Annotated in this window: 65 protein-coding genes, 1 tRNA gene and 1 pseudogene (1 of these 67 running past the window's edge); 30 read left to right on the top strand and 37 right to left on the bottom strand. The window is 72.0% G+C overall.

The window, feature by feature from the left end; all coding sequences use genetic code 11:
* The 3 genes from ACWC97_RS26130 to ACWC97_RS26140 all read right to left on the bottom strand — a co-directional run.
* Window positions 1–382 carry the beginning of an SWIM zinc finger family protein gene (locus ACWC97_RS26130; protein ID WP_450651885.1) on the bottom strand. 926 nt of this gene lie to the left of the window's left edge, so only the first 382 of its 1,308 coding nucleotides appear in the window; it begins with the start codon at window positions 380–382; its stop codon lies off the left edge, out of view.
* Window positions 379–3,318, bottom strand: coding sequence for a DEAD/DEAH box helicase (locus ACWC97_RS26135; RefSeq protein WP_450651887.1), 2,940 nt, complete (start codon window positions 3,316–3,318; stop codon window positions 379–381). The genes ACWC97_RS26130 and ACWC97_RS26135 overlap by 4 nt, the downstream gene beginning before the upstream one ends.
* Before the next feature lie 150 nt (window positions 3,319–3,468).
* Window positions 3,469–4,404: a slipin family protein gene (locus ACWC97_RS26140; RefSeq protein ID WP_450651889.1), complete on the bottom strand. Its 936-nt coding sequence runs from the start codon at window positions 4,402–4,404 to the stop codon at window positions 3,469–3,471.
* A 272-nt stretch (window positions 4,405–4,676) separates the two neighbouring features.
* Here ACWC97_RS26140 and ACWC97_RS26145 point away from each other — a divergent pair, with 272 nt between their 5' ends.
* Entirely contained in the window at window positions 4,677–5,021 is a 345-nt protein-coding gene (locus tag ACWC97_RS26145; RefSeq protein WP_352274997.1) for a hypothetical protein, read from the top strand.
* A gap of 23 nt (window positions 5,022–5,044) precedes the next feature.
* On the opposite strand, the gene ACWC97_RS26150 is transcribed toward ACWC97_RS26145, so the two are convergent.
* Window positions 5,045–5,755: a class I SAM-dependent methyltransferase gene (locus ACWC97_RS26150; protein WP_450651891.1), complete on the bottom strand. Its 711-nt coding sequence runs from the start codon at window positions 5,753–5,755 to the stop codon at window positions 5,045–5,047.
* 49 nt (window positions 5,756–5,804) lie between these two features.
* Window positions 5,805–7,016: a PucR family transcriptional regulator gene (locus tag ACWC97_RS26155; protein ID WP_450651950.1), complete on the bottom strand. Its 1,212-nt coding sequence runs from the start codon at window positions 7,014–7,016 to the stop codon at window positions 5,805–5,807.
* 186 nt (window positions 7,017–7,202) lie between these two features.
* Between ACWC97_RS26155 and ACWC97_RS26160 the strand changes: the two genes are divergently transcribed.
* The 3 genes from ACWC97_RS26160 to ACWC97_RS26170 are packed head-to-tail and all read left to right on the top strand — an operon-like array spanning window position 7,203 to window position 11,236.
* On the top strand, window positions 7,203–8,102 hold the full coding sequence (locus tag ACWC97_RS26160) for an SGNH/GDSL hydrolase family protein (protein WP_450651893.1): 900 nt from the start codon (window positions 7,203–7,205) through the stop codon (window positions 8,100–8,102).
* 6 nt (window positions 8,103–8,108) lie between these two features.
* Entirely contained in the window at window positions 8,109–10,100 is a 1,992-nt protein-coding gene (locus ACWC97_RS26165) for a hypothetical protein (RefSeq protein WP_450651895.1), read from the top strand.
* Window positions 10,101–10,141: 41 nt separating this feature from the next.
* Window positions 10,142–11,236, top strand: coding sequence for a tyrosine-protein phosphatase (locus ACWC97_RS26170; RefSeq protein WP_352274993.1), 1,095 nt, complete (start codon window positions 10,142–10,144; stop codon window positions 11,234–11,236).
* A 45-nt stretch (window positions 11,237–11,281) separates the two neighbouring features.
* Here the strand turns inward: ACWC97_RS26170 and ACWC97_RS26175 are convergent, their stop codons facing one another.
* On the bottom strand, window positions 11,282–12,421 hold the full coding sequence (locus tag ACWC97_RS26175) for an ADP-ribosylglycohydrolase family protein (RefSeq protein ID WP_352274992.1): 1,140 nt from the start codon (window positions 12,419–12,421) through the stop codon (window positions 11,282–11,284).
* 77 nt (window positions 12,422–12,498) lie between these two features.
* Here ACWC97_RS26175 and ACWC97_RS26180 point away from each other — a divergent pair, with 77 nt between their 5' ends.
* The gene (locus ACWC97_RS26180; RefSeq protein ID WP_352274991.1) at window positions 12,499–12,777 is read left to right on the top strand and encodes a DUF6343 family protein; all 279 of its coding nucleotides are present in this window, start codon (window positions 12,499–12,501) and stop codon (window positions 12,775–12,777) included.
* Window positions 12,778–12,811: 34 nt separating this feature from the next.
* On the opposite strand, the gene ACWC97_RS26185 is transcribed toward ACWC97_RS26180, so the two are convergent.
* From ACWC97_RS26185 to ACWC97_RS26195, 3 genes are all read right to left on the bottom strand, one after another.
* Window positions 12,812–13,180, bottom strand: a complete 369-nt coding sequence (locus ACWC97_RS26185; RefSeq protein WP_352274990.1) for a tetratricopeptide repeat protein — start codon at window positions 13,178–13,180, stop codon at window positions 12,812–12,814.
* A 99-nt stretch (window positions 13,181–13,279) separates the two neighbouring features.
* Window positions 13,280–13,885 carry a dephospho-CoA kinase gene (gene coaE / locus ACWC97_RS26190; protein ID WP_352274989.1) on the bottom strand — a complete coding sequence of 202 codons (606 nt, stop codon included), beginning with the start codon at window positions 13,883–13,885 and terminating at the stop codon, window positions 13,280–13,282.
* A 120-nt stretch (window positions 13,886–14,005) separates the two neighbouring features.
* A complete protein-coding gene (locus ACWC97_RS26195; RefSeq protein WP_352274988.1) occupies window positions 14,006–14,944 on the bottom strand; it encodes a PAC2 family protein in 939 nt (312 codons plus the stop codon).
* A 465-nt stretch (window positions 14,945–15,409) separates the two neighbouring features.
* On the opposite strand from ACWC97_RS26195, the gene ACWC97_RS26200 reads away from it, so the two are divergent.
* The gene (locus ACWC97_RS26200) at window positions 15,410–16,378 is read left to right on the top strand and encodes a right-handed parallel beta-helix repeat-containing protein (RefSeq protein ID WP_450651899.1); all 969 of its coding nucleotides are present in this window, start codon (window positions 15,410–15,412) and stop codon (window positions 16,376–16,378) included.
* A gap of 96 nt (window positions 16,379–16,474) precedes the next feature.
* Here the strand turns inward: ACWC97_RS26200 and rpsA are convergent, their stop codons facing one another.
* A complete protein-coding gene (gene rpsA / locus ACWC97_RS26205; RefSeq protein WP_352274986.1) occupies window positions 16,475–17,986 on the bottom strand; it encodes a 30S ribosomal protein S1 in 1,512 nt (503 codons plus the stop codon).
* A gap of 397 nt (window positions 17,987–18,383) precedes the next feature.
* Here rpsA and ACWC97_RS26210 point away from each other — a divergent pair, with 397 nt between their 5' ends.
* Window positions 18,384–19,196 (top strand): class I SAM-dependent methyltransferase, encoded by an 813-nt coding sequence (locus ACWC97_RS26210; protein WP_450651900.1) that lies wholly within the window; start codon window positions 18,384–18,386, stop codon window positions 19,194–19,196.
* 76 nt (window positions 19,197–19,272) lie between these two features.
* Window positions 19,273–21,777, top strand: coding sequence for an ATP-dependent helicase HrpB (hrpB, locus tag ACWC97_RS26215; protein ID WP_450651902.1), 2,505 nt, complete (start codon window positions 19,273–19,275; stop codon window positions 21,775–21,777).
* Here hrpB and ACWC97_RS26220 read toward each other — a convergent pair.
* The 3 genes from ACWC97_RS26220 to ACWC97_RS26230 form a co-directional block, all read right to left on the bottom strand.
* Entirely contained in the window at window positions 21,758–22,753 is a 996-nt protein-coding gene (locus ACWC97_RS26220) for a DUF3068 domain-containing protein (protein WP_352274983.1), read from the bottom strand. The two genes, hrpB and ACWC97_RS26220, sit on opposite strands and share 20 nt — an antisense overlap.
* A gap of 11 nt (window positions 22,754–22,764) precedes the next feature.
* On the bottom strand, window positions 22,765–22,902 hold the full coding sequence (locus tag ACWC97_RS26225; protein ID WP_352274982.1) for an SPW_0924 family protein: 138 nt from the start codon (window positions 22,900–22,902) through the stop codon (window positions 22,765–22,767).
* A gap of 149 nt (window positions 22,903–23,051) precedes the next feature.
* Window positions 23,052–24,809 carry a lytic transglycosylase domain-containing protein gene (locus ACWC97_RS26230; RefSeq protein ID WP_352274981.1) on the bottom strand — a complete coding sequence of 586 codons (1,758 nt, stop codon included), beginning with the start codon at window positions 24,807–24,809 and terminating at the stop codon, window positions 23,052–23,054.
* Window positions 24,810–24,992: 183 nt separating this feature from the next.
* Here ACWC97_RS26230 and ACWC97_RS26235 point away from each other — a divergent pair, with 183 nt between their 5' ends.
* On the top strand, window positions 24,993–25,823 hold the full coding sequence (locus ACWC97_RS26235) for a DUF4184 family protein (protein ID WP_450651905.1): 831 nt from the start codon (window positions 24,993–24,995) through the stop codon (window positions 25,821–25,823).
* A 32-nt stretch (window positions 25,824–25,855) separates the two neighbouring features.
* Here ACWC97_RS26235 and polA read toward each other — a convergent pair whose 3' ends face one another.
* Window positions 25,856–28,567, bottom strand: coding sequence for a DNA polymerase I (gene polA, locus ACWC97_RS26240; RefSeq protein WP_352274979.1), 2,712 nt, complete (start codon window positions 28,565–28,567; stop codon window positions 25,856–25,858).
* A gap of 196 nt (window positions 28,568–28,763) precedes the next feature.
* Between polA and ACWC97_RS26245 the strand changes: the two genes are divergently transcribed.
* The 7 genes from ACWC97_RS26245 to ACWC97_RS26275 all read left to right on the top strand — a co-directional run bounded on the left by ACWC97_RS26245 (window position 28,764) and on the right by ACWC97_RS26275 (window position 38,045).
* Window positions 28,764–31,061, top strand: coding sequence for an FdhF/YdeP family oxidoreductase (locus ACWC97_RS26245; protein WP_450651907.1), 2,298 nt, complete (start codon window positions 28,764–28,766; stop codon window positions 31,059–31,061).
* Window positions 31,062–31,253: 192 nt separating this feature from the next.
* Window positions 31,254–31,724 (top strand): PaaI family thioesterase, encoded by a 471-nt coding sequence (locus ACWC97_RS26250; protein ID WP_450651909.1) that lies wholly within the window; start codon window positions 31,254–31,256, stop codon window positions 31,722–31,724.
* 666 nt (window positions 31,725–32,390) lie between these two features.
* Window positions 32,391–33,608 carry a branched-chain amino acid ABC transporter substrate-binding protein gene (locus ACWC97_RS26255; protein WP_352275106.1) on the top strand — a complete coding sequence of 406 codons (1,218 nt, stop codon included), beginning with the start codon at window positions 32,391–32,393 and terminating at the stop codon, window positions 33,606–33,608.
* Window positions 33,609–33,710: 102 nt separating this feature from the next.
* Window positions 33,711–34,640, top strand: a complete 930-nt coding sequence (locus tag ACWC97_RS26260; protein ID WP_352274976.1) for a branched-chain amino acid ABC transporter permease — start codon at window positions 33,711–33,713, stop codon at window positions 34,638–34,640.
* Between the two features lie 5 nt (window positions 34,641–34,645).
* A complete protein-coding gene (locus ACWC97_RS26265; protein ID WP_450651911.1) occupies window positions 34,646–36,433 on the top strand; it encodes a branched-chain amino acid ABC transporter permease in 1,788 nt (595 codons plus the stop codon).
* Window positions 36,434–36,438: 5 nt separating this feature from the next.
* On the top strand, window positions 36,439–37,332 hold the full coding sequence (locus ACWC97_RS26270) for an ABC transporter ATP-binding protein (RefSeq protein ID WP_450651952.1): 894 nt from the start codon (window positions 36,439–36,441) through the stop codon (window positions 37,330–37,332).
* Window positions 37,329–38,045 carry an ABC transporter ATP-binding protein gene (locus ACWC97_RS26275; RefSeq protein ID WP_352274973.1) on the top strand — a complete coding sequence of 239 codons (717 nt, stop codon included), beginning with the start codon at window positions 37,329–37,331 and terminating at the stop codon, window positions 38,043–38,045. Before ACWC97_RS26270 ends, ACWC97_RS26275 begins: the two co-directional genes overlap by 4 nt.
* A gap of 69 nt (window positions 38,046–38,114) precedes the next feature.
* On the opposite strand, the gene ACWC97_RS26280 is transcribed toward ACWC97_RS26275, so the two are convergent.
* Window positions 38,115–38,765 (bottom strand): ANTAR domain-containing response regulator, encoded by a 651-nt coding sequence (locus ACWC97_RS26280; RefSeq protein ID WP_352274972.1) that lies wholly within the window; start codon window positions 38,763–38,765, stop codon window positions 38,115–38,117.
* Window positions 38,766–38,865: 100 nt separating this feature from the next.
* Between ACWC97_RS26280 and ACWC97_RS26285 the strand changes: the two genes are divergently transcribed.
* Both ACWC97_RS26285 and ACWC97_RS26290 read left to right on the top strand, forming a co-directional pair.
* Window positions 38,866–38,948, top strand: a tRNA-Leu gene (locus ACWC97_RS26285).
* Between the two features lie 82 nt (window positions 38,949–39,030).
* Window positions 39,031–39,816: a helix-turn-helix domain-containing protein gene (locus tag ACWC97_RS26290; protein ID WP_450651914.1), complete on the top strand. Its 786-nt coding sequence runs from the start codon at window positions 39,031–39,033 to the stop codon at window positions 39,814–39,816.
* 9 nt (window positions 39,817–39,825) lie between these two features.
* Here the strand turns inward: ACWC97_RS26290 and pyk are convergent, their stop codons facing one another.
* Both pyk and ACWC97_RS26300 read right to left on the bottom strand, forming a co-directional pair.
* A complete protein-coding gene (gene pyk / locus ACWC97_RS26295; RefSeq protein ID WP_385211381.1) occupies window positions 39,826–41,259 on the bottom strand; it encodes a pyruvate kinase in 1,434 nt (477 codons plus the stop codon).
* A gap of 135 nt (window positions 41,260–41,394) precedes the next feature.
* On the bottom strand, window positions 41,395–42,084 hold the full coding sequence (locus tag ACWC97_RS26300) for an SIMPL domain-containing protein (RefSeq protein ID WP_450651916.1): 690 nt from the start codon (window positions 42,082–42,084) through the stop codon (window positions 41,395–41,397).
* A 200-nt stretch (window positions 42,085–42,284) separates the two neighbouring features.
* Here ACWC97_RS26300 and ACWC97_RS26305 point away from each other — a divergent pair, with 200 nt between their 5' ends.
* Window positions 42,285–44,096, top strand: coding sequence for a bifunctional metallophosphatase/5'-nucleotidase (locus tag ACWC97_RS26305; RefSeq protein ID WP_352274968.1), 1,812 nt, complete (start codon window positions 42,285–42,287; stop codon window positions 44,094–44,096).
* Window positions 44,097–44,158: 62 nt separating this feature from the next.
* Here ACWC97_RS26305 and ACWC97_RS26310 read toward each other — a convergent pair whose 3' ends face one another.
* The 3 genes from ACWC97_RS26310 to pepN all read right to left on the bottom strand — a co-directional run bounded on the left by ACWC97_RS26310 (window position 44,159) and on the right by pepN (window position 49,694).
* On the bottom strand, window positions 44,159–45,571 hold the full coding sequence (locus ACWC97_RS26310) for a lysine N(6)-hydroxylase/L-ornithine N(5)-oxygenase family protein (RefSeq protein ID WP_450651918.1): 1,413 nt from the start codon (window positions 45,569–45,571) through the stop codon (window positions 44,159–44,161).
* Window positions 45,568–46,968, bottom strand: coding sequence for a pyridoxal phosphate-dependent decarboxylase family protein (locus ACWC97_RS26315; RefSeq protein ID WP_450651920.1), 1,401 nt, complete (start codon window positions 46,966–46,968; stop codon window positions 45,568–45,570). Before ACWC97_RS26315 ends, ACWC97_RS26310 begins: the two co-directional genes overlap by 4 nt.
* A gap of 221 nt (window positions 46,969–47,189) precedes the next feature.
* Entirely contained in the window at window positions 47,190–49,694 is a 2,505-nt protein-coding gene (pepN, locus tag ACWC97_RS26320) for an aminopeptidase N (protein WP_450651922.1), read from the bottom strand.
* Between the two features lie 189 nt (window positions 49,695–49,883).
* Here pepN and ACWC97_RS26325 point away from each other — a divergent pair, with 189 nt between their 5' ends.
* Complete coding sequence (locus ACWC97_RS26325) at window positions 49,884–50,591, top strand: hypothetical protein (RefSeq protein WP_450651924.1); 708 nt, start codon at window positions 49,884–49,886, stop codon at window positions 50,589–50,591.
* Between the two features lie 36 nt (window positions 50,592–50,627).
* On the opposite strand, the gene ACWC97_RS26330 is transcribed toward ACWC97_RS26325, so the two are convergent.
* Window positions 50,628–50,954: a chorismate mutase gene (locus tag ACWC97_RS26330; RefSeq protein ID WP_352274963.1), complete on the bottom strand. Its 327-nt coding sequence runs from the start codon at window positions 50,952–50,954 to the stop codon at window positions 50,628–50,630.
* Window positions 50,955–50,965: 11 nt separating this feature from the next.
* The gene (locus ACWC97_RS26335) at window positions 50,966–51,859 is read right to left on the bottom strand and encodes a helix-turn-helix domain-containing protein (RefSeq protein WP_352275105.1); all 894 of its coding nucleotides are present in this window, start codon (window positions 51,857–51,859) and stop codon (window positions 50,966–50,968) included.
* A gap of 226 nt (window positions 51,860–52,085) precedes the next feature.
* Here ACWC97_RS26335 and ACWC97_RS26340 point away from each other — a divergent pair, with 226 nt between their 5' ends.
* Window positions 52,086–53,891 (top strand): glycoside hydrolase family 35 protein, encoded by a 1,806-nt coding sequence (locus ACWC97_RS26340; RefSeq protein WP_450651926.1) that lies wholly within the window; start codon window positions 52,086–52,088, stop codon window positions 53,889–53,891.
* A gap of 1 nt (window position 53,892) precedes the next feature.
* Here ACWC97_RS26340 and ACWC97_RS26345 read toward each other — a convergent pair whose 3' ends face one another.
* Entirely contained in the window at window positions 53,893–54,669 is a 777-nt protein-coding gene (locus ACWC97_RS26345; RefSeq protein WP_352274961.1) for a S1 family peptidase, read from the bottom strand.
* 271 nt (window positions 54,670–54,940) lie between these two features.
* On the opposite strand from ACWC97_RS26345, the gene ACWC97_RS26350 reads away from it, so the two are divergent.
* Window positions 54,941–55,852 carry a hypothetical protein gene (locus ACWC97_RS26350; protein ID WP_450651928.1) on the top strand — a complete coding sequence of 304 codons (912 nt, stop codon included), beginning with the start codon at window positions 54,941–54,943 and terminating at the stop codon, window positions 55,850–55,852.
* Window positions 55,853–55,875: 23 nt separating this feature from the next.
* Here the strand turns inward: ACWC97_RS26350 and ACWC97_RS26355 are convergent, their stop codons facing one another.
* The 3 genes from ACWC97_RS26355 to ACWC97_RS26365 all read right to left on the bottom strand — a co-directional run bounded on the left by ACWC97_RS26355 (window position 55,876) and on the right by ACWC97_RS26365 (window position 58,794).
* Window positions 55,876–57,555 carry a DEAD/DEAH box helicase gene (locus tag ACWC97_RS26355; protein WP_450651930.1) on the bottom strand — a complete coding sequence of 560 codons (1,680 nt, stop codon included), beginning with the start codon at window positions 57,553–57,555 and terminating at the stop codon, window positions 55,876–55,878.
* Between the two features lie 190 nt (window positions 57,556–57,745).
* Complete coding sequence (locus ACWC97_RS26360; protein ID WP_352274958.1) at window positions 57,746–57,949, bottom strand: cold-shock protein; 204 nt, start codon at window positions 57,947–57,949, stop codon at window positions 57,746–57,748.
* A 218-nt stretch (window positions 57,950–58,167) separates the two neighbouring features.
* Window positions 58,168–58,794, bottom strand: a complete 627-nt coding sequence (locus tag ACWC97_RS26365; RefSeq protein ID WP_352274957.1) for a TetR/AcrR family transcriptional regulator — start codon at window positions 58,792–58,794, stop codon at window positions 58,168–58,170.
* A gap of 149 nt (window positions 58,795–58,943) precedes the next feature.
* Between ACWC97_RS26365 and ACWC97_RS26370 the strand changes: the two genes are divergently transcribed.
* A complete protein-coding gene (locus ACWC97_RS26370; RefSeq protein ID WP_450651933.1) occupies window positions 58,944–59,873 on the top strand; it encodes a rhomboid family intramembrane serine protease in 930 nt (309 codons plus the stop codon).
* Between the two features lie 145 nt (window positions 59,874–60,018).
* Here ACWC97_RS26370 and ACWC97_RS26375 read toward each other — a convergent pair whose 3' ends face one another.
* From ACWC97_RS26375 to ACWC97_RS26385, 3 genes are all read right to left on the bottom strand, one after another.
* Window positions 60,019–61,479: a glutamate synthase subunit beta gene (locus ACWC97_RS26375; RefSeq protein WP_352274955.1), complete on the bottom strand. Its 1,461-nt coding sequence runs from the start codon at window positions 61,477–61,479 to the stop codon at window positions 60,019–60,021.
* Window positions 61,472–66,064 carry a glutamate synthase large subunit gene (gltB, locus tag ACWC97_RS26380; protein WP_450651935.1) on the bottom strand — a complete coding sequence of 1,531 codons (4,593 nt, stop codon included), beginning with the start codon at window positions 66,062–66,064 and terminating at the stop codon, window positions 61,472–61,474. The genes ACWC97_RS26375 and gltB overlap by 8 nt, the downstream gene beginning before the upstream one ends.
* A 664-nt stretch (window positions 66,065–66,728) precedes the next feature.
* A complete protein-coding gene (locus ACWC97_RS26385; RefSeq protein WP_352274953.1) occupies window positions 66,729–67,463 on the bottom strand; it encodes a VIT1/CCC1 transporter family protein in 735 nt (244 codons plus the stop codon).
* A 266-nt stretch (window positions 67,464–67,729) separates the two neighbouring features.
* Between ACWC97_RS26385 and ACWC97_RS26390 the strand changes: the two are divergent.
* From ACWC97_RS26390 to ACWC97_RS26420, 7 genes and pseudogenes are all read left to right on the top strand, one after another.
* A pseudogene (locus ACWC97_RS26390) lies at window positions 67,730–68,785 on the top strand (ADP-ribosylglycohydrolase family protein); the annotation flags it as partial.
* 342 nt (window positions 68,786–69,127) lie between these two features.
* Window positions 69,128–70,306 carry an ADP-ribosylglycohydrolase family protein gene (locus tag ACWC97_RS26395; protein WP_450651955.1) on the top strand — a complete coding sequence of 393 codons (1,179 nt, stop codon included), beginning with the start codon at window positions 69,128–69,130 and terminating at the stop codon, window positions 70,304–70,306.
* The gene (locus ACWC97_RS26400) at window positions 70,248–71,435 is read left to right on the top strand and encodes an ADP-ribosylglycohydrolase family protein (protein ID WP_352274952.1); all 1,188 of its coding nucleotides are present in this window, start codon (window positions 70,248–70,250) and stop codon (window positions 71,433–71,435) included. The genes ACWC97_RS26395 and ACWC97_RS26400 overlap by 59 nt, the downstream gene beginning before the upstream one ends.
* On the top strand, window positions 71,432–72,811 hold the full coding sequence (locus ACWC97_RS26405) for an ADP-ribosylglycohydrolase family protein (protein WP_450651938.1): 1,380 nt from the start codon (window positions 71,432–71,434) through the stop codon (window positions 72,809–72,811). The genes ACWC97_RS26400 and ACWC97_RS26405 overlap by 4 nt, the downstream gene beginning before the upstream one ends.
* Entirely contained in the window at window positions 72,808–73,692 is an 885-nt protein-coding gene (gene rbsK / locus ACWC97_RS26410; protein WP_352274950.1) for a ribokinase, read from the top strand. The genes ACWC97_RS26405 and rbsK overlap by 4 nt, the downstream gene beginning before the upstream one ends.
* A complete protein-coding gene (locus ACWC97_RS26415; protein ID WP_352274949.1) occupies window positions 73,689–74,888 on the top strand; it encodes a CaiB/BaiF CoA transferase family protein in 1,200 nt (399 codons plus the stop codon). The genes rbsK and ACWC97_RS26415 overlap by 4 nt, the downstream gene beginning before the upstream one ends.
* On the top strand, window positions 74,885–75,688 hold the full coding sequence (locus ACWC97_RS26420; RefSeq protein ID WP_352274948.1) for an HpcH/HpaI aldolase/citrate lyase family protein: 804 nt from the start codon (window positions 74,885–74,887) through the stop codon (window positions 75,686–75,688). The genes ACWC97_RS26415 and ACWC97_RS26420 overlap by 4 nt, the downstream gene beginning before the upstream one ends.
* Window positions 75,689–75,750: 62 nt before the next feature.
* Here ACWC97_RS26420 and lgt read toward each other — a convergent pair whose 3' ends face one another.
* The 8 genes from lgt to ACWC97_RS26460 form a co-directional block, all read right to left on the bottom strand.
* Window positions 75,751–76,800, bottom strand: a complete 1,050-nt coding sequence (lgt, locus tag ACWC97_RS26425; protein ID WP_450651941.1) for a prolipoprotein diacylglyceryl transferase — start codon at window positions 76,798–76,800, stop codon at window positions 75,751–75,753.
* Window positions 76,801–76,909: 109 nt separating this feature from the next.
* A complete protein-coding gene (locus ACWC97_RS26430; protein ID WP_352274946.1) occupies window positions 76,910–77,737 on the bottom strand; it encodes a DsbA family protein in 828 nt (275 codons plus the stop codon).
* A 74-nt stretch (window positions 77,738–77,811) separates the two neighbouring features.
* The gene (gene trpA, locus ACWC97_RS26435) at window positions 77,812–78,624 is read right to left on the bottom strand and encodes a tryptophan synthase subunit alpha (protein WP_392278797.1); all 813 of its coding nucleotides are present in this window, start codon (window positions 78,622–78,624) and stop codon (window positions 77,812–77,814) included.
* Complete coding sequence (gene trpB / locus ACWC97_RS26440) at window positions 78,621–79,862, bottom strand: tryptophan synthase subunit beta (RefSeq protein WP_385211346.1); 1,242 nt, start codon at window positions 79,860–79,862, stop codon at window positions 78,621–78,623. Before trpB ends, trpA begins: the two co-directional genes overlap by 4 nt.
* Before the next feature lie 137 nt (window positions 79,863–79,999).
* A complete protein-coding gene (trpM, locus tag ACWC97_RS26445) occupies window positions 80,000–80,218 on the bottom strand; it encodes a tryptophan biosynthesis modulator TrpM (RefSeq protein ID WP_385211344.1) in 219 nt (72 codons plus the stop codon).
* A 7-nt stretch (window positions 80,219–80,225) separates the two neighbouring features.
* The gene (trpC, locus tag ACWC97_RS26450) at window positions 80,226–81,035 is read right to left on the bottom strand and encodes an indole-3-glycerol phosphate synthase TrpC (protein WP_352274943.1); all 810 of its coding nucleotides are present in this window, start codon (window positions 81,033–81,035) and stop codon (window positions 80,226–80,228) included.
* A 114-nt stretch (window positions 81,036–81,149) separates the two neighbouring features.
* Window positions 81,150–81,665 carry a DUF2752 domain-containing protein gene (locus tag ACWC97_RS26455; protein ID WP_450651943.1) on the bottom strand — a complete coding sequence of 172 codons (516 nt, stop codon included), beginning with the start codon at window positions 81,663–81,665 and terminating at the stop codon, window positions 81,150–81,152.
* 83 nt (window positions 81,666–81,748) lie between these two features.
* On the bottom strand, window positions 81,749–82,000 hold the full coding sequence (locus tag ACWC97_RS26460; protein ID WP_352274942.1) for an HGxxPAAW family protein: 252 nt from the start codon (window positions 81,998–82,000) through the stop codon (window positions 81,749–81,751).
* Window positions 82,001–82,230: the final 230 nt, after the last annotated feature.

Consider the following 82,230-nt stretch of genomic DNA (forward strand, 5'->3'; position numbering starts at 1 on the left):
GGTGGCCGGGGCGGGCCGCGACGGCGTCGAGGAAGGTGTCCCAGTCGGGGTCGTCGAAGGCCCGCAGCCGCAGCTCGCAGCGGTAGGGGCGCACCCGGCTGCCGTGGACGTAGGCGACGACCCGGCCCGGGGTGACGGTGATCGCGGCGACCTTGCCGCTGTCGGCGTAGGCACGCCCCCGGGAGAGCCGGGCGTCGTCCATCGACAGGGACTCCAGGGCGGCCACCCAGGCACGGCCCCACCAGCTGTCCGCGAAGGGCTCGTCGCCCCGCGAGGTGCGGGGCGGTACGGCCTCGAAGGTGCGGCGCAGGTCGTCGGGGCCGGGACGGGGACGCACCGCGGGGCGGCGGGGGGCCGGGGCGGTGTGCGGGCGGGGGCTCACGTCGGCCTCCGGAGCGAGACGAGGTCGGCCAGATCGCGGTCGCTGAGCTCGGTCAGGGCGCTCTCGCCGGTGCCGAGGACCGTGTCGGCCAAGGCGCGCTTGGCCTCCAGCAGCTCGCCGATCCGGTCCTCGACGGTGCCTTCCGCGATCAGCCGGTGGACCTGTACGGGCTGGGTCTGGCCGATGCGGTAGGCCCGGTCGGTCGCCTGTTCCTCAACGGCCGGATTCCACCAGCGGTCGTAGTGCACGACATGGGCGGCCCGGGTGAGGTTGAGGCCGGTACCCGCCGCCTTGAGGGAGAGCAGGAAGACGGGGACCTCGCCGGACTGGAACCGGTCCACCATCCGCTGGCGCTCGGCGACCGGTGTGCCGCCGTGCAGGAGCTGGGAGGGGACGCCCCGGGAGGTGAGGTGCGCGGAGAGGAGTCTGGCCATGGAGACGTACTGGGTGAAGACGAGGACGGAGCCGTCCTCGGCGAGGATCGTGTCGAGGAGCTCGTCGAGCAGGGCGAGCTTCCCGGAGCGGCCGACGAGCCGCGTCGGCTCCTCCTTCAGGTACTGCGCGGGGTGGTTGCAGATCTGCTTGAGCGAGGCGAGCAGCTTCATGACCAGGCCGCGCCGGGCCATGCCCTCGGACTCCTCGATGAAGGCCATCGTCTCGCGGACCGCCGCCTCGTAGAGCGTGACCTGCTCGCGGGTGAGGAAGACGGGGTGGTCGGTCTCCGTCTTGGGCGGCAGCTCGGGGGCGATCCCCGGGTCGGACTTCCTGCGGCGCAGGAGGAAGGGCCGGACCAGGCGGGAGAGCCGTTCGACCGCCTCGTCGTTGTCGAGTCCGGCGGCCGTGCCGGAGCTCTCGACGATACGGGCGTGCCGGGCGCGGAACGCCTTGAGCGGGCCGAGCAGTCCGGGCGTGGTCCAGTCGAGCAGGGCCCACAGCTCGGAGAGGTTGTTCTCCACGGGGGTGCCGGTGAGGGCGACCCGGGCCGGGGCCGGGATGGTGCGCAGCGCCTTGGCGGTGGAGGACTGCGGGTTCTTCACGTGCTGTGCCTCGTCGGCGACGATCAGCCCCCAGCCGTGTCCGGCGAGCTGCGCGGCGCTGGAGCGCATCGTGCCGTACGTGGTGAGGACGAAGCCGCCGTCCGTTCCGTCGAGGGTGCGGTCGGTGCCGTGGAAGCGGCGAACCGGTACGCCGGGGGCGAAGCGGCCGATCTCCCGGTGCCAGTTGCCCAGGAGGGAGGCGGGGCAGATGACCAGGGTGGGTTCGGGGCGGGCCCGGTGGAGGTGGAGGGCGATGAGGGTGATCGTCTTGCCCAGGCCCATGTCGTCGGCGAGGCAGCCGCCCAGGCCGAGGGAGGTCATCCGGTCCAGCCAGGCGAGGCCGCGCAGCTGGTAGTCGCGGAGCGTGGCGGCCAGACCGGGCGGCGGGGCGACGGTGGCGCCGTCGTCGGTGATACGGGTGCGGAGCGCGGCCAGTGCGCCGACCGGCACCGCCTCGACCTGTTCCCCGTCGACCTCGGCGGTGCCGGTCAGGGCGACGGCGAGGGCGTCGACCGGATCGAGCAGGCCCAGCTCCCGCTTGCGTGCCTTGCGTACGAGCGCGGGGTCGACGACGACCCAGCGGTCCCGCAGGCGCACCACCGGGCGGTGGGCCTCCGCGAGGACGTCCATCTCGGCCTCGGTGAGCCGGTCGTCGCCCAGCGAGAGCTGCCAGTCGAAGGCGAAGAGCCGGTCGGCGTCGAAGAACGAGGTGCCGTCGGTGGCCGAGCCGGGCGCGGGCCGGACCACGGCGGTGGCGGTGAGCGAGCGGACGAGGTCCCGGGGCCAGTGGACGCTCACCCCGGCCGCCGCCAGCCGGGCCCCGGCGTCGCCGAGCAGCTCGTACAGCTCGTCCTCCGTCAGGGCGAGCACATCGGGCACCGGCTGGTCCAGCAGCCGCTCCAGCGGGCCCCAGACGCGGGCCGCCCGGCGCAGGGCGAGCACGGCGTCGACCCGGGCGCGGGGGCCGAACGGCTCGCCCGCCTCACCGTTCCACAGCGCGGCGGCGTCGGTGACGTGGGTGGGGTCGGCGAGGCTGTGCACCTGGGTGACCGCGGCGGCGGCATGACGGGCGCCGGACGGCTCCGGAGCGCCCTGCGGGCCGGTGTCGTCGCGGGCGCCGGGGGCCGCGTCGGGGCCGGAGGTGTCGAAGAGTTCGAAGGCCGACAGGTCGAGCCGGAGCGAGACCCGTACCCCCGCGTCGAGGCCGGACGCCGCCTCGACCGCCCAGGCGCGGGCGTCCGGCAGGTGCTGGGCCTCGCGGGCGGCGAACGGGGCGCCCATCGCGTACGCCGCGGCGGGCGTACGGGGCAGGGTGTCGGCGACGGCGTCGAGAAACGCGCCGACCAGCCACTGGGGGTCGGCGACCCGGAGCGGGGTGCGGTCCGGCAGCGGGACCGCGTTGCCCTCCGGCGGCAGGGCGGCGGCGACGGCCCTGAGGTGGGCGACGTCCTCGGCGTCGCGCGGGCCGGCCCGCCAGGCGTCGTGGTCCTCGCTGGTCAGCCCGGGGAGGAGGCGGCCGCGCGCGGCCAGATGGAGCGCCTGGAGCGCGGCGGCGCCCCAGCACCGCGTCGCGGGATGGGCCGATGCTTGGTGCCGGGCCCGGACGAGCAGCGGCAGCGCGTCGGCGACGGGCAGCAGCACCGCGGGGACCTCGCACCCGCGCACCCCGTCCCCGTATGGGCGGACGACGGTGATCTCGGCCGTACGCGCACCGGGAGCCGGGCCCTCCGGGTCGGCGGGGTTCCGGCAGATCCCGGCCGGGTCCGGGAGCGGGCCGCCGTCCGGATCCCAGAAGGCGACGTTGCCGTCCCTCGGCAGCGGCGCGGGCAGGAACACGGCGGCACAGCTCAGCAGGCGGGCAGCGGAAACGTCCTGCTGCCGGTGGTGTGCCGCACCCATCTCCACGCCTCCCCTCCCGCTCCGGCCGTCGTGACCGTCGTACTCCCGATAACTCCTGCCGAGTCTAGGCGGGGGGTCCGACAACCGACCGGCCGGCCAGGCGTCCCCGCAGGTCAGAGCCGGTACGGAGCGGGAGGGAGCGGCCCGGGGTCAGTGCCGGGCGAGCGGCTTCGGCCGGGGGGAACGCGCCGCGGAGCGCAGCGGCGGCTGCGGCTTCGGCCGGGCGGGCCGCTGCTGCTGCGCGGGCTGCTGTTGTACGGGCTGCTGCGGTGCGGCCTGCTGTGCGGGGGCCTGCTGAGACGGCGCGGGCGACGGTGCCGCTTCCGGCTGGGCGGCCCGTTCCAGGAAGCGGAGCAGCTCCACCGGGAACGGCAGCACCAGCGTGGAGTTCTTCTCCGCCGCGACCGCCACCACGGTCTGCAGCAGCCGCAGTTGGAGCGCGGCGGGCTCCGCCGACATCGCGCCCGCCGCCTCGGCGAGCTTCTTCGACGCCTGGAGTTCGGCGTCCGCGTTGATGACCCGGGCACGCCGCTCACGGTCGGCCTCGGCCTGGCGGGCCATGGAGCGCTTCATCGTCTCCGGCAGCGAGACGTCCTTGATCTCCACCCGGTCGATCTGCACGCCCCAGCCGACCGCGGGGCTGTCGATCATGAGCTCCAGGCCTTGGTTCAGCTTCTCCCGGTTGGACAGCAGATCGTCCAGATCGCTCTTGCCGATGATGGACCGCAGCGAGGTCTGCGCCATCTGCGAGACCGCGAACCGGTAGTCCTCGACCTGGATCAGGGCGCTCGCCGCGTCGACCACCTTGAAGTAGATGACCGCGTCCACCCGTACCGTCACGTTGTCCCGGGTGATTCCGTCCTGCGCCGGGACCGGCATCGTCACGATCTGCATGTTGACCTTGCGCAGCCGCTCGATGCCGGGCAGCACCATGGTGAAGCCGGGGCCGCGCACGTCGTCGCGGAGCCGGCCGAGCCTCAGCACGACGCCCCGCTCGTACTGCTTGACGACCTTGGCTCCCGCTGCCGCGTACAGCACGACGGCCGAGATCGCCGCCACTATCGCGATCACGAGCTCCTGGACCATGACGGCCCCCTGAAAGCCGGAAACCACCTGGAGCGCTCCAGGTGAACGAGTCAGTCGCTGATACCACGGTATGTCGGAAATCACCCCATGTGAACATGGTCCGGCAAGACCGTCCCCCACCCGGCCGCGCAGCGGATGCCGCGGCCCCGGCGAGCGGGCAGGGTGGCCAGCGTCGGACGAAGCGCCCCGGCCTGGACAGGACGGGGAAGCTCCGGACAGGACAGTCGGACGTATCAGCCCCGCACGAGCGACAGACAGACGAGGATCCGCCCATGCCCGTGATCGCCCATCGACGCCGCCGCCTCGGCATCGCGGCCGGGACCGCGCTCCTGACCCTCACCGTCGCAGGCTGCTCCGGCCTCGGCCGGACCGCGGTCGGGCCGGTCATCTACTCGACGCAGCGGAACGCGGTGGTCACGATCAACAGCCCGCCCGTGAAGGGGTGCCACCGGCTCGCCCCGGGTGCGAAGGCGATCACCAACAACACGCTGGTCGACCTCGTCCTCTACCGCACGCGCGACTGCACCGGCCCGGGCACGACCTACCTCGGACGGTCGCTCAGCGACGTCAAGGCACCGCCCGCCCTGCTCTGGCGCAGCTTCACGACGGTCCACTGACCGCGTCGGCCGGGACCGCTCCTTCAGGGAACGACCCGCACGGGCACGGCACGCACCCATATGCCGTCGTCCGTGAGGTACCGGTCGACGGCCAGCCCGGCCTCCGCCAGACATGTCTCGAACCGTTCCTTCGACAGCTCCCGCGACCGGAACGTCTGCGTCCATCGCGCGTCGTCGAAGACGTACTCCACGTGGATGGAGTCCACCCCGTCGCCCACCGGCTCCGCGGAGACGATCCGTACGGTGTGGCCCTCCGGGTAGGTCCGCTCCTTCGGCAGGTCCAGGCGGTAGTCGGCGCCCTCGCGCTGGAGAAGCACGACGCCGCCGTCCGCGACGTGTCCGCGGCAGGTGCGCAGCAGCCCGTCGCGGACCCGCTCGTCGCCCGCGTGGACCAGGAACGAGGCCAGCATCACCACGTCGAACCGCTCCTCGCCGAGGTCCAGCGACTCGATCGGGGCGCACACGGTACGGACGGCGCCCCGCACGTGCTCCAGCATCTGCGGGGACTCGTCCACGGCGGTGACCCGGAAACCCCGCTCGGCCAGCGGACCGGTCACCCGGCCCACTCCGCAGCCCAGTTCCAGGATGCTCGCCCCGGCGGGCACGGCCGCGGCGATCACGTCCGGCTCGTCCCTCACCGGCAGCCGCCGGTACAGCTCGACGGCGCAGCCGTCCGGCGTGATCGCGCCGGGGCCCGTACCCGTATAGCCCTCACGTACCCGTTGTCCGCTCATGTGCGGTCGAACGAACGGCCGTCCGGCGGGGTTCCGTCCGCGCCCCCGCTCACACCGAACGGCGGGCCACCAGCGCCGCGCTGAGGTGCTGGAGATCGGCCGGGCGGGCCGGGGAGAGCCCGGTCAGCCGGTCGATGCGGCGGATCCGGTAGTCGACGGTGTTGGGGTGGATGTGCAGGGCCGCCGCCGTGGCCCGCCGGTCCAGGCCCAGTTCGAGGTAGGTCTCCAGGGTGCGCAGCAGCTCCGGCTTCGCCTCCAGCGGGTCCAGGAGCCGCGCGAGCCCGCGCAGGGCCTCGCTGGGTCGGCTGAGCTGGTACTCCAGCAGCACATCGGCCAGCCGGTACAGGCCCGGTGGCCGTCCGGTACGGACGACCAGCTCGACGATCTCGGTGTTGCGGGCCACGGCGGACGGCACCGCCTCCGGTTCGGCGGTCTCCGCCGCGGCCGTGATGGGCACCCCGGCCGCGCGGGCCGCCTCCTCGATCAGCTCGGACAGCCCGCCCGGCCCGTGCCAGCGCGGCGGCCCGGCGGCGGGCAGCAGCACCGTGCCGCCGGAGGCGTCGAGGGCGGTGAGCACCGGCGTACCGGCGAAGTGGTCCAGGGCCGTGCGGACGCGGCGGATCTTGCGCCGGGCGGCGACGCCCGCGCCCGGCCCCGGCGGCTGGTTCAGCTCGTCGGGGTGCGGGGCCAGCGAGAGCGTCATCGTGAGGTAGCGGGCGGCCGGGCGCAGTCCGGTGCGGTGGGCGAACCGGTCCAGGGGTTCGCCGGTCAGTAGCGCGGCCATCAGGGCGTGCCGGCCGCCGTGGTCCTGGCTGTCGAGGATCTGCCGGGCCTCCAGGTACGCGCTGCTGACGGCGGAGGTCAGCTGCTGCTGGAGGACCATGATGCGGTCCATGATCTCCAGGACCGTGGGCAGGTCGCCGGGGAGCGCCCCCTTCGCGGTCTCCTGCCAGCACATCGCGGTGCCGACCTGGTAGGCGGTGAGGATCGCGTCCAGCGGCACGCCCTCCTCGGCGCGCTGGGCCGCGGAGTCGCGCTGCTGGGCGAGTTCGGCGTCGGTGGCGGGGCGGCGGTGCTCGACGACATCGGCGAAGAGCCGCAGATTGTGCTGGACGATGTCGGCGATGTCGCCGGAGATCTCCTCGTGCGGCAGGTCGGCGTAGACCGGCAGATCGGCGAGGAGCCGGGCCACGACCCGGCCGGTCAGGGCGGGCACCCGGGCTCTCAGCTGGGCGGCCACCGGGCGCCCGGCGATGGCCAGCGGCCGGTCCTTCGGCCCTTCCGTGGCGCCGGACTCCCCCGTGGCGACGGGCGGCCGGTTGTCACGCGTCACAAGTTCCCCCGCGGAAGTCTGCGTTACCCACCAGTTAAACGACGGCACCCGAGTCTGCATGATGGCCCGCGTCACACGCCATGCCACGTCCCGCCCCCACCGTCGGAGGATGTTGTGAACCTGCCCCAGAACAAGGGTTTCTGTCGGACCGTCAGAACTGCTGCCGGGGTACTCGCCCTGGCCGGTCTGGCCGTGGGGACGGGTGCGGTTCCGGCCTCCGCCGCCGAGGCCGGTGCCCTCTCCTACGTCGCGCTCGGCGACTCGATGGCCTCCGGTCCGCTCATCCCGGACTTCACGGGCCCGCTGGCCTGCGGCCGCTCCACGCACAACTACCCGCACGAGCTCGCCTCCCGGCTCGGCGCGTCGCTGACCGACGTGACCTGCAGCGGCGCCGCGTCCAAGCACATGACCGAGGCGCAGTCGCTGTCGGTGCTCGACATCCCGATGGGTTCGGCGCCGCCCCAGTTCGACGCGCTGCGGGCCGACACCGACCTGGTCACGCTGACCATCGGCGGCAACGACGCCGGCCTGGTCGGCATCGCGCAGAAGTGCACCACCCTCGACCCGAACGCCACTCCGTGCAAGGAGAAGTACAACGAGGGCGGGGTGGACCAGATCGGGCAGCGCATCGCCGCGTTCGCGCCGAAGCTCGGCACCGTGCTGGACGCGATCCACCAGCGCTCGCCGCAGGCCCGGGTGATCGTCACGGGGTACGGGCTGTACATCAAGCCCGGCGGCTGCTGGCCGCTCCAGCCGGTGCTCCCGGTGGACGCCGACTTCCTCCAGGGCAGCGTCGACCGGATGAACGCGGTGATCGCCGAGCAGAGCGCCGCGCACGGCGCCGAGTACATCGACCTCGCCACCCCCAGCAAGGGCCACGACTCCTGCCAGGCCCCGTCGGACAAGTGGGTCGAGGGGTACGTACCGACCGCGGCCGCCGCCCCGCTGCACCCCAACAAGAGGGGCGAGGCCAACTACGCCGCCATCATCGGCGCGCACATCCAGGGGAGCTGACCGGCCTTGCGTCACCGTCTGCTGCGCGGGCTGCTGGCGGTGGCGCTCGGCGCCGCCGCCCTGCTCGTCCCGGACGCCCCCGCGGCCCGCGCCGCCGGGGCGTCCGGGGCGGGCTGCGACCCGCTGGCCCCCACCGAGTGCCTGCTGCCTTTCCCGAACGACTGGTACACCCGGCCCGATCCGGCCACCGACACCGGCCGACGGGTCGCCTTCGACACCGCCGCGCTGCCGCCCGGCGCCGCCGGCCGCCCCGTCGACCCGACGGCCTGGAACCGCTCCGACGGCTTCTCCCCCGGCTCGACGCTGATCGCGCACGTCCCCGGCCTCGACCCGGCGGCCACCGGAACGGCCCCGCTCACCGACATCGGCCGCTCCCTCGCCCCGGACGCCCCGGTGGTCCTGCTGGACACCACGACCGGCCGGCGGTGGCCGTACTGGGCCGAGGCCGACGCCAACGCCACCGACCCCGCCCGCCGGGCCCTGCTGATCCACCCCGCCCGCAACCTCCACGAGGGCCACCACTACGCCGTGGCCCTGCGCGGCCTCCGGGACCGGGCCGGGGACACGATCCCGGCCGCCGCACCGTTCGCGGCCGTCGCCGGAGCGGCCCTGCCCACCGGGCACCCGCTGCGCGCCCGGCAGGACCGGCTGCGGCCCGCGCTGACGGCGCTGCGCCGGGCCGGGGTACGGACCGAAGGGCTCCACCTCGCCTGGGACTTCACCGTCGCGAGCACCCGGAGCCTCAGCGGCGACCTCTTCGCCGTGCGCGACGACGCGTTCCGCCGGCTCGGCGGCCGGTCACCGGCGTACACCGTCACCGGTGTCACCGACTTCACCGCCGAACAGGACCCCCGGATCGCTCGCGAGGTGACCGGCCGGATCGAGGTGCCCGGCTATCTGGACGAGCCCGGCGGCCCGCCCGGCTCCGTACTGCACCGCGGCCGCGACGGGCTGCCCCGGCACCTGGCGGGCAGCACCCAGCTGGCCGAGTTCCGGTGCGAGATACCGCGTTCCGCGTTCCGGTCCCCCGCGCACCCGGCGCTCTACGGGCACGGCCTCCTCGGCCGCCGCGCGGAGGTCGGCGCGGGCAACGTCAAGGACATGGCGGCGGAGCACAACTTCACCTTCTGCGCGACGGACTGGATCGGGATGGCCGAGGCGGACATCCCCGTGGTGGTCGGCGCGCTGACCGATCCCAGCCTCTTCCCGGCCGTCCCCGAACGCACCGAACAGGGCCTGCTGAACGCCCTCTTCCTCGCCCGCGCCCTGATCCACCCCGCCGGGCTGACCGCCGACCCCGCCTTCCGCGACACGAACGGCCGACCGCTCGTCGACATCCGGCACGGCATCGGCTACGACGGGAACAGCCAGGGCGGGATCCTCGGCGGGGCCCTGCTCGCCGCCTCGCCCGACATCCGGCGCGGCGTCCTCGGCGTCACCGGCATGAACTACGGCCTGCTCCTCAACCGCAGCACCGACTTCGCACCGTTCCAGCAGGTCCTGGACGCCTCCTACCCGGACAAGCTGCGCCAGCAGATCGTGCTCCAGCTCTTCCAGATGGTCTGGGACCGCGGCGAGACCAACGGCTACGCGGCCCACCTCACCGACCGCCACCAGGTGCTGATGCACATCGCGTACGGGGACCACCAGGTCGCCAACGCCGCCGCCGAGGTGGAGGCGCGCACCATCGGCGCCCGGCTGATCACCCCGGCCCTCGCCCCCGGCCGCAGCCCGGACACCGTCCCGTACTGGGGCATCGGGCGGCTCGACCGCGACCAACTCCCTTACCGGGAATCGGCGATGACGGTGTGGGACAGCGGCACCCCTTCCCCGCCGGTCACCAACACCCCGCCCACCGGCCCGGAGTACGGCCACGACCCGCACTCCGATCCCCGCAACTCTTCGGACGCGCGTCGGCAGAAGGCCACCTTCCTGACCACCGGCCGTGTCATCAATGTCTGCGGCGCCGCACCGTGCACCGCCGCCCCCACCTCCTGACCCCCCGCCACGCCCCGACCGGGGCGCAGACAAGGAGCATCATGCGCACGCACCGCATCGCCCAGGCAGCCGTCGCGGCCGCCCTGCTCACCGGCACACTGCTCACCCCGCCCGCGCTCGCCGCCACCGCCGACCGGGCCCCCGCGGCGAGCGCGCAGGCCGCCACGCGGGCCGCCGTGCCGTTCACCTCCGCGACCGCGAAGCGCACCGCCGACGGCGGCTACACGCTCTCCTGGGCGTCCGGCGCCGGATCGGTCACCGTCACCGCCGCCACCTCCCCCGACGCCACCACCGGCACCCCGGTGGGCACCGCGCCCGGCACCGGCTCGCTGACCGTCCCCGCCGGGACCCTCGCCGGGCCCACGCGCTGGTACTTCCGCCTGGTGCCGGACAGCGGCTCCCCGCTCGTCGTCGCCGAGCGCTCGGCCGGCATCGACTCCGCCCGCAACTTCCGGGACATCGGCGGCTACCGCACCGCCGACGGCCGCTGGGTGCGCCCCGGCCTGGTCTACCGCTCCAACAAGATCAACAAGCTCAGCGACGCCGAGCAACAGCAACTGCTCTCCCAGCGCCTCACCCTCGACATCGACCTGCGCAACGCCGTGGAGCGGTACCAGGACCCGGACCGGCTGCCCGCCGGGGTGACGTACCAGGTCGCCGACGTCGTCTCGCTCGACCACGGCATCCGCTTCCACGACTCGGCGCTGATGACGCTGGCCGAGGCCATCGCGGCCGGGCTGTTCTCCGGCTCGTCCGACCTCGGCCAGTCCATCGGCTACCCGTTCATGGTCAACTTCGTGGGCGCCGACTACGCCTTCCGCGACCTGGTCACCGCCGTCGCGAACAACGACTCCGGCGCCACGGTCTACCACTGCAGCTCGGGCAAGGACCGCACCGGCTGGAGCACCGCCGTCCTTCTCACCCTGCTCGGCGTCCCGCGCGAGACCGTCGAGGCGGACTTCCTCGCCAGCAACGACTACCTGGGCAACCCGAAGGCCGTCGAACTGAGCTGGCTGCGCGCCGCGTTCGACCAGGTCGACAAGATCTACGGCGACTTCGACAGCTACGTCCGCAAGGGACTGCGGATCGACGACGCCACGGTGGCCAAGCTGCGCGCCAAGCTCCTCACCGACTGACGCGCCGCCCGCCCCCGGCGTACCGGCGGACGGCGCTCCCGTCCGTCAGTACGCCGGGTACCGGCCGGCCGGCCAGGCCACCGTGCCCTCGAACTCCAGGCAGAGGTCGTCGGCCAGCTCGCCGATGACCGCCCGGCCCTCGGTCGCCACCAGCCAGGACGCCGGAAGGTGCACGTCGCCGTGGCGGGCGCCGAGCAGGTTGCCGCAGACCGAGCCGGTGGAATCGCTGTCGCCCGAATGGTTGACCGAGAGCCGCAGCGCCTCGGCGACCTGGTCCGCACCGGGCAGCACCAGCGCGGCGTACACGGCGATGGCCAGCGCCTCCTCGGCCACCCAGCCCGCCCCCAGGCTCTCCACCTTCTCGCCGGTCGGCGCACCCCGCGCGGCCAGGTCGAGGGCGGCCCGCAGCGCCGTGGAGGTCTCCTCGTGGCCCGGATGGCGGCGCAGCAGCTCCATGGCCCGCAGCACGGCGCCCTCCGTCGAGTCGCCCTCCAGGAGGTGGGCGACGATCGCGGCGAAGGCCCCGGCCGCGTACGCGCCGGTCGGGTGGCCGTGGGTGATCTGCGCGCACCAGTAGGCCAGCCGGAACGCCTCGTCGGGGTCGAGCCCCACCAGCCCGAAGGGGGCCGAGCGCATCACCGTGCCGCAGCCCTTGGAGCCGGTGTTGACGGGGCCGTGCCCGCCGAGGCGGTCGGCCGGTTCGGGGACGTGGCCGGTGGCGAGCCCGGTCAGGCAGGCGTTTCCGGGGGCGCGGCGCGCGTAGAGCCAGGGCTGCTGCCGGAGCCAGCCGGTCCGTACCGGGTCGTCGCCGCCCCGGGCCGGCGGCGCGGGGTGGTTCTGGGTGTCCAGCCAGCGCAGATAGGCGTTCCGCACGGTACGGGCCGTGGCCCCGCCGTCGTGGTGGCCGCCCTGGCCGCTCCCCTTCGCCATCGCCAGGGAGTGGGCCCTGATCAGCGCTTCCGCGGTGAACAGGGTCATCTGTGTGTCGTCCGTGACCCGTCCGACGACGCCCTCGTCGTCCGGGAGGAGCCCCGGAACGCCGTGTTCGCCGTGGGCGCGCCGGATACCGGCCAGGGACAGGAACTCCACCGGGTTGCCCAGCGCGTCCCCGATCGCCCCGCCCAGCAGACAGCCCCGCACCCTTGCCCGGCGGCCGGTGCGGTCCTCCCACGATGTGCCGTTCACGCGCGTTCCCCTCGATCAGACGTCGCCTGCGCCGAAACACCGTCGCGGGTCCATCCTGGTAGGAGAGGCGATGCGCCATGCGTACCGGCAATGAACCGATGACGGCCCGCAGTCCGCTGCGGCTGCGGCTCTGGCTGAGTCTATGGGGCCTCGCCTGGGCGCTCTTCGGCCTGGTCGCCTTCACCCTGGCCGACCGGGACGGCTGGGCCGTCGCCTGCGGGCTGCTGCTCCTGCTGGTCCTGGTGGATCTGGCGGTGATCGTCCACCACATGCGCCAGGGCCCGCACTACCAGCCGGGCCGCAGGATCCCACCGTACGAGCCCGACCACGGCGGACGCGGGCGGTACGGGCACTGAGCGGGGCCGGCGCCCGGTGGCGGCCGCCGCTCGGTCAGTCCTGCGCCGGGAAGCGGGCCGCCTTCAGGTACTCCGGGTTCGGGTCCAGCGCCGCCGCCAGCCGGAAGTGCCGGGCGGCCCGGTCGGTGCGGCCGGACCGCTCGAAGGTGCGGGCCAGCGCGAAGTGCGCGAAGGCGTTGTCCGGCTCGCGCTCCAGGACCAGCTCGAATTCGAGCTCGGCGGGGCGCAGCTGGGCGGCGGCGAAGAAGGCGCGGGCCCGCAGCAGCCGGGCCGCGGTGTTCTCCGGATGGGCCGCGATCACCGAATCCAGCAGCTTGACCGCGCCGCGCGGGTCACGCGCGTCCAGCAGCCGTTCGGCCGCGCGGAAGTCGATGACGTCGGTTTCCGGGGTCCTCTCGGGCACGCTCTCGTCCTTCCGTCCGGGCCTCACGGTCGCGTCGCACACGAAACCTGGCCCCGTCGGATCTGCAACGTCCGCCACCGGCCCGGTATTCCGTACGGGTCAGCCGGTCTCGGCGGCCCGCCGGGTCAGCTCCGCCCAGACCTCGCGCACCTGCGGCTCCAGCCCGGCCAGGGGTCCGTCGTTGTCGACGATCAGGTCGGCCACGGCGCGCCGCTGCTCACGGGTGGCCTGGGCGGCCATCCGGGCGCGGGCATCGGCCTCGGTCATGCCGCGCAGCCGCACCAGCCGGTCGAGCTGGGTCGCGGGGCTCGCGTCCACGACGACGACCAGGTCGTAGAGGGGCGCCAGGCCGTTCTCGGTGAGCAGGGGGACGTCGTGGACGACGACCGAGTCCGGCCCCGCCGCCCGCTCCAGCTCCGCGGAGCGGGCACCGACCAGGGGGTGCACGATCGCGTTGAGCGCGGCGAGCCGGTCGGCGTCGGCGAAGACGATCGAGCCGAGCTTCGGCCGGTCCAGGGTGCCGTCGGCGGCGAGCACCTCCTCGCCGAACTCGGCGACCACGGCGGCGAGCCCCGGGGTCCCCGGCTCGACGACCTCCCGGGCGATCCGGTCCGCGTCGATCAGCACGGCCCCGTACCCGACGAGCAGCCGTGACACTTCACTCTTGCCGGCGCCGATCCCGCCGGTCAGGCCCACCTTCAGCATGCCCGGAAGCATAGGCCCTGTCCTCACGGTGCCGTCGTCCGGCCGGAGGCCGGGCACGGCGGGCGGCAGTGTGAAGGCAGGGCCTGGTGCCCCTGCCCGGGGCACGGCGGTCGGGAACGGTCAGACGTCGCCCTCGCGCTCCGCGAGGAAGCGCTCGAATTCCAGGCCGATCTCGTCGGCGGACGGCAGGTCCACCGGCTCGGCGACCAGACTGCCGCGGGTCTCGGCCCCGGCGACCGCGTCGTACTGGTGCTCAAGGCCCTCGACGAGCGAGACCAGCTCCTCGTCGCCCTGGCCGATCTGCCGCTCGATCTCGGTCTGGGTGCGGTGCGCCTCGGTGCGCAGGGCGTGGGCGACGGCGGGCAGGACCAGGCCGGTGGCGGCCGTGATGGCCTCCAGCGCGGTGAGCGCCGCGTCCGGGTACGCGGAGCGGGCCACGTAGTGCGGGACGTGGGCGGCGACGCCGAGGACGTCGTGTCCGGCCTCCATCAGCCGGTACTCCACCAGGGCCGCCGCGGAGCCGGGCACCTGCGCCTCGTCGAAGGGGGTGCGGTGGCCGGGCATGAGGTCGGTGCGGTTGCCGTGCGGGGTGAGACCGACGGGGCGGGTGTGCGGGACGCCCATCGGGATCCCGTGGAAGTTCACCGCGAGGCGGACGCCGAGACGCTCGACGATCTGCTCGACGGCGGCGGCGAACCGCTCCCACTCCACATCGGGCTCGGGGCCCGACAGCATCAGGAACGGTGCCCCCGTCGTGTCCTGCACGACGCGGACCTCCAGCGTCGGGGTCTCGTAGGCGGTCCAGCGGTCGCGCCGGAAGGTCAGCAACGGGCGCCGTGCGCGGTAGTCGACGAGGCGGTCGTGGTCGAAGCGGGCCACGACCTGGTGCGGCAGCGAGTCGAGCACGTTGTCCACGATCTGCTCGCCGGTCTCGCCCGCGTCGATGTAGCCGTCGAAGTGGTAGAGCATGACCAGGCCGGCCGACTCCTGGGCGAGCGCCATGTCGACGACGGCCAGGCCCTTGGGCTCCCATTCGTACAAACTCTGCGGATCAGGCACGGTTACCGCTCCTCCTCGTATTCGTCGGGAAGAACGTCCGGCAGCGCACATGCATTCCCGGACTGTGCCCCTTCACCCGCCGGTTCATGCCGGGCGGCGCACGGAAGCGCCGGAGCGGGGACAACGGTACTCGCACGCCCCTGCCCCGATCCCTTCCACACCGGCGCCCGGAAGCAGCCGCGTTGACCGTCAGAAGCCCGAACGGCGCCGGGAATCAACGGAGTTGAGAGGCGTACGGAACCACCGGCACCGGCAACGGGCCGCACCTAACCTCACCCGCCCCACCCGCACCACACATGCGTTCCCGCCTTCGCCCCGAACGCCGGACCGGCACCCCGCCGGGCATTGGTCCAGACATTGACACGGTCGCACCGCGTCCCTACCGTCACTGGGCAGCAAGTTCAGAGACTCGCCCCACATTCATGTACGAGAACCTCGAACTCCTTCGACGGGAAGGCACCCCCCATGCGCACCCGCACGCTGCTCCCGGCCCTGCTGGCCACCGCCCTCGCCACCGGCGGCCTCGCCGTCGCCTCCACCACCGCCACGGCGGCCGGTGCGGCCGCGGCCGTCGATGTGAGCACCGCCGCCCAGCTCAAGTCCGCCCTCGCCGCCGCCTCCCCCGGCGACACGATCCGGCTCGCCGACGGCACCTACACCGGCAACTTCAAGGCGACCGTCCCGGCCACCGCCGGCGCCCGGATCACCCTCACCGGCTCGGCCGGGGCGGTCCTCACCGCGAGCGGCGGCTACGGGCTCCATCTCAACGGCGCCTCCTACTGGACCGTCCAGGGCATCACCGTCACCGGCGGCCAGAAGGGCATCATGGCCGACGCCGCCACCGGCGTCGTCATCGACTCGGTGACCGTGCACGGACTCACCATGGAGGGCGTCCACTTCCGCACGTCCAGCAAGGACGGCGTCATCAAGAACTCCCGGATCTACGACACCGGGCGGGACGGACGCGGCATGGGCGAGGGCGTCTACGTCGGCACCGCCAACGACCTCTCCGACCGGAGCGACCGGGTGCAGATCCTGAACAACACGATCGGGCCGGGGGTCGGCGGCGAGAACGTCGACGTCAAGGAGGGCACCACCGGGGTCAGGATCGTCGGCAACACCTTCGACGGCGGCGGGCTGACCGGCGCCCACTTCGACGACTCCTGGGTCGACGTGAAGGGCAACGACGTCCTGGTCGAGAACAACAAGGGCACCCGTACCAGCAACAACGGCTACGAGACCCACACCCAGCAGAGCGGCTGGGGCTGCGGCACCGTCTTCCGGAACAACACCTCCGACCTGACCGGCGCCACCGGCGACAAACGCCTCGCGGTCAACGTCACCAACTACGGCTCCGGCTGCCCGACCACCGTCTACAGCAGCAACACGGTGACCGGCGGCAAGGGGCTGACCAACATCGCCGTCACCCCGTAGCGGCCCCCGCGGACACGCATGAGGCCCGCCCCCCGAAGGGAGCGGGCCTCACTTTCAGCTACTGCGGTCGATCACCGACCGGAGGGGGTCAGAGCGTCAGCTCTGGCCGCCCGCCAGCTTCTCGCGCAGAGCGGCCAGGGCCTCGTCCGACGCCAGGGCGCCGGAGTTGTCCGCCGACTCCGAGGAGTACGAGCCGCCACCGTTGCCGCCGGAGGCGGCCGGGGCACCACCGGCCGGGGCGGCAGCGCCCTCGGCAGCGGCGGCCTCGTCGGCCTCGCGGGACTTGATGACCTGGGCCTGGTGCTGCTCGAAGCGCTGCTGCGCCTCGGCGTACTGGGTCTCCCACGCCTCGCGCTGCGCCTCGTAACCCTCGAGCCAGTCGTTGGTCTCGGGGTCGAAGCCCTCGGGGTAGATGTAGTTGCCCTGGTCGTCGTAGGACGCGGCCATGCCGTACAGGGTCGGGTCGAACTCGACCGAGGCCGGGTCGGCACCGAAGGACTCGTTGGCCTGCTTCAGCGAGAGGCTGATGCGGCGGCGCTCGAGGTCGATGTCGATGACCTTGACGAAGATCTCGTCGTTGACCTGGACGACCTGCTCCGGGATCTCCACGTGGCGCTCGGCCAGCTCGGAGATGTGGACCAGACCCTCGATGCCCTCGTCGACGCGCACGAACGCACCGAAGGGAACGAGCTTGGTGACCTTACCGGGAACGACCTGCCCGATCTGGTGCGTGCGGGCGAACTGCTGCCACGGGTCTTCCTGCGTCGCCTTGAGCGACAGCGAGACGCGCTCGCGGTCCATGTCGACGTCGAGGACCTCGACCGTGACCTCCTGGCCGACCTCGACGACCTCGGAGGGGTGGTCGATGTGCTTCCAGGACAGCTCGGAGACGTGCACGAGACCGTCGACGCCGCCGAGGTCCACGAACGCACCGAAGTTGACGATCGAGGAGACGACGCCGGAGCGGACCTGGCCCTTCTGCAGGGTCGTGAGGAAGGTCTGGCGGACCTCGCTCTGGGTCTGCTCCAGCCAGGCACGGCGGGACAGGACCACGTTGTTGCGGTTCTTGTCCAGCTCGATGATCTTGGCCTCGAGCTCCTTGCCCACGTAGGGCTGGAGGTCGCGGACACGACGCATCTCGACGAGGGAGGCCGGCAGGAAGCCACGGAGGCCGATGTCGAGGATGAGACCACCCTTGACGACCTCGATGACGGTACCGGTGACGATGCCGTCCTCTTCCTTGATCTTCTCGATCGTGCCCCAGGCACGCTCGTACTGAGCGCGCTTCTTGGACAGGATGAGGCGACCTTCCTTGTCCTCCTTCTGGAGAACCAGGGCCTCGATCTCGTCGCCGACCTTAACGACCTCGTTCGGGTCGACGTCGTGCTTGATCGAGAGCTCGCGGGAGGGGATGACGCCTTCGGTCTTGTAACCGATGTCGAGCAGGACCTCGTCCCGGTCGACCTTCACGATGACGCCGTCGACGATGTCGCCGTCGTTGAAGTACTTGATCGTCTCGTCGATCGCGGCGAGGAAGGCTTCCTCGTTACCGATGTCGTTGACCGCTACCTGCGGGGTGGTGGCGGTGGTCTCGGTGCTGCTCGTCATGTGGGAAAGGGCTCCGGTACGGACAGTGAGTCGTAGGTACTGCTACGCCGGGAGCCCGTATCACCTCTGCCGAATTCCGGACAGCTCGGGAAGCGCCCGCCCCGCTCGGCGGGAGGCGCCTCGTGAACCGAGGGGCATGCAACAGATGCGAGCGCGGCCTGCTAGGTCTGAGGCGCGCAGGCTCGCGGCGCAACTTGTAGCATACGGGGGCAGCCGGGCACGGTCAATGCGCGAAGGCGCACACCGGGGGCGCTCCGGCGCATATCAGGCACAACTCGTGCGCCCCGTGGCCGGATCCGTACCGGAAGAATCCGTGGGCACGGGCACCGTACTCACACGTACCCCCTGGTGCGCCCCGCATGCGGCGGGGTGAAGGCAAACTACAACGACGGACACGATGAGCCAAGAGATCTACGCGGCCGAGCCCGAGGCGACCCGCCGCGCGGCGTCGGAGACCGAGAGCAGCCGGGCCAGTCGCGGCTGGTGGGACCGGAACGCGGACGAGTACCAGAGCAACCACGGCGACTTCCTCGGCGACGACCGCTTCGTCTGGGGCCCGGAGGGGCTCGACGAGGCGGAGGCCGGGCTGCTGGGCCCCGCCGCCGCGCTGCGCGGGCTGGACGTCCTGGAGATCGGCGCCGGGGCCGCGCAGTGCTCGCGCTGGCTCGCCGCCCGGGGGGCCCGCCCGGTGGCGGTGGACCTCTCGCACCGCCAGTTGCAGCACGCCCTGCGGATCGGCGGCGGGGTTCCGCTGGTGGAGGCGGACGCCGGGGTGCTGCCGTTCCGGGACGGCTCCTTCGACCTGGCGTGCTCCGCCTACGGGGCGGTGCCGTTCGTCGCCGACCCGGTGCGGGTCTTCCGCGAGGTCCGCCGGGTGCTGCGGCCGGGCGGGCGCTGGGTCTTCTCGGTGACGCACCCGATCCGCTGGGCGTTCCCGGACGAGCCGGGCCCGGAGGGCCTCTCCGTCGCGGCCTCCTACTTCGACCGCACCCCTTACGTCGAGCAGGACGAGCGGGGCGAGGCCGTGTACGTCGAGCACCACCGGACGCTGGGCGACCGGGTGCGGGACGTGGTGGCGGGCGGTTTCCGGCTGGTGGACCTGGTCGAACCGGAGTGGCCGGCCTGGAACCACCAGGAGTGGGGCGGCTGGTCCCCGCTGCGCGGCAACCTCATCCCGGGCACCGCGATCTTCGTCTGCGTCCGGGACTGAGCCTTCGTCCGCGTACGCGGCCGGGCCCCGCCCCCGCGCGTACCGGACCGGTCCGGCGGCGTACGAGACTGGGGACGTGATCCGTACCGACGCCCTGGACCAGTTGCCCGTACGCACCGCGCTGCCCGCCCTGGAGCGGGCACTCGACGACCGCGGGACGGCGGTGCTGTGCGCACCGCCCGGCACCGGCAAGACGACGCTCGTCCCGCTGGTGCTGGCCGGGCTGGTCGGGGGCGGCCCGGTGCGCCGGGTGGTGGTCGCCGAGCCCCGGCGGATCGCCGCGCGGGCGGCGGCGCGGCGGATGGCCTGGCTCCTCGGGGAGCGGGCCGGTGAACGGGTGGGCTTCACGGTGCGCGGGGAGCGGGTGGTGGGGCCGGGCACGGTGGTGGAGGTGGTGACCACCGGGGTGTTGCTCCAGCGGCTCCAGCGCGACCAGGAGCTGGCCGGGGTGGACGTGGTGATCGTCGACGAGTGCCACGAGCGGCACCTGGACGCGGACACGGTCGCCGCGTTCCTGCTGGACGTGCGGGAGACCCTGCGGCCCGAGCTGCGGCTGGTCGCCGCGTCCGCGACGACGGACGCGGCGGGGTGGGCGCGGCTGCTGGGCGACGCCCCGGTGGTCGAGGCGGAGGGGGTCGCGCACCCGGTGGAGGCGGTCTGGGCGCCGCCCGCCGCGCCGGTGCGGCCGCCGCACGGGACGAGGGTCGATCCGGCGCTGTTGGCGCATGTCGCCGCGACGGTGCGCCGGGCCTTGGCCGAGCGGGACGGGGACGTGCTGTGCTTCCTGCCCGGCGTCGGCGAGATCGGGCGGGTGGCCGGGCAGCTCGCGGGGGTGGACGCCGAGGTGCTCCAGGTGCACGGGCGGGCCCCGGCGGCGGTGCAGGACGCGGTGCTGGCCGGTTCGTCCGGCGGGCGGCGGGTGGTGCTGGCGACCTCGGTGGCGGAGTCCTCGCTCACGGTCCCGGGGGTGCGGGTCGTGGTGGACTCGGGGCTGGCCCGGGAGCCGCGTACCGATCACGCCCGGGGGCTGAGCGCGCTCACCACGGTGCGGGCCTCGCGGGCGGCGGGGCGGCAGCGGGCGGGCCGGGCCGGGCGGGAGGCGCCCGGGGCGGTGTACCGGTGCTGGACGGAGGCGGAGGACGGGCGGCTCGCCGCGTTCCCGTCCCCGGAGATCCGGGTCGCGGACCTGGCGGCGTTCGCCCTCCAGGCGGCGTGCTGGGGCGATCCGGACGCCTCGGGGCTGGCGCTGCTCGATCCGCCGCCCGCCGGGGCGATGGCCGCGGCACGCGAGGTGCTGGCGGCGATCGGCGCGGTGGACGCGGAGGGGCGGGTGACCGACCGGGGCGTACGGATGTCCCGGCTCGGCCTGCACCCCCGGCTCGCGCGGGCGCTGCTGGACGGCGCGGGCGAGGTGGGCGGGCTGCTGGCGGCCGAGGTGGTGGCGCTGCTGAGCGAGGAACCGCCCCGGGAGTACGGGGACGACCTGGCGGCGGCGCTGCGTACCGCGCGCCGGGGCGGCGACGGTTACGCGGCGCGCTGGCGGCAGGAGGTGCGGCGACTGTCCGCCTCGCTCGGCGGGGTCTTCGCGCGGGAGCGGCCGCAGGACGCGGCCGTGGGGCTGGTGGCCGCTCTGGCCTTCCCGGAGCGGGTGGCGCGGGCCCGGGGCGAGGGGGCGTTCCTGATGGTGTCGGGGACGGGCGCGCTGACCGGGGAGGGTTCGGGGCTGCGCGGTGCGCCCTGGCTCGCGGTCGCGGTGGCCGACCGTCCGGCGCACGCGGCGTCGGCGCGGGTGCGGCTGGCCGCGGTGGTCGACGAGGGGACGGCGCGGGAGGCGGCCGGGCATCTGTTCCGGTCCGGCGATGAGGTGCGGTGGGCGGACGGCGACGTGGTGGCGCGCCGGGTGGATCGGCTGGGCGCGGTCGAGCTGGCGGTGCGCCCGTTGCGGGATCCGGCGCCCGGTGCGGTGCGCGAGGCGCTGGTCGAGGGGTTGCGGCGGGAGGGGCCGGGGCTGCTGCGCTGGTCGCGGGAGAGCGAGCAGTTGCGTCAGCGGCTCGCCTTCCTCCACCGCGAGCTGGGCGAGCCGTGGCCGGATGTGTCCGACGGGGCGCTGCTGGAGTGTGCCGGGCAGTGGCTGGAGCCGGAGCTGTCCCGGGCCCGGCGGCGGGCGGATCTGGCCCGGATCGACGCGGGGCAGGCGCTGCGGCGGCTGCTGCCGTGGGCGACGGGTGAGGCGGTGCGGCTGGACGAGCTGGCGCCGGAGCGGATCGAGGTGCCGAGCGGTTCCCGGGTCCGGGTGGAGTACGGCGGGGCGCAGCCGGTGCTCGCGGTGAAGCTCCAGGAGCTGTTCGGGCTGCGCGAGACGCCGAGGGTGGCGGGGGTGCCGGTGCTGGTGCACCTGCTGTCCCCGGCCGGCCGCCCGGCGGCGGTCACCGCGGATCTGGCGTCGTTCTGGCGGGACGGCTACCGGGCCGTCCGGGCGGAGCTGCGCGGCCGCTACCCGAAGCATCCGTGGCCCGAGGACCCGGCGACGGCGGAGGCGACCCGGTTCACCAGTGCGCGGCTCAGGCGGGGGCAGGGGTAGCGGCGGGCGTCTTCTCCGGGGATCCGTCCGGGCGGCGGGAGCGGGCCTCCAGCCACAGGGCGAGGGCGAACAGCGCGGTCCCGAGGGCGAGGAAGCCCCAGGGCAGGTACGAGGTGAGCAGCAGGACCAGCAGGCGCTGGGAGCTGACCAGGTCGACGATGGACTCGACGTAGTCGGGGCGCATCTTCACGTGCCCGGCGAACACGGTCATGGTGTCCTCGGGCATTCCCATCTTCCTGGCGTTGCGGAGTTCCTCCTTGTGGATCTCCTCGCCGTTGACGGGGGCTCCGGTGACCGGGTCCACCCAGAACATGCGCTTGGTGGTGTACCAGCGGGTCATGCCGGTCTTGGCGATCTGCTCCGGGCCGACGCCCTGGATGGGCATCTTCTTCGGCATCGGGACCTTGGTCCACGGGATGGTCTGCTCGAAGTAGTAGACCTCCAGGCCGTGGAAGGTGCGGGTGCCCTTGTAGTGGATGGGCGAGCTGGTGCGGGCCTGGGCGTCGAAGTACTCGTAGTCGCGCTTCTCGGTGAGGAAGGGCCATTTGAACTCGATGCCCTCGCGCCGCACGGGGTCGCCGTCGACCATCTCGCCGGTGGCGTGGACGGGTGCCTGGCTGTGGGCGTCGAAGATGTAGCGCTCGGGGATCTCGGAGACCATCTTGCCGTCCGGGCCGACCACGTAGCTGAGGGCGTCCCAGACGACGACGTCGCGGCCCGCGTCGCGTTCGATGCGTTCGGACTCCTCGACGTTGCCCTTGAGGGTCTGCACGATGGTGACCTTGGGGACCTTCTTCACCTTCATGCCGTCGTTGTAGTCGAGGAGGGTGGCGGGCTTCGCCTCCAGCACCGTCTCCTGGTACTGGCTGGGCGGGATCTTCGCCAGTCTGGGGAAGGCGTACCAGCGCAGCAGCGGGGACAGGGCGGCGAAGAAGACGGCGAACGCCAGGAGGACGAGGCTGGCTCGGCGGCGCATGGTGCCACCCCCTAGTTCTTGGGGCCGGGGACGGTGGTCAGCAGGGGTTTGGGCGAGGTCTTTCCGGGCGGGGCACCGATCGCGCTGATGGTGAGGACGAGCGCGAGGGCCGCGGCCAGTCCGATGGCGGCGGCGACGAGAGCACGCATGCGGGTCCTCCCGGAGAACATCGATCTGATGGGGCGTCAGGGTTGGGGCACCGTAGCAACGCGGGCGCGAGATGAGAACACGCGCGGCAGCCCCTCTGCCGGGTGGCGGCAGAGGGGCTGCTGGGGGTGGTGCCGTGGGGCGGGCCGGGTCAGGCGGTGGACGCCTTGGGGCTCGCGGTGGCCGTGGGGGTCCCGGTGGCCGAGGGGCTCGCGCCCGGCGCGGGGGTGGCGCCCGTGCCGGATCCCTCGCCGGAGCTCTCGCCGGGCGAGGGGGTCGCGGTGGGCCCGGAGCCCTCGACCTTCAGCTCGACGACGAGCGTGGCGCCGCCCTCGGCGGTGAGCCGCAGCTTGAAGGTGCCCTCGGTGTCGTCGGCGTAGATCTTCGGCAGCTCCAGGGTGCCGTCGGCGCCGGTGCGCAGGGCGGTGAGGGTGCGGACGGGCTTGCCGTCGGCGTCCTTGAAGTAGGGGCCCTTGTCGTTCTCGGCCGGCTTCTCGGCGTCGGTGATCATGGTGGCGGTGACGGTGACACCGGCCGCCGCCGCGCCCTTGAAGGTGGCCTTGAGCCCGACGGTGTCGGCGAACGCGGCCCCCGGGGCGGCGGTCAGCTCCTTGTCACCGGTACGGGCGATCGTGTCGGCGCGCCGGGCGGTGACGGTGGCCGTGTACGTGACGGGCGGCAGCGAGCTGCCGGTGACCGAGGCCCGCACGGTGAACATGCCGGTCTTCTCGCCCGCCTTCAGCACCGGGGCGGTGGCGGTGCCGTCGGCCGTGGTGCGCACGACGGCGGTCTTCCCGCCGCCCGCGAAGGCGGCGTCGGTGTCGCTGGTGATGGTGAAGGTCACCGACACCTTGGCGAGCGGGGCGCCCTTCTTGTTCTCGGCCCGCACGGCGATCCGTTCGGCGAAGGCGTCGCCCGCGGTGGCGGTCAGCTTGCCGGTGCCGGCGTTCTCGATGCCGGCCGGGGTGTCGGACGGGGTGGGCTTCGGGTCGGGGTCCTTCGGGCCGCCGCCGGGCTTCGAGGGCTTCGACGGCTTCGTGCCGGAGCCGGGTGTCCTGGACGGCGGAGGGGTCGGGCCGGTGCCGGAGCCGAGGTCGGGCGGGAGGGCGCCGGTGCCGTCGGGGACCTCGTGGGTGCCGCGCTTGTAGTAGTCGAACCAGGAGCGGACGGTGCGCAGATAGGCGTCCGAGTGGTTGTAGCTCAGGACCGCCCGGTCGAGGTCGGCGGCGAGCGACAGATCGCGGGAGCCGGCGCAGAGGTAGCGCCCGGCGGCGAGCGCCGCGTCGTAGACGTTGTTGGGGTCCTTGCGGCCGTCGCCGTTGCCGTCCTGGCCCCAGGTGGCCCAGGTGGACGGGATGAACTGCATCGGGCCGACGGCGCGGTCGTGGGTGCTGTCCCCGTCGTAGGCCCCGTTGTCGGTGTCCTTGATCATCGCGAAGCCGCGGCCGTCGAGGACCGGGCCGAGGATCGGCGAGAAGGTGGTGCCGTTGCCGTCGACCCGCCCGCCGCGGGCGTGGCCGGACTCGACCTTGCCGATCGCGGCCAGCAGCTGCCAGGGCAGCCGGCAGGCGGCGTCACTGGCGCGGACGGTCCGTTCGGCCTTCTTGTACGCGGCCAGGACGGAGGCGGGGATGCCGGATTCCGCGCTGCCGGTGACGGGAAGGCCGGCCGATGCGCCGGGCCTGTCCGGCGTGTTCAGCGGGGGAAGCTCCGTGTAGTACGGCGAGTTCCCGGTCGCCGCGCCGTTCTCGGGCTCGGGCGTGGTGCCGGTGGCCTGCGGGTCGTCGCTCCCGCCGCCGACCAGCGTGGTTCCGGGGGCGCCCGATGCGGAGAGCGCCGCCACGGCGAGTGCGGCCACGGCCGCCGTGGTCGCCCCCTTGCGAAGCCGGCGACCGAATTGCGCTGCCATAACCTCTGGCCCCTCCCCTTCGACGGGTCCGCGCTCCCCTGCGCCGGACTCAGGCGACCCTACGGCAACTCGTACGGCCAAGGCACGGCGCACTGACCGGTTCTTACCTGTTTTTCACGTTCCCGACTGCAAGTTGTACGGCCGTGCCCGGATGCTCCGCACACGTCGCCCATACTTGCCGCCATGCCGTTCACACTCAGTCATGCCGCCGCGGTGCTCCCGGGGATGCGCCGGGACGGGACCGCGCGGGGGCCGCTGTTCGCCTCGGCACTCGTGGCGGGCTCCTTCGCCCCCGATCTGACGTACTTCGCGGACTCCGTGGTTCCCGGCGCCATGGAGTTCGGCGAGGTCACCCACGCGGTATGGGGCGTGCTGACGGTCGATGTGCTGATCGCGGCGGCCGCGGTGGGGATCTGGCTGCTGCTGCGCGACCCCCTGGTGGGGCTGGTGCCGGCGCCCTGGCGGGGGCGGGTGCACGCCTTCGTCCGGGGGCGGCCCGTCGCGCGGGGGCCGCGGGCGGCCGGGTGGTTCGTCCTGTCGGCGGTCCTGGGGGCGGCCACCCATGTCGTCTGGGACGCCTTCACCCATCACGGGCGCTGGGGGGTGCGCCTGGTGCCGGTGCTCGGCGGGAGCATAGGCGGGTACCCGGTGTTCCAGCTGGTGCAGTACGGCAGTTCGGCGGTGGCGCTGGCGGTACTGGGGTGGTTCACGGTCTCGGGGCTGCGGCGGGCCGGGGCGGCGCCGCCGCCCCCGTCCGTGCCGGTGCCGGACCGCCGGGAGCGGTGGGCCGTGGCGGCCCTGCTCGGCGTCTGCGTGCTGCTCGGCACCGCCCACCGGTGCGCGCGCTGGTACGCGTACTTCGGACACCTCGACACCCCGCTGGACATCGTCCCGACCGCCTGCTTCGGCGCCGGGGCGGGGCTGGCCGCGGGCCTGGTGCTGTACGGGGCGTGGGCCCGGCTGCGACGGCCGCGGCACCCCGCCCGGGAGGTCACCGGGCGGGCGGCGGGGTGATCCCCCGGCCCGTCCGGTGACCGCCGCACGGCTCAGTGGGCGGCGGACTCCCAGTCCGTACCGACACCGACCGAGACGTCCAGCGGGGCGCGGAGCCGCACCGCCGTGGACATCTCGTGACGGACGATCTCCTCGACCCGCTCCCGCTCGCCCCCGGCGATCTCCAGGACGATTTCGTCATGGACCTGGAGCAGCATCCGGGACTTCAGCTCCGCCCCGGTCAACGCCCGGTCGACCTGGAGCATGGCGACCTTCACGATGTCGGCGGCCGTGCCCTGGATCGGCGCGTTCAGCGCCATCCGCTCGGCCATCTCGCGGCGCTGCCGGTTGTCGCTGTTGAGGTCGGGGAGGTAGCGGCGGCGGCCGAAGACCGTCTCCGTGTAGCCCGTGGACCGGGCCTCCTCCACCACCCGGTGCAGATAGTCGCGGACCCCGCCGAACCGCTCGAAGTACGTGTCCATCAGGCCACGCGCCTCGGCCGGCTCGATGTTCAGCTGCTGGGAGAGGCCGAACGCGGAGAGCCCGTACGCCAGTCCGTAGCTCATGGCCTTGATCTTGCGGCGCATCTCCGGGTCGACGGCCGACTTGTCGACGCCGAAGACCTGCGAGGCGACCGTGGTGTGCAGGTCCTCGCCGGAGGTGAACGCCTCGATCAGACCGGCGTCCTCGGAGAGGTGGGCCATGACCCGCAACTCGATCTGGCTGTAGTCGGCGGTCATCAGCGTCTCGAAGCCGTCACCGACGACGAAGCCGCGACGGATGGCCCGGCCCTCGTCGGTACGGACCGGGATGTTCTGCAGGTTGGGGTCGGTGGAGGAGAGCCTGCCCGTCGCCGCCACGGTCTGGTTGAACGTGGTGTGGATGCGGCCGTCCGGCGCCACCGTCTTGATCAGGCCCTCGACGGTGACCCGCAGCTTGGCCTGCTCGCGGTGGCGCAGCATGATCACCGGCAGCTCGTGCTCGGTCTGAGCGGCGAGCCAGGCCAGCGCGTCGGCGTCGGTGGTGTACCCGGTCTTCGTCTTCTTCGTCTTCGGCAGGCCCAGCTCACCGAAGAGGACTTCCTGGAGCTGCTTGGGCGAACCGAGGTTGAACTCGTGGCCGACCGCCGCGTGCGCCTCCTTCACCGCCTGCTGCACCGCACCGGCGAACTGCTGCTCCATCCCTTCCAGATGGGCCCGGTCCGCGGCGATGCCGTGCCGCTCCAGACGGGCCAGCAGCGCGGAGGTCGGCAGCTCCATCTCGCGCAGCAGCTTGTCCGCGCCGACCTCGACCAGCCGGGTCGTGAACGCCTCGCCCAGGTCCAGCACCGCGCGGGCCTGCGCCATCAGGGCCTCGGCCTCCGCCCGGTCGTCCGCGCCGAAGGCCAGCTGCCCGTCGGCGGCCGCGGCGGGAGCCAGCTCACGGCCCAGGTACTCGACCGTCAGCGCGTCCAGCGCGAACGACCGGCGGCCGGGCTTGACCAGGTACGCGGCGAGCGCGGTGTCCATCGTGACGCCGTCGACCGACCAGCCGTGCTCGGGGAAGACCCGCATGGCGGCCTTGGCGTTGTGCATGACCTTGGGCCGGTCCGCGGCGGCGATCCAGGCGGCGAACGCCCGCTCGTCGCCCTCGTCGAGCCGGGCCGGGTCGAACCAGGCGGCCGGGCCGTCCGCCGCGGCCAGCGCGATCTCGGTGACCGAGCCGCTGCCCAGCGCCCACGCGTCGACCGTGGCGACACCGAGCGGCTGCCCGCCGTGCTCGGCGAGCCAGCCGGCGAGCTCGCCCGCGCCCAGCACCACACCGTCCAGCTCGACACCCGCGGCCGGCGCCGGGGCCTCGTCCTCGGCCGCCCCCGGGTCGACGGCCAGCAGCCGCTCACGCAGGCTCGGGTTGCGGATCTCCAGGACCTCCAGGACGCCCGCCACGGCCGTACGGTCGTAGGGCGCGCGCTCCAGGTCCTGCGGGGTCTTCGGCAGCTCCACGTCACGGACCATCTCGGTCAGCCGGCGGTTGAGTCGCACCGCGTCGAGATGGTCGCGGAAATTCTGCCCGGCCTTGCCCTTGACCTCCTCGGCCCGCTCGACCAGCTCGTCGAAGGAACCGAACTGGTTGATCCACTTCGCGGCCGTCTTCTCACCGACCCCCGGGATGCCCGGCAGGTTGTCCGACGGGTCACCGCGCAGCGCCGCGAAGTCGGGGTACTGCCGCGGGGAGAGCCCGTACTTCTCCTCGACCTTCGCGGGGGTGAAACGGGTCAGCTCCGAGACGCCCTTGGTCGGGTAGAGAACCGTCACATTGTCCGTGATCAACTGGAAGGAGTCCCGGTCACCGGTGACGATCAGCACCTCGAAACCGGCCGCCTCCGCCTGCGTGGCCAGCGTGGCGATCACATCGTCCGCCTCGAAACCGTCGACCGCGAAACGGTCCACGTGCATCGCGTCCAGCAGCTCGCCGATCAGCTCGACCTGCCCCCGGAACTCGTCGGGCGTCTTGGAGCGGTTCGCCTTGTACTCCGGGAACTCCTCGGAACGCCAGGTCTTGCGGGAGACATCGAACGCCACCGCGAAATGCGTCGGCGCCTCGTCACGCAGCGTGTTCGCGAGCATCGACGCGAAGCCGTACACCGCGTTCGTCGGCTGCCCCGACCCTGTCGTGAAATTCTCCGCAGGCAGCGCAAAGAACGCCCGGTACGCCAGGGAGTGCCCGTCCATCAGGAGCAGGCGCGGTCGGTTGTCTGCCGTCTTCTTCGATGCCGTCTCAGCCACGCCCCCGATCCTGCCACGGACCACTGACATTCCCGACCGACCGGGCTGCGCCGGGCCCCGGACCACCGCCGCCACCGGTTCCGCCCCGTCCGGGCCGCTGCCGCTGTCGGTGCCGCGTGACAGGATCGTAGGAGGAACACGGGCGGCCGCGGCGGGGACCGCACCGCCCCGCAGTCGGCCCGAAGGGGAGCACGCCATGGCCACCAAGCCGCCCACCGGTGACCCGGTCCAGGACGCACCCCGGGTCGGACCGGCCCAGCACGCCGCCGCCGGACTGCCCGCCGTCGCCCACACCCTGCGCGTCGCCCAGCAGCAGATGGGCCTGCGGCGCACCGCGCGCACCCTGCTCAAGGTCAACCAGAAGGACGGCTTCGACTGCCCCGGCTGCGCCTGGCCCGAGGGCGACCGACGACACACGGCCGAATTCTGCGAGAACGGCGCCAAGGCGGTCGCCGAGGAGGCCACGCTCCGCCGGGTCACCCCGGAGTTCTTCGCCGCGCACCCCCTCCCCGACCTCGCCGGACGCAGCGGTTACTGGCTCGGCCAGCAGGGCCGGATCACCCACCCGATGTACCTCCCCGAGGGCGCCGACCGGTACGAGGCGGTGAGCTGGGAGCGCGCCTTCGCGATCATCGCCGAGGAACTGACCGCCCTCGCCTCCCCCGACGAGGCCCTCTTCTACACCTCCGGGCGCACCAGCAACGAGGCCGCGTTCCTGCTCCAGCTGTTCGCCCGCGAGTTCGGCACGAACAACCTCCCCGACTGCTCCAACATGTGCCACGAGTCCTCCGGCTCGGCACTGACGGAGACCATCGGCGTCGGCAAGGGCAGCGTCTCCCTGGAGGACCTCCACCGGGCCGACCTGATCATCGTCGCCGGGCAGAACCCCGGCACGAACCACCCCCGGATGCTCTCCGCCCTGGAGAAGGCCAAGGCCGCCGGAGCGAGGATCATCTCGGTGAACCCGCTCCCCGAGGCCGGCATGGAACGCTTCAAGAACCCCCAGACCCCGCTCGGCCTCGCCCGGGGCACCGCCCTCAACGACCTCTTCCTCCAGATCCGGATCGGCGGCGACCAGGCCCTCTTCCGCCTCCTGAACAAGATGATCCTGGAGACCGGGGGCGCCGTCGACGAGGCCTTCGTACGGGAGCACACCCACGGTTTCGACGAGTTCGCGGCCGCCGCCCGCGCCGCCGACTGGGACGAGACGCTCACCGCCACCGGCCTCGACCGCGAGACGATCGAACAGGCCCTGGCCATGGTCCTCGCCTCCAAGCGCACGATCGTCTGCTGGGCCATGGGCCTCACCCAGCACAAGCACTCCGTGCCGACCATCCGCGAAGTCGTCAACTTCCTGCTGCTGCGGGGGAACATCGGCCGCCCCGGCGCCGGCGTCTGCCCCGTCCGGGGCCACTCCAACGTGCAGGGCGACCGCACCATGGGCATCTTCGAACGCCCCTCCGGCGCCTTCCTCGACGCCCTCGACAAGGAATTCGGCATCACCTCGCCGCGCCACCACGGCTACGACGTCGTCCGCTCCATCCGGGCCCTGCGCGACGGCGACGCCAAGGTCTTCTTCGCCATGGGCGGCAACTTCGTCGCGGCCACCCCCGACACGGCCGTCACGGAGGCCGCGATGCGCCGCGCCCGCCTCACCGTCCACGTCTCCACCAAACTCAACCGCTCGCACACCGTGACCGGCACCCGCGCGCTGATCCTCCCCACACTGGGCCGCACCGACCGGGACGTCCAGGCCGGCGGCAAGCAGTTCGTCACCGTCGAGGACTCCATGAGCATGGTCCACGCCTCGCGCGGCAACCTGCCCCCCGCCAGCCCCCACCTGCTCTCCGAGCCCGCCATCGTCGCCCGGCTCGCCCGCGCCGTGCTCGGCCCCGGATCGGCCACCCCCTGGGAGGAGTTCGAACGGGACTACGCCACGATCCGCGACCGCATCTCCCGCGTCGTCCCCGGCTTCGAGGACTTCAACGCCCGCGTGGCCCGCCCCGGCGGCTTCACCCTCCCGCACGCCCCGCGCGACGAACGCCGCTTCCCCACCGCCACCGGCCGGGCCAACTTCACCGCCGCCCCCGTCGAGTACCCCGAACTGCCCGAAGGCAGGCTGCTGCTGCAGACCCTGCGCTCCCACGACCAGTACAACACCACCATCTACGGCCTCGACGACCGCTACCGGGGCATCCGGGACGGCCGCCGCGTCGTCCTCGTCAACCCCGACGACGCCCGCGCCCTCGCCCTGCCCGACGGCGCCCACACCGACCTCGTCAGCGAGTGGAAGGACGGCGTGGAACGCCGCGCCCCCGGCTTCCGCGTGGTCCACTACCCGACCGCCCGGGGCTGCGCCGCCGCCTACTACCCGGAGACCAACGTGCTGGTCCCCCTGGACTCCACCGCCGACACCAGCAACACCCCGGCCAGCAAGTCCGTCGTCGTCCGCTTCGAGAACACCACGGCGGGCCCGGCGGGCACCACCGCCTGAGACCCGCCGGGAGGACGAGGAGAAGGCCGCCCGCACGGACACCCCCGGTCCGCCGGGGGTGCCGGCGCGTGTCCGGCGGACCGGAAGCGGGCAGGGAGCGATGACACCCCTAAGCGTCCGCTCAGCCGTCTGATAGGAACGACGCACACAGCAGTGATGTCGTGAACCACCGCAGACGATCGGAGCAGGCCCATGGGCGAGCAGACCACTCCCAGGTTCCCCCAGGAGATCATCGACGAGTACGCCGCCCTCGGCGTCGACCTGCCCGCGCTCTTCTCCGCCGGCCACCTCGGCGAACGCATGGGCGTCACCATCGTCGAGGCCTCCGCGGAGCGGGTCATCGGGACCATGCCCGTCGAGGGCAACACCCAGCCGTACGGACTGCTCCACGGCGGCGCCTCCGCCGTACTCGCCGAGACCCTCGGCTCCGTGGGCGCCATGCTCCACGGCGGGGCGTCCAGGCTCGCCGTGGGCGTCGACCTGAACTGCACCCACCACCGCGGAGTGCGCAGCGGGCTCGTGACCGGCACCGCCACCCCCGTGCACCGCGGCCGGTCCACCGCCACGTACGAGATCGCCATCACCGACGAGGCAGGCAAGCGGGTCTGCACGGCCCGCCTCACCTGCATGCTCCGCGACGCCCCGCGCCCCGGCGCCGACTGACCGACCGGAAACACGACCCACCAGAACCCAACACAACGCACCACGCCACACGGCACCCTGCCCGGCCGGAACACAATCCGGCCGGGCAGCGCCATTTCCACCCACAACAGCCCGTACACGCAACGGCGTTGACCACCGAGCACATCAACTCCCTTGACCAGCACCCACGTTGTATGGCCAACTCGGCACGCACACACCACGCCGCGTCCACCCCACCACGAAAAAAGTTACGCTGCGTAGTCAGCATCGGGTCCGCGCACACCCCCACCACTCCCCTCCCGACCCGACCCCGCAGCCACCGGGCACCCCGCCGCACCCACACCCGCCACACCCCGCCCCACCTCGGGCGACAGCACCAAGATCGGCCCAAGCCCCTTAGCAGAGCTGCGCGTTCTCAAAATGCGGTCACTTCACCGTCCGGTAAAAAGACGTACATGTCCGCACAGCCACCTCAAGCCTTGCTCAAGGGCATAACAAGAAAGTCACATCCTGCGGCGGACCCACCCCCGACATACGCACCTGCGCCTAGAGTCACGGCCAGTCACCGCGCCGCCGGGCGCGTCTGCAGCACGGCCCTGTACCACCCAGTACGGCCCGGCGAACGTCACGGCACCTCACGCAGAGGAGGCCGCGCCAGGGAAAGGACCTTTCGTGCGACACCGTTCGTTGTTCATACTCACCGCAGTGCTCACCACCGGAGCACTGACACTCACCGCCTGCGGGTCGCGCGACGACAGCAAGAACGGCAGTGGCAGCGGCGACACCCAGACCGTCGTCATCGGTCTCGACGCCCCCATCACCGGCGACCTGTCCGCCCTCGGCCTCGGCATCAAGAACTCCGCCGACCTCGCGGTCAAGACGGCCAACAAGGAAAACACCGTCCCCGGCATCAAGTTCGAGCTCAAGGCCCTCGACGACCAGGCACAGCCCTCCGTCGGCCAGCAGAACGCCCAGAAGTTCATCGACGACGACAAGGTCGTCGGCGTGGTCGGCCCCCTGAACTCCGGCGTCTCCCAGTCGATGCAGAAGCCGCTCAACGACGCCAGCCTCACCCAGGTCTCCCCCGCCAACACCGGCACCGAACTGACCCAGGGCGAGAACTGGAAGACCGGCGACAAGAAGCGCCCCTTCAAGACCTACTTCCGCACCGCCACCACGGACCAGATCCAGGGCGCCTTCGCCGCGAAGTACCTCTTCAACGACGCGAAGATCAAGCAGGTCTACCTCATCGACGACCAGAAGCCCTACGGCGCCGGTCTCGCCGCCTCCTTCAAGAACACCTTCACCACCCTCGGCGGCAAGATCGTCGGCACCGACCACGTCAACCCCGACGACCGCGACTTCAACGCCGTCGTCACCAAGGTCAAGAAGTCCGGCGCCAAGGCCGTCTACTACGGCGGCGAATACCCCGCCGGCGCACCCCTGAGCCAGCAGCTCAAGGACAGCGTCCAGATCCCCCTCATGGGCGGCGACGGCATGTACAGCGCCGACTTCATCAAGCTCAACAAGAAGGCCCAGGGCGACATCGCCACCTCCGTCGGCAAGCCCGTCGAGGAACTCGACTCCGCCAAGAAGTTCATCGCCGACTACAACGCCGGCGGATACAAGGACGCCTACGAGGCCTACGGCGGCGGCACCTACGACGCCACCTGGTCCATCATCGAAGCCGTCAAGATCGCCGTCGCCGACAACGGCGGCAAGCTCCCCACCGGCGACGACACCCGCACCAAGGTCCTCGCCGCCATGGCCAAGGTCAAGTTCGACGGCGTCACCGGCCCCGTCTCCTTCGACGAATTCGGCGACACCACCAACACCATGATGACCGCCTACCAGGTCGACGGCGGCAAGTGGACCTCCAAGCTCAGCGAGGCCTACAAGCCGTAACCCGCTCCCGGGCCCACGCCTGACACCCACCCCAGACCGCGCGGGAGCGCTACCAGCCTCCCGCGCGGTGCCATATCCGAACCACTCCACGGAGGCCCTGCGGTGCACGAACTGCCGCAACAGCTGGCCAATGGACTCATCCTCGGCGCGATGTACGGACTCATCGCGATCGGCTACACGATGGTCTACGGAATCATCCAGCTCATCAACTTCGCCCACGGCGAGATCTTCATGATCGGAGGCTTCGGAGCTCTCACCGTGTACCTCTGGATGCCGGCCGGCGTCTCCCTCCTCGCAATCATCCCCCTCATGATCATCGGCGGCGTCATATGCTCCGTCGCCATCAGCACCGCCGCCGAGCGCTTCGCCTACCGGCCCCTGCGCAACGCCCCCCGACTCGCCCCCCTGATCACCGCGATCGGACTCTCCCTCGCCCTCCAGCAGGCCATCTGGAAGTGGTACCCGGACGCCAAGAAGGACCGCTCCTTCCCCCAGTTCAAGGGCGACGCGTTCGACATCTTCGGCGCCCACATCCAGCGCGGTGACCTCTTCGTCCTCATCACCGCCCCGATCTGCATGATCGCCCTCGGCCTCTTCGTCTCCAAGACCCGCGCCGGCCGCGGCATGCAGGCCACCAGCCAGGACCCCGACACCGCCAAGCTCATGGGCATCAACACCGACCGCATCATCGTCATGGCCTTCGCCATCGGTGCCGCGTTCGCCGCCGTCGCCGCCGTCGCCTACGGACTCAAGAACGGCCAGATCGGCTTCAAAATGGGCTTCATCATGGGCCTCAAGGCATTCACCGCGGCCGTGCTCGGCGGCATCGGCAACATCTACGGCGCCATGCTCGGCGGAGTCGTCCTCGGCATCGCCGAATCCCTCGCCACCGGCTACATGAGCAACGTCCCCGGCATGGAACTCTTCGGCGGCGGCGCCTGGAAGGACGTATGGGCCTTCGTCCTCCTCATCATCGTCCTGCTGCTGCGCCCCCAGGGCCTGCTCGGCGAACGCGTCGCGGATCGGGCGTGATACGGATGACCACGAACCTCACCACCGCACCCGCCTCCTTCCTGCCGCTCCCCACCCCGGTGGCCCGCGTCGGCACCATCGTCGGCGCCGCCGCCGCGCTCGCCGGCACCTTCCTCGCCTGGACCTGGACCAGCGAATTCCCCGGCGACCTCACCGTCACCGGCTACCCCGGCGGCCTCCAGGTCCTCACCCTCATCAGCGCCGCACTCACCCTGCTCCTCACACTCTCCGGATACGGCATCCGCGGCCTGAACTGGCTCACCCCCGGCGGCACCAACAGCCCCGTACGCCTCCTCGCCCTCGGCACCCTCGGCACCACCGGCTACGCGCTCGGCGCCATCTCCTACGACCTCGGCGGGGTCGTCAACCTGGAGCCCGGCGCCTGGGTCAGCGGCATCGGCTCACTGATCGCCGTCCTCGCCGCCCTCGGCCTCCCCGGCGACCAGCCGGCCGACACCGACGGAACGGGCCCCTGGCAACGCTTCCGCGACAGCCTCCGCGCCCCCCAGGCCCCCCGGGCCAAAGCCCTCCCCTCCTGGGCCGAAATCCTCATCATCGTCGCCGCGTTCGGCATCGGCCTCTACGTCTTCGCCTACGGCATCGACACCGACTACACCGAACTCTTCATCGGCTTCCTCATCACCGTCGCCTTCGCCTTCACCGCACTCCACCGCGCCGGACTCGTCTCCCGCATCACCGCGCTGACCGCGAAGCACCGCAACATCACCCTCGCCGCAGCCCTCGTCGCCGCCGTCTGCTTCCCCTTCACCCAGCAGAAAGAGGAATACGCGCTCATCGGCGCCAACATCCTCATCTTCGGCACCGTCGCACTCGGCCTCAACGTCGTCGTCGGCCTCGCCGGCCTCCTCGACCTCGGATACGTCGCCTTCCTCGGCGTCGGCGCCTACGCCGCCGCCCTGGTCTCCGGCTCCACCATGTCGGCCATCGGCGTCGAATTCCCCTTCTGGGCCGCAGTCCTCACCGGCGCCGGAGCCTCACTCATCTTCGGCGTACTCATCGGCGCACCCACCCTCCGACTACGCGGCGACTACCTCGCCATCGTCACCCTCGGCTTCGGAGAGATCTTCCGCCTCACCGTCAACAACCTCAACGGCAACAGCGGACCCGACCTCACCAACGGCTCCCAAGGCATCCCCAGCATCCCCGACCTCAACTTCTTCGGCTTCGACTTCGGCCTCAAGCACAACATCCTCGGCTTCGACCTCGGCAGGTCCGCCAACTACTACCTGCTGATGCTCGTCTTCACCGCCGTCGTCGTCCTCGTCTTCCGCCGCTCCGGAGAATCCCGCATCGGCCGCGCCTGGGTCGCCATCCGCGAAGACGAAACCGCCGCCACCGCCATGGGCATCAACGCCTTCCGGCTCAAGCTGCTCGCCTTCGCCCTCGGCGCCACCCTCGCCGGACTCGCCGGAACCGTCCAGGCCCACGTCAACTACACCGTCACACCCGAGCAGTACCAGTTCGCCGGCTCCGTACCCCCGAACTCCGCCTTCCTCCTCGCCGCCGTCATCCTCGGCGGCATGGGCACCCTCAGCGGACCCCTCGTCGGCGCCGCACTCCTCTACCTCATCCCGGCCAAGCTCCAGTTCATGCAGGACTACCAACTCTTCCTCTTCGGCATCGCACTCATCCTCCTGATGCGACTGCGCCCCGAAGGACTGGTCGCCGACCGCCGCAAGCAACTCGAATTCCACGAGAACGACGAGCCCGACGTACCCGAACCACGGCAGTCCGAAGAAACCGGCGCCGGCATCACCAAGGCGGGGGCGTGACCACCATGACCACCACCACACCCGTCCTCGAAGCCAACGGCGTCACCATGCGCTTCGGCGGCCTCACCGCCGTACGCAACGTCGACTTCACCGTCAACACGGGCGAGATCGTCGGCCTCATCGGCCCCAACGGCGCCGGCAAGACCACCTTCTTCAACTGCCTCACCGGCCTCTACGTCCCCACCGAGGGCAAGGTCAGCTACAAAGGCACCGTCCTGCCGCCCAAACCCCACCTCGTCACCCAGGCAGGCATCGCCCGCACCTTCCAGAACATCCGGCTCTTCGCCAACATGACCGTCCTGGAAAACGTCCTCGTCGGACGCCACACCAGGACCAAGGAAGGCCTCTGGTCCGCCCTCCTCCGCCTCCCCGGCTTCACCCGCGCCGAACAGGCCAGCCGCGAACACGCCATGGAACTCCTGGAGTTCATCGGCCTCCAGGACAAGGCCGACCACCTCGCGCGCAACCTCCCCTACGGAGACCAGCGCAAACTGGAGATCGCCCGCGCCCTCGCCAGCGACCCCGGACTCCTCCTCCTCGACGAGCCCACCGCAGGCATGAACCCGCAGGAGACCCGCGTCACCGAAGAGCTCATCTTCGCCATCCGGGACAAGGGCATCGCCGTACTCGTCATCGAGCACGACATGCGGTTCATCTTCAACCTCTGCGACCGCGTCGCCGTACTCGTCCAGGGCGAAAAACTCGTCGAAGGCACCGCCGACGTCGTCCAGAGCGACGAACGCGTCGTCGCCGCCTACCTCGGCACCCCCTTCGAAGGCGCCCCCGGCGCCGAAGAAGCCGCCGAGGTCCAGGCCGCCGAAGCCCACGCCGAAGCCGACGCCAAGGGCACCGCCAAAACCACCACCAGCACCAGCACAGAGGAGGAGGACACCCGATGACCGCACTGCTCGAGGTCGAGGACCTCCGCGTCGCCTACGGCAAGATCGAAGCCGTCAAGGGCATCTCCTTCACCGTCGAAGCCGGCCAGATCGTCACCCTCATCGGCACCAACGGCGCCGGCAAGACCACCACCCTGCGCACCCTCTCCGGCCTCCTCAAACCAGCCGGCGGCCGCATCACCTTCGACGGCAAACCCCTCAACGACGTCCCCGCCCACAAGGTCGTCGCCCTCGGCCTGGCCCACTCCCCCGAGGGCCGCCACATCTTCCCCCGCCTCACCATCACCGAAAACCTCCAACTCGGCGCCTACCTCCGCAACGACAAAGCAGGCATCGAAAAAGACATCCAGCGCGCCTACGACCTCTTCCCCATCCTCGGAGAACGCCGCAAACAAGCCGCCGGCACCCTCTCCGGCGGCGAACAGCAAATGCTCGCCATGGGCCGCGCCCTCATGTGCCAGCCCAAACTCCTGATGCTCGACGAACCCTCCATGGGCCTCTCCCCGATCATGATGCAGAAGATCATGGAGACCATCGTCGAACTCAAGGCCCAGGGCACCACCATCCTGCTCGTCGAACAGAACGCCCAAGCCGCGCTCTCCCTCGCCGACCAGGGCCACGTCATGGAAGTCGGAAAGATCGTCCTCTCCGGCACCGGAGCCGACCTCCTCCACGACGAATCCGTCCGCAAGGCCTACCTCGGCGAAGACTGACACCAACAGAGAAGGCCCGCGCCCCGGACAACCGGGACGCGGGCCTTCTCCGTACCACGCGCGAACGACCTACTCGGCCGCCTTCTTCTTCTCCTCGGCATCCGCGATCAACGCCTCGGCAAGCTGCTGCATCGACAGCCGACGATCCATCGACGTCTTCTGGATCCACCGGAACGCCGCCGGCTCCGACAACCCGTAATCCGTCTGCAGAATGCTCTTCGCCCGATCCACCAGCTTCCGCGTCTCCAGCCGCTGCGCCAGATCCGCGACCTCGCTCTCCAGCGCCTTCAGCTCCGCGAACCGCGACACCGCCATCTCGATGGCCGGCACCACATCGCTCTTGCTGAACGGCTTCACCAGATACGCCATCGCCCCGGCATCCCGGGCCCGCTCCACCAGATCCCGCTGCGAGAACGCGGTCAGCATCAGGACCGGCGCGATCGACTCCTCGGCGATCTTCTCGGCGGCGGAGATCCCGTCGAGCACCGGCATCTTCACATCGAGGATCACCAGATCCGGCCGATGCTCCCGGGCCAGCTCGACGGCCTGCTGCCCGTCCCCGGCCTCACCGACGACCGTGTACCCCTCTTCCTCCAGCATCTCCTTGAGGTCGAGCCGGATCAGCGCCTCGTCCTCGGCGATGACGACGCGGGTCGTCGTCGGCGGAACGTGCGACTGATCGTCGTCGGCGACGGGCTGGGGCGACTCGGGGGCGGTCACGGAAGCTCCTCGTTACGGGCCGGACAGATGCTGCTGCTCCCGAAGCCTACCTAGCTGCGGGAAGCTGCGGAGACCCGGTAGACTCCGACCGGGTTGGCCAGCCGGGTTGGCGGAATGGCAGACGCTGATGTCTCAAACACATCTGTCCGAAAGGACGTGCGGGTTCGACTCCCGCACCCGGCACACCTCGAAGCGGATGTTCACGTTCTCGTGAACATCCGCTTTCTGCTACCCGCGGTGGCACGCGGTCACTCATCGTGTTCCCATGAACTTTCACGGCCCCGAGTTGCGGCAGCGAGCGCTCACTCTCCTCCGTGACGGCGCAAGGAATGCGGACGTGGCACGGAGGCTGAACGTCCCCGCAGGCACGATCAGCTATTGGAAGCACATGGACCGCGCCAAGCGCGGCGAGTGCCCAGGAGCCCATCGCCCGTTCTGCCCCCGGTGCGAAGGAGAGCTGGATCAGGCGGCGTACGCCTACCTCCTGGGCCTCTACCTCGGCGACGGACACATCGTCCAGAACCGGGCGATGCGGGTGCCCAGCCTTTCCATCACCTGTACAGATTCCTGGCCCGGTCTGATGGAACTGTGCGAGAACGCCATGCGTGCCGTCTTCCCTCAGAACTCCGTATCCAGAGTCCGCAGGAAAGGGTGCCATGAGGTGAAGATGTACTCGAAGTATCTCCGATGCCTCTTCCCCCAGCATGGGCCGGGCAAGAAACACCAGCGGCGGATCGTCCTCGTACCCTGGCAACAGGAAATCGTGGACGCGCACCCCTGGAAGTTCATCCGTGGCCTCGTCCACTCCGACGGGTGTCGCATCACCAACTGGACCACGCGACTTGTCGGCGGGGAGCTGAAACGCTACGAGTATCCGCGCTACTTCTTCGCCAACAAGTCCGACGACATCCGCAAGCTTCTCTGTGACACCCTCGACAAAGTTCATGTCGAGTGGACGACCCTCGCGCGCGGCAGCGACCCGTTCAACATCTCCGTCGCCCGACGGGCGTCCGTCGCGTTGATGGACGCCCATGTCGGGCCGAAGCACTGAGGACCGTCCCTACTTCGGGCTGTCGTCCTCGCCGATGTGGTGCACCCGGACCAGGTTCGTGGAGCCCGGGAGGCCCGGCGGGGAGCCGGCCGTGATGACCACGGTGTCGCCCTTGCGGCAGCGGCCGATCTTCAGGAGTTCCTCGTCGACCTGGGCGACCATCGCGTCCGTCGAGTCCACCTCGGGGCCGAGGAAGGTCTCGACGCCCCAGGTCAGGTTGAGCTGGGCGCGGGTGGCCGGGTCCGGGGTGAAGGCCAGGAGCGGGATGGGCGAGCGGTAGCGGGAGAGCCTGCGGACGGTGTCGCCGCTCTGTGTGAAGGCGACCAGGAACTTGGCGCCGAGGAAGTCGCCCATCTCGGCCGCCGCGCGGGCGACCGCGCCGCCCTGGGTGCGGGGCTTGTTGCGGTCGGTGAGGGGCGGGAGGCCCTTGGCGAGGATGTCCTCCTCGGCGGCCTCCACGATGCGGGACATGGTGCGGACGGTCTCCACGGGGTGCTTGCCGACGCTGGTCTCGCCGGAGAGCATCACCGCGTCGGTGCCGTCGATGACCGCGTTGGCGACGTCGGATGCCTCGGCGCGGGTGGGGCGGGAGTTGTCGATCATCGAGTCGAGCATCTGGGTGGCGACGATGACCGGCTTGGCGTTGCGCTTGGCGAGCTTGATCGCGCGCTTCTGGACGATCGGTACCTGTTCCAGGGGCATTTCGACGCCGAGGTCGCCGCGGGCGACCATGATGCCGTCGAAGGCAGCGACGATGCCGTCGATGTTCTCGACGGCCTGCGGCTTTTCGATCTTGGCGATGACGGGGAGGCGGCGGCCTTCCTCGTCCATGATGCGGTGGACGTCCTCGATGTCGCGTCCGCTGCGCACGAAGGAGAGGGCGATGATGTCGGCGCCGGTGCGCAGGGCCCAGCGGAGGTCTTCGATGTCCTTTTCGGAGAGTGCGGGGACGGAGACGGCGACGCCGGGGAGGTTGAGGCCCTTGTGGTCGGAGATCATGCCGCCTTCGACGACGGTGGTGCGGATGCGGGGGCCGTCGATGTCGGTGACTTCGAGGGTGACGCGGCCGTCGTCGACGAGGATGCGTTCGCCGGGGGTGACGTCGGTGGCGAGGCCGTCGTAGGTGGTGCCGCAGATGTGGCGGTCGCCTTCGACGGGTTCGACGGTGATGGTGAAGGTGTCGCCGCGTTCGAGGAGTACGGGGCCTTCGCCGAAGGAGCCGAGGCGGATCTTCGGTCCCTGGAGGTCGGCGAGGATGCCGGTGCTGCGTCCGAGTTCGCCGGAGGCTTTGCGTACGCGGTGGTATCGCTCTTCGTGTTCCGCGTAGGTGCCGTGGCTGAGGTTGAGGCGGGCGATGTCCATTCCCGCTTCGATGAGGGCTTTGATCCGGTCGTACGTGTCGACGGCGGGGCCCAGGGTGCAGACAATTTTGGCTCGGCGCATGCTTCGACCCTAGCCCTTACCTACGGGTAGTTGATTGGTGTGCCGTGACTGCTCAACGACCTTTGGGTGAAGGGTTATTGACAAGCGTTGAATTGTGCGCCGGGGTGCTCGGATGAGCATTTTCGCGGAATCTCGTCAGAGTTTTGGCGGTGACATGATGAAGCGGGCATTGACCTGGGCGTAGACGGTCTGGCGCTGGGGTTCGAGGTCGAGGGCGGGGGCGGGCTCGGCCGGGGCGTCTCCGAAGGCGGCGCGTCCGCGTGGGGCGGCGGGTGTGGGTGGTGCGGTGTTCTCCGCGCCGAGGTCGGCGAGTTCGACGAGGGCGACGAGGTGGGCGTCGAGGGCCGCGGCGTACTCGCGGGCGCGTTGGACGGCGGCGTGGACGGCGCGGCGGCGGGCTTCGGCGTGGGCCGGGGAGTCGGGGCGCAGTCCCCACCAGGGGCCGTTGACGCGGGTCATTTCGAGGTCGGCGATTCGGGTGGTGAATTCGCCGAGTGCGGTGAAGTCGTTGAGGACGGCGGTGATGTGGACGCGGCCGTGGTGGGCGCGGATTTTTTCGCTCCGGCCGGATGGGGTGAGTTCGGGGGTGAGGGAGAATGCGCCGGTTTCGAGTTTTTCCACGGCTTGTCCGTAGGACCGGGCGAGTTCGAGTACGTGGTCGTTGCGGCGGGTGAGGTCGTCGAGGGTGTGGCGGCGGTCCTTGCCGCGGGCGGTGACGGTGATGGTGATGCGGGCGGTTTCGGGGTCGATGTCGAGGCGGGCGTCGCCGCGGACGGCGACGCGGGGGTGTTCGGGGGTGCCGTGGGGTGGGGGTGTCTGGGTCATGGTTCCACTGTGGCATCCGGGTCGGACAGCGGCCGGTCATCAGATCGAAACCCGTGAGGGGTGTTGCGGGGTGGGGCTCCTGCGACATTATCTACGCGCGTTGTGCGGCGGTCGGCCGCGTGTGTCGGGGCCGGCTGTGTCGGACGCGATCGGGACGCGTGGGTAGTGAAGCGCGTGAGAGCTGAGATGTGGGAGTGGAAATGCCGCTGAACCGTAGGACGTTCCTGGGCACTTCGGCGGTCGCCGGTGCGGGGGTGGCGCTGGCGGGGGGTTCCGCGGTGCCGGCCGTGGCCGGTGGGCCGGGTGTGGGGCATGGTTCCGGGCGTCCGCAGAAGCGGTACTCGTTCACCGTGATGGGGACGACGGATCTGCATGGGAATGTTTTCAACTGGGATTACTTCACGGACAAGGAGTTCGACGACAAGGACCACAACGATGTGGGTCTGGCGAAGATCTCGACGTTGGTGGAGCAGATCCGCCGGGAGAAGGGCCGCCAGAACACGTTGATGATCGACGCGGGTGACACGATCCAGGGCACCCAGTTGTCGTACTACTACGCCAAGATCGATCCGATTACGGCGAAGCGCGGTCCGGTGCATCCGATGGCGCAGGCGATGAACGCGATCGGGTACGACGCGGCGGCGCTCGGGAACCATGAGTTCAATTACGGTATTCCGGTGCTGCGGAAGTTCGAGGAGCAGTGTGATTTTCCGCTGCTGGGTGCGAACGCGTTGGATGCGAAGTCGTTGCGGCCGGCGTTCGCTCCGTATGTGATCAAGAAGTTGCGGACGCCGCAGGGGCGGGATGTGCGGGTCGGGATTCTGGGGTTGACGAATCCGGGGATCGCGATCTGGGACAAGGCGAATGTCGGTGGGAAGATGGTGTTCCCGGGGCTGGAGGAGCAGGCGGCGAAGTATGTGCCGCGGCTGCGTTCGATGGGTGCGGATGTGGTGATCGTTTCGGCGCATTCGGGTACGAGTGGTACGTCGTCGTACGGGGATCAGGTGCCGTATGTGGAGAATGCGGCGGCGTTGGTGGCGGAGCAGGTGCCGGGGATCGATGCGATTCTGGTGGGTCATGCGCATCTGGAGATTCCCGAGTACTTCGTGGAGAACAAGGAGACCGGTAAGAAGGTCGTGTTGTCCGAGCCGCTGAAGTGGGGGCAGCGGTTGACCCTCTTCGATTTCGATCTGGTGTGGGAGAAGGGTCGCTGGGTGGTCGAGCGGGCCGGTTCGCGGGTGTTGAACTCGAATACGGTGGCGGAGGATTCGAAGATCACCCGGTTGTTGGCGGACGAGCACAAGAAGGTGGTGGCGTACGTCAATCAGGTGATCGGTACGTCGACGGCGGCGATGAGTACGGCGGAGGCGGCTTGGAAGGACGAGCCGATCATCGATCTGATCAATGTCGTGCAGGCGGAGACAGTGAAGGCGGCGTTGGCGGGTGGTGAGTATGCGGCGTTGCCGGTGCTTTCGCAGGCGTCCTGTTTCTCGCGTACGGCGCGGATTCCGGCCGGGAATGTGACGATCAAGGATGCGGCGGGGCTGTATCCCTTTGAGAACACGCTTGAGGCGCGGTTGATGACCGGTGCGCAGCTGCGGGATTATCTGGAGTTCTCGGCGCGGTATTACGTGCAGACTGCGGTGGGTGCTCCGGTGGATACGTCGAAGCTGACGAATGCGGGGAATACTCCGGATTACAATTATGACGCGGTGTCGGGTGTGACGTACGAGATCGATATTGCGAAGCCGAGTGGTTCGCGGATCGTGGGTCTGGCGTTCGAGGGGAAGCCGGTGGATCCGGCGGCGCGGTTCGTGCTGGCGGTGAACAATTACCGGGCCAGTGGTGGGGGTAATTTCCCGCATGTGGCGGGGGCCAAGCAGGTGTGGGCGAACTCGGAGGAGATCCGGAACACGATCATCGCCTGGGTGCAGGCGAAGGGTTCGGTGGACAGTGCGGAGTTCGCTTCGGTGGACTGGCGGCTGACGCGTGAGGGTGTGCCGGTGTTCTAGGGGTTTCGGGTGGGCGGCCGTCTTCTCCTTGGGGAGGGGGCGGCCGCCTTCTGCGTGGGGGGTCAGTTGTTGTGGGCGAGGGGGATGAGGTCGGGGTTGTGGGTGGGGGTGTGGGGGTCTTGGGGGGTGAGGCCGAAGGTGGTGAAGGCGGTGCGTTCGGGGAGGGGGTAGGGGGTGGTGCCGGTGAGGTCGTTGAGGATGGTGGCGCTGCGCCAGGCGGCGAGTCCGAGGTCGGGGGCGCCGACGCCGTGGGTGTGGCGTTCGGCGTTCTGGACGTAGATGTTGCCGGTGACGGTGGGGTCGAGGTCGAGGCGGAAGCGGTCGTCGATGCGGGGGCGTCCGGAGGTGTCGCGGTTCAGGTGGGGGTCGAGGGAGCCGAGGATGCGGTCGAGGGAGCGTTCGCGGTAGCCGGTGGCGAGGATGACGGCGTCGGTGGTGAGTCGGGTGTGGGTGTTCTGTTGGGTGTGTTCGAGGTGGAGTTCGATGCGGGTGTGGGCGATGCGGGTGGCGGTGCGGACGTGGACGCCGGGGGTGAGGGTGGTGTCGGGCCAGCCGCCGTGGAGGGTGCGGCGGTAGAGCTCGTCGTGGATGGCGGCGATGGTGTCGGCGTCGATGCCTTTGTGGAGTTGCCATTGGTGGGGGACGAGTTCGTCGCGGACGGTTTCGGGGAGGGCGTGGAAGTAGCGGCTGTAGTCGGGGGTGAAGTGTTCGAGGCCGAGTTTGGAGTACTCCATGGGGGCGAAGGCCTGGGTGCGGGCGAGCCAGTGGAGGTTTTCGCGGCCGGTGGGGCGGGCGCGGAGGAGGTCGAGGAAGATTTCGGCGCCGGATTGGCCGGAGCCGATGACGGTGATGTGGTGGGCGTCGAGGAGTTCTTGTCGGTGGTGGAGGTAGTCGGCGGAGTGGATGACGGGGATGTCGTCGGCTTCGATGAGGGGTTGGAGGGGTGGGGGGATGTGGGGTTCGGTGCCGACGCCGAGGGCGATGTGGCGGGCGTGGGTGCGGCCGAGGGCTTGGGCTTCGCCGTCGTGGTCGAGTTGGGTGAAGTCGATCTCGAAGAGGTTGCGGTGGTGGTTCCAGCGGACGGCGTCGACCTGGTGGCTGAAGTGGAGGCCGGGGAGTTGGCCGGTGACCCAGCGGCAGTAGGCGTCGTATTCGGCGCGTTGGATGTGGAAGCGTTCGGCGAAGTAGAAGGGGAAGAGGCGGTCGCGGGTGCGGAGGTAGTTGAGGAAGGTCCAGGGGCTGGTGGGGTCGGCGAGGGTGACGAGGTCGGCGAGGAAGGGGACTTGGAGGCTGGCGCCGTCGATGAGGAGGCCGGGGTGCCAGTGGAAGGCGGGGCGTTGTTCGTAGAAGGCGGTGTCGAGGGGGTGGTCGGGTACGCCGTGGGCGAGGGCGGCGAGGGAGAGGTTGAAGGGGCCGATGCCGATGCCGACGAGGTCGTGTGGCTGGTCGGTGTCGGGGGTGGGGTGGTCGGTCATCGGGGGGTGTTGCCTTCCGGGTTTTCGTGGGCGAGTCGGTGCACCAGGTCGAGGAGGGTGCGGAGGTGGTCGGGGGTGGTGTGGGGGTTGAGGAGGGTGGCTTTGAGCCAGAGGTGGTGGTCGGCGTGGGCGCGGCCGAGGACGGCGTGGCCGCGGTCGAGGAGGGTGCGGCGGATGGTGGCGACGGTGTGGTCGTCGGCGCCGGTGGGGCGGAAGAGGACGGTGCTGATGGTGGGGCGGTCGTAGAGGTCGAGGCCGGGGGTTTGGGTAATGAGGTCGGCGAGGTGGTGGGCGGTGGCGAGGGTGCGGTCGATGAGGTCGGCGAGTCCGGTGCGGCCGAGGGCCTGGAGGGTGACGGCGATCTTGAGGGCGTCGGGGCGGCGGGTGGTGCGGAGGGAGCGGCCGAGGAGGTCGGGGAGGCCGGCTTCGGTGTCGTCGTGGGCGTTGAGGTAGGGCGCTTGGTGGTGGAGGGGGTGGAGGTGGTGGTGGTGGGGGACGGCGAGGATGCCGGCGGGGGCGGGTTGCCAGCCGAGTTTGTGGAGGTCGAGGGTGACGCTGTGGGCGCGGTCGAGGCCGTGGAGTTTGTGTCGGTGGGTGGGGCTGAAGAGGAGGGGGCCGCCGTAGGCGGCGTCGATGTGGAGTTCGGCGCCGTGGGCGGCGCAGAGGTCGGCGATGTCGGGGAGGGGGTCGATGTGGCCGGTGTCGGTGGTGCCGGCGGTGGCGGTGACGAGGAGGGGTGGTTGGAGGGTGGTGAGGGCTTTGTCGAGTGCGGGGAGGTCCATGACGCCGTTGGGGGCGGGGAGGACGGTGGGGGTGGGGAGGCCGAGGATCCAGGCGGCGCGGGTGATGCTGTGGTGGGCGTTGGCGGCGCAGATGGTGTGGATGGGGCCGTTGCGTTCGCGGGCGAGGAGGAGGGCGAGTTGGTTGGCTTCGGTGCCGCCGGTGGTGATGAGGGCGTCGGGGTGGGGTTGGTGGGGGTAGATCTCGGTGGCGAGGGTGGTGGTGGTGTCGGCTTCGAGGGTGGAGGCGGCGGGGGCCTGGTCCCAGGAGTCCATGGAGGGGTTGAGGGCGGAGGCGGCGAGGTCGGCGGCGGTGGCGAGGGCGAGGGGTGGGGTGTGGAGGTGGGCGGTGCAGAGGGGTTCGGCGGGGTCGGCGGCGCCTTCGGTGAGGGCGGTGACGAGGGTGCGGAGGGCGTGGTGGGGGCCGGTGCCGTGTTCGGGGAGGAGGGGGTGGGTGGCGGTGCGGGTGTGGGTGGTGACGGTGTGGGGGCCGCCGGTGGGGAGGGGGCCGTCGCGGCGGCGGGCTCCGTCGTGGAGGGCGGTGAGGACGGTGTCGAGGAGGGGGCGCAGTGCTGTGGGTCCGGTGGTTGTTCCGGCGAGGGGGGGTGGGGTGGGCATGGGTGTGGGGGTCCTTGGGGTGTGGGGGCATGGGACGACGTGTCAGCTTGCCCGGGTTTCGTGGGTGTGTGGGGGTGGAGCCGGGGTTTCTGAACTCGAAAGGGTGATGGTGGTGGGTTTGGGGGGTGTGGGGGTGGTTTTGGTGCTATTGGGGCGGAGGGGATATGGCTGTGCCCGGCGCCTTGTGGTGGGGGCGCCGGGCACGGGTGGTGCGGGGTGGGTCAGTGTGCTTCGCGTACGGCGAGGGCGCGGCGCAGGTCGTCGATGCGGTCGGTGAGTTTGCGGCGGAGGGCGGGGGTGAGGTCGTTGTTGTTCAGGGTCTGTTGGCCGAGGTGGAGGTGGTCGGTTTCGACGAGGGGGACGGGGAAGGCGTGGGTTCCGGCGGCTTCGGCGATGGCGTTGCCGCGGCGGGTGGCGAGTGCGGTGGCGTCGGGGTAGAAGCGGGTGATGTAGGGGCGTACGAGGTCGGTCTGTTCGGGTTGCCAGAAGCCTTGGGCGGTGGCGGCGAACAGGTAGTTGGAGAGGGTGTCGTCGTGGAAGAGGGCTTGCCAGGCGGCTTCCTTGGCCTCGGGGGTGGGGAGGGCGGCGCGGCAGCGGGCGGCGCCTTCCTGTCCGGGGGCGCTGGGGTCCTGTTCGAGTTCGGCGGCGATGGTGGCTTCGTCGGTGGCGCCGAGGACGGCGAGGCGGGTGAGGATGCGCCAGCGGAGTTCGGGGTCGAGTTCGGGTCCGCCGGGGACGGTGCCGTTGGTGAGCCAGTCCTGGATGGTGTCGGGCTGGGTGGCGGCGTCGATGAGGTGGCGTACGGCGACGAGGCGGAGGCCGGGGTTGTGTCCGTCCTCGGTGCGGCGGATGAGGTCGCGGCAGAGGTCGGTGAGGGTGGCGAGGCCGGTGGGGTGCTGTTCGGGGGTGAGGTATTGGCGGATGATGTGGAGGCCGGCGAAGGCGAGGACGCCTTGGGCGAGGGCGAGGTCGGTCTCGTGCGGGAGGTGGGTGCGGGCGGCTTCGAGGTAGGCGGTGGGGGCGAGTTCTCCGTCGCGGACCATGTCGCGGGCGGCGTTCCAGATGACGGCGCGGGTGAGGGCGTCGGGGATGTCGGAGAGGTGGGTGAGGGCGGTGTCCCAGGAGTGGGGGTCGAGGCGGATCTTGGCGTAGGTGAGGTCGCCGTCGTTGAGGACGAGGAGGGTGGGGCGGTGGCCGGGGCGGGGGTCGGGGGTACCGGTGTGCGGGACGTCGATTTCGAAGCGTTCGCGCAGGGTGAGTGTGTCTTCGCCGGTGTGGGGGTCGGGGGTGCGGTCGTAGGCGCCGACGGCGATGCGGTGGGGGCGGGTGCCGTCGCGGTCGACGGTGAGGGTCCAGGTGCCGTCGGTCTCCTGGACGTGTGAGGTGAGGGTGTCGGCGCCGGTGGTGCGGAGCCAGGCGTCGGCCCAGGCGTGGACGTCGCGGTCGGTGGCGGAGGCGAGGTTGTCGACGAAGTCGGCGAGGGTGGCGTTGGCGAACTTGTGGCGGGCGAAATGGGTGTTGATGCCGGCGAGGAAGTCCTTTTCGCCGAGCCAGGCGACGAGTTGGCGCAGGGCGGAGGCGCCCTTGGCGTAGGAGATGCCGTCGAAGTTGAGGAGTGCGGAGGCGGTGTCGGGGACGGCGTCGGGGTCGGGGGCGACGGGGTGGGTGGAGGGGCGCTGGTCGGCGTCGTATCCCCAGCCCTTGCGGATGACGCCGAAGTCGACCCAGGTGTCGGTGAAGCGGGTGGCTTCGGCGAGGGTCTGGTAGCCCATGTATTCGGCGAAGGACTCGTTGAGCCAGATGTCGTCCCACCAGGCGAGGGTGACGAGGTCGCCGAACCACATGTGGGCCATCTCGTGGGCGATGACCATGCCGCGGGTCTGGCGTTCGGTGTCGGTGACGGCGGAGCGGTAGATGAATTCGTCGCGGAAGGTGACGAGGCCGGGGTTCTCCATGGCGCCGGCGTTGAATTCGGGGACGAATGCCTGGTCGTAGGAGTCGAAGGGGTAGGGCTCGTCGAATTTCTCGTGGAAGCGGTCGAAGCAGGCCCGGGTGATGTCGAGGATTTCGTCGGCGTCGGTGTCGAGGTGGGGGGCGAGGGAGCGGCGGCAGTGGATGCCGAAGGGGAGGCCGGCGTGTTCGGTGGTGACGGAGTGCCAGGGGCCGGCGGCTACGGCGACGAGGTAGGTGGAGATGAGGGGGGTGGTGGCGAGTTCCCAGCGGCCCTGGCCGCGGTGGTCGGCGATGCCGTTGCCGAGGACGGTCCAGCCTTCGGGGGCGGTGACGGCGAGGGTGAAGACGGATTTGAGGTCGGGCTGGTCGAAGGCGGCGAAGACGCGCTGGACGTCGTCCATGAAGAGTTGGGTGTAGGCGTAGGTCTCGCCGTCGGCCGGGTCGGTGAAGCGGTGCATGCCTTCGCCGGTGCGGGAGTAGCGCATGGCGGCGTCGATGCGCAGTTCGTGGGTGCCGGGGGTGAGGTGGGTGAGGGGGAAGCGGTTCTCGACGAGGTCGGCGGGGTCGAGGGGGTGTCCGTCGAGGCTGATCGAGCGCAGGGTGGCGGGCTTGAGTTCGACGAAGGTGTCGCCGGTGGTGGCCGCGGTGAACTGGATGACGGTGCGGGAGTCGAAGGTCTCCTCCCCCGTGGTCAGGTCGAGGTCGATCGTGTAGTGGTGCACGTCGAGGAACTGGGCTCGGGTCTGCGCTTCGTCGCGCGTCAGTACGGACATGTGTCCATGCTGCCGTACGCGGTGGGTGGCTCGGGGGCGGGTTCTCCCACGGCTGAGCGGGGGGGGCGGGGGTCTCCGGAACCGTGCGGGTGTGGGAGGCGTCCCGTCCTGCGGCGGACGGGTCGGGAGAGGTGTGGGGGTCGGGAAGTGGTTGTCGGGGCGGCGGGGTGTCGGGGTGGGCGGCGGCGGGTGGTGGGGGTGGTGCCGTGCGGGGTGGCGGCGGGGGCGCTGGTGTGGTGTCTCGTCGGGATGTGGCGGGCGGCGCGGTTGGAGAACTATCCGTGGAGTGCCTGGACGCCGGTGGGTCATGGGGCGGTGAAGGGGGTGTTCCTGGGGTTGCTGGCGGGCTGTGCGGCGGTGGTGGCGGTGCGGATCGGCCGGGCCGACGGGGGTCGGCCCGGCCGGTTCGCGGGGCTGGTGTTCGGTGGTGGGCTGGTGGGCGGGGTGGTGCCGGGGACGTTGCGGGACTTCCTGGGCGAGCCCCGGCCTCGGACGCTGTACTACTACGACGGGCCGCGGCCGGCCGCGGAGTGGTACTGGCGGCCGTTGTTGTCGGAGTGGTGGGGGTACACGGTGCTTCCGGCGCTGGGGTGTGCGGTGCTGCTGGCCGTGGGCGCGCTGGTGGCGGTGCGGTCCGCGCGCCGCGAGAGCGTGGGGTGGGTGCTCCTGGCCCTGGTGGGGGTGGGGTTGCTGGTGCTGCCGGAGTGGGCCGGCGGCGGGGCGCCCGAGCCGGTGGGCCAGGGCGGTCATGTGAACGAGTCGGCGGGTGCCGCGATCGTCGTGCTGGCGACGGGGTTCGGGCTGTTGCTGACCGCGGGGGTGGTGCGGTCGGTGCGGCGCGGGCGGTGTCGGGCGGGTGGGCCCGGGGGTGTGCGGCGGCTGTCGTCGCGGGGTTGACCGGTGGTGTCCGGCCGGTCGTCGCAGGGGGTGTGTTCAGTGTTCGGTGGCGGTGGCGGATTCCTCCGCGATCCGTTCGTGGTGGCGGATGACCTCCGCGACGATGAAATTCAGCAGCTTCTCGGCGAAGGCCGGGTCGAGGTGGGCGCTCTCCGCGAGCTGTCGCAGCCGGGCGATCTGCCGGCTCTCGCGGGCCGGGTCGGCGGGGGGCAGGTGGTGGGCGGCCTTGAGGTGGCCGACCTGCTGGGTGCACTTGAAGCGCTCGGCGAGCATGTGGACCACAGCGGCGTCGATGTTGTCGATGCTCTCGCGCAGCCGGTTCAGTTCGGCGTTCACGGACTCGTCGATGTCCCTGGTCGTCATGGTCAGCGAGCTTAGACGGCCGGGCCGGGCGGGATGATCGTCGGTGGGTGCTCCGAGTCCGGAATCCGGTCGCTCCAGCCGCCGGGGACGGTGTGTCCCTGCTGTTCACGGAAGCGGACGGGGGCGGTGCCGACCCGGCGGGCGAAGAGTCGGGAGAAGTAGGCGGGGTCGTCGTAGCCGACGCGGCGGGCGACGGCGGCGACCGGCAGGTCGGTGGCGGCGAGGAGTTCCTTGGCGCGGCCGAGGCGGATGCCGAGGAGGTAGTCCTTGGGGCTGCGTCCGGCGCCCCGTCGTACGGCCGTCCGCAGTTCGGCGGTGGTCATGCCGTGCCGGGCGGCGTGCTCGGCGACCGACAACGGCTGGAAGGCGTCGCGGGCGAGGGCCTGCAGGACGGGGTCGCCGTCCGGGCTGACGTCGGCGCGGGCCCGGCGCAGGGCGACGAGCAGTTCGTGGACGGCGGCTCCGGTCTCCACTTCCAGGAGCGGGTTGCCCCGGCGGGCGGCGCGGACGATCCGGCTGATCGCGGCGCGGGGTGCGGCCGTGTCGGCGAGCGGGACGAGCGGCCGGTCGGGCTCGATGTAGCCGAGTTCGGTGTAGGTGGCGGTGGCCGGGCCGGTGAAGTCGACGAAGCTCTCGTCCCAGCCGGTGTCGGGGTCGGCGCCGTAGTGGTGCGGGGTGCCGGGGGTGAGCCAGATCAGGCTGGGTGCGGTGACGGGGATCCGGCGGCCGTCGGCCCCGGTGAACCAGCCGCTGCCGGAGTGGACGACGACGGCCACGTGGTGGTCGAGGGTGCGCGGGCCGACGGTGGGCAGGGTGCCGTGCTGGAGCCCCACGCCGAGGCAGACCAGGCCCAGCCGGTGGTGGAGCGGGCTGGGGGTGAAGAACCGCATCCAGGTGTGGTACATCGGCCGCCCTCGCTCCTCCTTCGACCACTTCCGTGCCAGGTCGGGCACGGGTTTGAACATTTGCGTCCAAACAGTAGTGATCTTTGTCCATGGACCGGCCGGGCGCCAGAGGGCGAGGGTGGGGGCACCATTCCTCCCGGGTCCGCCCGCTCCGTGGTGCGTGCCGTCGTACGCCCCGGGTGCGCGGGTCACGGGGGGCCGCGCGCACAGGAGAGTTACGAGCACGATGGCTGACTTCACCGTGGGGGACGACCACTTCCGGCTCGACGGGAAGCCCGTACGGCTGCTGTCGGGGGCCCTGCACTACTTCCGGGTGCACGAGGAGCAGTGGGACCACCGGCTGTCGATGCTCCGTGCCATGGGCCTGAACTGCGTGGAGACGTATGTGCCGTGGAATCTGCACGAGCCGCGGCCGGGCCGGTTCCGGGACGTGGGCGCGCTCGGCCGGTTCCTGGACGCGGCGCAGCGGGCCGGGCTGTGGGCGATCGTCCGTCCGGGTCCGTACATCTGTGCCGAGTGGGAGAACGGTGGTCTGCCGGTCTGGGTGACGGGGCGGTTCGGGCGGCGGGTGCGCTCGCGTGACGAGGGGTATCTGGGGGCGGTGGAGCGCTGGTTCTCGGCGCTGCTGCCGCAGGTGGTGCAGCGGCAGATCGGGCGCGGCGGTCCGGTGATCATGGTGCAGGCGGAGAACGAGTACGGGAGTTTCGGCTCCGACCGGGTCTATCTGCGGCGGGTGGCCGGGATGCTGCGCGAGCGGGGGCTGACCGTTCCCCTGTTCACGTCGGACGGGCCGGAGGACCACATGCTGACGGGCGGTTCCGTGCCTGGTCTGCTGGCGACGGCGAATTTCGGTTCGGGGGCGCGGGAGGCCTTCGAGGTGCTGCGCCGTCATCAGCCGAAGGGGCCGCTGATGTGCATGGAGTTCTGGTGCGGCTGGTTCGAGCACTGGGGTGCCGGGCCGATGGAGCGCGATCCCCGGCCGGCCACCGAGGCGCTGCGGGAGATCCTGGAGTGCGGGGCGTCGGTGAACATCTACATGGCGCACGGGGGGACGAACTTCGCCGGGTGGGCGGGGGCGAACCGGTCGGGTCCGCTCCAGGACCAGGACTTCCTGCCGACGGTGACGTCGTACGACTACGACGCGCCGATCGACGAGTACGGCCGGGCCACGGAGAAGTTCCGGATGTTCCGTGAGGTGCTCGCCCCGTACGCGGACGGGCCGCTGCCCGAGCTGCCGCCGGAGCCGGTCGGGCTGGCGGAGCCGGTGCGGGTGCGGCTGACGGGGTGGGCGTCGCTGGATGCGGTGCTGGGGGCGCTGGGTGACGAGGAGGGGGCGCCGTCCGGGATGCCGCCGACCTTCGAGGAGCTTGGCGTGGACCGGGGTCTGGTGCGTTACCGGGTGTCCGTGCCGGGTCCGCGTCAGCCGTACGCGCTGGATGTGACGGGGCTCCGGGACCGGGCCGTGGTGCGGGTGGACGGGGTCCGGGCGGGGGTGCTGACGGCCGAGGAGAGTGTCCTGGCGGAGCCGGTGGCGGGGCCCGCGGAGGTCGAGCTGTGGGTGGAGTCGCTGGGCCGGGTCAACTACGGGCCGCGGCTCGGCGAGTCCAAGGGGATCACGGGCGGGGTGCGGCACGAGCGGCAGTATCTGCACGGGGTGCGGGCGCGGGCGCTGCGGCTGGACGCGTTCGAGGAGCCGGGGGCGGTGGAGCGGGTGGCGTTCGAGGAGGTCGGCCGGTCCGACGGGACGGGGCTGTTCCGGGGGACGTTCGAGCTCGACGGGGTGGCCGGGGTCGGGCACGCGGGGCTCGAACTGCCGGGCTGGGTGCGGGGGTTCGTGTGGGTGAACGGCTTCTGTCTGGGCCGCTACTGGTCGGTGGGCGCGCAGCGGACGCTGTATGTGCCGGGGCCGGTGCTGCGGGAGGGCGGCAACGAGGTGTGGGTGCTGGAGGTGGAGGGGGCGGGGGCCCCGTTCGTGGAGCTGGGCCCGGGGGCGCCCGTGTTCGGGGGCGCCCCCGGGGTGGTTCGGGGGTGACTCAGAGCGTGGCCGCCGCCGAGGCGATGTTGGCGGCGAAGGTCGAGACCTCGCTGTACACGCCGGGGTAGCCGGGTCGGGCGCAGCCGTTGCCCCAGCTGACGATGCCGACCTGGATCCAGGCTCCGGCGTTGTCCTTGCGGAACATGGGGCCGCCGGAGTCGCCCTGGCAGGTGTCGACGCCGCCGGTGGAGAGGAGTCCGGCGCAGATCTCGTCGCCGGGGATGAGGTCGCCTCCGTAGGCGGCCTGGCAGTCGGCGTCGGAGACGAAGGGCACGTTGGCCTTCAGCAGGTAGCGCTGCTGGGCGCCGCCCTCGGTGGCCGCGCCCCAGCCGGCGACGGTGAAGGTGCCGTTGTTGTACGCGGTGGTGGTGGCGATCTTCAGGGTCGGCTGGTTGATGGGCTGGGCGAGCTTGATGAGCGCCCAGTCCTTGCCCGCGCCGTTGTAGCCGGGGGCCTGGAGGACCTTGGTGGACTTGACCTTGACCGCGCTGGCGGACTGGAGGTCGACGACCCCTCCGGTGACGGTGATGGAGGTGTTGTTGCCCGATCCGTCGACGCAGTGCGCGGCGGTGAGGACGATGTCCTTGGCGTAGAGGGCGCCGCCGCAGCCCATCGAGAGCCGGACCATGAACGGGAACTCGCCCTGGGCGGCGCGGGTTCCGCCGACGACCGGCTGGGGGGCGGCGGAGGCGCCGGCGGGCTGGAGGCTGAAGCCGGCGAGGACGACGGCGGCTATGACGGAACATCTCTTCACGGCACGCAGAAGCTGCTTCATGGAACTGCCTTCTTTCGTGGGGGGTGTGCCGGGTGGGGGGTGCTTGTGGGGGTGTGCTTGTGGGGAGTGCCCGTGCCCCGGGCCGGATGGTGACCGGGGGTGCGGCACGACACCACACCCTGGTCATGGACCCGACAAAGGCACGCTTGGGATTATCAGGAAATGATCATGAACCCCACAAGGATCACTTTCCGGCCAAGATCGCCCGCACCCCTGCCGCTACAGTGGAATCCGGCCGGTACGACCGGCCGATCCTCGGGAACGGGGGGACATGACGGACGGCAGCCACCGGACCATCCGCAGCCCGGTGGTCCATGGATTCCCGCATCTCGCGACGGTCCGGTCCGCGATCACCGCGCTCTATCGGCGGCTCTCGTACGACGGCGTCCGCTCCTACGCCACGAGCCTCACCGCCGCCGGGACCACCCTCCTCGCCGGGGAGAACCTCCACCTCGGCACCCAGCGGGTGGCCCGGTCGGTCGCCCGGCACCTCCGGCTTCCGGACGCCCGGATGATCGTCTCGTTCCGCACGATGGAGCATGCCGCCGAGGTCGAACTGGCCGCCGGGCCGGAGTACTTCGTCGAACTCAACGACCGGTTCCGCACCCATCGCGGGGACATCGGCGCCGCGCTCTCCCACGAGATCACCCATGTGCTGCTGCACCGGCTCGGCCTGGCGTTCCCCGGCACCCGGGACAACGAGATCCTCACCGACACCGTGGCCGCCTACCTGGGCGCCGGCTGGCTGCTGCTCGATGCCTTCCGCGAGGACGCGGTCTCGAGCCAGAAGCTCGGCTACCTCACCCCGGAGGAGTTCGGCTACGTCCTCGCCCAGCGGGCGTCGGCCTTCGACGAGGACCCGTCGCCGTGGTTCACCAGCCCGCAGGCGTACGACGCGTTCCGCGCCGGGCGGGACCGGGCGCTGCGGGACCTCCGCAGCCCCCCGCTCGCGGCGGCGGGCGGACCGGACCGCCGCCGCTACGCGCGGGCCCGGCGCCAGGCCCGGGAGCGGGCGGGCACGCCCGGGGCGCCGGACGCCCCGTACACCTTCGAGGGGGCGCCGGACGCGCTGCGGGTCTCCTTCGGCTGCCCGGTCTGCCACCAGCGCCTCCGGCTCCCGGCGCGCGGCCGGGTCCGGGCCCGGTGCGGGCTGTGCGGGACGGTCCTGGACTGCGACACGTAGGACCGTCCCCGGGGCCCTTGTCGCTAAGCGGCCCTGCCGCCGCGCCCCTGGCCGGAGCGCCCGGCGCCCTGCGGGCGTGCCCCGCCCCGGCCCCGGCCGCCGCCGGAACCCGCGGGACGGCCGCCACCGGAACCGGCTCCGCGGCCGCCGCCCGCGCCCGCCGTACGGGAAGCCCCGCCCGAGCCGTTCGTACGGGCCGCGCCGCCGGTGCCGTTCGTACGGGTCGCGCCGCCGGTGCCGCGGGCCTCGCCGCTCCCCTGTCCCGCGCCGCCGCGCCGGCCGCGTCCGCCGCCGGAGCGGGTGCGCTGCTTGGGCGGGGTCGGCTGCGGGACCTCGACGACGACCGCGACGCCGGACGGCTCGCGGGCGCCGGTGATCCGGACGAGCTCCTCGTCGCCGGAGCTGACCCGGGTGGTCCGCGGGGCGATGCCCGCGTCCGACATCAGCCGGGCCATGTCCCGCTTCTCCTCGGGCAGCACCAGCGTGACGACACTGCCGGACTCCCCCGCGCGGGCGGTGCGCCCGCCCCGGTGCAGATAGTCCTTGTGGTCGGTCGGCGGGTCCACGTTCACGACCAGGTCGAGATCGTCGACGTGGATGCCGCGGGCCGCCACGTTCGTCGCCACCAACGCGGTGACCTGGCCGTTCTTGAACTGGTCCAGGGTCCGGTTGCGCTGCGGCTGGGACCGCCCGCCGTGCAGCGCCGCGGCCCGTACGCCGCTGGCCAGCAGCCGCTTGGCGAACCGGTCGGCACCGCGCTTGGTGTCCACGAACATGATCACCCGGCCGTCCCGGGCGGCGATCCGGACGGCCACGGCCTTCTTGTCGGTCGCGTCGGCCACGTGCAGCACATGGTGCTCCATGGTGGTGACCGCACCGGCGGACGGGTCCACGGAGTGCACGACCGGGTCGGTCAGGAACATCGTGACCAGCCGGTCGATGTTCTTGTCGAGCGTGGCCGAGAACAGCATCCGCTGACCGCCCGGCTCGACCTGCTTCAGCAACCCGACGACCTGCGGCATGAAGCCCATGTCGGCCATCTGGTCGGCCTCGTCGAGAACGGTGATCGCGACCCGGTCCAGCTCGCAGTCGCCCCGCTCGATGAGGTCCTTCAGCCGGCCGGGCGTGGCGACGAGCACCTCGGCGCCCCGGCGCAGCGCGGCGGACTGCCGGGTGATCGACATGCCGCCGACGACCGTGGTCAGCCGCAGCCGCAGGGCGGCCGCGTACGGCGTCAGCGCGTCGGTGACCTGCTGGGCCAGCTCACGGGTGGGGACGAGGACGAGCGCCAGCGGGGCCTTGGGCTCGGCGCGCCGCCCGGCGGTGCGGGCCAGCAGCGCGAGGCCGAAGGCGAGGGTCTTGCCGGAGCCGGTGCGGCCCCGGCCGAGGATGTCCCGGCCGGCCAGCGAGTTCGGCAGGGTGGCGCCCTGGATCGGGAACGGCTCGGTGACGCCCTGCGCGGCGAGGGTCTTCAGCAGGGCTTCGTCCATGTCCAGCTCGGCGAACGCCTCCACGGCGGGCAGGGCGGGGGTCACGGTCTCCGGAAGGGCGAACTCGCCCTGCGACGGTGTGGCCCTGCGACGGGACGACGCCTTGCCGGATCCCTTGCCGGAACCCTTGGCGGGTGCCCTGTCCGGGGCCGTGCCGCGCCCCCTCGGCGAGCGGGTGCGGGCGGGCCGGTCCGGGCGTTCGGAGCGGGTCATACGGAATTGCCCTCCTGGGGGATTCCTGAGGAGTTCCGGGGTGTCCGGTGGATTTCCTCGGAACTGCGTGGGACTGCTGGGGGTGCCGGTACCGGCGGTCAGGCCCGGTAGGGGCCCCGGGACAGCACAAGCCGGGACCCGCACCTTCGTGGTGCGGGCCCCGGCTGCGAGGTACGCGTCCGGCGGCTGATCAGGCCGGGACGATGTTCTCCGCCTGCGGGCCCTTCTGGCCCTGCGTGACGTCGAAGCTGACCTTCTGACCCTCGACGAGCTCGCGGAAGCCCTGGGTCGCGATGTTGGAGTAGTGGGCGAAGACGTCGGCGCCGCCGCCGTCCTGCTCGATGAAGCCGTAGCCCTTTTCAGAGTTGAACCACTTCACGGTTCCGGTGGCCATATTGTTCTCCTTACGAGGTGCAGTGCCGGAATTCCGCACTTTACGAATTCCGAGTCGCCGCATTGAGCCCCATCCGGAGAAAGCCGGAAAACAATAATGCGCCTGACGAAGCATTCCCGTCAGGCGCACCAAAAGTTCATGGGTACCAAAACTGCAACGCCCCCACCGTAGCACGTTCCGGCGAACCGTGACGGGGACGCGCCGGGCGGGCCGCCGGGTCAGTCTTCCGGCGGGGCGGAATCCAGGGCGATGCCGTCCAGGACCATCGAGAGGTACTGGCGGGCGATCTCCTCGGGGCTGTGCAGCCCGCCCGGCCGGTACCAGGAGGCCGCGACCCAGACGGTGTCGCGGACGAAGCGGTAGGTGAGCCGGATGTCGAGGTCGGCGCGGAAGCTGCGGTCGGCGACGCCGCGCTCCAGCGTGCCGAGCCAGGCCTTCTCGAATCTCCGCTGGGACTCCACGAGGTAGCCGAAGCGCGGCTGGGCGGCGAGGTGCCGGGCCTCCTTCTGGTAGATGGCGACGGCGGCCCGGTGCCGGTCGATCTCCCGGAAGGACTCGGTGACCAGTGCCTCGATGGTCGCCCTGGGCGGCAGCCCGGCGTCGAGCACCGCGTCGTACCCCTCCCAGAGCTCGTCGAGGAAGGTCGAGAGGATCTCGTCGATCATCGATTCCTTGGAATCGAAGTGGTAGTAGAGGCTGCCCGCGAGCATCCCGGCCGCGTCCGCGATCTTGCGGACGGTGGTGGCGTTGTATCCCTGCGCGGCGAAGACCTCGGCCGCGGTGGCGAGCAGTTCGCTCCGCCGTTCGGGTGAGGGGGTAGCCCGGGGCTTCTTCTTGGTAGGCACCCGGCCATTCTCCGCCCGTTCCCGCGCCCCCGGCCTTCCGGCCCTCCGTACGGCGTTCGCTATCTTGATCGCCGCGCCCCGATCCGCCGCGTCCTGATCCGCCGCCGCCCCACCGGCCGTTCGTGCCCGCCCTACCGAAGGAGCCCGTCGTGGAGGCCGCAGCCACCACCTGTTACCGCCATCCGTCGTACGAGACCTATGTCAGCTGCGTGCGCTGCGAGCGCTTCATATGCCCCGACTGCATGCGGGAGGCGGCCGTCGGCCACCAGTGCGTGGAGTGCGTGAAGGAGGGCCAGCGGTCGGTCCGGCAGCCGCGCACCGTCTTCGGGGGCGCGGTTCCCCGGTCCGCGGTGCCGATCGTCACGTACGTCCTGATGGGGCTGAACATCGCCGCCTACCTGGGCGAGGTGGTCCGACCGGGGATCCTCGACCGGTTCGCGATGCTGGGGGCCGGGCTGGTGGGCCCGGACAAGGGGTACTACGTCTACCAGCCCGGGGCCGGCACCATCCCCGGCTTCGACGCGATCGGGGTGGTCGACGGCGAGTGGTACCGGCTGCTGACCGGGGCCTTCCTGCACCTGCCGCCGACCGGGGCGACCCTGGGGGCGCTGCCGTTCGGGATCCTGCACATCGTCTTCAACATGTACGCGCTGTGGAACCTGGGCCGGGTCGTCGAGCAGCAGCTGGGCCGGGCCCGCTACCTGGCGCTGTATCTGCTGTCCGCGCTGGGCGGTTCGGTGCTGGTCCATCTGATCGCGCCGTCCGACCTGACGGTGGGCGCCTCGGGCGCGATCTTCGGCCTCGGCGCGGCCTTCTACGTCATCCATCTGCGGCTGGGCCGGGACATGGCGCCGGTCAACCGGTTCATGGCGATGTTCCTGCTCTGGATGGTGATCTCGGCGGGGTTCGCCTCCTGGCAGGGCCATCTGGGCGGGCTGCTGACCGGCGGCATCGTGACGCTCGCGTACGCCTACGCCCCGGCGAACCGGCGTACCGCGTTCCAGGCCGCCGCGTGCGTGGTGCTGCTCGCGGTGCTGGTGCTGCTGGTGGTGCTCAAGAACTCCGCGCTGGCGGGCTGAGAGCCTGCCGGGTGGCCTTCCGGTCGACGGCGACCCGGCGGGCCCGGAACGCACCGCGGCGCCTGCCGAATCGTCCGGTCGGGGACGGGCAGGCGCCGCGGTCAGTTCCGTACGCCGTTGTACGGGACGTCTCGGCAGGCCGCGATCAGACCGTCAGGGCGCGGTCGGTCGGGCGGATCGGGGCCGGCAGGGAGCTGGCCCCGGTCAGGTAGCGGTCCACGCCGCGTGCCGCGGAGCGGCCCTCGGCGATGGCCCAGACGATGAGGGACTGGCCGCGTCCGGCGTCACCGGCGACGAAGACCCCGTCGACGTTGGTGGCGAAGTCCGCGTCCCGGGCGACGTTGCCGCGTTCGTCGAGCTCCAGGCCGAACTGCTGCACCAGGCCGTTGGCCTGGTCGGTTCCGGTGAAGCCCATGGCGAGCGTGACCAGCTGGGCCGGGATGCGCCGCTCGGTGCCGGGCTTCTGCTCCAGCCTGCCGTCCTTGAACTCCACCTCGATCAGATGGAGGGCCTGGACGTCGCCGTTCTCGTCGCCCTCGAAGCGGGTGGTCGAGACGGAGTAGACGCGCTCGCCGCCCTCCTCGTGCGCGGAGGTGACCTTGTAGAGCATCGGGAAGGTCGGCCAGGGCTGGCCCGCGTTCCGCTCCTCGCCCGGCCTCGGCATGATCTCCAGCTGGGTGACGGACAGGGCGCCCTGGCGGTGGGCGGTGCCGACGCAGTCGGCCCCGGTGTCGCCGCCGCCGATGACCACGACGTGCTTGCCCTCGGCGGTGATCGGGGCGACCGTCAGATCGCCCTCCTGCACCTTGTTGGCGAGCGGCAGGTACTCCATCGCGAAGTGCACGCCGTTGAGCTCGCGGCCCGGGACGGGCAGGTCGCGCGAGACCGTGGCGCCCGCGGCGACGACCACCGCGTCGTAGCGGCGGCGGAGCTTGGCGGCGTCGATGTCGCGGCCGATCTCCGTCTCGGTGCGGAACTTGGTGCCCTCCGCGCGCATCTGCTCGATGCGGCGGTTGATGTGCGACTTCTCCATCTTGAACGCGGGGATGCCGTACCGCAGGAGGCCCCCGATGCGGTCCGCGCGCTCGTAGACGGCGACGGTGTGGCCGGCCCGGGTCAGCTGCTGGGCGGCGGCGAGACCGGCCGGGCCCGAGCCGATGACGGCGACGGTCTTGCCGGAGAGCCGCTCGGGCGGGCGCGGGGTGACGTCGCCGCTGTCCCACGCCTTGTCGATGATGGAGACCTCGACGTTCTTGATGGTGACGGCCGGCTGGTTGATGCCGAGCACGCACGCCGACTCGCACGGGGCGGGGCAGAGCCGGCCGGTGAACTCGGGGAAGTTGTTCGTGGCGTGCAGCCGCTCGGACGCCGCCGCCCAGTCCTCGCGGTAGGCGTAGTCGTTCCACTCGGGGATCAGGTTTCCGAGCGGGCAGCCGTTGTGGCAGAACGGGATGCCGCAGTCCATGCAGCGGCCGGCCTGCTTGCTGATGATCGGGAGCAGCGAGCCGGGGACGTAGACCTCGTTCCAGTCCTTGACGCGCTCGGCCACGGGGCGGGTCTCGGCGACCTCGCGTCCGGTGGTCAGGAAGCCCTTGGGGTCAGCCATGGGTCGCCGCCTCCATCATCTTCTCGGTGGTCTCCTGTTCGGAGAGACCGGCGAGCTCAGCGGCGTCCTTGGCGGCGAGCACTGCCTTGTACGTGGACGGGATGATCTTGCTGAACCGGGTCGCGGCGCTGTCCCAGTCGGCGAGCAGCTTCTCGGCGACGGTGGAGCCGGTCTCCTCGTGGTGGCGGCGCACGACGTCGTGCAGCCACTGCCGGTCGGTGGCGGAGAGCTCCTCGATCGCGCCGAGGTTCCCGGGGTTGACGTGGTCGCGGTTGAGGTTGACGACGTACGCGACGCCGCCGGACATGCCGGCCGCGAAGTTGCGTCCGGTCTCGCCGAGGACGACGGCGTGGCCGCCGGTCATGTACTCGCAGCCGTGGTCGCCCACGCCCTCGGAGACGACGGTGGCGCCGGAGTTGCGGACGCAGAACCGTTCGCCGGTACGGCCGCGCAGGAAGAGTTCGCCGCCGGTGGCGCCGTAGGCGATGGTGTTCCCCGCGATGGTGGAGTACTCGGCGAGGTGGTCGGCGCCGCGGTCCGGGCGGACGACGATCCGGCCGCCGGAGAGGCCCTTGCCGACGTAGTCGTTGGCGTCGCCCTCCAGGCGCAGGGTGACGCCGCTGGGGACGAAGGCGCCGAAGGACTGGCCGGCGGAGCCGGTGAAGGTGATGTCGATGGTGTCCTCGGGCAGTCCGGCGCCGCCGAACCGCTTCGTCACCTCGTGGCCGAGCATGGTACCGACGGTGCGGTTGATGTTGCGGATCGCGAGCTGGGCCCGGACCGGCTGGGCGCTCCCGGCGTCCGGTGCGTCCAGGGCGTCGGCGGCGAGCCGGATCAGCTCGTTGTCGAGGGCCTTGTCCAGGCCGTGGTCCTGTTCGACGAGCCGGTGGCGGGCGGCGCCCTCGGGGAGTTCGGGGACGTGGAAGAGCGGGGCCAGGTCGAGGCCCTGGGCCTTCCAGTGGGTGACGGCCCGGTCGGTGTCGAGGAGTTCGGCGTGGCCGACGGCCTCCTCGATCGAGCGGAAGCCGAGCCCGGCGAGGATCTCGCGGACCTCCTGGGCGATGAACTCGAAGAAGTTCACGACGTACTCGGCCTTGCCGGAGAACCGGTCGCGCAGGACGGGGTTCTGGGTGGCGATGCCGACCGGGCAGGTGTCCAGGTGGCAGACGCGCATCATGACGCAGCCGGAGACGACGAGCGGCGCGGTCGCGAAACCGAACTCCTCGGCGCCCAGCAGGGCGGCGACGACGACGTCGCGGCCGGTCTTGAGCTGGCCGTCGGTCTGGACGACGATCCGGTCGCGCAGGCCGTTGAGCAGCAGGGTCTGCTGGGTCTCGGCCAGGCCCAGTTCCCAGGGGCCGCCCGCGTGCTTCAGCGAGGTCAGCGGGGAGGCTCCGGTGCCGCCGTCGTGGCCGGAGATCAGCACGACGTCGGCGTGGGCCTTGGAGACGCCGGCGGCGACGGTGCCGACGCCGACCTCGGAGACCAGCTTCACGTGGATGCGGGCGGCCGGGTTGGCGTTCTTGAGGTCGTGGATCAGCTGGGCGAGATCCTCGATGGAGTAGATGTCGTGGTGCGGCGGCGGCGAGATCAGGCCGACGCCGGGGGTGGAGTGCCGGGTCTTCGCGACCCAGGGGTAGACCTTGTGGCCGGGCAGCTGGCCGCCCTCGCCGGGCTTGGCGCCCTGCGCCATCTTGATCTGGATGTCGTCGGCGTTGACCAGGTATTCGCTGGTCACCCCGAAGCGGCCGGAGGCGACCTGCTTGATGGCCGAGCGTCGCTCGGGGTCGTACAGCCGGTCGGCGTCCTCGCCGCCCTCGCCGGTGTTGGACTTGGCGCCCAGCCGGTTCATGGCGATGGCGAGGGTCTCGTGCGCCTCACGGGAGATCGAGCCGTACGACATGGCGCCGGTGGAGAAGCGCTTGACGATCTCGGAGACGGGCTCGACCTCGTCGACGGGGACCGGGGTGCGGTCCTGGGTGAAGCCGAAGAGGCCGCGGAGCGTCATGAGGCGCTCGGACTGCTCGTTCACCCGGTCGGTGTACTTCTTGAAGATGTCGTAGCGCCGGGTGCGGGTGGCGTGCTGGAGGCGGAAGACCGTCTCCGGGTCGAAGAGGTGCGGTTCGCCCTCGCGGCGCCACTGGTACTCGCCGCCGATCTCCAGCGCGCGGTGCGAGGCGGAGATCCCGGAGGGCGGGTACGCCTTGGCGTGCCGGGCGGCGACCTCCTGGGCGACGACGCCGAGACCGGCGCCGCCGATCTTGGTCGCGGTGCCGTGGAAGTACTTCGCGACGAATTCCTCGTCCAGGCCGACGGCCTCGAAGACCTGGGCGCCGCGGTAGGAGGCGACGGTCGAGATGCCCATCTTGGACATGACCTTCAGAACGCCCTTGCCGAGCGCGTGGATCAGGTTCCGGATGGCCGCCTCGGGCTCGATGCCCTCGATGAACGTACCGGCGCGGACCAGGTCCTCGACCGACTCCATCGCGAGGTACGGGTTGACCGCGGCGGCGCCGTAGCCGATGAGGAGCGCGACGTGGTGGACCTCGCGGACGTCCCCGGCCTCGACCAGCAGGCCCACCTGGCTGCGCTGCTTGGTGCGGATGAGGTGGTGGTGGACGGCGGAGGTGAGCAGCAGCGAGGGGATCGGGGCGTGCTCGGCGTCGGAGTGCCGGTCGGAGAGGACGATCAGGCGGGCGCCGTCCTCGATGGCGGTGTCGACCTCGGCGCGGATCTCCTCGATCCGCGCGGCGAGGGCCTCGCCGCCGCCGCCGACCCGGTAGAGGCCGGCGAGGGTGGCGGCCTTCATGCCCGGCATGTCGCCGTCGGCGTTGATGTGTATCAGCTTGGCGAGCTCGTCGTTGTCGATCACCGGGAACGGCAGCGTGACGGCGCGGCAGGACGCGGCGGTCGGCTCCAGCAGGTTGCCCTGCGGGCCGAGCGTTGAGCGCAGCGAGGTGACGAGTTCCTCGCGGATGGCGTCCAGCGGCGGGTTGGTGACCTGCGCGAAGAGCTGGGTGAAGTAGTCGAAGAGGAGGCGGGGGCGCTCGGACAGCGCGGCGATCGGCGAGTCCGTGCCCATGGAGCCGAGCGGTTCACCGGCGGTGCGGGCCATCGGTGCGAGGATGACGCGCAGCTCCTCCTCGGTGTAGCCGAAGGTCTGCTGGCGGCGGGTGACGGAGGCGTGCGTGTGCACGATGTGCTCCCGCTCGGGGAGGTCCTCCAGCTCTATCTCGCCGGCTTCCAGCCACTGCGCGTACGGCTGCTCGGCGGCGAGGGACGCCTTGATCTCGTCGTCCTCGATGATGCGGCCCTCGGCCGTGTCGACGAGGAACATCCTGCCGGGCTGGAGGCGGCCCTTGCGGACGACCTTCGCGGGGTCGATGTCCAGGACGCCGACCTCGGAGGAGAGCACCACGAGCCCGTCGTCGGTGACCCAGTAGCGGCCGGGGCGCAGCCCGTTGCGGTCGAGGACCGCGCCGACCTGGACGCCGTCGGTGAAGGTGACGCAGGCGGGGCCGTCCCAGGGCTCCATCATCGCGGAGTGGTACTGGTAGAAGGCGCGCCGGGCCGGGTCCATGGCGTTCTTCGCCTCGGGGCTCTCCCACGCCTCGGGCACCATCATCAGCACCGAGTGGGGCAGTGAGCGGCCGCCGAGGTGGAGCAGTTCCAGCACCTCGTCGAAGGAGGCGGAGTCGGAGGCGTCGGGGGTGCAGATGGGGAAGATCCGGTCGAGCCGTGACGCGTCGCCGTGTCCGCCGTCGGCGGGGCCGAACAGGTCGGTGGCGAGCTGGGACTCGCGGGCCTTCATCCAGTTGCGGTTGCCCTTGACCGTGTTGATCTCGCCGTTGTGGGCGACGAAGCGGTACGGGTGGGCGAGCGGCCAGCTCGGGAAGGTGTTGGTGGAGAACCGGGAGTGGACCAGGGCGACGGCGGTGGCCAGGCGGGGGTCGGAGAGGTCCGGGAAGAACGGCTCCAGCTGCCCGGTGGTGAGCATGCCCTTGTAGACGATCGTGCGGGCGGAGAGCGACGGGAAGTAGACCCCGGCCTCCCGCTCGGCGCGCTTGCGCAGGACGAAGGCCCGGCGGTCCAGGGCGATGCCGCTGCTCGTGCCGTCCGCGACGAAGAGCTGGCGGAACTCGGGCATGGTGGCGCGGGCGCCCTTGCCGAGGAGGTCGGGGGTGACCGGGACCTGGCGCCAGCCGAGGACCTTGAGGCCCTCCTCGGCGGCGATCTTCTCCAGTGCGCGGACGGCCCCGGTGGAGTCGTCGGCGGGCAGGAAGGCGATTCCGGCGGCGTAGGCGCCGGCCTCGGGGAGGTCGAAGGCGGTCTCCGCGCGCAGGAAGGCGTCCGGGACCTGGAGGAGGATGCCGGCGCCGTCGCCGGAATCGGGCTCCGATCCGGTGGCACCGCGGTGTTCGAGGTTGCGGAGCACGGTCAGCGCCTGCTCGACCAGCTCGTGGCTGGCCACACCGGTCAGAGTGGCCACGAACCCGACGCCGCAGGCGTCGTGCTCGTTGCGGGGGTCGTACATCCCCTGCTGGGCGGGGCGACCGTCCATGGGCGACCAGGCGTCGATACGCATCGGCTCTCCCGTCGTCGTCGTGGCATGTGCGATGCCGAGGGACGACGTTGGCCCTCTGCGAAATGTGATGCAGGTATACATGATGAGGCGCTTCTCAAAAAGCGGATAGCCCGTTCCACTATGCGGACACCGGATGAGCCGGTGAAGGGGTTGTCGCAAAGGGAGGATCGGCGCCCTGGGGCCGCAGAGAGCAGGCGTCGTTGCCCGCGGTGTCTACAGCTCTTGCCCGGTGGCGAGGAAAACGAAACCGCCGGGTAATGACTACTTATACGTAGTCCTGCATGGCGACTCATTTTACGCGGGCAGGGGCCGCCCCGCCCAGAGGCGGGAAAGAAGACGTACGTCACACGACCGGCGCACGCACAACGGGGCAGACGGGTGACAGCCGGGACATACGACGGCGGGCGCAGGCGGGCGAGCGCACGGCGGGCGGCCGCACTCCGGGCCCGGACATCGACGGCGGGCGCAGGCGGGCGAGCGCACGGCGGGCGGCCGCACTCCGGGCCCGGACATCGACGGCGGACACGCGACGGCCTGGGCGCGCCCCGGGCCCGGACACGCGACGGCGGACGTACGACAGCCGGGCGCCACCCCGGGCCGGACATGCGACGGCGGGCGCATCCGGTCCCGGATACGCCCGCCCGTCCGTCCCCGCCGTCGGGCCTCAGCCTCCGACGGCCACGCCGAACAGCATGCCCAGGCCGTAGGTCACGGCCGCAGCGGCGCCGCCCAGCAGCAGCTGGCGCAGCCCGCTGAACAGCCAGCCACGGGCCGTCACCCTGGCCACCACCGCACCGCAGGTGAACAGCCCGACCAGCGCCAGCAGCACGGCCGGCCACAGCGCGCTCGCACCGAGCAGGTACGGCAGCACGGGCAGCAGCGCCCCCAGCGCGAACGCGCCGAACGACGACACCGCGGCCACCAGTGGCGAGGGCAGATCGCCCGGGTCGATGCCCAGCTCCTCGCGGGCGTGTATCTCCAGGGCCTGCTCCGGGTCGCGCGACAGCTGCCGCGCCACCTCGCGGGCCAGCTCCGGTTCGACGCCCCGGGACACGTACAGCTCGGCGAGCTCCCGCTCCTCGTCCACCGGGTGCTTGCGCAACTCCCGCCGCTCCACGGCGAGTTCGGCCTCGACCAGCTCCCGCTGAGAGGCCACGGAGGTGTACTCGCCGGCCGCCATGGAGAACGCTCCGGCCGCCAGGCCCGCCAGGCCGGTGATCACGATGGTCTGCTGGGAGACCGCGCCGCCCGCGACACCGGTCATCAGCGCGAGGTTGGAGACCAGGCCGTCCATGGCCCCGAACACGGCGGGGCGCAGCCAGCCGCCGTTGACGTCCCGGTGGGTGTGGTTGTCGCGGTGCGCCTCGTGCAGTACGGCGTCGTTCTCGATGATGGCCACGGATCTCCCCTTCTCCGGAAGCGGGTTCCACTCGCCCCACCCCTGCTCGACATCACCGAAAGTACGCACGAAACACGACTCCCGCCAGCAAGGCAGGCCGTACTTACCACCACCCCTGACCAGGTAAGTAAGCCTTTCCTCAGCTCTTCTGACGGCTCATCCGACTGGCTCTTTTCTCGTGGCCCGCGGCCTCTGTCGGGGCTCCGCGTGGCACAGATGCGGGGAGGCCGGAGAACTGGCTCGGCGCGAGCGAAGGGGTCGACGCGATGGAGTTGATCACAGGGGGTCCGACGGAGCCGAGCGCGGGCCGCACACCCCGGACGGACCCCGGCGACCGGGCGCGCGGCTGTCTGCTCGGCCTCGCGGTCGGGGACGCGCTGGGGGCGCCGGCGGAGAACATGCGGCCCTCAGAGATCCGTCGCCGCTGGGGCCGGATCGAGGGCTTCGTGAGCGACGACCCCGCCGGTACGGACGACACGGAGTACACGATCTTCTCCGGGCTGCTGCTCGCCCGGCACGGTTCCGCGCTGACCGTCACGCATGTGGAGCGGGCCTGGCACCGGTGGATCGCCGATCTGGACGAAGGACAGTTCCGCGGCGCCGGGTTCAGCGAGCGGGGCACGCTGGAGAATCTGCGCCGGGGGCTGGCCGCCCCGATCTCCGCCCAGCACCGGCACGCCTGGAGCGACGGGCTGGCGATGCGGGCGGCCCCGTTCGGGGTGTTCGCGGCGGGCCGCCCGGACGAGGCGGCCCGGCTGGTCGCGGTGGACGGGCGGGTCAGCCACGAGGGGGAGGGCATCTACGGCGGCCGGGCGGTGGCGGCCGGGGTCGCCGCGGCGATGGTGGGCGCCGGGGTCGCCTCGGTGATCGCCGCCGCCCTGTCGGTCGTACCGATGGACTCCTGGACGGCGCGTTCGCTGCGGCGCGCGGTGGCGGCGGCGCAGCGCTCCTACCCCGACCGGCTCACCATGGAGCGCGCGGTGCGGTCCGCGGTGGTGATCGGCGGGTACCCGTGGACGGATCTGGCGCCCGAGGCGGTGGGGCTGGCCTTCGGCGCCTTCGCGGCGGCGCGCGGCGACTTCCGGGCGGCGGTGCTGACGGCGGTCAACATGGGCCGGGACGCGGACACCACGGCCGCGGTGGCGGGCGCCCTGGCCGGTGCCCTGCACGGGATGGCGGCGATCCCGCCGCACTGGGGGGCGGCGATCGGCCCGGTCCGGGGCAGTTGCCTGCCGACCATGCGCGGCCATCACGTCCTGGACATCGCGGAGTTGCTCACCCCGGACGAGCCCGACGAGGAACCGGCCGCGGACGCGCCCCCGAGCGGCGATCCCCTGGCCCGAACCACCGCACGACCGGACACACGGACCGACGTCCCGACCACCGTAGTACGACCGGATACGCAGGCCGACGAACGGTCCACCGTACGGCCGGACGTACGGAGCGGCGCGGCCACCGACGCGGCTGCGGAGGTACGGACCGGCGCGAGCACCGGCGTACGGACCGACGCGCAGACCCGCGCGAGCACCGGCGTGCGGGCCGATACCGACAGCGCGCGCCACGACTCCGTCCTCTCCGACTCCGCCTCCTCCGCCCCTTCCGCCGCCACGCCCTCCCCCGCCGCCGGGCCGCGCCACCGGCCCGTCGCCGGGCTCCGCCCGCGGATCGAGGGGCTGCTGCTCGGGCTCGCCTCCGGGGACGCGGCGGGCTGGCCCGCCGCGCGGCACCGGGCGGCCCGGATGCCGGAGTGGACCCGGCGGCTCACCCGGGAGCTCGACACCTTCGCCGAGCAGAACGCCACCACCACGCTGCCCGTCCCGATCGCCCTCAACCAGCCGCCCGAGCCCCTGCGGCTGGGCCCGTCCGACGACGCCGAATGGGCGGCCTTCGCCGCCGGTACCCTCCTCGCCTCGGCGGCCGCGCCGCTGCACGGCCTCTCCCCCGGCGAGCGGCTGCGGGCCGCCGTCGACGTGGCCTGGAACGCGCTGGCCGCCGAGGTCGCGGCGGCCGCCGCCCGCGCCCCCGAGGTCGAGTCCGCGGTGCTCCCGCTGCGCGCCCGGATCTCGGTACGGGCCGGGCTGGGCAACCTCGCCGCCGGGCTGCGCCCGCCCGCCACCGGCCACGACAACCCGCACTACTTCGACGACGCGGCCTGCGTACGGGCCGCCGTGCTCGCCGTAGCCCACCCGGGCGACCCCGAAGCCGCCGCCGACCTCGCCGAGTTCGACGCGCGCTACACCCAGGACGGCGACGGGGTGCACGGCGCCCGCGCGACGGCGGCGGCCCTCGCCTGCGCGCTCGGCGGCGCCGATGTCGACACGTCGGTCAACGCCGCGCTGGCCCAGCTCCCCGAGGGCACCGAGATCGCCCGCAACGCCGCCCACGCCGTCCGGATCGCCCGCGACTTCGTCGGTGAGGCGGCCGGTGCCTTCGCCCTCGTCCCCGTACTGGAGCACCAGATCGTCGACCACGTCTACAGCTACGGGATCGCCGCCGCCGAGACCGTCCCGGTCGCCCTCGCCCTCGCCACCGCGGCCCGGGGCCGGATCACCCAGGCCGTGCCCGCGGCGGCCTGCCTGTCCCGGGTCGCCGACTCCGCGCCCGCCCTGGCCGGTGCACTGACCGGGGCGCTCGGCGGGATCGGGGCCGTCCCGGGCGGCTGGCGCGAGGCCTGCCGCACCCTCGCCGGCTGTGCGCTGCCCCGGCTCGCCGGGACCGATCTCATCGAACTCGCCGGGCTGCTGGCAGACCGGGAACCGGACACCTCGGGTGGACAATTCGGACATGACATCCACGATGCCCCTACGGTCCGAGGCCGGACCCACGACACCCGCACTCGATGACCGGATCACCGGCGCGCTCGTCGGCGCCGCCGTCGGCGACGCGCTCGGCGGCCCGGTGGAGGGCCGCTCCCCCGAGCAGATCGTGGCCCGCCACGGCGGCCGGATCGACGGCATCGTGGGCCCCTGGGACGGCGGGAACTGGCGCACCGCACGCCCCATCGCCCCGTACCACAAGGGCGACGGACACGTCACCGACGACACCCTGATGACCCATGCGCTGGTACGGGTCTACGGCACCGTGCGCGACCACCTCGACGCCTACGCGGTCGCCCGCCACCTGGTCCCCGAGCTGATCTCCCGGCCCCGCTGGATCCCGGAGCTGGAGGCCGAGGCGCTGCCGCTCCAGCGGATCTTCCTCGCCGAGAAGTGGATCGTCGCCCGGCTGCACTACGGCCACGCCGACCCGCGCGAGGCGGGCAACGGAAACATCGTCAACTGCGGCGCGGCGATGTACATGGCGCCGGTCGGCCTGGTCAACGCCGCCCATCCGCAGGCCGCGTACGCCGAGGCGCTGGACGTCGCCGGGGCCCACCAGTCGAGCTACGGCCGGGAGGCGGCCGGGGTCTTCGCGGCGGCCGTCGCCGCCGCCTGCGCCCCGGGCGCGACCCCCGCGGGCATCGTCGAGACCTGTCTGTCGCTCGCCAAGGACGGCACCCGGTCGGCGATCGAGGCGGTGTGCGAAGCCGCGTCCGCGCACCACGACTTCGAGTCCGCGCTGGCCCCGCTGCGCGCCGCCGTCGCCCCCTTCGACTCGGTCGGTCCCGACTACCGCGCCCCGTCCCTCGGCGCCCGCAGACCCTCCCGGCTGCACTCGATCGAGGAGCTGCCCATCGCGCTCGGCATGCTGCTCGTCGCCGACGGCGACTACCGGCACACGGTGCTCGGCTCGGTCAACTACGGCCGGGACTGCGACTCGATCGCCACCATGAGCGGGGCCCTGGCGGGCGCGCTCGGCGGCGGACGGGCGGTCCCCGCCGACTGGGCCGCCACCGTCGCGGAGGCCAGCCGCCTCGATCTGCACGCCCCCGCACGGGACCTGGCCGCGGTCGCCCGCGAGGTGTTCGCCCGGGACACCGCCCGCCGACGCGGCCACGAGGCGGCCTTCGCCGCACTGGCGGCGGCCCGATGACCGTACGGGTGACCTGGGTGCAGCCGGAGGACCTGGTCGGGCACGAGCTGCGGCAGGCCGCCGAGGACGGCCGGGACGCCCGCGCCGTCGCGCGCCGGTGGTACGAGGCGGGCGGTGCCCCGGCCCCGGAGCGCGCGGGCGCCTCCCCCGTACCGGCCCCGGGGCTGCGGGTCCTCGCGGAGCGGCTGCTCGACGAACTCGCCCTGCTGGAATCCCCGTCGGGCGAGGACGAGCCGACCGGCCTGGCCTCGATCCGGGCCGCCTGCCCCGACTGGCCGGCGCCCCGCCCCGGTACCGCGCCGGTGTCCCCGGAGCGGCTGCACGCCGCCTGGCTGGGCCGGGCGGCCGGCTGTCTGCTCGGCAAGCCCGTCGAGAAGCTGCCCCTGGACGGCATCCGGGCACTGGCCCGCGCCACCGGGAACTGGCCGCTGACCACCTGGTTCACCGCCCGTGGGCTGCCCGCCCCCCTCGCCGCCGCCCACCCGTTCAACCGCCGCTCCGCGCCCTGCTCGCTGGCCGAGAACATCGACGGCATGCCGGAGGACGACGATCTCAACCACCCGCTGCTGACCCTGCTGCTGCTCCGGCGCCACGGCCCGTCGTTCACCACCGACGACCTCGCCCGGCTCTGGCTCGACGCACTGCCGGCCGGCCGGACGTTCACCGCCGAGCGGATCGCCTACCGCAATCTGCTGGACGGCATCGAGCCCCCGCACACCGCCCGGTACCGCAATCCGTTCCGGGAGTGGATCGGCGCCCAGATCCGGGCCGACGTGCACGGCTGGACCCACCCCGGCGACCCCGGGGCCGCCGCCGCGCAGGCCCACCGGGACGCCGTGCTCAGCCACACCGGCAACGGCGTGTACGGGGCGATGTTCACCGCCGCCGCGCTCGCCGAGGCGGCCGGGGGCGCGAGCGACGTGCACGGCTGCCTGGCCACCGGGCTGCGGGTGGTGCCCCCGCGCTCACGGTTCGCGCGCGCGGTCCACGCCGGGATCGCGGCGGCCCGCGCCCACGCCGGTAGCTCCTTCGACGCGGTGGCCGACCGGCTGCACGCCGGGTACGGCGGGTACCACTGGGTGCATGTGCTGCCCAACGCCGCGCTGCTCGCCGCCGCCCTCACCCACGCCGACGGGGACTTCTCGCGCTCCGTCTGCCGTGCGGTGGAGGGCGGCTGGGACACCGATTCGAACGGGGCGACCGCCGGTTCGCTCGCCGGGCTGCTGGCCGGGTCGCCCGAACGGCTGCCGGAGCACTGGACCGCCCCGCTGAAGAACCGGCTCGCCACCTCCGTACCCGGATTCGACGGCATCGGCTTCGACGAACTCGCCCGGCAGACCCACCGGCTCACCTCCGAGGAGACACTGTGCCCATGACCCGCATCGCGGTGCTCGGGAGCACCAATATGGACCTGGTCGCCTACACCGAACGGGCCCCCCGGCTCGGCGAGACCGTCACCGGGCGGGAGTTCCGCACCGTGCCCGGCGGCAAGGGCGCCAACCAGGCCGTGGCCGCGGCCCGCGCGGGCGGCGACGTCCTGATGATCGGCGCGGTCGGCGACGACGCGTACGGCGGCCTGCTGCGGGACAACCTGGAGCATTCGGGCGTCGACACCGATCTGCTGCACACCGCCGAGGGCCCCAGCGGCACCGCGCACATCGTGGTCGACTCCACGGGCGCCAACGCGATCGTGGTGATCCCCGGGGCCAACGCCACCGTCACCGCGCTCGGCCCCGGCGAGACCGCCGCCATCGCGGGCGCCGGGCTGCTCCTCCTCCAGCTGGAACTGCCGCTCTCCGCGGTGGTCGAGGGCGCCCGCACCGCCCGCGCCCAGGGCGTACGGACCATCCTCACCCCGTCCCCGGTGCAGCCACTCCCGGACGAACTCCTCGACTGTGTCGACCTGTTGGTGCCCAACGAGCACGAGGCGGCCGAGCTGTCCGGCTTCGCGGACCCCTGGGCGGCCGCGGAGCACCTCCTCGGCCGGGTCCCCGTCGTCGTCATCACCCTGGGCGCGAAGGGCTGCCTGTACGCGGCCCGGGGCACCGAGCCCGTCCTCTTCCCCGCCCCCGAGGTGACCGCCGTCGACACCACCGGGGCGGGCGACACCTTCGTCGGCACCCTCGCCGTGGCACTCGCCGAGCACCGCCCCGTACCGGAGGCGCTGGCCTGGGCGGCGGCCGCCGCCGCGCTCTGCGTGCAGCGGCCCGGCGCCTCGGCCTCCATGCCATACCGCACCGAGATCGAGGCCGCGTGACCACGCCCGCGCGGGCACCGCTGACCGGGCTGCGGGTGCTCGACCTCGCCACGCTCTTCGCCGGTCCCCTCTCCGCCACCCTGCTCGGCGACTTCGGCGCCGAGGTGATCAAGGTCGAGCATCCGCTCCGCCCCGACCCCTCACGCGGGCACGGCCCGACGAAGAACGGCGTCGGCCTCTGGTGGAAGCTGCTGGGCCGCAACAAACGCACCATGACCCTCGACCTCTCCACGCCCGGCGGCCGGGACGTCCTGCTCGGGCTGGCCGCCCGGACCGATGTGGTCGTCGAGAACTTCCGGCCCGGCACGCTGGAGCGCTGGGGTCTGGGCTGGGACGAGCTGCACGCGGCCAACCCCCGGCTGGTGCTCGTCCGGGTCACCGGCTTCGGCCAGTTCGGCCCGTACGCCCACCGCCCCGGCTTCGGCACCCTCGCCGAGGCGATGAGCGGCTTCGCCGCGATCACCGGGGAGCCGGACGGCCCGCCCACCCTGCCGCCCTTCGGGCTCGCCGACTCGATCGCGGCGCTGGCCACCGCGTACGCCGTGATGGCCGCGCTCGCCGGGCGCGAGCGGACCGGGCGGGGGCAGATCGTCGACATGGCGATCATCGAACCGATCCTGACCGTGCTGGGCCCGCAGCCCCTCTGGTACGACCAGCTCGGCTACGTACAGCCGCGCACCGGCAACCGCTCCCGGAACAACGCCCCGCGCAACACGTACCGCACCTCTGACGGGCACTGGGTCGCGGTCTCCGCCTCCGCCCAGTCGGTCGCCGAGCGGGTGATGCGCCTGGTCGGCCGGGCGGAACTGATCGACGAGCCCTGGTTCGCCTCCGGCACCACCCGCGCCGAGCACGCCGACGAGCTGGACGCGGCGGTCGGCCACTGGATCGCCCGGCACACCCGCGAGCAGGCGGTCTCCGCCTTCGAGAAGGCGGAGGCGGCCATCGCCCCGATCCACGACGTCCAGGACGTGATGGAGGACCCGCAGTACCGGGCGCTGGACTCGGTGACCGAGATCGACGACCCGGAGCTGGGCCCGCTGCGGATGCAGAACGTCCTCTTCCGGCTCTCCGAGACCCCGGGCTCGATCCGCTGGGCGGGCCGGCCGCACGGCGCGGACACCGAGGAGATCCTCACCGGTCTGGGCCTGTCGGGCGCGGAGATCGCCGCGCTCCGGTCGGCGGGCGTCCTGTGACCGCGGCGGTCCCGCTCACCTGGCTGTACGTCCCCGGGGACCGGCCGGAGGTGGTGCGCAAGGCCCTGGGGTCCGGGGCGGACGTGGTCATCGTGGACCTGGAGGACGCGGTGGCGCCGGAGCGCAAGGAGTACGCCCGCTCGGCCACCGTCGAGCTGCTCTCCGACCCGCCCGGAAAGAGCGCCGTACCGGTCCACGTCCGGGTCCACACCGAGACGGACGTCCTCGCGCTGGCCGGGCTGCCGGGGCTCTCCGCACTCCGGCTGCCCAAGATCACGCACGCGGCGTCCGTCCATCACATCGCGGCCGTGGCCCCCGGCGTCCCGCTCTGCCCGCTGCTGGAGTCGGCGCTCGCCGTCGAGCACGCCTACTCGGTCGCCGCCGCCCACCCCCAGGTGTGCGCCGTCGCGCTCGGCGAGGCGGACCTCCGCGCCGACCTGGGGGTACGAGACGACGCCGGGCTCGACTGGTCGCGCAGCCGGGTGGTGGTCGCGGCCCGCGCCGCCGGGCTGGCCCCGCCCGCCCAGTCCGTCTTCGCCGACGTCCGGGACCTGGACGGGCTGTGGGCGTCCTGCGCGCACGGCCGGGCGCTGGGCTTCCTGGGGCGGGCCGCGATCCACCCCCGCCAGCTCCCGGTGATCGAGCGGGCCTTCCGCCCGACGCCCCGGGAGATCGAGGCGGCGGCACAGATCGTGGCGGCGGCCGAGACGGACGGGGGCGCGCTGGCGCTCCCGGACGGGCGGTTCGTCGACGCGGCGGTGGTGGCCTCGGCCCGCAGGACGCTGGCGCTGGCGGGCTGAGCGGGAAGACACCTGGGGCCCGGACCGTCCGGTCCGGGCCCCAGGTAGCAGGTCGCCGTGGCTCAGCCGTTCTTGGCCGGCTCCGCGGTGTCCTTCTTCGTCAGTTTCTCCGACGCCTTCGGCTCGTCCCCGGGCGCGTCGCCCCCGGTGTCGGCCTTGTCCGGTGCGTCGGCCTCGGTGTCGGTGCCGGCCTCGGTGTCCGCGGCCTTCGCGTCCTCGGCCTCCACGGCGTCCGCCTTCTTCGCCCCGTCCTCGCCCGCGGAGGCGTCATCCGCGGCCTCGGCGGCCGCTTCCTCGGCGGCGCCGGGCTCCACGACCTCCTCGCGCCCCGGCCGTACCTTCGCCGAGACGACGATGTAGACCACGGCCAGGACGAAGACGATCAGCGCGGTCCACACGTTCAGGCGCAGGCCCAGGACGTGGTGGGCCTCGTCGACCCGCATGTACTCGATCCAGCCCCGGCCCGCGCAGTACGCCGCGACGTACAGGGCGAAGGCCCGGCCGTGCCCGAGCTTGAAGCGGCGGTCCGCCCAGATGACCAGCAGGGCGACACCGACGCACCACAGCGACTCGTACAGGAACGTCGGGTGGTACGTGCCGGCGAGCCGGTTGGGGCCCTCGCTGATCTTCAGCGCCCACGGCAGGTCGGTCGGCTTGCCGTACAGCTCCTGGTTGAACCAGTTGCCCCAGCGGCCGCAGGCCTGGGCCAGGGCGATGCCGGGGGCCAGCGCGTCGGCCCAGGCGGGCAGCGGGATGCCCCGGCGGCGGCAGCCGATCCAGGCGCCGACGGCACCGAGCGCGATCGCGCCCCAGATGCCGAGGCCGCCCTGCCAGATCTTGAAGGCGTCGACCCAGTTCCGGCCCTCGCTGAAGTACAGCTGGTAGTCGGTGATGACATGGTAGAGACGGCCCCCGACGAGGCCGAAGGGCACCGCCCAGACGGCGATGTCGGCGACGGTTCCGGCTCTGCCGCCCCGGGCGACCCAGCGCTTGTTGCCGAACCAGACAGCGACGAAGACGCCGATGATGATGCAGAACGCGTAGCCGCGGAGCGGGATCGGGCCGAGATCGATCACGCCGGTCGACGGGCTGGGAATGTAGGCAAGTTCCATGGCAGAGTCGACGCTACCTTGCCGGGTGGGGGCCGGGGCAACCCACCCGACAACGTATGGGTAACGGGCCGGTCATCGAATTCCCTTCCGGCCACGGCCCGGTGGCCGGTCAGGAACCCGGCGGGACAGGGGTGACCGTGCCCGGCTTCTTGCCCTTGTTGGCCTCGGCCACCCACTTCTTCAGGTTCTCCACGGTGATCGGCTCGTTGCCCTTCTTCGGGAAGATCGACTCCCCGTTGAGCAGCGCGGTGGGCGTGCCCTGGAAGCCGCCGTTCTGGAACGCCGTGTTGGACTTCTTGACCCAGGCGTCGTGCTTTCCGTCCTCCACGCAGCTGCGGAACGTGGCGGTGTCGAGACCGGGGACCTTGCCGGAGAGCTCGATCAGCTTGGCGTTGTCACCGAAGGCGTCGTCGGTCTCCTGCGGCTGGTTGCGGTAGAGCACGTCGTGGTACGCGGGGAACTTCCCGGCGTCCTGTGCGCAGGCCGCGGCGTTGGCCGCGCGGAGCGAACCGCTGCCGCCGAGGTTGCCGTCGATGATCGTGGCGAGGTGGTACTCGACCTTGAGCTGTCCGCTGTTCTCCAGCTCGTGGACGGTGTCGCGGAAGGCGTTCTCGAACTGGGCGCAGACCGGGCAGCGGAAGTCCTCCCAGATGGTGAGGGTGGACGGGGCGTCGTCCGCGCCGACCGCGATGGCCAGGCTGTCCTTCCCGGTCGCGCCGGACGGGGCGACGGCGGGGCCCGCCGCCTCGCCCTTGCTGTTCTTGCCGCCGCTGTTCGCGGCGATCACGCCGACGACGGCGGCCAGCGCCAGCACGCCCACCACGGCGCCGGAGACGATCAGCGTGCGCCTGCGGCGCTCGCCCGCCCGCTCCCGTTCACGCTGCTGTGCGAGCCGCTCGCGCGCGGCCCTCTTTCCCTGTTCGTTCTTCTCGCTCACAACCGCAGCAACGAACCGGGGAGGCACACGCGTGCCTCCCCGGTCAAGGTCCACCCGTTCGGGTGATGCCGTGATCAGCGCTTTCGAACGCCCTCGGCGAGTTCGCCCGCCAGGGAGCGGACGGCGGCCAGACCGGCCGCCTCGTCGGGGGCGTCGAGCATCGCCTTGACGAAGGCGGAGCCGACGATCACCCCGTCGGCGAAGCCCGCGACCTCGGCGGCCTGCTCGGCGTTCGAGACCCCGAGGCCGACGCAGACCGGCAGGTCGGTGGTGGCGCGGGTGCGCCGGACCAGGTCCTGGGCCTGGTCGCCGACCGATGCGCGGGTGCCCGTGACGCCCATCAGCGAGGCCGCGTAGACGAAGCCGGAACCGGCCGCCGTAATGGTGGCGAGGCGCTCGTCCCTGCTGCTCGGCGCGACGACGAAGACGGTCGCGAGACCGTGCTTGCCGGCGTGCTCCCGCCACAGGGCGGACTCCTGGACGGGCAGGTCGGGCAGGATGCACCCGGCGCCGCCCGCCTCGGCGAGTTCGGCGGTGAAGCGCTCGACGCCGTACCGGTCGATCGGGTTCCAGTACGTCATGACGAGGATCGGGACGCCGGTCGCCCGGTGCGCCTCGCGGACCGTGCGCAGTACGTCGGCGATCTTCACGCCGCCGCGCAGGGCGATGTCGTCGGCGGTCTGGATGACCGGTCCGTCGAGCACCGGGTCGCTGTGCGGCAGGCCGACCTCGATGATGTCGGCGCCGCCCTCGACGGCCGCCCGCACGGCCGCGATGCCGCCGTCGACGGTCGGGAACCCGGCCGGGAGGTAGGCGACGAGCGCGGCCCGGTCCTCCCCCTTGGCCCGTGCCAGGGTGGTTTCCAACAACTCCACGTTGCCGCTCACTTGCCGTCCTCCGCCCCGTCGTACAGCCCGAAGTAGCGGGCCGCGGTGTCCATGTCCTTGTCGCCCCGGCCGGACAGGTTGACCACGAGGAGCCCGTCCTTGCCGAGTTCCCTGCCGACCTCCAGGGCCCCGGCCAGCGCGTGCGCGCTCTCGATGGCCGGGATGATCCCCTCGGTGCGGGAGAGGAGGCGGAGCGCCCGCATGGCGTCGTCGTCGGTGACCGCGCGGTACTCGCCGCGGCCGATGTCCTTGAGGTACGAGTGCTCCGGGCCGATGCCCGGGTAGTCCAGACCGGCCGAGATGGAGTACGGCTCGGTGATCTGGCCCTCGTCGTCCTGGAGGACGTAGCTGCGCGAGCCGTGCAGGATGCCGGGCTCGCCCGCGGTCAGGGTCGCCGCGTGCTCGCCGGTCTCCACGCCGTGTCCGGCGGGCTCGCAGCCGATCAGCCGGACCCCCTCGTCGGGGATGAAGGCGTGGAAGAGCCCGATGGCGTTGGAGCCGCCGCCGACGCAGGCGATGGCGGCGTCCGGCAGCCGGCCGGCCCGCTCCAGGACCTGGCGGCGGGCCTCGACGCCGATGACCCGGTGGAAGTCGCGCACCATGGCGGGGAAGGGGTGCGGTCCGGCGACGGTGCCGAAGAGGTAGTGCGTGTTGTCCACGTTGGCGACCCAGTCGCGGAACGCCTCGTTGATGGCGTCCTTCAGGGTCCGGGAGCCGGACTTCACGGCGATGACCTCGGCGCCGAGGATCCGCATCCGCGCCACGTTCAGCGCCTGCCGCTCGGTGTCGACCTCGCCCATGTAGATGGTGCAGTCGAGGCCGAAGAGGGCGCAGGCGGTGGCGGTGGCGACGCCGTGCTGGCCGGCGCCGGTCTCGGCGATGACCCGGGTCTTGCCCATCCGCCGGGTGAGCAGCGCCTGACCCAGCACGTTGTTGATCTTGTGCGAGCCGGTGTGGTTGAGGTCCTCGCGCTTGAGGAAGACCCGGGCGCCGCCCGCGTGCTCCGCGAAGCGCGGCACCTCGGTGAGCGCGCTGGGCCGGCCGGTGTAGTTGACCATGAGGTCGTTGAGCTCGGCGGCGAAGGCCGGGTCGGCCTTGGCCTTGTCGTACTCGACGGCGACCTCGTCGACGGCGGCGACCAGCGCCTCCGGGATGAACTTGCCGCCGAACGCGCCGAAATAGCCCTCGGCGCTGGGGATCAGACCCTCGGGGTCCGGAAGGAAGAAGTCAGATGACATCCGACATGGCTCCTCGTCATCGCAATGGGTGAGTGGACCGTTTGCGCCATGAGCAGAGCACCACCCGGCCGTGAGGAGGCTCGGGCGGTTCGATCGTACGTACGTTTGACCGGAGCGGTCCGGTACGTCGGCCGGGGTCAGCTGGGCGCGGACCCCGTGCGCCATCGCATGCCGTTGACCTGTCCGGGTTCGTCACCGATCACGTACCGCACCCGGCGGCCGTGGACGCGCCGGGCGGGGGCCCGGCAGCCACGGGGCCGGCAGCCGCGCGCCAGCGGGGCGTGCGGGACCCGGACCGTCGCGCCGGTGGGGCGCAGGCCCTGCCGGGGACGGGACGCGGGGCGGGCGTCGGACACGGGTGGGTCAGCCCCGTCCGTGCCGGAGGGCGGGGTGGGCGCCGGCGGCCACCAGGTCGGCGACGGCGGCGCGCGGGTCGCGGCCGGTGACCAGGGACTCGCCCACGAGCACCGCGTCGGCGCCCGCGTTGGCGTAGGCGATCAGGTCGTGCGGACCGCGGACGCCGGACTCGGCGACCTTGACGATGTGGTCCGGGATCTCCGGGGCGACCCGGTCGAAGGTGGAGCGGTCGACCTTGAGGTCCTTGAGGTTGCGGGCGTTGACGCCCACGACCTTCGCCCCGGCGGCGACGGCGCGCTCCGCCTCCTCCTCGTCGTGCACCTCGACGAGCGGCGTCAGGCCGATGGACTCGGCGCGCTCGATCAGCGAGACCAGCGCCTCCTGGTCCAGGGCGGCGACGATCAGCAGGGCCAGGTCGGCGCCGTAGGCGCGGGCCTCCCAGAGCTGGTACGACGTGACGATGAAGTCCTTGCGGAGGATCGGGATGTCGACCTTGGCGCGCACGGCCTCCAGGTCGGCGAGCGAGCCGCCGAAGCGGCGCTGCTCGGTGAGGACCGAGATGACGGACGCGCCGCCCGCCTCGTAGTCCGCGGCGAGACCGGCCGGGTCGGCGATCGCGGCCAGCGCGCCCTTGGAGGGGCTGGACCGCTTGACCTCGCAGATGACGTTGACGCCCTCGCCGCGCAGGGCGGCGGCTCCGTCCTTGGCCTGCGGGGCGCGCGCGGCGCGCTCCTTGAGCTCGTCGAGGCTGACGCGCGCCTGCCGCTCCGCGAGGTCGGCGCGTACGCCGTCGATGATCTCGTCGAGCACACTCACGCGAGCGGCCCCCTTCCGGAACGGTGATGAGGGAACAGGATCAGCCGTGTCCATGCTATCCGCAGAAGGCCGCCGACCCGAACCTGATAGCCGAATGTCCCACTACCTGGGCATTCAAGGGGCCAGAACCGATCCGAACGGCAGATTCCGCACGACCGAGAAGGCCAGCACGACGGCGCCGATCCCCCACCAGACGGCGGGTCGCACCGCCAGGCTCATCGGTCTGCCGCGGGCGGCGCGGACCGTCCAGAGCGTCCACAGGACGGCGAAGGTCGCGTAGCCCACGACGGCGAGGGCGTTGGAGCCGAGGGCGGCGGCGAGGTCGCCGTGCGCCACCGCGTGGGCGCTGCGCAGTCCGCCGCACCCGGGGCAGTAGATCCCGGTGAACCGGAGCAGCGGGCAGAGCGGGTAGTGGCCGGGCTCGTTGGGGTCGACGGTGCCGACGTAGCCGAAGGCGCCGACGACGACGGCCAGGACGGCCACCGGTGTGGCCAGCCGCCGCACGCGCGAGGCGGGGACGGGGGCCGGGGGGAAGTGCGGCGGGTACGGCGGGCCGGGCAGAGGGGCGGGTCCGGCTGCCGGGGCGGGGACCCGTTCCGGGGTGACGGCGGGGTCGGTCGATGCGTCCACCCGGTGATTGTCCCCGCTGACGCGTCGAGGCGCAGCCCGGTGGTCCGGGCCGCGCCTCGCGTGCGTACGGGTGCCGTGCGGCGTCAGGAGGAGACCTGCGCCTGTCCGGCGCGGGCCCGGGCGGCGGCCATCTCGGCCGACTCCTTCGGCATGCCGAGGCCCGCGGCCTTCATCGCGAGACCGACGACGCCGCCGAGGAGGACGACGCCGATTCCGGCCCAGAAGCCGACGGGGCTGGCCGCGACCATGAAGAGGCCCGCGACGCAGAAGCCGATGAAGGAGATGATGACACCGGTCCAGGCGGCCGGGGTGTGTCCGTGGCTGCTGCCCGCCATGAGTTGCTCCTTGTTGATGTTGCGCTGGTGGATTCGCCGTCGGCGAGCCGCTGTACGCGGTGCTCGTGCCGCCGTGCTGGAAGCTCGGCCCCCATTGTCCCGTACGAACGGGTCGGACGTGATCTCGGGGTGGGTCCTAGGACCTGTCTTCAAACTGCCGTCGTCCGGCCGGAGGCCGGGCCGTGCGGTGTCCGGTGCGTGCGATCGCAAGGCGGAGGGTCGCTCCGATA

This window comes from Streptomyces sp. NPDC001108 (assembly GCF_053598535.1).

Bases quoted from the DNA above. Each gene is read 5' to 3' on its own strand.
- ACWC97_RS26135 (WP_450651887.1), bottom strand. From the start codon at position 3,318: ATGGGTGCGGCACACCACCGGCAGCAGGACGTTTCCGCTGCCCGCCTG.
- ACWC97_RS26140 (WP_450651889.1), bottom strand. From the start codon at position 4,404: ATGGTCCAGGAGCTCGTGATCGCGATAGTGGCGGCGATCTCGGCCGTC.
- ACWC97_RS26145 (WP_352274997.1), top strand. From the start codon at position 4,677: ATGCCCGTGATCGCCCATCGACGCCGCCGCCTCGGCATCGCGGCCGGG.
- ACWC97_RS26150 (WP_450651891.1), bottom strand. From the start codon at position 5,755: ATGAGCGGACAACGGGTACGTGAGGGCTATACGGGTACGGGCCCCGGC.
- ACWC97_RS26170 (WP_352274993.1), top strand. From the start codon at position 10,142: ATGCGCACGCACCGCATCGCCCAGGCAGCCGTCGCGGCCGCCCTGCTC.
- ACWC97_RS26180 (WP_352274991.1), top strand. From the start codon at position 12,499: ATGCGTACCGGCAATGAACCGATGACGGCCCGCAGTCCGCTGCGGCTG.
- coaE (WP_352274989.1), bottom strand. From the start codon at position 13,885: ATGCTGAAGGTGGGCCTGACCGGCGGGATCGGCGCCGGCAAGAGTGAA.
- ACWC97_RS26200 (WP_450651899.1), top strand. From the start codon at position 15,410: ATGCGCACCCGCACGCTGCTCCCGGCCCTGCTGGCCACCGCCCTCGCC.
- rpsA (WP_352274986.1), bottom strand. From the start codon at position 17,986: ATGACGAGCAGCACCGAGACCACCGCCACCACCCCGCAGGTAGCGGTC.
- ACWC97_RS26210 (WP_450651900.1), top strand. From the start codon at position 18,384: ATGAGCCAAGAGATCTACGCGGCCGAGCCCGAGGCGACCCGCCGCGCG.
- ACWC97_RS26220 (WP_352274983.1), bottom strand. From the start codon at position 22,753: ATGCGCCGCCGAGCCAGCCTCGTCCTCCTGGCGTTCGCCGTCTTCTTC.
- ACWC97_RS26225 (WP_352274982.1), bottom strand. From the start codon at position 22,902: ATGCGTGCTCTCGTCGCCGCCGCCATCGGACTGGCCGCGGCCCTCGCG.
- ACWC97_RS26230 (WP_352274981.1), bottom strand. From the start codon at position 24,809: ATGGCAGCGCAATTCGGTCGCCGGCTTCGCAAGGGGGCGACCACGGCG.
- ACWC97_RS26235 (WP_450651905.1), top strand. From the start codon at position 24,993: ATGCCGTTCACACTCAGTCATGCCGCCGCGGTGCTCCCGGGGATGCGC.
- ACWC97_RS26245 (WP_450651907.1), top strand. From the start codon at position 28,764: ATGGCCACCAAGCCGCCCACCGGTGACCCGGTCCAGGACGCACCCCGG.
- ACWC97_RS26250 (WP_450651909.1), top strand. From the start codon at position 31,254: ATGGGCGAGCAGACCACTCCCAGGTTCCCCCAGGAGATCATCGACGAG.
- ACWC97_RS26265 (WP_450651911.1), top strand. From the start codon at position 34,646: ATGACCACGAACCTCACCACCGCACCCGCCTCCTTCCTGCCGCTCCCC.
- ACWC97_RS26270 (WP_450651952.1), top strand. From the start codon at position 36,439: ATGACCACCACCACACCCGTCCTCGAAGCCAACGGCGTCACCATGCGC.
- ACWC97_RS26275 (WP_352274973.1), top strand. From the start codon at position 37,329: ATGACCGCACTGCTCGAGGTCGAGGACCTCCGCGTCGCCTACGGCAAG.
- ACWC97_RS26290 (WP_450651914.1), top strand. From the start codon at position 39,031: ATGAACTTTCACGGCCCCGAGTTGCGGCAGCGAGCGCTCACTCTCCTC.
- pyk (WP_385211381.1), bottom strand. From the start codon at position 41,259: ATGCGCCGAGCCAAAATTGTCTGCACCCTGGGCCCCGCCGTCGACACG.
- ACWC97_RS26300 (WP_450651916.1), bottom strand. From the start codon at position 42,084: ATGACCCAGACACCCCCACCCCACGGCACCCCCGAACACCCCCGCGTC.
- ACWC97_RS26305 (WP_352274968.1), top strand. From the start codon at position 42,285: ATGCCGCTGAACCGTAGGACGTTCCTGGGCACTTCGGCGGTCGCCGGT.
- ACWC97_RS26310 (WP_450651918.1), bottom strand. From the start codon at position 45,571: ATGACCGACCACCCCACCCCCGACACCGACCAGCCACACGACCTCGTC.
- ACWC97_RS26315 (WP_450651920.1), bottom strand. From the start codon at position 46,968: ATGCCCACCCCACCCCCCCTCGCCGGAACAACCACCGGACCCACAGCA.
- pepN (WP_450651922.1), bottom strand. From the start codon at position 49,694: ATGTCCGTACTGACGCGCGACGAAGCGCAGACCCGAGCCCAGTTCCTC.
- ACWC97_RS26330 (WP_352274963.1), bottom strand. From the start codon at position 50,954: ATGACGACCAGGGACATCGACGAGTCCGTGAACGCCGAACTGAACCGG.
- ACWC97_RS26335 (WP_352275105.1), bottom strand. From the start codon at position 51,859: ATGTACCACACCTGGATGCGGTTCTTCACCCCCAGCCCGCTCCACCAC.
- ACWC97_RS26340 (WP_450651926.1), top strand. From the start codon at position 52,086: ATGGCTGACTTCACCGTGGGGGACGACCACTTCCGGCTCGACGGGAAG.
- ACWC97_RS26345 (WP_352274961.1), bottom strand. From the start codon at position 54,669: ATGAAGCAGCTTCTGCGTGCCGTGAAGAGATGTTCCGTCATAGCCGCC.
- ACWC97_RS26350 (WP_450651928.1), top strand. From the start codon at position 54,941: ATGACGGACGGCAGCCACCGGACCATCCGCAGCCCGGTGGTCCATGGA.
- ACWC97_RS26355 (WP_450651930.1), bottom strand. From the start codon at position 57,555: ATGACCCGCTCCGAACGCCCGGACCGGCCCGCCCGCACCCGCTCGCCG.
- ACWC97_RS26360 (WP_352274958.1), bottom strand. From the start codon at position 57,949: ATGGCCACCGGAACCGTGAAGTGGTTCAACTCTGAAAAGGGCTACGGC.
- ACWC97_RS26375 (WP_352274955.1), bottom strand. From the start codon at position 61,479: ATGGCTGACCCCAAGGGCTTCCTGACCACCGGACGCGAGGTCGCCGAG.
- gltB (WP_450651935.1), bottom strand. From the start codon at position 66,064: ATGCGTATCGACGCCTGGTCGCCCATGGACGGTCGCCCCGCCCAGCAG.
- ACWC97_RS26400 (WP_352274952.1), top strand. From the start codon at position 70,248: ATGACATCCACGATGCCCCTACGGTCCGAGGCCGGACCCACGACACCC.
- ACWC97_RS26405 (WP_450651938.1), top strand. From the start codon at position 71,432: ATGACCGTACGGGTGACCTGGGTGCAGCCGGAGGACCTGGTCGGGCAC.
- rbsK (WP_352274950.1), top strand. From the start codon at position 72,808: ATGACCCGCATCGCGGTGCTCGGGAGCACCAATATGGACCTGGTCGCC.
- lgt (WP_450651941.1), bottom strand. From the start codon at position 76,800: ATGGAACTTGCCTACATTCCCAGCCCGTCGACCGGCGTGATCGATCTC.
- trpB (WP_385211346.1), bottom strand. From the start codon at position 79,862: ATGTCATCTGACTTCTTCCTTCCGGACCCCGAGGGTCTGATCCCCAGC.
- ACWC97_RS26460 (WP_352274942.1), bottom strand. From the start codon at position 82,000: ATGGCGGGCAGCAGCCACGGACACACCCCGGCCGCCTGGACCGGTGTC.